Source organism: Natronorubrum bangense (assembly GCF_004799645.1).
Classification (GTDB): Archaea; Halobacteriota; Halobacteria; order Halobacteriales; family Natrialbaceae; genus Natronorubrum; species Natronorubrum bangense.
Window position 1 is genome coordinate 2,870,684 of the sequence record NZ_CP031305.1, and the last position, 114,571, is coordinate 2,985,254.

The following is a 114,571-nucleotide window of genomic DNA, read 5'->3' on the forward strand; positions in this document are numbered from 1 at the left end:
ATCAGTTCCGGTGGCTCGACGGCGACTGCGTCTGGGCCGAGCGCCGCCGCCGCACCGATCTGGGCCGGGTTGTTGGCACAGACGACGGTCTCGAGGTTGGCCCGTTCGGCGGCCTGGACGGCGCCGTCGACGTCGGCGAGTTTCAGCCGCTGTTCGGAGTGGTTGATGAGCGTCCCGTCCGCGCCCGCCTCGGCGACGGTCTCGGCGAGTGTGTGTCCGGTGTTGCTCCCGTAGTCGATCGGATCGACGTGCTGGGCCCACGTTTCAGCACCCGTTTCAGCGACGCGCTCGAGGTGGGCCGCCTGCGGGGCGACGGCGACACGAGCATCGGTAGACTCGTTGACGTCACGGACAGCTTCCGCGACGGCGACTGGATCACATGGATACGTCTTCAGGTTGACGAGGATGAACATATCAGCACAGCCATTCGCACGGAAGAAATAGTTTGCGAGTCGACGGCATCAGCGGGCGCACACGTCCGTCGATGAAGGCACTGACTGGCCGCCATACGGACAACTGTACGTCAGTTCCATGCAACTACGACTGTCTGCGGTTGCACCGATAAATCGGTACAGCAGACCGTCTCAGTCCTTGCGCTTGACGACGTCACCGAGCGTGTAACTGCCCGTCGAAGAGCCACCCGACCACTCCGAGTCGTCAGCCGAGCCGCTCTCGGCGCTCAGGGTGATCTCGAGGAACTTCTCGAGTTTCGACTGGACACGGTCGCTTGGCAGCGTATCGCCGCGTTCGATCTTTCGAATCAGGCTCGCCTTTTCGTTGAGTTCGTTCGCGAGGTCGGACTGGCTGAGTCCCTTGTTCTCGCGAGCGTTGCGAACGCGATCGTCGTAATCCGTCGCAAGCTCGTCCATGTCGTCGAACATATCCGAGCGTCGCTGGCTACTCGAGGAACTCGAGCTTGCACTCGTGGTCGAACTCGAGGAACTCGAGCCACCGCTGGAGCCCGAGGACGAGCTCGAAGTCGAATACTTCGTCGAGCCACTGGTGCTCGAGGGCTGTTTGACTTCAGTGCCGAAATCGGTGCAGTTCGAACACACGTCTAACTTCGCACCCTCGACCTTGATAGTCTTCGGAGACGACGTCTCAGCGCCACACATCTCGCACTGGACCATACCCGACACTATATCGCGGCGAGTGATAAACCATGCGGGCGCTCCCGAACAAGGAGACGGCGGTTACTCGAGCGCGGACCAGGAGTAGACGAACCGCTGGATCGCGGTCAGATGGCCGACGACCGCGAGGAAGACGAGCAGCCAGCCGATCAGCGTGAGCCCGCCGTAGGTTCCCGAGACCGGGTAGGCGAGAAAGCCGACGAGGCCGATGATCGCCAATCGGTCTGCACGTCCGACGAGCCCACCATAGACTCGGTCGAGGCCAACGGCCTGTGCCTGCGTCCCGAGATACGATGTCATCACGACACCCGTCACCGCGAGAAAGCCGAGGAAGTAGTCCCCGACACCTGCAGCCAGGCCGCCAATGACGACGATGTCTGCGTACCGGTCGAGGACGTGATCGAGCAGATCGCCACCCGCAGAGGCGACGTTTTGTTCGCGGGCGAGCGCCCCATCGACGATGTCGAGCCAGCCGTTGCAAAAGACGAGGATCGCAGCCACGACGTACCAGATTGGGGCTGCTTGGCCACCCAAAAAGAACGCAACGGCAGCCAGAATCGCCATCCCGAACGCTAACACGCTTACCCCGTCGGGGCTCATCCCGACGCGATCGAATCCCTTGACGAACGGATCGAGAAATCGCGAGACGTACGGACGGAACTTATCGAGCGTCATGTCAGATACCCCATGAAGTCTACTTCGCCAGCGCTCGGTTCTCGGTCGCCTGTCACGACCGCCTCGAGGGCGTCAGCAACTGCCTCGGGGTCACGATCGGTCGTGTCGATCTCGTAGACCGACTCGAGGCCATGTTCGTCGACGGCTTCGGAGAGGACGACGTCGAGGGCCTCGCTCTCGGCGTTTTCGGCCGCCTTGGCTTCAGTTTCGCCGCGTTCGAGCAGGCGCTTCTCGAGCGTCTCGGGGGCACACCGGAGGACGGCAACCCGATCGGCGTCGAAGTGGTGTGCGAGATGCGAGTCGATGACGGCGTCGTCCCGGCCCTCGAGCCAGTCGGAAAGCGCCTCGAGGTCGGCGATCTTACTCCCGCGGTCGGCGTCGACCGCTGTGTAGAGGCCTTCCTCGTCGAGGACGCTGTTCAGGTGGATGACCTCGAGGTCCGGCAGCGAGTCGTCGTCGAGTCGGGTGACGAGGATGTCCGTTGCAGTCGTCTTCCCGGTCCCCGGAGTGCCGGTAACGGCGACTCTCACGTATTGGCCACCTCCGAATCGGTGTCGTCATCGAGTTCGAGATCCGCGAGCACGGCGTTGAGCGTCTCGACAGCACGGTCGGTCTCGTCGTCGGTTCCACAGGTGATGCGGATACAGCCCGGGAGGCCGAAACTCGAACAGTCACGGATGATGACGCCGCGTTCCTGCATCGCTTCGGCCACGGCCGTTGCATCGCCGACGTCGACGAGCACGAAGTTCCCCTCGCTCTCCCAGACGTGGGCGTCGATCGTCTCGCGCATGTACTGGCGGGACTCAAGGGTCGTCTCGACGGTTCGCTCGACGTGTTCCTCGTCGTCGATTGCGGCCAGTCCGGCTCGGCAGGCGAGTTCGCTCGCCGCAAACGGGGTGTTCACGCGAGCGTAGGCGTCGGCCCACTCGTCGGGAACGACGGCGTAGCCGAGTCGGACACCGGCCAGCCCGTAGGCCTTCGAGAACGTCCGCAAGACGGCCACGTCATCGCGGGACTCGAACCCGTTTCGTCCCTCAATCAGCGAGAGCGCGCTCTCACCATCAGCAAACTCGCCGTAGGCTTCGTCGACGACGACCAGCGTCTCCGCGTCGGTTTCGGCGGCGATCCGCTCGATTTCTGCGAGCGCCATGGTCGAGCCGGAGGGGTTGTGCGGGCTCGTGATCCAGACGATTCGGTCGCCATCGTAGGCCTCGAGGACGATGTCTGCGGTCTGTTCGAAGTCGGCCTCGCGCTCGAGGCTGTACTTCCGGACGTCGCCATGGTGGAACCGGGAACTCATCCCGTAGTAGGCAAAGCCGGGTGTCGGAACGAGAATCGTGTCGTCGGGCTCGAGTGCGGTGCGGTGGAGGTAATCGATCGCCCCGTCGCCACCGTTTGCGAGCCAGACCTGCTTGTCGGAGACATCCCAGCGGTCGGCCACGGCGGCGGTAAGGTCGGCGTGGGCAGCTTTCGGGTACGAACTGACACTCGAGGCAGCCTCACGGATCGCCACGGTCGCTGCCGGAGACGGACCGTGGGGGTTCTCGTTGGAGGCGAGTTTGATCAGTTCCGAAGGCTCACGCCCGAGTTCGCGGGCGACTTCCTCGATCCCTCGACCCGCCTCGTAGGCGACGTGATCGGACAGGTCTCGCGGTTTCATACGCCAATGCTGTTTACGACGGGTCTTAAGAGTGCTCAACTGTCTCCGGTCGCGGGGACTGTCAGTTCACCCGACAGCCACGACGGAGACAGTAGCCACAAGCCACGGCGAAGTCAACGGCTGACGCACTTGATCACCGTCACCAGAGACTCACGAACGCGACGAGCAGGAGCGCCCACTTGAAGAACGTCAGCTCACGCTCGTAGCCGTCGATCAGGGTGCGGAACGTCTCCGAATCGTGCTCCAGGACGATCAGTATCGCGAACTGCAGGAGACAGGCGGCCGCCAGCAGGTCGGTGGTCACGACCGAGATCGAGATCGCGACCGCAACCATCGCGAGGACGAGTTCGAGAAGCCGTCCGAGATTCATCGATAGTAGACGGGAATGCAGCCCTCATAGTTCTTCGTGGTTGCGCTCGGTCAGACCTCCCGGAGCCGCTCGAGTCGCTCGAGCGAGTCGGCATCTCTCGGGTCCTTGTCATGGCGTACAGCCTGGAACCGCGGAAATCGCAGTGCGTAGCCCGACGAGTACGTCGGCGAGGTCTGGATCTCCTCGTAGCCGACCTCGAAAACGATTTCGGGCTCGAGATCGACCTCCTGTCCGTCCTCGCTTGCGAGGTGGGGCTCGAGTAACTCGGTCAGTTCTTCGAGTTTCTCGTCGGTGATTCCGGTCGCGACCTTCCCGACGGTCGCTAGATTTTGCGAGTCCACCGCAGCGTCGGCGGAACGTCGTTCTCCGCCGTCGTCCGCGCGCACGGAGAGTTCGAACGTACCGAGGAACGTCGCCCGCCGCCCTTCGCCCCACTCCGCACCCGTTACCACGCAGTCGAGCGTCTCGACGTCGGGCTTGCGTTTCCGCCAGTGTTTCCCGCGTCGACCCGGCGAGTACGTCGAGTCGGGATCTTTGAGCATGATCCCCTCGTGACCGCCCTCGAGGGCCTTGGCATCGATCGACTCGATCTCGTCGGGGTCGTCGGTGCGCCAGAGCAAAGAGAGACCGTCGACGGATTCGGGCTCTTGATCCGGGTCGTCGGCGAGGAGGCCCTCGAGTCGCTCGTGGCGCGTCGTCAGCGACTCGGCGAGCAGGTCGTCGCCACCGGCGTGCAGACAGTCGAAGAAAACGGGCCGGACCTCGACGTCTTCCCGGGCCTTCGCGACGTCGTGTTTGCGCCGGAAGCGCTTGAGGACTTCCTGAAACGGCAGCGGCGTGCCGTCGTCATCGACGGCGACGACCTCGCCGTCGAGAATTGCCGGCTCCTCGAGTGTGTGTTCGGCGAACTCGACGACCTCCGGTAAGGCGTTGGTAACGTCCTCCATGTTGCGTGAGAAGACACGGGTTTCAGCCGCGTCTGTGCCGTTTTCGGGATCGTGGTGCAACTGAACGCGAGCCCCGTCGTACTTCCACTCGACGGCCGCCTCGTCCCACTCCTCGAGTGCGTCGGTGACGGTTCCAGCCTGTGCGAGCATCGCCTGGACGGGCCGGCCGACCTCGAGGTCCATCGCGTCCAGCCCCTCGAGACCGTCGTCACGGGCGACTCGAGCGACCTGGCCGTAGTCGTTCGACACCTGCAGCGCGCGTTCGACGCGTTCGCCCGGCACGTCGAAGGCCTCGCTGATGGCGTCGCGAACGGCACCCTCGCCGACACCGATACGCATCTCAGAGAGGACGAGGCGGGCGAGATACCGGGCTTCCGCGCTTTCACAGCGGTTGAACAGGCCAAAGAGGAGATCGACTTTCGTGTCGTGACTGCCCGAACCCGAAGTAGCGGCGAGATCAACGAGCGTCTCGAAGACCTCACGGACGGTCAACGCGTCGCTCGTCCCGCCTGCAGTGAACGCCCCCAGCCCTTGCTGGCCACCGAAATCGTAGCCGGCTGCCACCTCGCCGATCTCGCCGACCTCGGCGAGCCGTTCCTCGACGTCGTCGGCGCTGACGTTCGTCCCCGCCGCGCGAGCGATCGCCTCATAACAGGTGTTCGGACCGATATCGAGCGTCGTCGACTGCCAGGCCGGAAACACCCGGCCTTGCACGAACCGGGCGACGACTGCGAGGTCATCGCCTGCGTCCTCGAGCAGCTCCCTGACGTGGGCAATGATCTCGAGGTCCGCGGATTCGGCGTCGATCGCAGCGACACGGTCGGCGAACGTGGCGAACTCCATCGGCGGAGAGTATCGTCGGGGGGAGTAAAACGGTTCTGAGAGCGGACGCGGGAGGCAAGCCGGCGCTCGTCTGGAGGGACGGATTTAAAGGCCGTCGCGCCCGCAGGGGGAGGTATGCCAGAGGAGGAACTCGCAGCGCGGGTCGCAGACGTGCTTTCGGTCGACGCCGAGGAGTTTCGCGAGCGAGCCGAGGCCGACGCCGAGGTGATCAAAGACGCCATCGATCACGGCGTCTTCGACAACCCACAGGCGATCATCGGCCTCGAGTACGAGTTTTACGCGATCAAAAGCGACGACGGAACGCTGCGGCGGGTGCCGCGTCGCCTCCTCGAACTCATCGGCTTCGAGAAGGAACTCGGCCTCCACAACGCGGAGATGACGACCAGCCCACAGCCGCTGAACGCATACGGGCTGCTCGCCCAGGAGTCGGAGGTCAAATCACGGCTACAGACGGCCCTCGACGTCACCCAATCCGAGCGCATGCGACTGGTCAGTGATGCACTCTGGACGATCCCGCCCGAAGGCGAGGACGCGACGACCTACCTCACCGACAGCATCGAACGGACGATTGAGGGCCCGGATGGGAGCGGCCAGCAGATCCGCATCGCGACCAACATGAGCGACTCCGCGCGCTATCACGCGATGGCCAACACCGACCGGGCCGACGTCGCCGGGATGCATATCGACGCGCCACACGTCTCGCTCGAGGCCGACACGGTGATGCCCGAAAGCCTCATTACGTCGATCCAGCCCCATTATCAGGTGTCACACGCCCCCGACCTCCCGCAATATTTCAACTACGCGCTGCGCGTTGCTGGTCCCCTCCTCGCACTCGGCGTCAACTCGCCGTTTTTCCCGGCCGATCTGTACGACGACGAGGCGACGGCCGACGAGATCCTCGAGGACTGCTGGATGGAACACCGGATCAGTGTCTTCGAGACCATGCTGAACGATCCTGCAACCGGCGAAGGCAAGGTTCGATTCCCCCGCGACCTCGGAACCGTCGAGGAGGCGATCGACCGAATCGCCGACGACGACACTATGGTCCCGATGCCAGTCACCGAGGGCGAACGGTTCGACGATCAGTTCCCCCACTTCCGGCGCAAACACGGCACCTACTGGCGATGGGTTCGGCCGGTGTTCGGCGGGCCAACCCGTTCGGCTGCCAACGCCCGTATCGAGTTCCGGCCGATCCCCGCCCAGCCAACTGTCAGAGACTCCATCTCTTTCCTTGCCGCCTTTGCCGGCCTGATGGAGAGTCTCGTTCGCCTCGAGCACCCCGTCGTCGAACTGGACTGGGAACTCGCCCGCGAGAACTTCTATGCGGCGATGCGGGATGGCCTCGAGGCCGACCTGACGTGGATCACCAACGACGGCAAGGAGACGACCGACTGTCTCGAACTGTACGAGGACCTGCTGGCCCACGCCGAAGACGGCCTGATCAACCGCGGCCTCTCCGATGAGCAGGCTGCCAAGTATCTCTACCCGCTTCGGCGTCGGGTTCGTCAGGGCGTGACGCCTGCCTCCTGGAAACACGATCAGGTCAGTGACGCTGTCGCAAACGGCACATCGCTCCCGGAAGCGACTGCGACCATGCAACGCCAGTACGTCCGCCGGCAGGAGGAGACGCTGCTCGAGGGGAGTTTCGCCGACTGGATCGGCGACTGAACTGTTCTCTAGGTCGTTTAGCCGGGAAACAGCGGTCGTCCAGCACGTGATGAATCCGAAGATACTTGGCTGACTGGCTGGTCAGTTAGGATACTATTGACTGACCAGCCAGTCAGAATCACGCTGACCGACGAGCTCGACGACGCGCCCTCCACAGCGCCGTGTACACTCTGTTGGCAGCTGTTCGCAGCCGATGTCGGCCGAACGGAGGCCGGCGTCGAATGACGGTTCGTGACCATGTGGCTGCGATCTTCAAATCGCCCGACGAGCTCGATCTCACCTCGGGCGGCATCGCGAAACCCCTGATCTATCTCTCGATTCCGCTCATCATTACGAACCTGCTGCAGGTCACCTACAACCTCGCGGACACGTTCTGGCTCGGCCAGCACAGCACGACCTCGCTTGCGGCGATCAGCTTCGCGTTCCCGATGGTGTTTTTCCTCATCGCACTCGCACTCGGGGTGTCGGTCGCCGGCAGCGTCCTCGTCGCCCAGTATACGGGTGCTGGCGAGACGGAAGAGGCAGAGTACGCCGCCTCACAGACGATCTCGTATACGATCATCACGTCGCTCGTCCTCGGCGCAGTCGGCTACGTGTTCGTCGAAGACGCCATCGCCTTGCTCGGTGCGTCCGACGACGTTGCGCCACTGGTCGCTGCCTACATGGAGGTCTACTCCATTGGGCTGGTCGCCGTCTTCGGCTTCCTCGTCTTCCTCGCACTCATGCGGGGCTACGGCGACACCGTAACGCCAATGGTCGTGATGTTCGGCTCCGTCGTGCTCAACATCGTCCTCGATCCCTTCCTCATCTTCGGGTTCGAGAATAACCCGCTGTTTGGCTATCTCGGACTGAACGCTCTCGAGGCCGACCTGTATGCGCTCACCGGCTACACGGGCGCGGGCATCGAAGGCGCTGCCATCGCAACTGTCGTCTCAAGAGCGCTGGCGTTCGCCGTCGGCCTCGCGATCCTGTTCCGTGGGACACACGGTGTCCAGATCAGTATCGAGCAGATGAGACCCGACCTCGAGTACGCCCGGCGACTCGTCGATATCGGGACGCCAGCATCCGTCGAGGGAACGGCGAGAGCGCTGTCGATCAACCTGCTGTTGGTCATCATCGCGATCTTTCCCGAGACCGTCGTCGCCGCGTTCGGGATCGGGACGCGCGTGTTCTCGGTGATCTTCCTCCCCGCAATCGCCTTCTCACAGGGGATCGAGACGATGACGGGCCAGAACATCGGTGCCGGGAACCGTGACCGCGCAGAGCGGACGAATCACTTCGGCGCGAAAGTGCTGCTCGTCACACTCACTGGCCTTGGCATCCTCGTCTTCCTCGCCGCCGCGCCGATCGTCTCGATCTTTACCACCGACCCCGCAGTCGTCGACGAGGGTGCGCTGTTCCTCCGGTACACCGCACTGACCTTTGGCTTCATGGGTGTGATGCGGGCCTACAGCGGCGGCTTCCGTGGTGCCGGTAAGACACTCATCGCTGCAGCAATCTCGATACTCACGCTCGGCGTCCTCCGCTTTCCGCTCGCGTGGGTCGGAGCAGAGTATCTCGGCTCGAACGGTGTCTGGCTCGCGTTCGCCGTCTCGACCGTGATCGGCGGCGCGATTGCCTACGTCTGGTTTACGTGGGTGGATTGGCTCGGTGGAGGACTCACCGAGGAGAGCATCGCGTCCGGTGTCGAAGACGCCGGCGAGAACGCCAGCGAAAACGTTGGGAGCGACGACTGACGCCGTCGACAGTTCTGATCAAATCGTGACATGCACCGGAGTTGACACAGACGTGGTGCTGGGCGGCTCTCGAGCGAGCACCACAGAACCGATTCAACTGCGTCCACCAGTGGTGTACGGACTCGTTCCGTGGTCCGGAAAGCCGCAAGCCATTAAGTAGTTAGGCTCGAGAGGACCGGGTATGGTAACTTTCCTCTCAGGGGGCACCGGAACGCCGAAGCTACTCGACGGTGCTGCCGCCGCGTTCTCGCCAGAGGAAACCACCGTTATCGCCAACACCGGTGACGACATCGAACTCGGCGGGCTGTTCGTCTCGCCGGACGTCGACACGCTGCTCTTTCAGGGCGGTGGGGTGCTCGACCGCGAGACGTGGTGGGGAATCGACGGCGACACGCATCGAACCAACACGGCGCTTGCTGATATCGCTTCAGCTGCCGGCCTCCCCGAGGGGCCGCAGTATCTCCCCGAGGACAAACAGACCGCCGGGCGAGAGATTTCGAACTGGCGACGTTTTTCCGGCACAGCAGAGTTCATGACGATCGGAGATCGTGACCGAGCCGTCCACATCACGCGAACGAGCCTGCTCGATGAAGGGTTGACGTTGAGCGAGGCGACAGGACGACTCGCCGACGCCTTTGGCCTCGAGGTCGACCTGCTTCCGATGAGCGACGACCCCGTCGCTAGCCTCATTCACACCGACGACGGACTGATGCACTTCCAGGAGTACTGGGTCGCCCACCGGGGCGAACCGTCCGTCGAGACCGTCGAGTTCCGGGGCTCTTCACACGCCGAACCCGCACCGGGCGTGCTCGATGCCCTCGAGGACACGGTCGTCGTCGGTCCATCGAACCCCGTCACGAGCATCGGCCCAATGTTGACGCTGCCGGGTGTCCCCGACACGCTCAGCCAGTCGACGGTCGTCGCTGTTTCGCCGTTTCTCGGCGACGATGCCTTCTCCGGCCCCGCCGGCGACCTCATGGCGGCGGTCAACGCGACACCGAACACCGCGGGGCTCGCGACCGCGTATCCGTTTGCCGACGCGTTCGTCATCGATGAGGACGACGACACTGCGTTCGATCAGCCAACGATCCAGACGGACATCCGCATCGACTCGCCCGAGGACGCCGCACGGGTCTCACGGGCGGTTAAGGACGCGATCGACCTCGTCGACTGACCGATGTTCAGTCCACCGCTCGCACTCGCGAGTCTCAGCGGCGAAGCTGACGCCGACTGGGCCCGCACTGGAAGCGAGTACGCAGGCGCTGCATTCCTCGGCGGCATCGCCCTCGACGATGACTCTCGAGCCGCTGCTCGCGCCCTCGTCGCCCGCGACCGAAGCGAGTTCCTGCCCGACGATCCGCTCGCCTTCATCGATCGTGAACTCGCCGCCCTCGAGGATGTGCCCATCCAGCCGGCGTTCAACGTCCGGAGCGCGACGCCCGACCCAATCCCCGACGCGGCGCGGGTCTGTCGAGATCGGGACGCGTTGCTCGAACTCAACGCCCACTGCCGACAGGACGAGCTGTGTGCCGTCGGCTGCGGCGAGACGCTGCTTCGAGATTCCGAGCGACTCTGTGACTACGTCGAGCGGGCGGCCGAAACCGGCGCAACCGTCGGCGTGAAGGTCCGCACGGAGGTCCCTGGCGTCGATCTGCCGGCGCTTGCACAAGGGCTCGAGGCCGCGGGCGCTGCGTTCGTCCACATCGACGCGATGGACAGCGAGTCGGTCGTCGGCGATGTCGTCGACGCGACGGATCTGTTCGTCATCGCCAACAACGGTGTCCGTGACACCGAGACCATCCGGGAGTACGCCGAGTACGGCGCTGACGCAGTCAGCGTCGGTCGCCCCAGCGACAATCCGGACGTCTTGGCGCGCGTGCTCGCAGCCGTCGAAAAACAGTTCAGCCTCGAGTCGACACCGAGTCGGTAACGGCCAGCCCGAGAGAATCACCGAAAGGACAGTCCTTACATCACGCATCTCGTAGCGAATGCCATGCGAACGCCGGCGCAAAACGCGGAACTGGCACTCTTACTCGAGGTTGCAGGCACGCCCAAACCGGGTAACGTCGACCGCCACCGTGATCTCGAGGAGCTGCGATTCGAACACTTTCTCGCGGGAACAGTCGGTGCCCGTGGCGGCCTCGAGCTGGCCGAAAACGGCAGCGCGATCGGCCCAGCGTTCGAACGCGCGATCGAGGGGATGGCCGCACAGGGTGGGGGCAACACTCAGTTTGGGGCGCTGCTGTTGCTCGTCCCGTTGGTTCGGGCCGCCCGCGATGAGTGCTCACAGCCGATCGTCGAAGCCGTCTGCGAGGAGACGACCGTCGCCGACGCGGCCGGTTTCTACCGCGCGTTCGACCACGTCGACGTCTTCGTCAGCGAGCCACCCACGGATATGGAGCCGCTCGACGTGCGCCGCGGCAGCGACGCGATTTCCGCACTCGAGGATCGGGGCCTGACGCTGTTCGACATCATGGGCCACAGCGTGCCGGGCGACGACGTCGCTCGGGAGTGGCTAACCGGGTTCGAACGGTCGTTTACCGCCGCCGAACGCCTCGCCGACGCCGACGGGCCGCTGACGAACCGCGCCGCGAACGTCTTTCTCACCTTGCTCGCCGACCGACACGACACGCTCGTCGCGAACCGACACAGTGAGGCCGTCGCACAGGAGGTGACCGAACGCGCGGGTGAGCTGGTCGAACGGGATGCGCTCGAGACCGATCGGGACGCCGTCGAGGCCTTCGCTGACGAACTCGTCGAGCGCGGTGTCAATCCGGGAACGACGGCGGATATCACGGCAGCCGGACTGTTCATCGCCCTCGAGCACGAGGCGATCACCGTATGAGCGGCAAACGTGGTCGCGACGAGAGGGATGAGGCCGAACCCGCAAACTGGCCCGTCTCGCTGTCGGGTGTCACCGAGTCCATCGTGACGACACTCGGCCCAAACGGGCTGTGGAACGCCGCGCCGCTGGGACTGTTTGCCGACGACGGCGATAGCCCGATTACCGCGCGAACGTGGGGTAAGACCCGTACTCGAGGAAACTTCCACCGCCAGGGCGAGGGCTACGTTCAGTTCGTCGACGACCCCGTCGTTTTCGCCGACGCCGCGCTCTCGATCGTCGAAGACGAGGAGCCGATCCACAAGTCCGCGAACGCGTGGACTCGAGTCACTGTCGAGTCGGTCGAGTCAGGCACCGACGACGGAACTGACTGGGAACGGTGGGCGCTCCGCCCCGTCGACTCCGAAATCCGGTCCGAGTGCGTGCCGACGATCGACCGCGGCTTTGGCGCCGTCATCGAGGCCACCGTCGCCGCCTCGCGACTCGGCGTTGCAGGGTACGACGAGCAAGCGCTTCGCGACCGACTCGAGTACTGTGCGTCGGTCGTCGACCGCGCCGGCAGTCCACGCGAGCGCGAGGCACTCGAGCGCGTGCGCGAACACTCGTCTTGGTGAACCAGAAATCGAGAGCCGCAGTCCCCGTCCTCGGCCACGTCCGCAGGTTTATGGCGAAAGCCGCAGCCAAGCGAGGGCACATGGTACTTCACTTCAGACAAGCGACACGCGTCTACGGAAAGACGCTCCCGTTCGTCCTGCTCAGGATCGGCACCGGCTTGCTGCTTGGTGTCGTTTCCGTGCTCTACTTCGGAGCCATCCTCTGGGTCGGGCACAGACTGCTCGAGGCAGGAACGATCTCCGGTTGGATCGCAGCGATCGGATTAGTCATCGCGATCGGGCTGTTCGTCTGGGGCTGGCGGCTGTTCAGCCGGTACGTGCTGTATCTGGTCAAAGCGGGCCACATCGCTGTCATCGCACACATCGTCGACACTGGAGAGGTCCCCACGAACCAACTCCAGTATGGCAAATCCCAGGTGGCCGATCGGTTTGCCGAGGCAAGTGCGCTGTTCGCCGTCGATCAGGTCGTCAAAGCCGTCGTCAAGCAGTTCAATAGCGGGGTTGTTTCGTTCTCGAGGCTGTTCAGCGCCGTCCCGAGCCTGAAAAAGCTGATTCGACTCGTCGGCAAAGCGATCGCAATCGCAGCCAGCTACATCGACGAGGCGATCATCGCCCACATGTTCATCACCGACGACGACAACCCGTGGCGTTCGGCTCGAGATGGTGTCGTCCTCTACGGAAAAACCTGGAAGCCAGTGCTTGGCGCGACCATGCTGATCGTGCTCGGCCTGTACGCCGCTGCATTCGTCGTTTTGTTGGCGTTGACGCCGATTGCGAGTGTTCTCAGCGGTCTTTCGGCGACGGTCGAAGTTGCCGGCTGGATCGTCGTTGGCGGCGTGTTTCTCACCGTCTACACCGGCCTCCTCAAGCCGTGGGTCAAGACTGTCGTGATCACCACGTTCCTCGTGGAATCGCGAGACAAGACACCCGACAGTGAGACGAGCGAACAGATCGCCGCACGATCAGATCGATTCCAGGAACTCGTCGAGAAGGCCGACGGCGAGACGCCAGTCGACCAGCCCCACCAACCGAGCGAGCGCTCCGCACTCCAAAACAGTCTCTGACCGACACGCCACGGGGTCGGACGGCCCCTAATCGGACCGTCCGCAGCGCCGAAGAGAAGGCATTAAAAGCCTCTGGACGGAACCACACTGTATGGCAATCAAACCGGCCTACGTCAAGAAGACCGGGAACCTCCTGCTGGAACGGTACCCGGACGCGTTTACGACCGATTTCGAACAGAACAAAGACAGCGTCACGAAGCTCACCACCGTTGAGTCCAAGGGCGTCCGCAACCGCATCGCGGGCTACGTCACCCACAAGAAGAGCGCTCAGGTACCTGCGTAAGCACCTTTTCTGCCTCGAGTTCAATCGCCGTGAGCCGCCGGCTTTGGGGCTCTCGAGCCTGTATTAAAAAGGAACAGCCAGCGGTATCGAAGGTTTCGAGTCGTTAGTGGTCGAAGCCGGGTTCCATATAGAACGCGGCGACGAGCGCGACGATTCCGAGGAATCCCGCAAGCAGGAGACCGGCCGATCCGGAGAGAATATTCAACTCCGTCCCGACGAACGTCGACTCCTGATATCCCATCCAGCCGATGACGACTGCAGTGAGGAAACTACACACCGAAAGCGCTGCAGCACCGGTCTGAAATCGGCTCTCGAACGGACCGACACCACTCGAGGTTGCTGTCGAGTTCGTCATCGGGACACCTCCATATTCGACTGAGATCGAACCTGTTGTGCGTACATCGACCGATAGATTTCACTCCGTTTTCTTAACCGCTTCTATACTGTCGGCTGGACTGTGCCACAGCGTTCCAACCAGCCGAGTTATCAAGACGGATGGGTGACTGCCGACAGGCTATCACGCAGCCGATAGCTAACGCGAGATACACCACGCTGAAGAGGGTTCTCGCCTCTAACAGAGGGGGATGGACAGACGGTGACGAGCGACGGAAACCCAAACGGTTTTGCAGTCGCAACTCCGACTCCCGGAAAATGGCAGTACGAGTTGGCGTTCTCGGTGCGACCGGTGCCGTTGGACAGCGACTGATTCAACTTCTCGACCCCCACCCGGAGTTCGAGATTGCAGCATTGACCGCAAGCGAGTCGAGTGCCGGCAAGACCTACCGGCAGGCCGCCAAATGGCGCGCCAACAGCCCGATTCCGGACGACGTCGCGTCGATGACCGTCTCCGCAACCGACCCCGACGAGGTCCCCAGCGACGTCGACTTGCTGTTCTCGTCGCTCCCCTCGAGCGTCGGCGAGACCGTCGAGCCGGGCTTCTGTGAAGCCGGCTACGTCGTCTCCTCGAACTCCTCGAACGGCCGAATGGACGACGACATTCCACTCGTCATCCCAGAGGTCAACGCAGACCACATCGACCTGCTCGAGGTCCAGCGCGACGAGCGCGGCTGGGACGGCGCAATGGTCAAAAACCCCAACTGCTCGACGATTACGTTCGTGCCGACGCTTGCCGCGCTCGAGGAGTATGGCTTAGAGACCGTTCACGTTGCAACCCTGCAGGCCGTTTCAGGAGCCGGCTACGACGGCGTTACCTCGATGGAGATTATCGACAACGCCATCCCGCACATCGGCAGCGAGGAGGACAAACTCGAGACCGAATCGAAGAAGCTGCTCGGCAGCTTCGACGGCGCAGAACTGACGCTCAACGACGTCGAGGTCGGTGCATCCTGTAACCGCATCCCAACGATCGACGGCCACCTCGAGAACGTCTTCGTCGAAACCGCGGAGGAACTCTCCCCAGCAGAGGCAGCCGAAGCCATGCGCGAGTACCCATCGGCCGACCTGCACTCCTCGCCTGACCAGCTGATCGAGGTCTTCGAGGATCCCGAGCGACCACAGCCACGCCTCGACCGCACCCTCGGCAACGGGATGTCGATCTCCGCCGGCGGTATCCGCGAATCAACCTTTGGCCTGCAGTACAACTGTCTCGCCCACAACACGATGCGTGGCGCAGCCGGCGCCAGCGTGCTCAACGGCGAACTGCTGCTCGAGAACGGCTACCTGTAACCCGGCCTCGAGAGACGCGTTTTCGTTCCGAGCCAAACAGTACCCTCACAGCGACAGCTGTCACACGATGGCATCGGCGTGAACTCAGCGACGACGACACTCACCGAAATCGATCCAACGCACGTTGGCAGCGTATACAACCGTGTTCGCTTTCAACAACAGGTATGCTTATGCTCCCCGTCATCTCCGACCCCGAATCGCTGACGACGCCATCTTCGACAGATTCTGCTGCCCAGACGGATACGGCGTTCGACCTACTCACCGACCAGCGTCGCCGAGCCGTGCTTCGATATCTGAACGACAACGAGGACCCCGTTTCACTGTCCGATCTCGCCGATCACGTTGCACTCGAGGAACGAGACCGAACAAGCGGCACGATCGCCGCCACCGGTGACGCGTTGTTGGGAACACGCCGGCGCATCGAACTCTCCCTTCGTCACGTCCACCTCCCAAAACTGGCGGCAGCTGATGCGGTTACCTTCGATACCGATGCGAACACCGTCTCGCTGTGTGAGACTGGCACTGCGTTGCTCGCGCAGTTCGACCATCTCAGGCGCGACTGAGCGAGCGACACGTCGACACGGTGGGCCGTGGCCCTGATGTGCCTGTCCTCGCCTCAAGAGTCATCCTGTGGCAGAGCGACAACCGGAATAGATGCCTCTTTCACCAGGCGTCGCGCGACATCACCAGTGAGAAGTTCCGCGAGTCGGTTCCCTTCTCGAGGGGTAAAGACGACGGCGTCAGCGTTACGATCCTCGGCTTCGTCGAAGATCCGCTCGACGACATCGGTTCCGTAGAGAACCGCGGTCTCGACCGTTGCATCCGTCGACTCGAGTATCCGATCGGTGCGCTCAAAGATGTCGTCGGCGTGCTCCTCCCGTTGCGATACCGATGCTTTGTCGATGCCACCCCCCGCTTTCTCAATGACGTTGACGATGACAACCGAGCTGGTCGGTGTGAGATGCGAAGCGAGGGCTGCGGCTGTCCGTTCACCGTCGTCCGGATCCGCCGCGGGAACGATCACTGTTCCATCGAACGCGAGGCTCATTGTCGCCTCTCCACTCGAGACGTCGTCCAGTCGCATACACGCCGCAGAACAAGACCGAGCAATGGGGAGTGTTCCATACTCGAAGTTCGGACCGGCCGGTCAAAAAGCTGCAGTCTCTGCAACTGGACCCACACCGGTCGATGACGGTTCAGCGTATTACTTGATTCTCGAGTTCTGCGGTTGGATCCTCGGCAACGCGCCGAGCGTTTTCGGCGACGATATCCGCGAGTCGTTCGTAGTAGTTCGGCGTATGCCCTGCGTTGTGAGGCGTGATCTGGACGTTTTCGAAGGTCCACAGCGGATGGTCTTCCGGCAGTGGTTCGGGATCGGTGACATCCAGCGACGCGCCGCGGATCCAACTCGAGCGCAGCGCCTCGACGAGCGCATCGGTGTCGACGACCGGCCCGCGGGCGACGTTGATGAGGACCGCATCGGGATCGATCGTGACGAACGCCTCGTGGTCAATCAGGCCACGCGTCGTCTCTGTGAGCGGACATGCGAGCACGAGATAGTCGGTTCGAGCCAGCGCCTCGTCGAATGCCGCTCCTTCGAAACCAACGATCTCGTCGGTTGGGCCCCCCTTCTCTGGTGTGTACCGCACACCGATCGTTTCGACGCCGAACGGCTCGAGCCGCTCACACACTGCCCGGCCGATCGCCCCTAGACCGACGATCGTCACCGTCGAGTCCTGTAGTTCGTGGGCCTTATAATGACGCCACTCCCGGCGGCGTTGCTGGCGCGCACCAACGTGGAATCGGCGCGTAAACCGAAGGATCGCCCCCAGAACGTGTTCACCGATGTTCGGTCCATGAACTCCTGAGGCGTTCGTGACCGCGACGTTTCGCTCTTCGAGTGCGTCAAGTGGCAGATGGCCAGTCCCCGCATAGGCACACGCGAACACCTCAAGTGCGGTTGCAGCCTCAAGCAGATCCTCGTCAAGCGTCATGCCAGTGACAAACCGTGCGTTCTCGATCGCCTCGTGCTCCTCGTCGGGCGTGCGTGCGAGTGTAACCGTCTGCTCCGGAAGCCGCTCGCGGATCGCGGCGGCGTACTGCTCGACCGGCATTCCGTGTGTCCCTTTCCGAAGCACCAACACGTCTCTATCGTCGCCGTCGCTGCTTGCAACAGTCTCATCATTGCTCTCCGAGTCGGTCATGTGCACTCCCTCGAGTGGGGCCATCAAAAGCGTTCGTCTCGACCAACTTCTTCCCAGTCGTCGGTCTCTGAATCACAGGCGCAAACACCCTGTTTCAGGGTCGGGATACAGCGCCGTCGCGGTCTCGTTTTCGTGTAAACCAACAGATTGTTGATGGGAACCGCCACCTGTGTGATTCGGGAAACCCTACCCTAATGAGCGGAGACGATACAATTTCTCATCTGAATTTCACGCAGTTTAATACGGCTGACGGAGTCCAAATGGAGTATGGAACGCGTTGATGTCGCGATCGTCGGTGGCGGTCCCGCGGGCGCATCCGCGGCCGAACGGGCCGCTTCCCACGGTGCTGAGACCGTCCTCTTCGAGCAGGGCGTCCCGCGGGAAGACCGCGATGGAATTGGCCCGGACTCGACCGACGCCGCCGGCATGCTCGACTACTGGATCGACATTATGGACTTCGACTATCGGGAGATTCCCGACGACGTCATCCACCGCGAGCTCGAGGCCACCGAGTTCATCGGCCCCAACAGTGCTGTCGAGCTCACGACGACAGGTATGGATGCCACCTATCCGAAGTTTGGCTATACCTTTCACCGCGCCCGAATGGACGACTGGCTCTACGAACGTGCGGCCGACGCTGGAGCCGACCTTCGCGTCGGGACCGGCGTCAAAGACCTCGAAACTGACCTGCGGGCCTCGAGTCCGAAGGGGCCAACCCACACGCTAACGCTTTCGAACGGCGATCAGCTCAAAGCACAGTACGTCGTCCTCGCCGACGGGCCACAGCGTCGGATCACCCTCGACGCACTCGACCAGTTCACTGCTCCCGGCCGCAGCGTCTCAGATCACCTCTCGCCGCCGAAAGCGAATCACATCGCCTATCAGGAGTACCGTGAGTTCCCTGCAGAACTGTTCGAAGAATTCGAGGACACCCTCACATTCTGGTGGGGCTACATGCCCGGCGAAACTGCCTACCCATGGGTGTTCCCCAACGACGGCACGGTTGCCCGCGTCGGCCTGACGATGCCGATTGGCATGCAACTCGAGGACGTTGCCAATCCCGACTCCTACGCATTGCTCGACCCCTCCGACGAGCAGCTGCCGTCGGGTTCTGAGTACATCAGCCGCCTGCTCGAACAGGAGTACGGCGACGAGTACGACATCGAAGACGACATTCCGATCGTCGAAAACCGCGGCAAGTCGAAGGGGACAGAGACGTATCCGATCTCCTCGACACGCCCGATCGAATCCCCCGTCGGCGCAAACATCGCCGTCGCTGGCGGTGCAATGGGGACGACGTCTGCGTTCCACGAGGGCGGGTACCACGTCGCCGTCCGAACGGGGAAAATTGCCGGCCGACTGGCTGCAACCGACTCCCTCGAGAGCTACAACGACATCTGGAAACAAGCTGTCGGCGATGAAATCCTTCGCAACGTTGCGTTCGCCGATATCGTCAAAGAGTACGAACCTGACGATTGGGACTGGGCATTCAATGTGATCAACGACATGCAGGGGACCAACTCCGGAAACGTCTTGCTCAATCAGCGTTACTCCGCCGGGCTCGATGCGTCGAAGATCCTGCTTGCCTACAAGAAGCGAAAATTCGCGCACCGAAACGGCAGCTACGTCCAACTGCGAGAAGACGAGTACTTCTACTGACTCGAGTCAGACACGCTGCTGACTTCGAAAACGATCACCGTTTTGACTATCGATTCGGCCAGGTGAGAACACAACCGTGCTAGTGAGGGGGTCGCTCGGGCAGTGCTGTGTTCTCGCTGCTCATTGAAAGGGTTAAACGGCTCACGCTCTTAGTTCGGGTGCGTGCCTTTAGTCCCCGTCCGAGCAAACCCATTCGGGTGCGATGACAGTACGGCGAACCCGGGCACGCAACAGTAATTCGGTGGGCGTCGCCCACCCGACCGAGGAGTTCGATACTCCTCCGCCCGGCACGAGGGTTAGCCAGCCGACGCGGCATGCCGCCACGGGATGAGGCTGGACGTTAGTGTTCCGGGTGACACCGTTTCTGAAAGCATGAGCGACGCATACCGCAAATATCGTGGCACGCGTTGTCACTGCTGATATAGTAACAACTGAAACTGTTTGCACACCGATCGCACAGTATCGTGCGATTGGGTGCGAACTGACGGTCAGTGGCTACTATAAATACGAAAACCCCCAGCGAGCCGGAGCTGTGGCTCACTGAGGGTGAAGTATGAATGGAGGCGGCGAAACGGATTTCCCAGAGGCTCGCGCACTCCAGTACTCGCCGGAACGCAGGCAGGCTTATCTTCCGTGTTCGGGATGGGTACGGGAGGAACCCCGCCGCTGTGGCCGCCGTAACGCCGATCAACGGAATCGAACCGTCGTCAAACCGTAATCGGTGGTCTCTCTGACCGTGTGTATGTGTAGTCCAGTTTGCGTCCGGACCCGCTCTCGAATCACGGATCCAATGCGATGTAATATGAATGTGTGGCTTGGCCGATTAGTGCTCGCGGACTCAACGCCTCGTTGCCTTGGCGCGTACATCCCGAGTCTATCGATCTCGTCTTCTACGAGTGGCCTCAGTGGTATCTCTTTTCCAGGTGGGTTTCGAGCTTAGATGCGTTCAGCTCTTACCCCGTGGTGCGTGGCTGCCCGGCACGTGCTCTTTCGAACAACCGGTACACCAGTGGCACCCATTCGTAGTTCCTCTCGTACTATACGAACGTTCCCGTCAGATACCTCACACCCCCAATAGATAGCAGCCGACCTGTCTCACGACGGTCTAAACCCAGCTCACGACCTCCTTTAATAGGCGAACAACCTCACCCTTGCCCGCTTCTGCACGGGCAGGATGGAGGGAACCGACATCGAGGTAGCAAGCCACCCGGTCGATATGTGCTCTTGCGGGTGACGACTCTGTTATCCCTAAGGTAGCTTTTTTGTCAGCAATTGGCCGCATCAAGCAGCCTAATTGGTTCGCTAGACCACGCTTTCGCGTCAGCGTCCGTCGTTGTGCCGGACACTGTCAGACTTCCTTATGCTCTTGCGCTCTTTCTCGGGTCTCCGACCCGAGTGAGGAAATCTTGGGGCGCGCTCGATATCTTTTCAAGCGCGTACCGCCCCAGTCAAACTGCCCGGCTACCAGTGTCCTCCGCCAGGAGTGAGAGTCGCAGTCACCATCGGGTAGTATTTCAATGCTGCCTCGGTGGCCCGCTAGCGCGGGTACCTGTGTAACGGCTCCTACCTATGCTGCACAATGGCGACCACGTCTCAGTGACAGCCTGCAGTAAAGCTCTATAGGGTCTTCGCTTCCCCTTGGGGGTCTCCAGACTCCGCACTGGAACGTACAGTTCACCGGGCCCAACGTTGGGACAGTGGCGCTCTCGTTGATCCATTCATGCAAGCCGCTACTAAAGCGGCAAGGTACTACGCTACCTTAAGAGGGTCATAGTTACCCCCGCCGTTAACGGGTCCTTCGTCCCCTTGTAAGGGGTGTTCAGATACCCGCACTGGGCAGGATTCAGTGACCGTACGAGTCCTTACGGATTTGCGGTCACCTATGTTGTTACTAGACAGTCGGAGCGCCCGAGTCACTGCGACCTGCCTCTTCGCGAGGCAGGCATCCCTTATTGCGAACGTACGGGACTAACTTGCCGAATTCCCTAACGTCGGTTGCTCCCGACAGACCTTGGCTTTCGCCGCCACGAGTACCTGTGTCGGATCTCGGTACGGACAGTGTGCTCACCTTTTCACGGGCTCTGGGTTGACCTGACTTGCGCTATCCTGCCGTTCGCTCGCTTCGTGCCATTACGGCTTCCACGAACTTTGACAGTTCGACTGGGCGAAAGCCCAGCTCAGGCGGCCCCAAAGCGTCGGCTTTGGATGCACACTGGCATAGGAATATTAACCTATTTCCCTGTTGTCAGCTTCGACTTACGGGCTGACTTAGGACCGGCTAACCCTCAGCTGATCAGCATTGCTGAGGAACCCTTACTCGTTCGGCCGTCGGGGTTCTAACCCGACTAACGCTGCTACTATGACCAGGATTTTCGTTACTGAACGGTCCACACGACCTCTCGGCCGTGCTTCCGCCCGAACAGAACGCCAACCTACGGGATCATCCGATCAAGGATGCCGCTAGGTCTCGGTGGTGGACTTGAGCCCCGATCATTTTGGGCGCCTCAAACCTCGGCCGGTAAGCTGTTACGCTTTTCTTAGAGGGTAGCTGCTTCTAAGCTCACCTCCCGGCTGTCTAGGGCTTGAGACCACCTTCGATCGCACTTAGTCCACACTTGGGGACCTTAACCCAGCTCTGGGTTGTCTCCCTCACGGTACACAGGCTTACCCCGCGCACCGGACTCCCTGCGTCAAACGACGTTCGTAGGTTCGGAGTTGGACAGGGGGGCGCACTCCTCTCGGAGTGCGGTCCCCCAATCCGTTGCTCTACCCCACGAACTATCTCGGCAGAGGTCATGCTTCGACATGTTTCGGTTGGAACCAGCTGTTTCCGGACTCGATGGGCCTTTCACCCCTAGACGTAGATCACGAGAGGGTATTGTAGGACACCAACTCTAACAGGCCTCCACGTGCCTTTCGGCACGCTTCACCTTGTCCACGCCTAGATCGTCCGGTTTCGGGTCGTGCCCGTTTGACTCCCCGCGCTTGAACACGGTGACCCTGGTGCAAAGCACTGCGGTCATATCGGTTTCCCTACGCCTTCCCTGATGATCAGGTTAGACTCGTCAAACAGGCACACTCCCTGGTTCGTTTTTCAAAACGTACGACAGAACACCGGCTTCCCGTACGGCTTACTACAGGCTCGCGCCTGATTCATTTGATACGGGACCTTTCGTGCCCTGTCGCTCTATCGCCAACTGAGTTCACGCCCTATTGCACCTCCCTTTGTGGGGTGCTTTTCAGCGTTCGTTCACACTACTTGTTCGCTATCGGTCTTGAGGAGTGTTTAGTCTTCGCGGTCGATGCCCGCGATATTCACGAGGGATATCCAACCCCCGATACTCTGGAGCTGACTCGTTCCGTACTCAACGACACTACGGGACTGTCACCCTGTTTCGTGCTCTATTCCAAGAGACTTCCTGTCGTCTTTCGAGAAGTGATCGTCAGTCCGAACACCACATTGCCCGAAGGCTTCGGTTTGGACTGTGTCGCGTTCATTCGCCATTACTAACGACATCACGTTCGTTTTCTTTTCCTGTCGATACTAAGATGTTTCAATTCTCGACGTTCCCCATTGCGCGAAGCAATTGCGGTGGGGATTCCCATTCGGAGATCCCAAGTTCTTTGCCTCCGTGCGGCTCCCTTGGGCTTATCGCAGCTTGGCACGTCCTTCTTCAGCTCTCAAGCCGAGCGATCCACCAGCTGGCACAGTAGCCACGTTCATCGGATCGGCGTTGCGACAAAGTCGCAACGTTATAGTGACCCGGGAACGGGTCCAGTGGACGCCTGGACTACACGTACACACGGTCTCATCTGCACGCCGGTAGACGGCCGGCCTGCATTGACCCTTCCCACCCACACTTACGCGGGGTGGTGCATCAGTTCAGTCGTACTCGATCACAATCCCGTCGCCCACTTAAGGGCACGGATCTGCGACCGGTACGAGTCATGGACCCACAGGGATTCGAACCCTGGGCATCCTCCTTGCAAAGGAGGCACTCTACCACTGAGCTATGGGCCCACGTCCGCCCAGACGGGCGGACAGAGATATACGTGTTAGCCTCGGTAGTTCTAAGGTGCCCGATCGGCCCAGCGATGGGTCAATCGAACGTGAACCGCGTAGCGCAAAGCGCTACGACTTGTGGGCTGGGGCGTCGCCCCAGTCCCGGTCTGTGGAGGTGATCCAGCCGCAGATTCCCCTACGGCTACCTTGTTACGACTTAAGCCCCCTTGCGAAGCCCAGATTCGACCGCCGTTGCGGCGGCCTCATCCGGACCTCACTCGGGTGCTTTGACGGGCGGTGTGTGCAAGGAGCAGGGACGTATTCACCGCGCCCTTCTGAGGCGCGATTACTACCGAATCCAGCTTCATGAGGGCGAGTTTCAGCCCTCAATCCGAACTACGACCACGTTTCGGAGATTAGCGTCCCCTTTCGGGGTTGCATCCCACTGTCGTGGCCATTGTAGCCCGCGTGTCGCCCAGCACATTCGGGGCATACTGACCTACCGTTGCCCGTTCCTTCCTCCAGTTTGGCACTGGCAGTCTACCTAATGTACCCAGCTACCACAAGGGTACTGCTGGCAATTAGGCATGCGGGTCTCGCTCGTTGCCTGACTTAACAGGACGCCTCACGGTACGAGCTGACGGCGGCCATGCACCTCCTCTCAATGGCTCAGGTAAGCTCATCACACTGACCGTCACTGCACATTGTCGATGCTGGTGAGATGTCCGGCGTTGAGTCCAATTAAACCGCAGGCTCCTCCGGTTGTAGTGCTCCCCCGCCAATTCCTTTAAGTTTCATCCTTGCGGACGTACTTCCCAGGCGGTCTGCTTCACGGCTTCCCTACGGCACAACGCAAACTCGTAGTTTGCGTCACACCTAGCAGACATCGTTTACAGCTCGGACTACCCGGGTATCTAATCCGGTTCGTGACCCGAGCTTTCGTCCCTCACCGTCGGATCCGTCTTCCAGAGGCGCTTTCGCCACCGGTGGTCCGTCCAGGATTACGGGATTTCACTCCTACCCCAGACGTACCCCTCTGGTCTTCCGGTCCCAAGCCGAGCAGTTTCCACCGGACGCCTGTGTGTTAGGCACACAGATTTCCCGATAGACTTGCGCGGCCAGCTACGGACGCTTTAGGCCCAATAATAGCGGTCATCACTCGTGCTGCCGGTATTACCGCGGCGGCTGGCACCGGTCTTGCCCAGCACTTATTCTACCACCTCCTTACGGTGGTGAAAAGCGAGGACTATATGCCCTCGCACTCGGAGTCCCCTTATCGCACTGGCGTGCAGTGTAAAGGTTTCGCGCCTGCTGCGCCCCGTAGGGCCCGGTATCTTGTCTCAGATACCGTCTCCGGGCTCTTGCTCTCACAACCCGTACCGATTATTGGCACGGTGGGCCGTTACCCCACCGTCTACCTAATCGGCCGCAGCCACATCCTATGGCGCCTGAGCGTTTCGGATTCCCAGCAGTTCCAGCTTGGGAATCGTATTCCGGATTGGCCTCAGTTTCCCGAGGTTATCCGGATCCATAGGGTAGTTTGGCCACGTGTTACTGAGCTATCTGCTACGAGTACAAACTCGTACAACTAGCATGGCTAAATCGGACTCCAATAGCAATGACCTCCGGCAGGATCAACCGGAATGCTATCTACTCCCAACTGCTGTTGGGAGGGTTCATTTGGCGGTGAATGTTCGAATACACACTCACACATAAATGGGTCCACGTTCGGTGACCGCGATCGACGACCGATCAGGCGTCACCGAACTACCAAGGCTAACATCAGATCCCATCTGTACGGCGGACCGCAGGGGTAGGATCCTCATTTCCTTCGGACCTATTCGTAGGTTGTCTGGGGTACATAACCCCTTCGAACTCGAGTGGTCCGAGATGACGAAACGGATTGAACGCTTCGTCGATCACATCTTCTTTGCATTCACATCCGAGTTGCCTTATGTACTTAAGGGCGTCGGATCGGAACGTCGCCAGAAGCCGCATCCAGCGAGGCGTTCGTTGTACTACGACGGATGGCATTGACATATATAACCCCGTCGTCTCGAGTGACGTCTGGTTCATGCTGGGTAGTCACTCGGTGCAAGCTGTCACTGGTCGTGTGACCGATACGATTTAGCAGCGACGGTCGAACAGTAGCGTATGGACCGAGAAGGGTTCGTTAAGCTCGCCGTCATTGGGATCGGACTCGTCGTACTGAGTTTTTTTGTTCGCGGATTCAGTCAACTCGTTTTTGGGAGAGGTATCGCAGAACTCCTGCAAGCACCGTTTGCGATCGGTGGCTTCCTGATTGTCGTCTATCTCTTTCTCAGAGCAACGCTCGATATGGTGGGTGTCTGGGACATCGAGAACACTGATACGTAGCCGGTAGATCTATCATCGGAAGGAAACCGTTTTTCGATCACCGGCCGAACGAACAGGTATGACAGTAGACGTGCGAGAACTCGCAGATCTTGGCCCGGGCGAGCGCGCTGCCTTTTTTGACCGGGATGCCGGCATCGAGGCAGTGAGAGGAGATGTACGGGAAATCGTCGACCGCGTTCGCGAGGAAGGCGATGTTGCCGTCCGTGAGTTTACGAGCGAGTTTGACGATGTCGAACTCGGAAACATCACGATCACTGATGAGTGCGAGCGCGCATACGAGGCGCTCGATGATGAGCTGCTGGACGCAATCGAGACCGCCGTGGCAAACGTCAGGGATTTCCACGAAGCGCAACTGCCCGACGATTGGCGTGACGAGTTCGGTCCCGGGCGAGAACTCGGTCGACGGTTCCGTCCCCTCGAGCGCGTCGGCGTCTACGTTCCAGGTGGCTCAGCTGCCTATCCGTCGAGTGCGATCATGGGGGTCGTGCCAGCGGTCGTGGCAGGTGTCGAGCACGTGTCAGTCGTCACACCGCCGGCCGACGAACTGAATCCGGTCACGTTGGCGGCCATCCACGCTGCCGGCGCGGATGCCGTCTACAGCGTGGGAGGCGCACAGGCGATCGCCGGACTCGCGTACGGAACCGAGACGATCACGCGCGCGCAAAAGATTGTCGGGCCTGGAAACAAGTGGGTGACAGCAGCCAAGGCCGAAGTGCGTGGTGATGTCGAGATAGACTTCCTCGCAGGGCCAAGCGAGGTCGTTGTCGTCGCAGACGGGACAGCAGACCCAGCACTCGTTGCGACGGAGCTGATCGCCCAGGCAGAACACGACCCCAACACGTCGGTCGTCGCAGTCACGACGGATGAGAAGATTGCCGACGGGATTGTCACAGCCATCGATGAGCAGGTCGACGCGCGCGAGCGCAAGGAAATTATACAGGCTGGTCTCGAAAACGACGCAAGCGGCGTCTTACTGGCTCGATCGATGAGTGAAGCAATTCTTTTCACCGAGGCGTACGCGCCGGAACACCTCTCGATCCTTGCTGACGACGACGAAGCGATTCTCGAGCGTATCGATAGCGCGGGTAGCGTCTTTCTTGGGCCGAATACGCCTGTTGCCGCGGGTGATTACGCAAGCGGTACGAACCACGTGCTCCCGACCAACGGCAGTGCACACGTGACGGGTGGACTTTCGGTCGAGACGTTCCTCCGATCGACGACTGTCCAGCGACTCTCAGCGGACGGCCTCGAGGATATCGGCGAGACGATTACGACGCTTGCGGACGCAGAGGGACTCGAGGCACACGCTGCAAGCGTTCGCCACCGACTCGAGCGTCTCGAGAGCGACGACTCGTAACTGCAGATTACGGGCGTCAGTTCGGCTGGAATGTCGGTGCATGTGGGTACTAGCTTTACAGTGGTGGGCGCCGGAGTAGGAGTCGAGATGTCACGACATGAGCACGAACGTGATCGCGAGTCGGTGGTTGATCCGACCGAGAGACGTGTGCTCGAGCGGAACTACGATTACGCACAGAAAAACGTCCGGCTCCTCTCGATGTGGTATGAGTGTGAGCCACGGCGGATGCTCGAGTTGCTGGCAGAGCACGACATTGAACTCTCACGAAACGATAAAAAGCAGTTCGGGCTGTACTACCGGTCAGTACAGCGGCATGGGAACCGCTACGGCGAGTGACAAGCGTGCGGGGGCGAAACCCATCCGCTGGTCGTTCCAAAGATAGCGTTCAGACAGGACGTAAACGGACAGCACACTGGAACGAACGCATGGGCGTCACAGTTAACATCGTCGCGACGGTAAGAAATACGTATGAGCACGGACAGCATGGATGGCGGGAACGCAGACGCCCGTCCCGAGATCGAAGTGACCGAAACGGCGGCCGAGCAGGCACTCGCGTTGCTCGACGGTGAAGGACTCGACCCAGCCGAGGCAGGGCTCCGACTATTTGTCCAGCAGGGAGGGTGTGCGGGGCTGTCCTACGGAATGCGGTTCGACGATTCGCCTGACGATGATGACACCATCTACAAACATCACGAGCTTCGTGTCTTCGTCGACCCGGCCAGTCTGAAATACATCGAAGGCAGTATCCTCGACTACGAGAGCGGACTGCAGGCCGAAGGGTTCCACGTCGAAAACCCGAACATTGTCAGCGAGTGTGGCTGTGGCGAGTCGTTCCGGACGTAACACCCCGCCCTTGCCACTCGACACAGTCTACGGTCGAGATCGATAGCCATCCGCGGCTTTGTGAGTCGGTAGACGGGGCGTCGATTCTGCCGTCATCACTGCAGTTCAGACAGTGAGTTGATCGCACTGGAAAAAAGGAACCGCTGGTCTTAATCTTCGAGTTTGAACGCCACGGTAACTTCTGCCTGATACTCGCGGTCGTCGGCGCTTGCGACTTCGACGCCGAGTTCGTCGACTTCGATCCAGTGGACGTTCTCGAGCGTCGCCTCGGCGCGATCGACCGCGTCGTCGGCGGCCGCGTCGAAGCTTTCTGAGCTTGTTCCGATCAGTGTGATCTTCTTGAATACCATTGCTCATATGAGTACACCACGATTTGTCTTCAATGTATGCTTAGTGATACCAATAGTCGTCACTTTTGAACCGAACAGCGGTCGAAAAATCAGTGATTGCGCGTTCGTGAGACGAGTCGGAGTCTCCAGTAGCAGGATGGCGAGCAGGTTCGATTCGTGAACGTTTTTGAGGTGCCGTTCCCACTGGTTCCCATGACAGGTGCTGACGATAAGATCGATGTCTCGGAGATCGAAGAACTGACACCGCCAGACCGGACACTGATGGGACCAGGACCGAGCGACGTCCATCCACGCGTTCTTCGGGCGATGACGACACCGCTTGTGGGCCATCTCGATCCCTCGTTCGTCGAGATTATGAACGAGGTACAGGAACTGCTGCGGTACACGTTTCGGACGGACAACCAGTGGACGATTCCAGTCTCGGGGACCGGTTCAGCCGCCATGGAGGCCGCGATCGGCAACGTCGTCGAGCCGGGCGATACGATGCTCGTCCCGACAAACGGCTACTTCGGCGGCCGGATGGCGTCGATGGCTCGTCGGGCTGGCGGCGACGTTGTCGAGGTCGACGCACCGTGGGGTGAGCCACTCGAGCCCGCTAACGTGTCCGACGCGCTTGCCGAATACGATCCGGACGTCTTCGGCTTCGTCCACGCTGAGACGAGTACGGGCGTCCTCCAGCCCAACGTCTCGGAACTGACCGCCGCTGCACACGATCACGACGCACTCGTGATCGCTGACACCGTCACGTCGCTTGGCGGGGTCGAACTCCGAGTCGACGACTGGGATATCGACGTCGCATACTCGGGCCCACAGAAGTGTCTCTCTTGTCCGCCTGGCGCGAGTCCACTGACGCTCTCGGAGACAGCCATGGAGAAAGTCCTCTCGCGCGAGGAGGACTCCCGCTCGTGGTATCTCGATCTCTCTTTGCTCGAGGGGTACTGGGGCGACGAACGTGCCTACCACCACACCGCGCCGGTCACGAACGTCTATGCACTTCGGGAGGCGCTTCGGCTGGTCGCTGAGGAAGGCATCGAACAGCGCTGGGCGCGTCACGAACGACTCGCGGGCGCACTGAAAGCCGGTATGGAGGGGATGGGTCTCGAGATGAACGCCTCCGACGAGTACTGGCTGCCAAGCCTCAATGCCGTCCGCGTTCCAGACGGGATCGATGACGGCGAGGTCTGTGCCGAACTGCTCGAGCGCTACGACCTCGAGGTCGCAAGCGGACTGGGAGATCTGGACGGGGAGATATTCCGAATCGGATGTATGGGCCACTCTGCGCGCCCGAAAAACGTCGTCTATGTCGTAACGGCGCTGGGTGACGTCCTGGAGTCGATGGGGGCGGATGTCGATCCGGGTGCTGGCGTCTCAGCGACGCGAAGCGCACTCGAAGAATAAGCGGCGAAGTGGTTTTTACGGACGAAGCGGTTGTCGACCGTTATGCGGAGACTCGTGGTCCTGGTGGAGCGCGTTCGACTTGATAGTCGTCTCCATCGACGACGATAATAGCCCACTCATAGGCAGGATTGACGCTTTGGAGCTTATGCTCGAGACTGTCAGCGTCCTCGGGTTGGGCGACGAAACAGTGGAACTGTCCGGACTCGGTCGGAAGTTCCCCTGTCTCGAGGACGGTACTGACGTGGACGACTTTCCAGTCACGTTCGGCGCGGAACTTCGGCCCGTTGCCTTCGACGGTGTACCCAAGCTCTGCGAAGATCGACCTGGCCTGCTCGACGAGTCGCATGTTAACAGGACCCATTCGATACGTACATACACTGGCCACCATAATAAACGTTGGCACGGAACAAAACCGGCAACTCACTCGTGGGCAGCGTCCCATTCAGTCGGCTTGCGGAAGTTTCCACACTGATTGCACTTGATTCGACCCATCGAATCCATCGCGTTGTCGAAACTCTCGCAGTTCGCACAGAACCAGCCATACCGCTGTGTTGCGTCTCGAGATTCGTAGGCGACGAAAAACGGGCCTTTGGAACCGATATCTCCGTCTCGATCCGAAACGTAGACGGTGCCATCGTCAGTGGACCGTGGTTGCATAGCCACAGTTAGCCGCGCTCATGATAAATGACTGTCTGTCCGGTGCCGGACACGAGGGCGCTGTCCCAACCGCCACACCCAACCATGGTAATGGCTCACAATCGTGACTATCCTAACTGAAAGGTTTACCCGGCAGGGTATCGTTTTATCGGATAATGTCGCTGGTCGTGGTCCCTGTTCGATATCCTTTGTCAAAGCATTCGCGGCGGACGCTCGAGCAGGCAATCGAGGTCGCTCGCGAGCGAGATGCAGCGTTGACGATTCTGCACGTCGACCTCTATCAGAACGGGAAGAAAGTGACGCGAATCGATCTGAAGGCGGCCGTCGAGAGCACGTTCGGCCGACTCGAGAACACGCGCTACGTCGTTCGCACCGGGTTTCTCGTCGAGGAGAGTATTCTCGACGAGGTTGCCGCGGAAGATGCTGACGTCGTCGTTATCGGCAGCAAGCAGGCAAGTCGGCTGCGGCGGCTCTTCCAGCGGTTCACTGACAATCCGAACATCGACCAGTATCTACGGACACACCTCGATTGCGAGGTAATTACGGTCGAAAGCGCACGAGCGTAAGAGCGTAAGAACAGCTTACTCGTCCGCGCCCGCACCGCGCACGACGAACACCGGTATCGAGGCGTTGTCGACCACCCGCTCCGAGACGCTACCGAGCGACGTGACTTTCTCTCGAGGCGTTTTGCCACGCGTTCCGATGACGATCAGATCGATCTCGTGCTCGTCGGCGTATTCGAGGATCGTCTTTGCTGGCGTCCCTTTGCGGACGTCACTGACGGTGTCGAGTCCACGTTGTGTGGCTTGTTCGTCAACAGCAGCGACAGCCTCACGGCCGTCGTCCTCGAGTGAGCGCTCGAGATCAGTGCTGGTATCGCCGCTTGCCGCAGCAGTCATTCGACTGTCGACCACGTACACCGTGTGGACCGTCGCATCGTTGTCGTCGGCGATAGACAACCCATGGGTCAGCGTTTCGGAGATCGTCTCGCTCCCGTCTGTCGGAATGAGGATGTCGTCGTACATCTGTGAACTACTGAAAGCCTTGGTGTGGTGATCGTATAAAACACCACCACAATCGTACGAGATCGAGAGCGGCGCAGCCTCGAGTGGTCTCGGCGACGACGGTGTCTCGCCGTTACTGCTCCGACTGCGTATCAGTTTTAGCGCCACGCATGGATTGGGCGTCGAGGTTGCCAGCCGAGCTGTCGTCTGGGTGATCGGCTTCGGGGCCGTCGACGGCCAGTCGGGCGGTGCCACTGCTCTCATCGAAGACGTGGTGCCGGCGCGGATAGGCAAACTCGACATCCCGGTCCTCGAATCGCTCGCGGATCGCCGACTGGACCTCCGAGCGAGCGACGGCCTGTTTGTAGGGGTGTTTGATCCAGAAGTGTACCTCGAGTGCGATGCCGTGGTCACCATACTCCTCGATCGTACAGACTGGCGCTGCGGCGTAGCGGGCACTGCCGATCCGGATATCTGGCCCGCCGGAGATGACGGTATCGACACTGCGGGCCGCTCGTTCGGCCTGCCGTTGTGCGGTTTCGAGGTCGCTGCCGTAGGTAACGTCGAAGGCGATCGATATCCGGGTGCGTTCGTCCTCAGCCGAGTAGTTGATCACGTCTCGTTCGTGGATCTCGGCGTTTGGGATGACGATGAAGGTGTTCTGGAGGGTGAAGATCTTCGTGTAGCGGATCGTGATATCCTCGACGAACCCGGTGTGACCCTCATCAGTGACTTCGATCATGTCGCCGATTTCATAGGGTCGATCGGTGAGAATAAAAAAGCCGTTGATGAGGCTGCCAACGAGTGGTGCGAGAACGACAGCAATCACGGCCGAGATAACGGTCACCGAGAGGAGAATCTCTGTTCCGGTGACGCCGAGAATGCCAGCAGCGACGACGAAGGCCACGAGAAGAACGGATATTCTGACGCCACGAAGGACGGTTCGGGTGACACTGGGGCGTTCGATTCGGCGGGCGATGGTTCGACCGGCAATCTTGACGACGAGTTTCGAGAGATACCAGCCGATGATGAGAACGATGACGGCAAGCCCAAGCTCGACGACGCCGTCGCGAACCACCGGGAGCAAGCCTTCGACGTCCTCGACAGCGTCGTTCTCGTTTACCTGCAATACCCCGCGCATGGCAACACACTCTTGCCCGCAGTGGTTAAGCGTTCTGACCGTCACGCATGCGGTCATAGGAGCAGCGCGCAGCCACCGTCCGAAAGTAACCCAATTTCGAAAACAGGTGCTACTCAGTGTATAATAAATCATTTACCCGCCGGGAACGTACGTAGTCATATGGCACCAGACGAACTTCGCTCGACCGTCGAGCAAGTCGGGGAGCGGTTCAATCTCGGCGAGTACGAGATCGACGCCTATCTGACCGTCCTCGAGCAAGGACAGCTCACTGCAAGCGAGATCGCGGATCGGACTGATATCCCCCAACCGCGTGTGTATGACACCGTTCGCAGTCTAAGTGACCGTGGACTGGTCGAACTCCGCGAGTCCCGTCCGATGAAAGTCGTCGCGATCAACCCGGAGGAGGCCTTCGAGAACGTCCAGACCTCGCTGGCAGAGATGATCGACGAACTCGAGACCCGATACACGGCGCCGGCTCGCGACACCGAGGCCGTCTCGCTGGTCAAATCTCGGTCGACGATTCTGCGCTATCTCGAGGAGGTTATCGACGATGCCGACTACGAGCTGTCCCTGTCGCTGACACCGGATCTACTGACCCGGTTCGAGGACGACCTGAAAGCAGCCGTCGATGCGGGTGTCAGCGTCGACCTGATCGTGACGCCGGCAAACGAAGCACCGGACCCGGAGGAGTTCGACTATATCGAGGTTGCAACGACGGCTCGTGCGCGACGGGGAATCACGACACCGGTTGTCGCCGTCGCCGACGGCAACTACTCGATGTATGCAACCCAGGACGCCCTGCGTGACGACCAGGACCGGTACGGTGTCATCTTCAACCGGTCGGCGCTTGGCTTTCTTGTCTCCGGGTTCTTCGGAACCGTCCTCTGGACGACCGCCGAGGAAACGCTCGGTGAGGATGGAAGCGAGCGAACGTATCCCCGCAAGTACGCCTCGATCCGCCGGTGTGTCAAAGACATCATCGACGAGGGAGGCGAGTTCTACGCGACGATCGAGGGACGAGACGTCGAAGTCGGCGGGCCACGTGTCGTTCGCGGACGCATCCTCGACGTCTCCTTCGAGGTGAGCGAGGAAGTCGCTGCGCTCACACTCGAGAACGAGGCTGGCGAGAACGTCACCGTCGGTGGCCGTGTCGCTGCCCTCGAGGATATCGAGGCCCACGAGATCCACATCGGTCGCCACGAACCGCCGCTTCTCGAGGACTGAGGCGGATTCCTGTCCGTTAGAATAACAACTGAAACTGATTGCACACCGATCACACAGCTGTCGTGCGATCGGGTGCACACTGACGGTCAGTGGCTGCTATCGTTTCGACGCGCCTGCGACCGCCCGACGGGTATCCCGGTCGCTCGGCACAGCATAGGCGTATGAGTGGGTCTGACGGTTCACCCCTATTGCGTGGTGCTGATCGATCGTATTCGAGCGGTTCGTGACGCCGCACTGATAGCTCAATACTGGTTTTCTGGTCGCTGGACAACGAGTTAGCAGTGCATACAGCCGTTCGGAGTTGTGACGATCAAACCAGCGCTCAGCCGTCGTGGCCGGCCGCGTTGAGGGGTTACGGTCCTGCTAGATTCTAGTGATTGTGGCGTCGACACTCGCGGTGATGGACCGGTCAGTGTTTCGTTGAGGCCACCCGCTCACGTAGCTGACCGCCTCGTCTCGAGGCACGAACCAATTTGGATACCAATGTGTAATCCGACCTTTCACAGTCACGAAAATACGATATTTTCTATTAATTGCATGAATTCATGCAACCGATTAAAGGCACTGAAAGTAGTCGTGATACGAAGATGGGACACAATACCACAGGCACCGGAGACACGGGTGGCCTGTCCCGTCGGCAGTATCTGACGGGTGCATCGATTGGGGCAGTCGCCGCGAGCGTCGCGGTCACTGGCTGTCTCGGCGGCGCTCGTGACGAGAACACGATCGTGATGACCGGAGACACCGACTTCGAGGGGGCGATGCGCGGCGACGACGCCGACGCGTCGATCCAGGAGGCGCTCTGGGACGCCGGTCTCGACGACGACATCACCGTCGAGGTACAGGCGAGCGTCGACGATACGGATCAGCGGATGCAGCAGTATCAGTCAACGCTGCAGGCTGGCCGCTCCCCACCCGACATCTTCATGATGGACAGCGGGTGGACGCTCCCGTTTATCCTCCGCGAGCAGACCACGAGCATGACCGAGGTGCTCCCCAACGACGTCTTAGAGCGCGTCGAGGAAGACTACCTCGACGCATCGCTCGAGACGGCACGCCACCCCCAGACCGGCGAACTCCACGCCGTCCCGCTGTTTCCCGACTTCGGGACGATGCAGTATCGCAGGGATCTGGTCGAAGACGCCGGCTACGACACGAGCGACTGGGACGAAGACCCGCCGAGCTGGGAAGAGTTCGCTGAGGCCGCCGCAGACGCCCGCGACGAGGCCGGCATCGACTTCGGCTACACCACGCAGGCGGCCTCCTACGAGGGGCTCTCCTGTTGTACGTTCAACGAGGTAATGACAACGTGGGGCGGCGCATACTTCGGTGGCACCGACACCCTCTTTGAGGCTGGCGAGCGGTCGATCACCGTCGACAGCGAACCCGTTCTCGACTCGATTCGGATGATGCGGGCGTTCATCCACGGCGACGACGATCCGCACGCGCTCGACGGCTATCCCGAGATCGCGCCGTCGACGATCGTCCAGTGGACCGAAGAGGAGGCCCGCGGCCCGTTTGCGGCCGGGAACGCGGTCATGCATCGTAACTGGCCGTACTCGATCGGGATCAGTGGCGCCGAAGAGGAGTTCGGCGAGGATCTCGGCGTCATGCCGATGCCGTATGCGGTCTCGGAAGACGAAGCCGAGTTCGAAGGCACCGGCGGCTCCGCACACGCGCTGGGTGGCTGGCATCTCGTTCTCAATCCGAACACCGAGCGCTCCGAGATGGCTCTCGACGTGATCGAGGCGTTCACCCAAGATGAGGTGATGGCTCGAATTTTCGAGACGCTCAGCTTCATCCCGCCGAAAGTCGAGTTGTTAGACGAGTTCGATCCCGACGAGACCGGGCCGGTTGCACGGTACAGCGAGCAGATCCAGCAGGCCGCCGAGGACGCGATCCCCCGGCCGGTGACAGATGTTTGGCCGGAGCAGTCGTCAGTGATGGCCCAGGAGATCCACGCTGCCTACCGGGGCGTCAAATCACCCGAGGAGGCGATGGGCGATCTAAACAGCCGTCTTGAACAGAGCGAGGCAGACGTGAGGGGGCAAGATGGCGACTGATACCGATCCTGGGGGCGGTGGCATCTTCGATGGCGAGGGCGAGACCGATCGCGATCGAACGGGGAACGCGGTCGTCAACTGGATGGAGAATCTGAGCGAAGCCGCGTACGCATATCTCCTCCTGTTACCCGCGACGGCTCTGCTGGCGCTGATCGCCTTCTATCCGCTGGTCATGACGTTCATCATGTCGTTGCAGGAAGATCGGACACGTGGGCTAGAGCCACTCGGCGGGTTCGTCGGAATCGAGAACTACGTCAACATCCTTACCGGGAACGCCAGGCTTGCCCGGCAGTTCATGGACGTGACGATGTCGGCGTCGTTCCCGTTCATCGAGTTCGGCGTCCCGATCCTCCAGCAGGCACTGTTCGTGACCCTCGGCTTTGCGGTCATCAGTGTCTTCTTCGAGACGCTGATCGGGTTCGGACAGGCCTACGTCTTGGACCAGGACTTCCGTGGTCGGCGCTGGGTTCGCGTCGCGATCATCCTGCCCTGGGCCGTGCCGATCGTCATCCAGGGGATGATCTTCTTCCTGCTGTTCCAGCCCGAAGTCGGCTTCGGCAGCGACTTTATGCAGTGGCTCGGCGTCTTCGGCGCCGACCCGCTGGCCGACAGCCAGGACTCGTTTATCATCGTACTCGTGGCTGACATTTGGAAGTCCGCGGCCTTTATGGCCTTGTTGATCCTCGCCGGGCTCCAGAGCGTCGATCGAAGCCTGTACGACGTTGCACGCGTCGCGGGCGCATCGCCGTTGCAACGGTTTAAAATGATCACGTTGCCGCTCGTGTTGCCGGCGTTGCTGGTTGCGATGTTGTTCCGGACGATGGACGCGATGCGAGTCTACGGGCTGATTGAATCGACCGCCGGCTGTACGACCGTCCCCTCACTGACCTGTCTCGTCGTCGAGGCGATGTTTGGCGGGACGCGCATCTACGCGACGGCGGCGGCAGTCGCGTTCATGACCGCACTCGTAATCGGCCTGATCATCTCGGTGTACGTGTTCTTCTTCCGTGACACCGAGGGAGGGCTCTCCTAATGACAGACGATACCCCATCCGACCGATCCGACCGAGAGGAGCAGCCCGCAGACAGTCATTCCGACACCGTGCCGGATAGAGACGATACCAACGCCACGTCGACTGACATCCCAGCACATTGGCAACACGCCCGCCGGATGACCGACGGCGGTCAGCCAGCCGAAGGGGAAGGCGGCGACGTCCTGATCGGAGAAGAGTCGGACGAAGAAGCCGTACTCGACCGGGGCCCGTTCGAGCGGTGGGCCTCGAAAGCGATCAAAAACCCCGAACGGGCGTACAGGTCGATGTTCTATACGGCGACAATCTTCTTCCTGGTGACGACGCTGTTCCCGTTCTACTGGCTGCTCATGGTCGCACTGACTCCGGAAGGTCGCCAGCAGGACATCATCCTCACGCCGAACGGGTTCAACCCCGGTGCCTTCATCGAGGTCTTCGAGGTCCTGCCGTTCCACTGGTACATGTTCAACAGCTTCGTCATCGCGACAGCCTCGACGATCATTGTCCTAGTGATCGGGAGCCTCGCCGGCTACGCCTTCGGCCGGCTGGACTTCCGTGGGAAGCTCCCGATGATGTTGCTGGTGCTCGTGATCTCCTTTTTCCCACCAGCAGCCTTCTTTATCCCACTGAACGACCTGTTCAACACCTCGGTTTTCCTCCTCGAGCCGATCACCGGAGACGGGACGCTGTACAACACCCCCGGCGCGATGGTGTTGCCGCTGTCGGCGATCTTCATGCCGCTTGCGATCTTTATCCTGACGACGTTCTACGCACAGATTCCGGATGGGCTCGAGGACGCCGCCCGCGTCGAAGGGACGACCCGGCTCGGCGCGCTGTTCCGGGTCATCATCCCCCTGTCTGCACCCGGCGTCGCAACCGCGGGCGTGTTGACGTTTATCGCCGTCTACAACGAGTTCTTCTTCTCGTTTCTCATGACCGACGGCCAACCGGAGAACTGGGCACCGCTTCTCGAGGGGATCCTGGGCTACCAGGGCCAGTACGAGGTGCTGTATCACCTCATGGCTGCCTCGAGCATTATTGGCGTCATCCCGGTCGCGATCCTCGTGGTCGTGGCCCAAGAAAAGATCGTTAGCGGACTCACCGCTGGCGGACTCAAGGAGTAAGACAATGGCACGAGTACAACTCGAACACGTCACGAAGCAGTACGGAGAGGAAACGGCAGTCGACGACATCAGCCTCGAGATCAAAGACGGGGAGTTCGTTACCTTCGTCGGCCCCTCGGGCTGTGGGAAGTCGACGACAATGGAAACGGTTGCGGGATTGACCCAGCCCACAGAAGGACGCGTCTACATCGGCGACGACGACGTCACCACCCTCGCTCCCAAAGACCGGGGGGTCGCGATGGTCTTCCAGAACATCGCGCTGTTCCCCCACATGGACGTCTTCGACAACATCTCGTTTGGGCTCCGACTCCGAACCTACGACGACGCGGAGATCGAACGCCGCGTCGAACAGGCGGCCGACATCGTCCAACTGGAGGGGATGCTCGATCGGATGCCCGGCGAGATGTCCGGTGGGCAACAACAGCGCGTCGGCATCGCCCGCGCGATCGTCCGCAACCCGGACGTGTTCCTGATGGACGAGCCGCTTGCGAACCTCGACGCGAAGCTGCGGGTCCACATGCGGACGGAGCTCCAGCGACTCCACCGGGAGCTCGGGGCAACGATCATCTACGTCACCCACGACCAGGCCGAGGCGATGACGATGTCGAACCGGATCGCCGTCCTGAACAAGGGCAGGCTCCAGCAGATCGCCCCACCGCTTACCTGTTACAACGAACCCACGAACCTGTTCGTTGCAGGCTTTATTGGCTCGCCCTCGATGAACTTCGTCGAAGGGAAACTCATCGAGGGCGGTCTCGAGACGAACAACTTCACCGTCGATGTCGATCCGTCCCGGATCCCGGATGTGGCCGTCGGCGACGATGTCACGCTCGGTGTCAGACCGGAGGACGTCCATCTGGTCCGGTACGCCGACTCGCTGACCTCACCGACGACGACGATCGATGCCAAGAGTGACGTCCTAGAGCCAATGGGCGACGAGATCTTCGTCTACCTGTTGCTCTCCGAGGCTGCAGCAGGCTCGATGGAGCAGGATCCCGCCACGTCGCCAAACCAGTTGCTAATGAGTGTCACTCCTGACACGGATATCGAAGCAGGCCAGGACGTTGATCTCGTGTTGGATCGGTCGAATATCCACCTGTTCAATACGGAAACCGGTGACGCGCTGGTCCATGGCATTACCGATCTGCAGGAACGCGAACCCGGAACGGCGCCGGCGGGGGCTGATAGCTGACCTCTAGTAGCCACTGAACGTCACTGCACACCGCATCGCGTGATGGCTGTTCGATGCATGTGTACATCGGTTCAGTTGTTACGATCGTCACGGTACCGACAGGGATCGAAATCGAACCGTGGAGTGAGACCAGCAATCGTTTGGCAACGGATAAAAGACCCTTCGGCACCACGATTTAATATAGCAGTATTGACTGTATAAGTACGGAAATGGACACCCCAGTCATGACACCATGCCAATGACAATGGACCGAATCGACATCAAAACAGGTATCGTCGGCCTGGGTAACATCGGCCAGTATCACGCAGAGCGACTCGTTGAGCTCGGCGTTCCACTCGTCGGCGGCATGGACGTCGCCAGTGAGGCCCGATCACGATTTGCTCGTCGATACGACGCCGATGTCTACGAAGATCACCACAAGCTGTACGACGACGTCGATGCAATCATCATCACCACGCCGAACAAATATCACGAACAGTACGCCGTCGACGCCTTCGAACGCGATCTCCATGTCCTTTTAGAGAAACCACTGGCACACTCGATCGAGAGTGCAACCCGAATCGCCGACGCAGCAGCCAAATCGGACGGCCACAGTATGGTTGGTTTCAACAATCGGTTCTCGAACACGGTCCGGATCATCCGCAACCGGATCGACCGTGGCGAACTTGGTGAGGTGACTCACATCGAAGCCAACTACGTCCGTCGGCGTGGAATTCCAGGCCGTGGCTCGTGGTTTACTCGACGGCAGATCGCCGGCGGCGGCGCCCTGATTGATCTCGGCGTCCATGCCATCGATCTCGCTCTTTTCTTGCTCGACTACCCCGCCATCAACGAAGTGACCGGTGTTACACGCGGTGAGTTCGGCTCGAGCGAGGAGTACGCGTATCTCGAGATGTGGGGCGAAGACGAAGGTCCAACCAGCTTCGATGTCGATGACTCTGCCAGTGCGTTCGTCCGCTGTGCGGGCGATCAGACGATTTCGCTGGAAGTGGCGTGGGCAACGAACCGACCGGCAACCCACGAGTTCGTCGTTCGCGGAACGAAAGCGGCCGCTCGCTTCGATCTGCTCGAAGGAGACCTTACCTTCCACTCGGCGAGCAATGTCGGCCCGGACCATCTGGAGGATACTGCCATCGAGACACGCCAGAACGATACCCACTCCGACGAACAGCAGGCGTTTTTCGATCGGATCCGCCGCGGCGATGTCGACGACGAAAGCATCCTGCAGGCGATCACTGTCCAGCGAGTGATCGACTCGATCTATCGCTCGAGCGAGGCAGGACACACGATCAGTGTCGACGAGTGAGAGGGCTGCTGTCCCGATGTACCGATGCGATCGCGACCTGTCGTGCGGTCGCACTGGCAGCCGTGAACTTGATCGGGCGATAGTCGAACGCGACGACACACTCGAGAGATGGGGCCGCCAGATACGATCGTTTGCAGGGCGATATTTTTCCGCATCGTCGTGGTAGCACTCCACATGAGGGTTAAGCGATCACTCGTCCTCGAGATCAGCCGTCGCGAACTCCCTGTGGGGCGTCCACTCACCGTTCGTGTTCGAGACAACAGGAATCAGCCGGTCGAGGGAGCGATCGTCGAGGCTGGCTCGAAGCGCAAACAGACTGATGAGAGCGGGCGGTGTGAGATTACATTTCACTCGCCCGGGTTCTGGAAACTCATTGCAGTCAAATCGCCGACCGACCGCGTCGCGTACACGCCGGACGCGACGCTGGTGCGAGCGCTGCCACGATCGACGGTAGCCAGAACTGGACGGCGAGTTGGTCCGTGAACGAGAAAGGGCAGATCGGGTTGCGGGCGTGCCAAAGCGTACGGACGGCTCACTCGGATCGGATTTCGATCGAGCCAACCATATCGTCGCTGTGAACCTCACAGAGATACATCTCCATCTCGTCGGTTGCCTCAACGGTGAACTCGATTGTCTCGTCTTCGTCGTCGACGAAGCTGGACGCGACGATCGGGTCAGCGTCATCCCAGATGGCAAGATTGTGGCCGTCACCGTCCATGTTCGTCCAGATGAACTCGTACTCAGTGCCCTCATAGAGGGCGATGTCAGGGTTCTCGTTGCCCTCGATCGCATCCGGTTGCCGCCCCACCCACCCGTCTTCAGCGTCGGCTTCGAGTTCGATTGTCTCGACGGCCTCCCAGTCGTCGTCCTGCCCTGTTTCCGGCGGGTCGGCGTCGTCGGCTTCTTCCTCGAGTTCGTCGTCAGTTTCGGGGTCGTCTTCGACCTCTCCGCCACCGTCGGTACACCCTGCGATGAGGCCGGCAGCGACCGTTCCGCCACCGAAACGCAGCACTGACCGCCGTGAGAGTTGCTTGTCTCGGGCCATTGTCTGGAATAGTCGTGTCGGAAAAATAAGTCACTGGCCGACACTTGCGTGGGACATCGCGGTCGCTTCCTGCTGACGTTCGCTGGCCCGGCGAGTGAGACGCGCCGGCTCACGTCTCTCTGCCAGCCCCCGTTTTATATTTGTAAGCAAGGCGAATACCCCAACCCACCGTGGTCGGGGATGAAGCCGACAACTCGTGATACAAATTATTAAGTAGACATGTTTCTAATCAATAGACAGCGATGGAATACAGTCACCGATATCACGCCTATCCGACACAAGGGGTAGCGGAGCGACTGAAACACCATCTTGACATTCATCGCCAACTCTACAACCACATCCGATGGGACTACACGAACAGTCCCGAGGGCGAAAACCGAGTGAGTACGACCAGAACAACAAACTCCCCGAGTGGAAACACAAGTGGCCTGTGTTCGGTGAACTACACTCGAAAGCCGCCCAAGCTACAGTCGCACGCTTCCACCGCAACCTCTCCAACCTTCGTAAGAAGAAAGAGAAAGGATACAAAGTTGGTCGGCTCAAGCGGCAAGCACCCACAGAGTACCGGAGTGTGACGTACAACCAGTCTGGTTTTGACCTTGATGAAAAGAGGGGCCACGACAAGTACGCATATGTCTGCTTCAGTAAGATTGGCTGGGTGAAAATTCGCTACTCTCGACCGATTCCTGACCATGCCACTGTCAAGGAGGTGACGTTCAAAAAGGAGACGACCGGCGAGTGGTTCGTCTCCTTTGGACTGGAAACCGACGATGGTGGCCTTCCCGAGAAACCCAATGTGGACTCACTCAATACGAGCAACAGTGTTGGTATTGACCTCGGCATCCTTAGCTACATCCACACCAGCGACGGCAAGACGGTGGATTGGCTTGGCCTTGAAGACGAGTACGAACGACTCCGCCGAGAGCAACGGAAACTGTCTAGGAAAGAACACGGATCGAATAACTACGAGAAACAGCGGCTCAAAGTGGCGAAGATCAAGCGACACATTCGTCGGAAAGTGATTGACTACCAGCATAAACTGACGACGTGGCTAGTCACAGAGTACGACGCTGTGTTCATCGAAGACCTCAACGTTCAGAGTATGCTTCAGGGAGATGGAAACGCTCGCAACAAGCAGGATGTGGCGTGGCGACAGTTCATCACGCTCCTCGAATACAAGGCCGACTTACACGGCACGCACGTCGTGCAGGTTCAAGCTCGAGGGACGACCAAGGAGTGTGCATCGTGTGGCGTGGAGACGGCGAAGTCCATCTGGGTTCGGGAACACTCCTGCCCGAGTTGTGGTTTCGAAACCGATAGGGACGCTAATGCGGCGATGAACGTTCTCAAAAGAGGCTTTTCTGAATTAGGGCTGGGATGGCCCGAAGATACGCCTGTGGAGACTGTGACCGCTACGGACACCGCTGATTTCCAGCGTATGTCTGCAAGTCACGTCATCGAAACAGGAAGCCTGCCTTCGTGAGAGCAGAATTCCCCGCGCCACCGTGCGCGGGGTAACATTCAATTCGCCACTCGTTGTCCGTGCCTGTATGGAAATCGGCGTTCACACCCCACCACTAGCGGACGAATCGCTCCAGGGCGCGCTGTCGTATCTCTCGGATCTCGGCGTTGGCGCAATCGAGCCGGGCGTCGGCGGCCACCCCGGACAGGACCATCTCCCCCGGACGACCTACCTCGACGATAGCAGCGCCCAACAGGAGATCAAGAATCTGCTCGAGGAACACGACATGCGAATCAGCGCGCTGGCGACTCACAACAATCCGCTCCATCCGGACGACGAACGGGCCGAGACCGCGGATACGGAGCTCCGTGAGGCGATCCAACTCGCGAGTCAACTCGAGGTCGGCGTCGTCACCTGTTTCTCGGGGCTACCCGCAGGAGGGCCCCACGACGAGGTACCGAACTGGATTACCGCACCATGGCCGCCGGAACACGCCGACGCACTCGAGTATCAATGGGAGCAAGCCGTCGACTACTGGGCCGACCTCGAGTCGTACGCTGACGACCACGACGTCGATATCGCCATCGAGATGCATCCGAACATGCTCGTCTACGAACCCCACGGAATGGCGCGGCTGCGCGAGGAGACGGGCGATCGCATCGGCGCGAATTTCGATCCCTCGCATCTGTACTGGCAGGGGATCACGATCACCGACGCAATCCGGTATCTCGGCGAGCGCGGCGCGATCCACCATTTCCACGCCAAGGACACCAAAATATACGAGTCACAGGCGCGTGAGAAAGGCGTTCTCGATACCACGGCCTACGACGACGAGCCAAACCGCTCGTGGCTCTTTCGATCCGTGGGCTACGGCCACGGCGAATCCCACTGGAAAGACATCGTCTCGACGCTGCGGATGGTCGACTACGACGGTGCACTGAGCATTGAACACGAGGATTCACTGACCAGTTCGCGCGAAGGGTTAGAGAAAGCGATCGATCTGCTCGAGCGTGCGGTCTTCGAGACGGAGCCGGGTGCGGCCTACTGGGCCGAGTAATCGACAGCGCAAGCGTCCCGTTGCTGATCGCGCTACTGGGAGTTCGCTGGCCGCTCGAGTCGCGTTTCAGTCGGCAGTCGGCGTGTTGCGTTTCTGTCGGCGGTCAGTGTGTCGCGTTTCTGTCGTCGATAGCTCACTCACCTCGACGTGTCCATCGGCGTGGACAACGATCTCGTATCCCGCATACTCGAGGATGACACGGGCTGTCGTCTCCGAGTGAGGCGACGACGTTCGGAACAGAGCATCGAGTGCCTCCGGATCGATGACAGTGTACAGCGGCTCGTACGCTGGTGGCTCGATAGCAGTAACATCGACGCCTTCGTGAGCGGCAACTGCTTCGATAATGCGCTGGGTTGGGGCGCCCAGTTCAGCAGACGATGGTTGCTGTGGTGGTGTCATGGCTGTCGCTACATCGGTATGTTTGATAAGGATACTGTCAGACATGCCAATATGATAAACCCGTCAGACGGAAGCCGACGAACTGGGTGACGGGGCCGAGTTTCGACCGAAGCTCTCGTCGCCACTAACCCTCACCGCACACCCAATCGCACAGCTGTCGTGTGGTCGGTATATAAATCGTTTCAGTCGTTGCTATAGCTGACCGTCTCACTCCCCACGAGCCTGTTCGAACGCCGCGATAGCACGCTCTCGGCGCTCCCCGTGGTCGACGATCGGCTCCGGGTACGACGGCGCAAGGCTGGTCCGACGAGCCGACTCGAGTTCGTGCCAGTCGTGGATCGCGTCGGCCGGAACGCCCTCGAGTTCGGGAATATACTCGCGGATGTAGTCGGCGTCCGGGTCGTACTCGCGACCCTGCTTCATCGGGTTGAATACCCGGAAATACGGCTGGGCATCGGTCCCGGTCGAGCCGGCCCACTGCCAGCCGCCGACGTCGTTTGCCGTCTCGTGGTCTGCGAGCTTCGCTCGGAACCAGTCGTACCCCTCGCGCCAGTCGATCAAGAGGTCTTTCGTCAGGAAGGAGGCGACGAGCATCCGAACGCGGTTGTGCATCCATCCCTCGGCCTGCAGTTGACGCATTCCGGCATCGACGATCGGATACCCCGTCTCACCGGCTTTCCAGGCCTCGAGTTCGTCGGGATCCTGGCGCCACGGAATGTCGTGTTCGTACCCGCTGAAGTTCTCCGTGACCGTCTCGGGATTGAACTCGAGAACGTGGGCGTAGAACTCCCGCCAGGCGAGTTGGCGCTGGAAGGCGCTGACGCTCTCACGGTCGTCGTCTGTTGCTGCCCGCGTCGCTGCCCGCACGGTCGCCTCGTACACCTCGCGAATCCCGATAGTGCCCCACTTGAGGTGGACTGACAGCTGGGAGGTTCCGTCGACGGCTGGCTTGTCACGATCGTCGGCGTACCGGTAGATCGGACCCGAACAGAACTCGGTGACGCGCTCGCGGGCGGCCGCCTGTGTGACCGATGGTGGCGTTGAGGATGGTTCCTCAAACCCCAACGCCGAGAGCGACGGCAGTGGCTCTCCACTGATCGCTGCAAGCGCCTCCGAAGCTGGCGCATCGACCGGCTCCCGTTTCTCCCGGTCGCGCCATTTCTTCCAAAAATAGGAGAACACCGAGTAATGCTCGCCCTCGTTCGGCGTGATCGAGCCCGGTTCGTGGTGAATCGAGTCGTGAACTGACTCGCAGGTAACGCCGTCGTCCTCGAGTGCCGCCGTCACGGCCCGGTCGCGCTCGTGTGCGAGCCCGCTGTAGTCGGTCGCCCAGACGACGGTCTCGGCGTCGTACTCGGCAGCGAGTTGGGGGATCACGTCGCTTGCCTCACCACGGACGACGAGTAGGTCACTGCCGCGCTCGCGATACCACGCCCGAAGCCCCTCGAGAGCCTCGAGCAGACAGGCGACTCGGATCGGTGAAGCGTGTTCGAGAATAGTCGGATCGAAGACGAAAACAGGAACGATCGGTTCTGTCGAGAGCGAGGCGGCACGAGCGAGGCCCCGGTTGTCGGTGCCACGGAGGTCACGACGATGCCAGTAGAGGTCCATGTCCGAACTGACGACTCGAGTGTCGAAAACATCGGGGTAGCGGCGAGGTGCGTCAACGAGCCAGGATCGGGTGGCTCGTCGCCGAGTTACTCACCATCGGCGTTAGGCGGTCCGAACCTCGTCTCGAAAAAGCGCCGAACCGACGCGATGAGCCCCTCGACCGTGTAGTTGACGCCGATGTAGACGCTGACAAGCGCGAGAACCGTGCCAGCGACGACGTCTGAAAACCAGTGGATACCCAGATACATCGTCGACAGACTGACGCTAATCGCGAGAAATCCGGCGACAGGAAGCCACAGCGGATACTTATCTCGGGTGACCCACGCAAGGAAGAACACGGTCATCGCCAGCGAGGTGTGCAGCGATGGAAAGACGTTCGTATTCTGATTAATCTCGTTTGTTAGCGTCCGAGACTGGGGGAACGCATCGTACAATAGCCCGTCGAACAGCAGTGGATCGACGTTTCGAGGCCCAAACGCAATGAACAGCGTATAGAATATCAGTCCGATCCCGTAGTTTGCGGTAAACGAAACCACGAGCATCGACAGTTCGTCCATCTCCTTGAGTGCAAAGTACGCAATAAAGGGAAACAGGAGCAAGAACGCGTAGCCATAGATGTAGATGAAGACGAAAAACGACGTCACAGCGTCGGTCTGAAGCGACTGAAGCACGACGACGGGATCCGTCCCGAAAAGCGCCTGATCGAACTCAAACAGGTATGGCGTGATATTGTTTCGGAGGACGCGTCGCTCGAGTCGCTGGACGACGTCCTGTGTCGACCACCGTAACAGTAGGACAACCACGAGCGCGGCAAACGGCAGCAGACACGCCTCGAGACGCCAGCGAAAATCCTGGAACGCGGCGGCCACGTTGCGTGGGCCGACGATGACGAGCGTCGCAGTCACGAGCATTGTCACTACGACGAGGGCAAGCTCGAGCAGTACTTCGGCAAGTGCCATGCGGTTCGTGTACTAACCCTACAGTCTGCGAGCCATTAACTCTTTCAAACGGGTTGCGATCACGACCAGCCGCCTTCGCGTGAACGACCCACACGCGACGCGTCAATCGAACGCCGCCCAGTTCGTGTCTCACAACAACGGCTTACTCGAGTAAGAGACCGTCCTCGTATCTGTAGCCGATATCCTCAAACAGTGACTGGACGCGGGACGTGTTGAGCTCCCCGTCGGTGCCAGGAAAGCTCAGCGGGTCGGATTCGAACCTGTCCTCGAGGTCGCTGTCGAACGCCATGGACTCACTGATTCCGACGAGCGCCGCAGGGGTCGTCGCCGTCTGTGCGAACCCTTCGAAAAACTCACGGACGGCGTGCTCGCGATCGATCAGTCGCGAGCAGAGTTGCCGGAAGTTCGGGTTTCCGAGTTCGTCCTGCCGGCTGTTGTAGCCGACCATGTAGAACGAATTAGTCGTTCCAGTGACTGTCGAGGCGGTCGCCGCTGTCCGAATATCACGAGCAGTTCCGGGCGGCAGTTCGCTTGCTGTCACGTCGGTGTCGCCATCGACGAGTGCGTCACCCATCGCGCCCGGGTTCGGTGCAATCCGAAACGTGAGTCCCTCGAACTGTGAGAAGTTCTCGAGGACTGCCGGACGGTCCGTCGTCTCGCGGAGAACGTGTCCGTCGAACGGCTCGAGTTCGACTTCGACGTCGGTCGTAGCCTCCGAGAACGCAAACAGCCCGGAGCCCACTGGGTCCTCGTTGTTGGTCGTGAGCGCCCGTGTCTGGCGATCGGCAATGACTTCCGACCGATCTGCCCAGATATGTGCTGGAAGCACGGGAATCGTGAGCAGCCGGCGAGCAGCCATCTGACTCGCCGCGGGAAACGACAGTTCGATCGTCCGGCTATCGATCACGTCCGTTCCCCCGAGCAGCGTCTGTCGACCCCGATAGCGTGGTGCAGGGACGCCACCGTCGACCTCACCCATCGAGGTGTCCCCGATGAAATCGAGCGTAAACGCCACGTCCTCGGCGTCGAGTGATTCGCCGTCGTGCCACTCGACGCCCTCTCGGAGTGTGACACGGGCCTGAACGCGGCCCTCTGTCGTCCACTCGACGTCCTCGGCCAGCCACGGGACGTACTCGTCACCGATCTGTCTGACCAGCGGATCGTACACCAGCCCCAACAGCCCGCTGATTCGGTTTCGGTCGACGGTGATCGGGTTCAGTCGCTCGGTGAGGTGTTCGCCAAAGACACCCACCTCGAGTGGACCATCCCGTGGCTCGTTCTCCGAGTAAGACAGTAACTCGAGATACTCGTGGGGTCGGCGGGGTGGAGTAGGGAGCGAGAACGACTCCGTCACACCGCTAACGGCGTACGGGAACGTGACGGCGGTGTACGGTGTCGTCCGCAACAGATGCTCGATCAGGTCGACGAGCACGTCTTGGCGGTCGGATTCGTCGGCTTCCCGCTGGATCTCGAGATAGTCATCGCTCGTCACATCGGAGACGTGAAACGGGTTTTGCCATCCAGGTTCGCTGACGAACCGGGAGTGTAACAGTTCGTACAGCGCATCGTACTCATCGAGTCCAGGATGTCTCGCGACGAAGACGTCGTAGTCGCCCTCGAGGAGGATGTCACGGTACAGTTCCGCTTTGGCAACTGGCTCGTGTGTTGCGTCGATACCGGCCGCAGCGTAGTTTTCACGGAGTTGGCTCGCGATCGTCGCAGCGAAATAATCGTCGTCCGCTGGAACAGCTTTGATCCGCAGAGAAACCTGGTCCGAGCCGGTGGTCTCCGCTTGCGACCAGAGTCGCTCCGAGCAACCAGCGAGGGCACTGGTCCCAACACCCACTGCAGCGAGCAACCCTCGACGAGTCACCGATGGAGCGACGTCAGCCATGTGCCCCCGGCTATGCCACCACAGCGTATAGGACTTACTCCCGAAGCGATAGCTTGGCGAGATGGTGCTTTAAGCGAGCAGGAGCGTCGATCAGAAGCGTGTTCGACTCGAGAACGTATCTTCTTGTAGCCACATGTTAGGACAGTACAGTGTATCTCAGGTCGAACGCGTCGAGTCGTCGAATCAATCTGTTGTAAAGTCGGTGCTACCGTTGGTCCAGTGGCTCACCAGTAGCCGAGTCGGTGTCGGGCAGCAAAATCGTGGCTCGAGGAGTGGAGAGACAGTCGCCGATATCAATAAATCACCCCATTATTCAAAGTATGAATGACAGTAACGGGATGATGTAGTATCAGTTATTGTGTTATTCGTGGTAAGAGTATAATAACGAAACATGATATACACGGCTAGCTGAACATGCAGCGCCAGCACCAACCGTCCCAAGAATCGAACCCATCACGACTGCGAACGGCACTCGCGGCAGTCCTCAGACGAGACGGCGGACAGACGGTCATCGAGGAGTGTCGGCACTGCGGGACGACACTCGAGTCGGGCAGTTCGAACTGTCCGTCCTGTGGCTGTACGGAGATCGCCAGCTATCGGATCGAGTGAGCAGAAACAGGATTCGGTCGTGGAGGACACACCAGAACTGTCACTCGAGCGGCAGCGCACGCGTCTCGATCGACTCTCGGCGGCCGTCCAAGAGACCAAAGCGCTCGCCACGTCGCGACTCGAGCCAGTACAGCAGCCGTTCGGCCCACGTGAGTTTTTGTGCCTTCATTGGGCCGACCGCGGGGTCGTCGAAATCCCAGCCGACGAAGACGAGCTGGGCAGCTCCGAGATGGTCCGCGAGGAACGCTGCCCGATCGCCGTCCGTGAAGCCACCGAAATTCTGGACGGACCCCCGTGGTGTAGACTGTGTCGTCGCCAACACGGCGTCGGCTGCACAGTCGGGAACGACCGTCCGGACCGCGGGAACGTTGTCGCCGTGGGCATGGACCGCGACCGGCACCCCCTGGTGGGTCAACTGCCGAACCGTATCGGGATTTTTGTCGAGATCCGTCACCATACAGTCGACGCCGATCCCGTGTTCTGCGAGCGTGTCGGCGGCCGTCGAGGCCGCAAAGACGAGGTCTGTGTCTCGAGCCCGCTCGAGAGACGACTCGTCGTCGAGTGATGGTCCGGCCCCGGCGATCGCAACGGTGGCATCTCGAACACTCGAGAGTCGATCGAGATTGAACTCGTCGGTCAGCGACGCCAGCACGTCTCTGGCTCGCTCGTCACCGGCCCGATCGTAGCCGAAGTCGTCCAGAATCGCCTCGTAGACGGGTTCCCACTCGTCGAAGTGCATACTCGAAATGAGGCGTGGAGTCGTATCCGTGTTCGGGCTTGGAGTCAGTGGTGGGCCAACAGCGCGACAGCGATGTCTCGAGCAACCAACTCAGTGCTCGAGTTATCACTGGTCGATGTAGCACCACAATAATTCGTGTTGTGGGCCGGGGGTCGCCTCCAAAGTACCCCTACCCGGGAGGCCGCCCGGCGTCCACCATCACTTTTCGAATCCTCCGGCATAAGCTTTCTCTTACTCAATCATTTCTGAGAGTGCATCGGCGAGCGCGCGTCCGTCGCCGCTTTCCTCGAGAAGATGGGCTGAAACGTCCAAAATACCGGTTCTCGATCCAACGAGAAGTGCATGTTCAGTGTCCACATACTCCACGTTGGAATCGACGTCGGTGACAGCCGACAGCAGTCGGGTTCGTGCATCCTCGTCGAGCCCGTCGATTTCGATCGCGACTGTCGACCAGTCGTCGGCAGCCGTCGGATCGATACCACGTGTCGAGAGGTGTGCACGGAGGTCACGACTCGAGTGAATGTCGAGTCGAGAAACTGAAAATGCCGCCGTAGCCGTGCTTGCGCGCTCGGTAAACGCATGTCCGATGAGTGCTGCATCACGGGTGTCGGCGACATCGTGGGTCCGAATGACGTGTGCGCCACGTTCGACAGCCATCGACGTGGCTGCGAGACTAACTGGCAGCCGTTCGTCGGTTTCGCGGCCAGCGATCTCCCCGAGGAAGTTCTTCCGGTTGATCGAGACCAGCATGGGCTGGCCAAGCGCGCGGAACTCCCGCAGTCGGCGGAACGTCTCTCGGTCGTCTTCGAGCGTCTGGGCTTCACTCCACCCCCCGAAGGCCGGGTCGACGATCGTCTTCTCGGTGATCCCGTTCTGTTTCAGTGCTTCGTAGACCTGATCGACGTACTCGGCCTGTGCCGCCCACTCCGGCGACTTTCGTGCGGCCCAGTCGGTTTCTCCGACTGCGCCCGGGCGCTCGAGGTCCGGTGGACTCGCCATCTTCGCGACAGCGACGTTGTGTTCTGCGCAGACGGCTGGCATCTCCGGATCGGCGAAGCCGGCGATATCGTTGACCATGTCGAATCCCTGTAAAAGCGCCTCCTCGGCCACCGTCGCATAGCGTGTCTCGATCGAGAAAATCGCATCGCCGGAGACGCGGTCGATCGTCTCGAGTGCGATATGAAGCCGCTCGAGTTCTTCTTCGGCGGAGAGCACATCAAAGCGTTTGTTCGCCGACTCGAGGCCGATGTCGACGATGTCGGCACCCTCGTCGATCAGTTCTTCGTCGACGTACTGGGCCGCTTCCCCGGGGTCGTCGTATACGCTTGGATCGTAGGGCGACTCCTCGCTAATATTCAACACACCCATGATCCGAGGCGGGTACTCGTCGCCGATTCCCAATCCCGCCGCGTCGACACTGTTCATACGCTGTCTGTGGAGAGCAGCCTGAAATGTACCGCGGTTGCGGAGAACTGGGCGGGCGTTCGCAGGGCGATCACATCAGCTCGAGATGCTGTCAGCGAGGTCGGTAGTGTCTCCGGGCTGGGACAGGCCCGGCTCGTCGCCGGTAACACCAGTTCGGATCCATCGAGTGCTATCGTTCGTCTCGATGGTTTCGTCGGTCAGCGCCGGGCGGCCAACGTAGCCATCCATCACTGCCGGACCGCTGACGGCGAGTTCGCCGTCAGCACCGTCCTCGAGCACACAGCTCTCGACCATCGGAACTGTCTCCCAGCGTGGCGAGGTGTCGGCGGTAGCCGACGTTCGCACGTGCGTTAGTCCCGTCTCCGGACGACCACGGAGGCGCGTCACAGCGTCCTCGTGCTCCTCGAGCGCCGCCGTCGTCGGTTCGAGAACGGCGACAGTCTCGTCAGCATCGATCTCGAGTGCCGCAAGCGTCTCGTACTGCGACGGTGAGACGAACGTCCGATCGACACGGTCTGTATAGCACAACGACTGGACCGTCTCGGGGTCCCACTGTGGGTGTGGCAGGTACGTCCCACCGTCGAGTATCGTGGCTGTTGTGCCATACATCAATTCGAGCGGATTCGACAGCGGGAGACTCCCGAGATGGCACTGTGTGCCGTCTCGCTCGAGAATCGAGCGACCGACGCTGGCAGCGCCAGCCAGCGCCGCGTGTGTGTAGGTTACACCGAGTGGCTCGCCATCGTCGTGTCCGACGTACGCGATCAGCCCTCGATCGCTGTCTGACTGTCGCACGACGTCGATTCCAGTCCGTGAGCCAGCACTGTTCATGCCGTCGTTGTCGAGAAACGCCGACAACGTGACTCCCATCCGTGCATCACAGTCGACCGTGATCGCGACACGTGTCTCGTCAGCCCGGTTCAAAATCGTCAGAAACGGTGTCTCGTCGGTGACGAACGCGTCACAGCCGGTTTCGTTCAGTACCGCGATGATGTCGTCGGTGCGGTAGTCAGTCGGCATTGTCACCGGTACACAGCCGTTTCTGAGTGTCCCATAGAAGGCGATGAGAAACGCTCGAGGATTCGACAGCCGAATCGCGATGGCGTCGCCGGCAGTAATCTCACGAGCCTGTAGACCGCCAGCGAACCGATCGGTCAGCGACCAGAACTTCGAGAACGTCAGTGAGTCGTCGCCACCGATCGCCGTCGCTGCCTGGTTCTCCATCGTCACTTCTTGCAGCGTTTTGATGATATTCGCCATCGCTGGCGAGTTTTGGGCACTGTCTGTTGAACGTTTACTCAATACAGTACAGCAGTCTGGTCAACAGACCAAAGTATCAATATCCCCTAAAAGACCGAGTTACGCAGCGTCCTCCTCGAGGACGGCCAGTCGTGAATCGCGCAAGAGCACCTTCCTGACGATCGAAGGGTTCTCCAGTAGTCGGTGTTTGGCGTGGGCACCGCGGCCCCGTCCACGACCCTCGCGTTCGGACTGGATCACGTTGAGGAAGTTCTGCTCTTGGAGGATCTCCTGGACGCGACGCTCCGAGAGCACGTCGAAATCGAGCCGACGAGCGACTTCCTTGTACTGGTTGTAGATGATTTTCGTCGGGAACTCTTTTTCCGTGCTGTTTTCGGTCAGCAGCGTCAGCGAGTAGAGAATCGCTTTGGCCTGCTGGGGTGAGCCCTCGATCAGCTCGTTGAATCGGTCGGCTTCGGTCTTCTCTTTGGCGTCTCGGACATGATCTGCAGTGACCTGTGTCGCGTTCTGCTTTTTTGCGATCCGGCCGGCGTTTCGAAGGATGTCGATCGCCTTGCGCGCGTCGCCGTGTTCCTGGGCTGCAAGCGCGGCAGTCAGCGGAATCACGTCGTCAGAGAGCACCTCCTCGTGGAACGCGTCCCGTCGTTTCTCTAAGATTTCGACGAGCTGGTTGGCGTCGTACGGCGAGAACACGAGTTCGTCCCGGGAAAGACTCGATTTGACGCGTTCGGAGAGATGATCCGGGAAATCGATCTTGTTCGAGATGCCGATGATACCGATACTCGAGTCTGAGATCCGTCGGTTCTCGCCGGCACGGGAGAGCTTTCGAAGCACTTCATCGTCCTCGAGCATGTCAATCTCGTCGAGGATGACGATGGTAACGTCGGTACAGTGGTCGACCGACTGCCAGAGGCGTTTGTAGTAGTCGCCGGTGCCGAGGCCACGGTCGGGAACGGTGACGCCGCTTTCGTCGGGATCGTTGACGATCTGGGCAATCGTCTTGACGATCGACGCCTCGGTGTTTTGCTCGCCACAGTCGATGAACGCGTACTTGACCGTGACGTCGTCACGTCGTGCTTCCGAGATCACTCGCTGGGTGACCGACCGAGAGATCAGCGATTTGCCGGTGCCAGTCTTGCCGAAGATGAACAGGTGGTTCGGTTCGCTCCCGAAAATCGCGGGATTCAGGGCGTCCGCCACCCGTTGCATTTGCTCATCGCGTCCGACGATCCGGTCCGGACCGGGAAGGTGCGTGATCTCGAGCAAGCGCTCGTCGGCAAAGACCGGATCGTCGTACCGAAAGAGTGGATCACGATCGTCGTTGGCGGACATTTCGTTACCCCGTGGCTTCCAACTGGATTGAAATAAAGCTATGGAGATCGATCGCGGATGTAAACATCGAGTGATAGGCCACAAGACCTGCGGATTTCACCCACTATGCGAGATAGCTGTCGAACAGCAGTCTCGCGTTTCTAACACCGGGTGTGGGCTGTTCGAGAGGAGTCGAGTATGTGAAACACCGACACCCCCGTCGCGGATGTAACGCGAGGGGGCGTGTCCCAGTGAACGGCCGGGAGTGAACTGAGAGTGGCGGGACAGACGTGATGGATTGAGATGTGATTATGACAGCGCTATTACCCATAGTGTGACGGTACTGTCGTGAAAGCCGCCGAAAAAGTACGAGACTCCCGGTAACCGACGGAGTTCGCGGTTACTAGAGGGGGGACACACCCCCCTCGCGTTTGTAACGCCGAATAGGTGGGGTGGGTGTTCGATTATTCCCGATTTTGTGTCGATTGAGATGCTATCGGCCCGATTTTACATCCGCGACTGTGGTGTGTTCCACGTAGAGACCCCCCTGCCTTTGTGCCGTTACAAACGCGAGGGGGGTGTGTGTCCCCTTTGTTGAATCCGATTCAACGTGCAAGTCCACGATATCGGCCGATAGAAGCCAATTGACTCCCGAATAGCAGAAGAAACTCCGGTTGCGACACCAGTTCAGTCCACGCGGTGTTCTAATGGGATTCAAGAGTTGTTATAATAACTAGCCGTCCTGTGTTTGCTCTAGAGACCGATACAATACACTAGTATCCTAGATCTAGTACTAGTATACTAGTGAGACCGTTCTCTAGACGAGATGACAGAGAACACCACACAGACAGTGTATCGAACACCGCGTTCCCAGACAGTCACGACTCACACAGGTCCGTTCACTCAGTAGCATCCTGTCCCCAGCGAACACGTCTCTTTTGGCCGGTCAGTGCGTTTGCCCGGTATGGACGACACCACAGCGATCTTGTGGCCCAATCGTTTCAGTTCGAGACCTCAACCGAACGGTATCGTGACGAACACTTCCTCCCTTACTTTCGGAACGGGGTCACTCGAGGACCGATGACTGCTGAGACATCCGATATCGATGGATTGGCCGATCGGTCACGGACACCGCCGACGGTCGCTGTCGTCGATGCCCAGTCGCCGGGCAACGTTGGAACGATCGCCCGTGCGATGAAGAACTTCGGGTTTGACGAACTGTTGCTCGTCGATCCACCAGCACTCGATCCTGACGGCGAAGCCTACGGGTTTGCGGGGCATGCTCGCGAGGACATCCTGCCGAACGCGACGGAGGTTTCGTTCGACCACCTCGTCGAGAACTATCACACCATCGGCTGTACAGCGGTGACCAACGAAGACGACCACAGCCACGTTCGATTTCCGTACTCGACACCGTCCGAGCTTCCGGATCGACTGGCGACTGTCGAGGCACCCACGGCACTCGTGTTCGGCCGTGAGCGCGTCGGGCTCACCAACGACGAACTCGCCCGAATCGATGAGATCTGTTCGATTCCGGCCGCTGCTGACTACCCCGTTCTCAATCTCGGGCAGGCCGCAACCATCACCCTCTACGAACTCCGCTCACTCACCCTCACGGACGAGGAGACACAGCTACCCGACCTCGAGCGTGTTCGGGCTCCCGAACCGACCATTGATCGCGTCTACGACCAGTGGGCCGAACTGCTCGAAGAGCTCAACCATCCCGTCGAAAAACGCGAGAAAACGATGCGCATGCTCCGGCGCGTGTACGGTCGGGCTGATCTGACGACGGGTGAGGCGATCGCGCTCCTCGGATTGCTCCGTCGGGCAACTGAACGGCCGGCCGAACAGTGATCTGGAACCGGCTGTCACATGGAACGCGCGGTCGCTGATCACTCATGTTGGACCCGCTGACGGATACGCTGATCGCCTATTATCGACCATCGCCAGGAGATGACTGACGTCAATCGATACTAAACGATGGGGCTACTCGGTGCTGGAACGGCGTTTGTAGCCGGCTGTTCGGAGAGCATCGATGGTGAGGACGACTCGAGCGCCTCGAGTCTGCCGTTGGAACGCAGGCTGACTCCCGCGAGATCGATCACGATGGGGTGAGTCCGGATCGAGGCAGAGTACGCAGGCGACCTCGTCGCTAACTAGTGGCGAACTTGAGACGGCTGTCGCCATCGATAGAACGCTGCTGTGACTCGACTCGAGAGGGTCACAGAAATCGCCCTACTGCTCTGCGGGCGACACGGTCGACGTCTGCGTTGCTCGCCGGTCTAACTGTGAGACGTACGCGCCCGTTTCGCTGAGCGTGCCGATCCAGCCACAACTGGAGCAGGCAAACAGGCCTTGCCCGTTGATCAGCGAGTCGCCACAGTCGGGACAGTCGGTTCCGGATTGCTGATCCGCCACTGACTCCGTTGACGCTTCGCGTTCGCTGGCACTACCCAATGGCGTTGGGAGCTCCCCGGTCCGAAGCGAGGCGATGACTTCGTCCGTCGTGTACGTCTCTTCGAGTTCCTCGTCGGTGTGGGGGAACACGCCAACCAGTTCGTCGTCAGCGTAGATCTCGAGACAAATAAGCGGCATCACGAGCAGCTCTCTGGTCGCCCCGGAGAGCTGAGATGTCGTCGTCCGCTTTTTGAACGGCGGGCGGATGCTTACCCCTTGCTTGCCTGCCCACTCCCCGAACCGCTCGAAGCTCTCGAGGGACTCCTGATAGGGGCTGTTGTCAGTCAGTGCGATCTCTTTTGGCCAACTGCGCAACAACAGGTCATCGATCGTCCCGTCTGACTCACAGACGCGAAGGGTTTCGACCTGTCTGTCGACTGGCTCGAGCAGCAGTGGTGCACGCACGTGACACACGGCTGTAATCGTCGATTCTGGCATCGTTCACAGCGGCCACGTTCTCACGCATAAATCTTCCCTGAATTCCTACCACTGAACGCACCCGCGGTTGAGCGTTTCCAACCAGTCGTTTCGAACGCGGGGCCGCTACTCTCGAGGATCGACTGGTGGTCGCCCGGCATCCGCCTCACAAGCGTCGGATTCGGACTCGATCGGAACCCCACCGTCAGTTCGGGCTGTAGGCTCGCCCGTGTGCGGTGGTTGCTCGAGCGGTGTCGATCCCCATTTCGAGCGAAGGACCGAGCGAATCGCGGTGCGCTTGATGACGACGAAGCCAGCGAGGATCGTTAGCAAGCCAACGATCGTCAGTGAGTCGACGACGGAGCCAAAGATGACCCAACTCACGCCGATCGCAACTGCTGGTTCGGCGTACCCGACGAGGTTGACCTGTATCGCGCCGCTTTCTTCGAGCAACTCGAAGTAGAGCAGGAACGCGAAGACGCCGGAGACGAACGTTAAGTACGCGTACGAGAGCAGTGCCGTCCGCGTTAGCTCGATCGCGGCTACCGATTCGCCACGCAGGCCAGCCCAGCCAAACAACACCCCGGCACCGAGCAACATCGCCCAGGCCTGAAGCGTCTCGAGCGGGAGGTCAGATTCGATCGGCCGCACGAGCACGCTCCCGAGTGCGAACGCGATCGCGGAGGCGAAGACGATTGCTGCACCGACCATCATATCGCCACCGAGCGCTGCCGAAGACGGCTGGACGACGAGGATGACGCCGATCAGGCCGAGTACGAAGCCGATGACACCGATGAGGCTGAGTCGCTCGTTCGGGAGCAACACGCCCGCGAACGCGACGGTGAGGATCGGTGCTGTACTGACGATTGTGGCGGCGACTGCACCTGAGACGTATAGCTCACCGATGTACAACAGGCCGTGATAGAGTGCGATGACGAACACACCGGCAACGACGACCACGAGCCACTCTGCTCGACCTGTGGGACGAACCTGATCAGTGACGACGACTGCGTAGCCAAGGACGATCGCACCTGCCAGTGCATAGCGGAGTCCGGCGAACAACAGCGGCGGGACGTACTCGAGACCGATCTCGATCGCCACGAACGAACTCCCCCAGCAGAGCGCGAGTATCGAAAAGAGCACCGGTTGGCGGTACTCCGATGGAATAGATCCAAACGTAATCATATCCAGTTCGGAACAGGCGGTTGTATTTAGATCCTTCTACAAGCAGCCCGATATCGCAGAACTCAAAACCACACATATGGATTGCATCCGAATTGTCCGCCATGTGAGTCATGAGTCTTGTAGATATCTCCAATTTCATCAGCCGTAGGACATTTATTTCGCCTCCACCAACCACTCCTCCATGGACGAACGCGACGTGCGACTGCTCAAGGCAATCTCCGAACTCGAGACGGGAAGCCCCGAGCGGCTTCACGAAGCAACCGGCATCCCGGTGTCGACGATTCACTATCGGCTGTCCAACCTTCGAGAGGAGGGGATCATTACGAACGACCGCTACGACATCGATCTCGATGAACTCGGTCTTGGCGTGACCGTCCTCGTCGAGGTTCACGCCGATTATCAGGGTTCCTACGAGGAGTTTTCGGATCGACTGCTGACCGTCGAAGGCGTCACGAACGTCTACTTCACGATGGGCGAGACTGACTTCATCGTCGTCGCCCGTCTGAGCAGCAGCGAGATGGTCGAGCGCCTGATCGCCGAGTTCGAACAGCTCGAGGGCGTCGACCGAACCGACTCGACGTTCGTCATCTCGGCGATCGAAGAACGCGACGCCTTGCAGAGTTACAGCCTCGAGACGTTACTCGAGGAGTTGGTTGACGAATAGGGCTGTGAGTGTTTGGGAGAGATGTGTGTTCCAGCGAGCGGTTTGCGTACACTGTCCTGTCCACACGCATTCATACTGAAACCCTCGTAGAACGGCTCATAGAGGTATATCCCACACTGCAGTCACCCGCACACGACGGTAACTACAGCTGCGAAGTGAGCAGCATCTAACTATGTGTTTTGTTACTATTTAGCGAGGAAAGTACGTATGCGCATAATCTATTTAATGATAGTATACCTAACTGGTAGTTATATGAATCGGACGGAGTTCTTCCTCACCCTAATCACGTTTCTCTTAGCGTCAATTGTATTCGTAATTGGAGGGATGAATAACACACCTTCAATTATTTTAATACCTGTTCTAATTATCATATATGGTACACCGTTCTATCTTTTCGCAGAACTGATAAACTTTATCGGACAGAATACCGACTAATAGTAGCTTCACACCCTCTACTGAATGATATGTTCTTCCCCTCTGTACTGAGCGATGCGTGCCTCTTGAGACATGGTGAAACGAAACGTGCCGATCTGCTCAATACAGGTGCGAACTGACCGATTCCCGCAAGACATTTATATCAATCCTCGTACTATTCGCTCTATGGCCTCTGACAAAATTCTTATCGGTATTCTTGGTCTACAAATAGCCGTTATTGCCGGAACAGTGGCAATCATTCAGGAATTAGCCCCTGCAGCAGAGGGTACGATGGTTATGTTGATGTGGGGAAGTATTCTAATTACGCTTTCAGGATTTTTGATAGGACGAGTTGATAACTTCTTTGAATAGGAAGGTAGTTTGCCTGTGCTGATCGAATCAGGACACGTTCACAATAGGTTTGTGAATCGTTCTACGACACCACCATACTGGCAACACTGATCGCCACGTCCTCCCCAACCGATTCGCTCGTTCACGAGTTCACTCGCTCATCCCTCGCGCAGCGTCGACTCGTGGTTCGCGCATCGCTCACCACGATTCAGCGCGCGCCACCGCACGCGGCTACTGTGGTACTACAGATCGCTCGAAGAATGCTGGTTAGCTGCCTGCGTTAGGCTCGCTTTTGAATCTCCTCGCGGAGCAACTGACTCACGAGGTCGCCGTCAGCCTTGCCCCGGAGTGCACCCATACACTCGCCCATGAGGCCCGAAAACGCCTGCATCCCTTCTTCTTCGACCTGCGCTTCGTTCCGCTCGACGACCTCGGCGATGGCCTCGCGGACTTCGTCCTCGTCGGCACCGCCGAGTCCGGCGTCTTCGGCTGCCTCCTCGGCCGTTCGATCCGGCTGCTCGGCCAGTGCCTCGAGCAGATCCGTAACGCCCTCGTTCGGGAGGTCGCCGTCTTCGACCATCTCGAGGACGGCCTCGATGTGCGTCTCGGTGAGCGCCTCGACGGGCACGTCGTCACGCCGGAGTTCGGTCAGCGTCGACTCGAGCGTCGTCGCAGCCAGCGTCGGGTCGACGCCGTCGGCGACGACGGACTCGAACAGCGGCATGTGTGTGCCGTAGGCGACCTGTTCGGCCAGTCCGGCCCCGAGGTCGAACTCGTCCTGATAGCGCTCGACCTTTGCGGTCAGTAGCTCCGGCTCGGGCACCTCGCTCGGGTCCGGTTCGACGGGCGGAACGTCGGTTTCGGGATACATCCGCGCCGCGCCGGGCAGTGGGCGGAGATAGCGTGTCGCGCCGTCCTCGAGTGCGTCACGAGTCTCCTCGGGAACGCCCTCGAGTGCAGTGCCAGCGCGTTCGGCGACGGCCTCGATCGACGCCTCGGCGACGTCGGTGTCGGCAGCAACGATCGCCACGGCATCCTCGGAGCCGGCACCCACAGCGTCCCGCAGGGCTTCGACTTCGTCCTCGGTGACGCCGTAGGCCGGCAGTTCGTCCGTGTGGAAGATCCCGCCCGCGCCGTGGCGTTTGGCATGGTCGGAGAACTCGGTTCCCAGCCGGCGATCCGGAGCGATCTCCCGGCCGACCAGCCCGTCGAACCCGTACAGCGGGACGGCCATCACGGAGCCGCCCGAGTTCAATGCGCCACCGATAACGCCGCTTTCCGTCGCTTCGAAGACGGCGGTGACGTCCTGTGTCTCACCGACAGAGGCCTCGCGGGCCTCGAGTTCGTCCCGGATCTCGACGAGTTCGACCTGCCGTGCGGCTTCGTTGCGGACGATGTCGTCGATGTCGTCGAGGCTCTGGACACCTTTGATCTCGACGCGGGCGCCGTCGGCGATGGAGACGTTGACGTCCTGGCGGATCGTCCCCAGCCCGCGTTTGACCTTCCCGGTCGAGCGAAGCAGCATCCCGATCCGTTCGGCGGCCTCAAGAGCCTGTTCCGGCGTCGAGATGTCCGGCTTCGTCCCGATCTCGACCAGCGGGATACCCAGTCGGTCGAGACTGAAGCGCACGCCGTCGTCGGTTTCCTCGACGCGCTGGGCGCTTTCCTCCTCGAGCAGGAGGTCTTCGATGCCGACTGCGCCCTCGCTGGTCTCGATCGCGCCGCCGGTGGCGATCAGCGACGAGCGCTGGAAGCCTGTCGTGTTCGAACCGTCGACGACGATCTTGCGCATGACATGGGCCTGATCGACGGGGTTCATGTCCATGAGCTGAGCGATCTCGAGGGTCGTCTCGAGGGCTTCGTCGTCGAGTGTGGCCGGCGGCTCGTCGTCTTCTTCGACCAGACAGGTCGTATCGTAGGAGAGGTATTCGAACTCGCGGTCGACGCGACTCTCTTCTAAAGCGGCCTGGTCGATCTCGCCCAGTTCGCTCCGTGTTGGATGCAGATAGCGGGTAAACGTCCGCGTCGACTCCTCGGGCTCGCGAAGCTCGGTTGGACACTGACAGAACAGCTTCGTCGCCGTATCGAGTTGCTGGTGGATCTCCAGCCCGGCGACGAGTCCGAGCTCGTCGTAATCGTGCTCGCTCATTGGCCGCCACTCGGAGGCGGAGGGGTAAAAAACCGTCCAGTTGCGGTTCTCCTGTCGGACAGCGCTCGTTGAAGATTCGTTCCGCAAAATTTGCCGTCCCCGACGGTGATGGCTGGCTGTTCGCGACCGCTGTCCGACAGTTTTAGTCGCTCGAGGATTCCGCTGGCAGCCCTGGATTCGAGTCGCTATCCGAGGAGCCGAGTTCGGTTTCGCTCGAGTCGCCATCCACGACTGGTCGCGAGTGGCTCCGATTGAGCGCCGTCTCGATCGTCTCGAGGGCCGTCTCCGATGTCGCCTCGAGGGCGTGTGTCGGCACCGTCGCGTTTGTGGCCCGTCGCTGTCCGTCGTCCGTGGCGCTCGCCCTGTCGTCCGACTCGCGTGTGACACAGACGATCGACTCGGCTGCGGTTTCAACTGTCTCGAGCAGCTCTGTGATGCCGGGACTGTCGGCGAGTGCGTACCCGGTTAGGACCGCCACGTCGGCGTTCTCGACCCGATCACTGACTGTCTCGAGTGTCGCCGTCGAAAGCGACTCGAACGGTGGGACTTCGAGGCAGTCGATCTCGAGCGTTCGAGCCGTCTCGGCGGCCGTGTCACCGTGCGTGACGGGGCCAAGCGAGAGGTCGGGTCCGGGATGGGTGCTCTCGAGTTGGGCGAGCACGCACGCTGCGGTCGGTCCGGTCCCAACGACGTGAATCCGGGCGTCCTGTAACTGCATCGCCGTTTCGTCTCCATCGCCCACGTCGGTCCGACGACTCGGGAGCGCCGTCACCGTCTCTGCGCCCGTAATCGGGTTCGGCGTCACCGTCGCGGTCGCATCGAAGACGTCGGCGAGTGACTCGCCAGTCAACACGTCCGTCGGTGGCCCGCTCCGATAGACGCCGCCGTCGGCAAGCATCACGAGTCGATCGCAGTAGCGAGCGGCCAGATCCAGATCGTGGATCGCCGCACAGACGGTTCGGCCGTCATCGACGAGTTCGCGAACCAACTCGAGGGTCTCGAGCTGGTGATTGATATCGAGACTCGCGGTTGGCTCGTCGAGCAACATCGCCGGTGTCTCCTGGGCAATCGCCCGTGCGAGCACGACCCGCTGGCGCTGGCCGCCACTGACTTCGTCGATGGGGCGCTCGGCGAGGTCGGTCGTCCGTGTTCGCTCGAGCGCCTGCTCGACCGCCTCGTGGTCCGCCTGCGTCGGCGAGGAAAACCGCGAGCGGTGGGGGTGGCGTCCCATCTCGACGACGTCACGAACGGGAAACGAAAACGAGAGCGTCGTATCCTGTGGGACGACCGAAACGAGCTGACTCGAGCGCTTCGAGGAAACGCTGTGAATGTCGACGCCGTCGATCGACACCGTTCCGGAATCGGGCTCGAGTGCGCCGCTGATCGCTCGCAAGAGCGTCGTCTTTCCGGCGCCGTTGGGACCGACGAAGCCGACGAACTCACCGGGCTCGATAGTTACGGAGACGTCCTCGAGGACTGAGAGCTCGCCGAACGAAATCGAACAGTCCTCGACGGAGACCGCTGCTGGATCGACGCCGGTGGGCCGTGGCGACTCCGTCTCGCCGCCGCTGCCGATGAATCTCATACCGAATGCACCTCCCGTCGGACGAGCAAGAACAGGAAAAACGGCGCGCCGACGAACGCCGTGATGATGCCGACCGGCACTTCGGCGGGGCCGGCTCGAGCGATGGTGTCCGTAATCACGAGAAACGAAGCACCCGCGAGGGCGCTGGTCGGCAGCAAAATCCGGTGATCCGGGCCAACGATCAGTCGCATGATGTGGGGAACGACGAGGCCGACGAAGCCGATGACGCCAGCGACAGCAACGCCCGCGGCGGTGATGATGCTCGCGACCGCAAGCAGGAGGAACTTCGTTCGTTCGACTTCGGTCCCGAGGTGGTGGGCGTCTTCCTCGCCGAGTAAGAGCACGTTCAGGTCTCGCGTGTAGCTTCCCAGGACGAGAACGCCGAGCACTGCCACTGGGAGCGCGAAGCCGACGTCGCTCCAGGTGCTGTTGCTGAGATGCCCCATCATCCAGACGACGGCTTGCCGGAGGCTATCGCCGCTGTGGACGAGCATATACGAGATGAGCGCGCCGAGAAACGCCTGCATGGCGACGCCCGCGAGCAACAGCGTTGCGACGGGGGTTCGGCCACCCTCCGTCGCGATCGAATAGACCAGAAACGCCGTCAGGAGTGCGCCGGCAAACGCCGCCAGATGGAGGCTCCCGAACGGGACGAGCATGGGAAACGCGATGGCGGCGACGGCACCCGCAGCGGCCCCAGTCGAGACACCGATGATCGATGGATCAGCGAGCGGATTTCGGAAAAACCCCTGCATCACCGTCCCGGCTGCGGCGAGTGCGAACCCGACCGTTGCCGCGAGCGCGATCCGGGGCAGGCGGATATCCGCGACGATGATCTGGTGGGTGTTCGGCACGTTGAACGCAAACATCGACGTATACTCAAAGCTCGGAACCGGCACGCCGACGCCGACGATGGGAATCGTGAGAGTTCCGGCCGTGACGCTCGAGGGAACGACGATGGCGTTCAAAATCGCCAGCGCGACCGTCAACGGGTCGACTCTGACTGGCCCGAGCGCGGCACTGACGACGACGACGCCGACGAGCAACGCTGTCAGCCCCGCCGACCACGAGAGGATTCGGGCCGAGTACGTCATACATCACAACCTCGGTTGGGTTAGACAAATATTTGTTGAAGAGTCTCTATCTAGCGGATGATGCGACAGAAACTCGTAATTTTGCTTACTGCGTTATTGACGCTCTCGTTGGTTGCCCCAGTCGCTGCGGCCAGCAGCGTGTCGGCAACGCCCGACGAGACCGCGGACTGTGAGTACCCGATCGAACTGACTGATGCCACTGGTGAAGAGATCACACTCGAGGAAGCCCCTGATTCCGTCGTCGCCTTGCAGGCAAGCGACGCACAGACTGTCTTCGAGATCGGTGCCGAAGACCGACTCGTCGGCATGCCCGACGAGGAAGCAACGAGCGGCCTCGAGATTGGTGACCGCGAGGACGTGACCGACAACTACGCCATCGTCCACGAGCGCGTGATCGACCTCGAACCCGATGTCGTTCTGGCCGCGAACATCACCGCTGAAGAAGACATCGAGACCCTTCGCGAGGCTGGCCTCACTGTCTACCAATTCGACGACGCAGGGTCGATCGACGACGTTCGTGACAACGTGCTCCGAACCGGCGAACTGACCGGCGAATGTGACGGCGCCACCGAAACCGTCGACTGGATGGACGAGCGTCTCGAGGTCGTCGAAGCGGCACTCGAGGATGCAGACCGCCCGCTCGCGTACTATGCGATGGGTGAGGACGGGACGACCGCTGGAACCGACACGTTCATTCACGAAGTGCTGACAACCGGTGGTGTCGAGAACCTCGCCGAACGGGCCGACATCGGCTCCTACCAGCAACTCAGCAGCGAAACGATTGTCGACGAAGACCCTGAGTGGATCATCTACTCCGACGACAGAGAAGACGTGCCGATCCCCGAAGCGGCCGAGGCGACGACTGCCTACCAGAACGATAACGTCTTTTCGGTCAATGCGAACCAGCTCAACCAGCCTGCTCCACAGGTCATCTACGCCGTCGTCGACATCGTCGAGACGGTCCACCCTGACGCCTACGAGCAGGCAGTTGAGGGCCTCGAGGACACAGACGAATCCGACGACAACGGCGCCGAAGAAACCGACGACACGATCCCTGGCTTCGGCGTGCCAGCAGCCGTCGCTGCGCTGCTTGCCGTTGCGTTCCTCGCGCACCGTCGATAACCGCCACACAGCCACGTTTTTTGAAAAGCGTTTACCCGTCGGCCCGTTGAGAGAGGTGTATGGTCGAGAACGTCATCTGGCCCGCCTATCTCGATGCGGGCCTGTCACGCGCCGAGGGTCGGCGCGTGTCTCAGGAGCTCGCAGTCGAAGAGCCAGCGGTCGATGAAATCGCCAAGGCGGTCCAGCAGATCGGGTACGACGCCACGATCGAGCGGGACAAGTCCTATTCCCGGGAGCCCTGGGCCGACCGGGGCCGCGTCGTCGTCCGCGGTGCCGACGATTCGACAAAAAACGACCTCGTCCAAGCCGTCGCGGCCTACGTCGTCGCGATGCGCGAATAATATGCGCCGCGTTGGCTCAGTCGTCCGCACCGCACAGGGACTCGCCGTCTTGCGGGCGGACGAACGCGACGAGGGACCCGGCTCGAGCGATCCGTTCCGAGATGAAATCGGGACGATGGTCCTCGACGACTCCCTCGAGGAAGTTGGCCGTGTTGTGGACGTTTTCGGGCCGGTCGAGCGGCCCTATATCGCGGTGACGCCCGACGCCGGCGTCCACCTGCCGTCGCTCGTCGGCTCGACGCTGTACGCCCGCTGATACGGTCTGCTGTACCGATCACCACGATCGGTGATCGGTGGTAACTGACGACAGCAGTCCGTACGAGGACGCTCGAGTGCGTTCCGAGCTTCCCGGGTGTCGCTGCCTCGAGCGAAGACGAAAACACCCATACGAGCGGGGGACAAACCCCGCTCTATGAACCATCGGACACGGGTCCTTCTCGCCGTCGGCGTGACCGTGGTGCTCTTTCTGGGCGTCCAGTTCGGTGCACTGGCGCTGATCGAGCCCTTCCACGAGTCGGAGCGTCAGGCTGTCGAGAACCCTGACGACCCGACAAACAGCGTGGTCTACTTTGCGATTATTCTCGTTGCGACCGCGTTCATGCTCGTGACGTTCAAATACGACGTCGAGTGGCTGATCAAGGCGCTGATCATCGGCGTCAGCGTGATGCTCGCGTGGTTTGTCTTCGCTGAACTCGTTCCGCCCGTCGCGACCGTCGGCTCGGTGAACGCCATCGCCGCGCTTGGCGCGATCGCCGTCGGCGCGGGGCTGTTGTTCTATCCGGAGTGGTACGTCATCGACAGTACCGGCGTGGTGATGGGCGCTGGCGCTGCAGCCCTGTTCGGGATCAGCTTCGGCCTGTTGCCCGCAATCTTGTTGCTCACCGTTCTCGCGGTCTACGACGCGATCAGCGTCTACCGAACCGAGCACATGCTCGACCTCGCCGAAGGCGTCATGGATCTCAAAATCCCCGTCGTCCTCGTCATCCCAACGTCGCTTTCCTTTTCGTATCTCGAGTCGGGGAGCACCGACGACGTCCTCGACGATGACACCGACTCGAGTGACGATGAGACGGGTTCGGAGGCCGACTCACCCGCGACCGAGGAGTCGGATGTGGATGCCGAAACCGACGACCAGGACGCGGATGCGATCGAGCGAGATGCGCTGTTCATCGGGCTCGGTGACGCCGTGATCCCAACGATTCTCGTCGCGAGTGCGGCGTACTTCCTCGATGTCGGAATGATCGCGGTCCCGGGAATCGCGTTGAACGTCCCCGCACTCGGCGCGATTATCGGGACGATTGCTGGGCTCCTCGTGCTCATGCATATGGTTCTCAAAGGAAAACCGCATGCAGGACTGCCACTGTTAAACGGCGGGGCGATCAGTGGCTACCTCCTCGGCGCGGTCGCCAGTGGGCTCTCGCTTGCAACGGCACTCGGCCTCTGATCGGACGACAGCGACCGCCAGTCGAACGGGGCTGGCAAACGGAGTGTCGTCATCCGTGCCGGCGTCATCGCCTCGTTCATTATTCGACTGACTTCGAGCCGTCGCGTTCGTGGCCGTCCTCACGCTGTGGGCCGCCGAGCCGAACCAGAATGCTCACTCGAGTGTCGTCACCGAACGGATCTCGAACCTGGCACCACTGCTGTCGGCATCAGTTACTGCGATCGACCACCCATGCGCGTCGACGACGCGGTTTACGATCGCAAGCCCGAAGCCGGAGCCGGCCGTCTCGGTCGTGTATCCGGATTCGAAGATGTGCTCACGATCTGCAGGCGGAACGCCCGGTCCGTCATCTTGGACGTAAAACCCGTCGACGGACGGCTGGGCCTCGTCTGCGGGCTCGAGCGTCCCGGCCTCGATCGTCGGCCTCTGGCCACCGTGTTCGACAGCGTTCCGGAACAAATTCTCGAGGAGATGCTGCAGTAGGTTCGGGTCCGCCTCGACGGTAACCGAATCCGTGACCGACATCGTCGAAGCCTCCGTCTGAACATGCGACCACGCGTTCTCGGCGGCATCTCTGAGCCGAACTGGCTCGAGCTGTTCGGCGTCCTCGGTCGTGACGAGCATCAGTGCGTCGTCGATGATCGTCTCCATGCGCTCGAGCGACGAGTGAAGCGCTTCCCAATCGGTCTCGTCTTCGAGACCGTCGTCGACGTTTTCGAGCGACTGTGCCGTTGCGAGTGCGACCGACAGCGGGTTCCGGAGATCGTGTGAGAGCAACGTGGCGAACGCCTCCATCTGCTCGGCCTGCTCTCGAGCCTGCTGCTCGAGTTGTCGTCGCTCGGTAATATCGACGTGCATCACGAGGACGTACCGGTCGCCGTCGTGGTGATAGCTCGTCGCGTTCATCGTGAACCAGTGTTTTTCCGTGGGCGTGTGACAGGGGTACTCGAAGGAGAGCGTCTCACGTTTGCCGGCGAGGATCGCTCGGATCGCACGTGCGGCGTCGGCTGCGTCGTCTCCCGCACTGGAATCACAGACGTCGAGATAGTTGACGCCGACACCGGCTGCCCCCGCCACCAACCCCTGTTCGTCGCCGAACGAGTCCCACGACTGATTCGTGTACAGAATGGTGCTATCATCGTCGAGGATTGCAACGTGTGCGGGAAGCGCGTCGAATCCAGCACCAACGAACGAGCCGTGGGTGTCCATTACCGGATACAGGAACTCATGCTACTTGAACGATTTCGCTCTCAGACCAGCTGAACCGATCCGCGAGTGCAGCCACTCGATGCTCACTCGTCGGACGGCAACCGGTAGGTCGCGCCGTCGTCCGTATCCTGCACTTCGATCCCCAGTGTCTCGAGTTCGTCGCGGAGCTCGTCGGCACGCTCGTAGTTGCCCGCCCCGCGCTCTTGCTCGCGCACGTCGAGAACGAGGTCGACGACGTCGCCCGCCAGCTCCGCGGTGCCAGTCGTCTCGCCGACGAACGAGAGGCCGAGCACCGACCCCAACTCCTCGAGCGTCTCGACGGCCCGTCGGAGGCCGCGGTAGTCGTACTCCTCGCGGTCGTCGACATGGGAGTTGATCGCCGTCGCAATCGACAGCAGTGCCGACTGCGCTTCGCGCGTGTTGAAGTCGTCGTTCATTGCGTCGACGAACGACGTTCGGGCCGCATCGACCTCGGCACGGAACGATTCGGCTTCGACTTTCGTCCGAGCGTCGGGTGAGTCAACTGCCTCGACAGCCGTCTCGTACGCGCGCTCGAGTCGATCCCAGCGCTCCTCGGCTTCGGTAATCGTCTCGTCGGCGTAGAGTTGTTGGCTATTATACGAGCCCGCAGTGAGGAACGTTCGCAAGACGTTCGTCCCCCACTTGTCGACGGCCTCGTCGACGGTGACGAAATTACCCAGACTCGAGGACATCTTCTCGTCACCCATCTGGAACAGCTCACAGTGGAGCCAATAGTTGGCAAACTGCTGTCCCGTCGCGGCCTCAGATTGGGCGATTTCGTTTTCGTGGTGGGGAAAGACGAGGTCCCGGCCGCCGACGTGGATGTCGAGCGTCTCGCCGAGATGGGTCATGCTCATCGCCGAGCACTCGATGTGCCAGCCGGGGCGGCCCTCGCCCCATGGCGAGTCCCACGTCTGTCCCGTCGGCATCGAACAGCTGTGGTCGACACCCTCGTGGCGGTGTTCGACGACCGCGTCTTCGTCGACGCCGCCGGCTTTCCAGAGCGCGAAATCTGCCGGATTGCGCTTTTCGGATCGTTCATCCGGCTCGCCCTGGGACTCGATCTCCTCGAGTTCCTGATTCGAGAGCTTGCCGTACGCTTCGAAGCTGGTGACGTCGAAGTAGACCGAGCCGTTGGATTCGTAGGCGTAGCCGTTCTCGATCAGCGTTTCGACGAGGTCGATGATCTCGGGGACGTGTTCGGAGACGCGTGGGTACACCTCCGCCCGCAAGAGATTGAGCGCGCGCATATCTGAGAGGGTGTGCTCGATATAGGTCTTCGCGACGGCTTCCTCGTCCTCGCCGAGGTCGTCTTCGCCCACGCGGGCGACGATCTTCTCGTTGATGTCGGTGAAGTTCTCGACGTGGCGGACGTCATAGCCGATGTACTCGAGCCAGCGGTGCATGACGTCGACGTGGACCCACGAGCGGGCGTGGCCCAGATGTGGCGGATCCGAAACCGTCAGGCCACAGTAGTAGAGGAGAACGTTCTCGGGGTCCTGTGGCTCGAACGGTTCTTTTTCGCCCGTCAACGTGTTGGTCACGTGTAGGGTCATTACGAACGTGTACCTCCGGCCCGCAGTTAAACACTGCCAATCGGCGGTTCGGACTCGAGCGAAGCCCAGTGGCTCCGTCGCGAGCCGATGGGTGCGTGATATATAGGTCGCTGGCACCCGTCGAACGACTGTGACCCACGACCGTATCCACGCCCGCAAACCGACACACGACCTCGACCGGTGGTCGATCGGCACGATCCAGCGAATCGACACGCAGGATGGACACTGTGTGGTCGCTGTCGAAACCGACGCCGGTGAGACGGTTGAACTCGTCGTCACCCTCGCCATTAGGGAGCTGTTTCTGAGCCGCCTGGAGATCGACAACCACGAGTCGCCGATCGGTGAACGGGTCTGGTACCGCCAACACGGCGGGCAGGCCTGACGTCTCGGACCAGCGCCCTCAGTTCCGGGCGGGGTACTCCACGTCGTCCTCGAGGTCGAGCCCCTCGAGAAACGCTACGCCCTGCGTGTGGCCCTTCTCGATCAGTTCCGCGAGGAACTCGGGGTCACGATCGAGTTTACTGGAGTGATGATACCCTCGCAACTGAACACGGCGGATCGTCGTCGTCGTATACTCTGGATGGTCGAAATGGCCGTTCTCGATCCACTCGTTGATCCGTTCGATGGTCCGTAGCTCCTGGTTCAACGAGATGTTGCCCGCGAGCTCGTTTCGTCGGTCGGTGATCTCGGCGAGTCCGGTCGGCACCTCATCCCTGTCTTGGGGGTTGATCTGGATGACCCACAGCTCCTCGGGCGTTCGCTCGCCGGGCACCGACATGAGGTCTTTTACCGGCGGGTTCTGGGAGAACAGCCCGTCCCAGTGGGATTCGCCGTTTATTTCGACCGCTTCGAACAGCGTCGGGATCGCCGCGGAGGCGAGCACCGCATCGACGGTGACGTCCTCGTTTGTAAACGTCTCGAAGGCGCCATCAGAGACGTTGACTGTGCCGACGACGAGTTCTGGCTCCTCGTACGCACAGAGGGCCGGCAGCGCGTCGAAGTCGATGTGGCGCTCGAGAATGTCCCTGATTCGCTGTTTGCCCCAGTCGGACCCTGGCGAGCGGTATGGACTGACCTGTGGCACGCCGACACCCTCGCTCTGGAATCGGGAGACGAGCGAGACCCACTGGTTGAGCACGCCGTCGGCGTAGTCACTCGCCGCCATGTCGGCCCAGATCCCCTCGAGTAACTCCACTGCGGTTGCTTCGTCGGCGGTGACGAGCCCGTACCACGCGGCGAGCGCGTTGAACGCGCCGCCGGACGTGCCGCTGATCCCGACCAGTTCGAACTCGTCGTCCCAGTCCGCCTCCGAGAGGAGCGCCCGGAGTACGCCGGCCGTAAACGCCGTGTGGCTGCCGCCACCCTGACACGCGATCGCGACCTGCGTCGGCCCGTCAGCATCGCGTTCGGTGTCTGGGTTACTCATACGTGGTCGTGTAGCCGCCGTCGAACAGCAGATCGCCGCCGTTGAGATGGGTTGCGTGCGTAGAGAAGCCGAAGACGAAGAGGTTCGCGACCTCTGCAGGTGTCATCATCGTCTTGGTGCGTGCGGGCCCGAGCATCACGTCCTCGACGACTTCCGTCTCGGAGAGTCCGCGGCTGGCTGCTGTATCCGCGATTTGGTCGGCCATCAGTGGTGTCAGCACGTAGCCGACGCTGACACTGAAGCCGCGAACGTCGCCGCCACCTTCTGCAGCGATCGACTTCGTTAATCCGTTGAGTGCGTGTTTGGCCGTAATGTACGCGGCCTTGTCCTGTGTCGCGTAGTGGCCGTGGACCGAGGACATGTTCGCGATGGCACCCGTGCCGTCGCCGCTTTCTTCGATGTGTGGCATGGCGTATTTCGAGAGCAAAAACGGCGCTCTGATCATCACCGACTGGAGCAGATCGTACTGTTCGACCGGGAACTCGGCGATCGAATCGATGTGTTGCATGCCGGCGATGTTCGCGACAAAGGCGAGGTCGCCCTCCTCGGCGGCTGCATCGACCACTGCCTCGACGTCGCCGTCGTCGGTCAGATCTGTCGGCACCGATAGGAATCGGCCCTCGGGATCGAACGACTCGATTGTCGTGGCTGTCTCCTCAAGCCCTGCGTCGTCGATATCGGCACCGACGACGGTCAGGCCGTTGACCGCGAGTGCAACCGCAAGCGCCTCGCCGATTCCCGACGCCGCCCCGGTGACGATGGCGACGGTATCAGGAGTAAACGCCGGGTCCTCGAGCACGAGCAGATCATCCGCAGTCAGCTCTGGTGGTTCCAGTTCGGTGGTCGATGACATCTCTACGACAACACTGTCAGCGACGCTATAAATAGCTTCAGCGTGCACGTGACGTGGGACAGTCGAAACGAACGGGCGAGAACAGCTACGTCGTCCGAGGGACGCTCTCGAGGGCGTTTTCGACCGCACGGAGCGCGTTGGCTCCCTCGAGACGCTCGACGACGACGAGCATCGAGCCATCGGCAACGGCGGCTGCGAGGGGTGTGATCTCCTCGAGTGCGAGACGCTGCAAGGTGTCAGCGAGTGCGACCGCGTCGACGTCGCCGGTCGCGAGGATGCCCGTCCGGTCACTACCGCCGGGGCCGAACGCCGTTCCACCAAGCGAAAGCAGCGCCTCGTCCGTTCCGGGCTCGACCGTTCCGATCCCGCTTTTCATCGTGACTCGGACGTCTCGCGACTCGGTTTCGTACGCCGGCGACGCCTCGGCGTAGCGACGCAGCGCCGTTGCCACCGCGTCGGTCTCGCCATCGACCTCGAGAAACCGGGCAGCGGCGGTGTAGTTGACGACGCCCGCTCGTAGCGCCGTGACGAGAAACGGGTGCGACTCGGCGACACGGCGGGTTTCGGCTGCCAGTGACATACTCCAGAGCGCGGACTGTGTCGGCATAAATTCGACGACCGGCGGCTTCCAGACGTTCGCTGGTCTCTGTAACCGGGACCGCGGCGCTTTTGCCGTGAGCGCCCAACGCTTGCATATGGATCTTTCCGACATCGAAGCCCTCATCGAGACAGAACTCGAGGACGCCGACGCGACGGTCACACACGCACGCGACAAACACGACGACGACCACCTCGCAGCAACAGTCGTCTCAGCCGAGTTCGAGGGGATGCCGCTGGTCCAGCAACATCAGGCGGTGTACGACGCCCTCGGCGACCACATGACGACGGATATCCACGCGCTCGAACTCTCGACGTACACGCCCGACGAGTACGACGAAGCCTGATGCGGCCTGCTGTGCCGACCGCCAGAGCGGGGTCAGTGATCGGCGGGACGTGACTCCAGCAGTCCGTATGACCCTCGCTCGATTGGAAGACAGCACTGCCTACCGGAACCGCAGCTTTATCCTTCGGTCCTGATAGGACATTCATATGGAATCGCTTCATCCCCGTATCAGGCTGCTCTGGATCGCACAGATGGCGATCGGAGCGCTTGTTTTCGGCGTCGTCCTCGCTGCCGTCGATCAGTGGTTTATCGACGTTCCGACGGCTGCTATCGCCGGTGTCGTCGCCCTCGTACTCGGTCTCGGGATCGCGTACGCCGTTCGACTCTACCAGATCTGGACGTTCGAACTCCAGTCGGACGCGCTCTATCTCGAGCGCGGTGTGATCACGCTCGTCGAGACGGCAGTTCCGTTCGTTCGCGTCCAACACGTCGACACGCAGTTTGGGCCTATCGAACGGGCGCTTGGCCTCTCGAGTGTGGTCGTCTACACGGCAGGAACGCGAAACGCCGACGTTCGGATTCCGGGGCTGACTCCCGACCGTGCGCGAGAGTTACAGGATACGCTTCGAGAACTCGCCGTCGAAAGTGAAGCCGACGACGCAGTATAAGCTCGATTATGAACCGACTTCACCCACTCAGCGCGGTCACCTACGCTATCCAGTACGGATTCATGTGGTTGTGGGTCCCGATCGTTCTCGTCCTCGTCCTCGGCGGGATCTTCGACCCAATCAGTCCAGCCTGGACGCCGATCGCCGCACCGATTGGATTCCTCGCTGGCGCGGCCTACGGCATCGTCTACTACTACCGGTTTGAGTACGGGATCACGCCGGATACGTTCGACGTCGCCTCGGGTGTAATCGCCCGCCGCTCACGGGAGATCCCCTACGGCCGAATCCAGAACGTCGACGTCAAACAGGGCGTCTTGCAGCGACTACTCGGTCTTGCGGTCGTGTCGATCGAGACTGCCGGCGGCGGGAACACCGAAGCATCGCTGAACTTCGTCAGCGAGTCCGAGGCAAACCGACTCCAAGAGCAGATTCGCCGACGAACTGCCGAGGTGAAAGATCGCCGCCGCAAACGAGACCGTGACGCGGCGGCCGGCGACCGAACGGAATCGACTCCGGACATCTCATCCGGCGTCGAGGATGAAACCGCTGCCCCCGGAGACGAGGCCGAGACACCTCCCGGCGAGGAGGGTCCGGAGTCGACCGTGCTCGACGAATCGGCGACTGAGGAACCACCTCAGGATCGCATCACCGAACCGAGCCGCCCACGTCGACAGCGTCTGTTCGACCTCGAGGCGCGGGAACTCCTGTTGTACTCGTTTACCTCGTTCCGACCCGCTGCCGTGGCAGCCGTCCTGTTCGTCTTCTTCCTTGCGACCGAGCCGATCGTCGATCTGTTCGTGACCACCGCTCAGCCGTTTGGTGGCCCGGCAGACCTCGGCGAGGGGACGACGACCAGCTACGGGATCTTGACAGTGGTGTCGGCGATAAACGGGATTCTCATCACGTATCTGTTGAGCGTCGCCTACACGTTTGCGACGTACTACAGCTTTCAGCTCGGTCGCGCAGACGAGGACTTCGTCTACGAGCGGGGGCTACTCCAGCGCTACAGCGGCTCGATACCCGTCGAAAAGGTCCAGTCGGTGACGGTAACTGAAAACCCGCTCCAGCGACTGATCGGCTACGCCGGGCTCTGGGTCGAGACAGCCGGCTACGGTCCCGAAAGCAGCGGCGGCAGCCAGTCGGCCGTTCCACTCGCCAAGAAGGGGCGTGTCCACCAGTTCACTGAAAACCTCACTGACGTCGAGACACCGACGTTTCGTAGCCCACCGACGATGGCTCGACGGCGATATCTGGCTCGGTACTCGCTGATCGCCGCCGTTGTCGTCGCCGCTGTGTTCGCTATTGCACAGATTACACCGCTCGAGCGCTGGTATTTCGCCGCGGTCGTCTTCGCGGCGGTTCCGCCGGCAGCGCACCTCAAATACGTTCATCTGGGCTATTTTGTCGGTGACGACCATGTGGTCATCCGGCGTGGGTTCTGGAGTCGGCGAACGACAGTGATTCCCTACTACCGGATCCAGACGGTCTCGACACAGCGTTCGATCTTCCAGCGCCGCCTCGGACTGGCCTCGCTGGTCGTCGATACGGCGAGTTCGCGGACGTTCTTCTGGGCGACACCGACGATCTACGACGTCGACCTCGAGGACGCTCGCGAGGTGAACATGACCAGCCGAAAACGGCTCCAATCGGCGTTGCGTGAACGCGCACGCGACGACGATCTCGGACTGTCGGTCGACTTCACCTGAACACCCCCGCGGGTCTTTCGGTGGGTTTTACCTGACACGCTCCAACGCCTAGCTATGGGTGACGAAGACACGGATTACCGTATCGAGGAGGACAGTCTCGGCGAGATGCAGGTTCCAACGGACGCCTACTGGGGCGCACAGACCCAGCGTGCGATCCAGAACTTCCCGATCTCGGGCATCTCGTTCAGTCGCCGCTTCGTCCGCGCACTCGGTGTCGTCAAAAAGGCCGCCGCACAGGCCAATCGCGACCTCGGCCTGATCGATGACGACGTCGCGGAAGCCATCATCGAGGCTGCTGACGAGGTTATCGCCGGCGAACACGACGACCAGTTCCCGGTCGACGTTTTCCAGACCGGCTCCGGCACGTCCTCGAACATGAACGCCAACGAGGTCATCGCCAACCGCGCCGCCGAACTCATGGGTGCCGAAATCGGCGACCGCGTCGTCCACCCCAACGACCACGTCAACTACGGTCAGTCCAGTAACGATGTTATCCCGACGGCGATGCACGTCGCCGCCCTCGAGGCCGTCGAGAAAGACGTCATCCCCGCCCTCGACACGCTTCGTGAAGCACTCGAGGCGAAAGAAGACGAGTTCGACGACGTCGTCAAGACCGGCCGCACGCACCTTCAGGACGCGACGCCAGTCACGCTCGGCCAGGAGTTCGGCGGCTACCGGACCCAGATCCAGAAGGGACTTGGCCGCGTCGACAACGTCCGTGAGCATCTCTCCGAACTCGCCCTCGGTGGTACTGCAACCGGGACGGGACTCAACACACACGAGGAGTTCCCCGGCCGTGCTGCCGAATACATCACCAAAGAGACCGGCGTCCAGTTCCGCGAGGCCGACAACCACTTCGAGGCCCAGGCTGCCCACGACGCGATGAGCGAGGCCCACGGCGCACTCCGCGTCGTCGCCGGCTCGCTGAACAAGATCGCAAACGACCTTCGACTGCTCGCCTCCGGCCCACGCAACGGCCTCGGCGAGATCGAACAGCCCGAGAACCAGCCCGGCTCCTCGATCATGCCCGGCAAGATCAACCCCGTGATCGCCGAGGCTGTCAACCAGGTTCACAAGCAGGTCGTCGGCAACGACGCCGCCGTTGCTGCCGGCGCTGCCGAAGGTCAGATCGACCTCAACCTCTACAAGCCCGTGCTGGCCCACAACTTCCTCGAGTCCGCCGAACTCATCTCGAACTCGAGTCAGGTCTTCGCCGAACGCTTTGTCGCACCGCTCGAAGCCAACGCCGATTACTGCGCCAACCAGGTCGAGCAGTCGATGGCGATGGCGACGTCACTGAACGTCCATATCGGCTACGACAAAGCCAGCGAAGTCGCAAAGACCGCGCTCAAAGAGGACAAAACGGTCCGCGAAGTCGTCCTCGAGAAAGGCTACCTCACCGAAGACGAAGCCGACGAGGTGCTCGACCCCCGCAAGATGGCCCAGCGCGGCATCCTCGGGCAGGACGACTGACTCGAGTCACTGCTGCGAGACGATAGCTGGACCCCCTCTCCGAACCGGGTCGTATCGAGTACGTTACATAGTATCGTGTGATTCGATCACACGAGGGGGTCGTGATCGGATCTGACAGGCAACAACGAATCCGATTCTGAGTAACTAGCGAATCTACCTCTTCTTTATTGCCTGACTGTTGACGCTAAATCGGCACAGTGGAGCCGAATCAAGCCCGATATCGGCGTAATAAAAGAACCCAAGCAGTTTTGATGGATGCTCGCGTCAGATGAAATATGCACACCTGTCGCAACTGCAACCAGTCCTTCCAGACGGAGCTCGCCCTCGAGTTACACCGAGACACATGCAAAAAGGGACAGCTTTTCTGTCAGGTCTGTGGTGACCGATTCCGGGAAGGCGAGGCAACCCAGGACGGCTGGCACTACGAGTGTCCAACCGAGGGCTGTGAGGGTGATGGTCTACAAGAAGACCTGTATCGTGTCGACGACGTACGCACCGCAACACACTGAACCAACTGCCGATCTCGAAACGGCTCTTTCTGCTTTCGACTGCCCGCTGGGACGGACACGCTCGCTTTCAGATCTCCTAACGGTCCTCTAGGGAGGTGCGTGTGACAGAAGTGAGTTGTTGGATTGGATACGGAACTGTTCGATATAGCAGTATGCGATATATGTGTTCGACCTCGTTCGAACCGGCTGGTACATCGCTGGCCGACGAGCGTTTCGAAACGTTGCCAACGCGGGCCTCGTGGTGCGTTCCCATTGCGATCGGTCACAACGCGTTGAGCGGTCTTGTGACGGCTTTCGGGCCTTCGATCTTTTGATGGTGACCACCGTCCCGGACACACGCACAGCGATGAGTCTGTCAGCGACACCGACTGAGTTCGATCGCCTGAAGCAGTCCGTGATGTGGTCCACAGACGATGCGACGCTCCAGTTGGCGGGCGACGAACTCGAGTCACAGATCGACGAGTGCCTCGAGACGTGGGATGGCTTCGTCGATGATCGCGATTTCTTGCAGTACGTTGTAGAAGTCGACACCAACGAACCGATCGATGACTCGCTTGAACGGTCCCGTGAGCGGTTCGGGCAGTGGATTCGGGATAGCTGTGACACGGTATACGATAAGACGTATCTCGACTACCAGTTCGAGATCAGCCCCCGACACTATCGGAAAACGAGGCCGACGACATCTCCGCGGCCCCACACACCCGCCCCGATGCGTGAACGCGTTCATCGACCCGACCACGGCGAGACCCGTGAGTTCCTCGAGAACAACGATCGTCGAAATGTACCATGCCTGGTTCAACTCGGTCGGTCTGCAAGCACCCCTCTGGAGTCATCCGTACATCGTCGAGGACTGGTGGCCGTCGGGTCGTGCCCTGACGACCTGCGACCGACGATGTGCCAACCCACTAACTCGAGCAATGGTCACGATTCGTCAGGCCACAACGATTCACGCGGTGGCGGTCGAACCGATAACCCGAACTCTATAGTAACACCTGAACCGATGTCCACACAAATCGCATAGCCATCATGTGATCTGGTGTGTATTGACGTTCAGTGACTACGATAGCTACCCAATCACACAGACTGTGACACAACCTCTAATTTCGTATCAAATAACATACTCGAGAAGGCGTGCTACGGCGATCTGTAGACCCATCTTTTCGGCCCGTGACCCCTAGGGTCTGGGCCTCGAGATTGCCCTTCAAACATTGCCGCTTTTGCGTGCTGATTGGCGTCTTTCGGTCGGGGACACTCATCGATACAGCACGAGATATTGCAACCGGATGAATGTAGAATCTCTTTCATTTCTGATCGGCGATGTGTCCTCTTGACCGATGCTGGCATCGACGTTGGACCAACTGTTTAGGTTCAAATATAGTCCCACTATCTGCTATTTTGTAGTCCTGTATAACAATATAACCTATTATCGCCGGCCAGACTGGGGCACTGTAGATCAAAATAAATGCCCTTATTTGTGAATGTAGGATAGATTGAAGTGTCTTCGCTGTGAGCACCAGCGTATGGCCGACGACGATCGTGTCGCTGTAAAGACGTACGTGCCACAGTATCAAAAGGAAATCTGGAGGGCCCAGGCCGACGCCCTCGAGATGAGTCAAAGCGAGTTCATCAGAACGATGGTGCAGGCGGGGCGTCAGGAGTTCGAGATACCATCCGACCAATCTTCAGCCGGCGCTCCAACCGGCACTGAGTCCGAACCTGATGACGAGTTCGCAGATCGGATTCTCGAGGTACTCGAGCGAAACGGTGTCCTCGGCTGGGATGGCCTCGTCGAGGCACTCATCGACGACGTCGAAGCTGATCTCGACGCGGAGTTACAGCGTTTGCAGGACGAGAACACGATTCGATACAGCGGCCGTGAGGGCGGCTACGTGGTCACCAACCATGACTGAGAGCCACCAGCAGTCGGGCACGGTCGAATACTTCCTGCAGGACATCGAACACCACGGCCGCAACGAGCGCACTGCAGCGGCCTATCAGCGCGTGCTCTCGGAGTATGAGCAGTTCCTCGACGACCGCTTTGACAAGACGCCACCAGCAGCCAGCTACCGCGACTGTATGGCGTGGGTACATGAGCTTCGAACCACACACTCAGAGAGCACCGTCGCGACGTATGCGTCGTATCTCAACCGGTTTTACAGCTATCTCGAGCGGGTTGGCCACACCGAAGAGAATCCGATGACGGTCGTCTTAGAGGAGATGACTGAATCGATCGAGTCGAATCCGACCCGACGTGACGTGACGCTGGCCCAGATGCGGTCGTTCGTCACGGACATTCGCCATCCACTCCATCAAGCGCTCGTGACCACGCTGTTGAAAACCGGGATCCGAGCCGGCGAACTCTGCAACCTCGATCTGATCGACCTCAATCTCGCACACGACGCCCAAACGTGGCAGCCCCGGGCACATATCGCCGGCCGCCCGGATTCACTGTTTGTCGCCACCGAACACACCTATGGGCGTGAATCCGGCGGCGAGCTGCGGACGGCATCGAACAAACGCAAACGCGAGACCGTCGTCCCGATCGACGAGGAGCTGAAAGCCGTGTTAGTCCGGTGGCTCGCAGTGCGACCGGATACGCCTTCGAGAACGACGACGGGAGCAGCGACGGAGCCACTGTTCGTCGGAACGGCAGACAGCTGGGGGGAGCGACTGACGCCAAACGTCGTCCACCACGTAGTCGAGCAGTACGCACGAGAGCGAGGGTGGTATCGAACCGGCGGCGGCGCTGCTGAAAACGTTACCCCACACTATTTCAGACACTTCTTTACCACACATCTGCGAGACCGAACAGGCGATCGCGGTATCGTCCAGTATCTTCGCGGGGACGTCGCAAGCGATGTGATCGATACCTACACCCACAACTGGGGCGATCGGGTCCGGGAAACGTACCTCGAGCACATCTACTCACTTTCCGTGTAGCGAGTGTGGATTTCCACTGTGTTCTGCGCTTACGTTCGAAGAATTACTCGCACAGTACTCAATGTGTTTGCCCCCGCTCGGACAAATAAATCGTATATTGCTATATGAAAACTGATTGGGTTCCGTCTGTTCGACACACCCGCATTCGTAGGCTGTTGGCCGGTTCGGCGTGGTCTGCGAGTGGTTTGACTCCAGTATCTACTCCAGGCGGTCTATGAACGTGATCAAAAACGGAGTCGAGTTGTCACTCTTCGCTGGCTATGTCGAAAAACTGCAGCCGAACCGTTACTGTTCGACCGTGAGTTCCGTCTCGAGGTCGGCACCGTTCAGTAGCGAGCGAACGGCTGTCATCGTCTCGGTCGGCTCTGGTGTACTTTCCAACAGCACCGTCTCGCTGGGGAACAGTTGCTCGCCGAGCAAAAGACCGTGGTCTCGAGCCGTCGATCCAGTCACTGTCAGGTAGACGCCGAGTCCGGTGTCAGCGATCGCGGCTTCCTCTTCGCGGCCGTCCTCGGGATACGCAAAGTGGATTCCGTCGAGTGTCTGCGTTCCGAGCACGGCCTGGACGAGTCGTTCGTACCGGGGCTCGATACACAGCGGTCCCTCGTAGGCCTCGAGGAACGCTCGGTCGAGCGAGTCGGCCGCTGGAGCAACGTCGGGTGTTGCCATCAGGGTGTGATAGACCGTGTCGCCAAGCCCCGTAATGACGCGAACGTCGGTATCGGAAGGGTTGATTCGGGCGTTGATATCTTCGATTCTGCCGAGTGGTTCCGGACGGAGTTCGACGACTTCCTCCAGAATGAGGTCGGCACTGTCGAACCCGAGTGCAAACTCGTGGGTTCGAAGCGCTCGAAACGGTTCCTCCCGACCGATCAACTGAATTGCTGCGCCGTCAGCGACACCCTCGACGTCATCGAGTGGAATCGTGACGCTATCGAAGACAATTCGTCGAGGCTTGCCGGCACGGTCGTCTCGCAAGAGCGTATACTCCGGCTCGGTCGGATCGTCGACGGAGCTGTACATGGCGAGACGATGGTAGACATCGTTTTCAGCGGCATCGCCGTCGAGGTCGATCGTTCCCTTCGTGAGCGCTTTCTCGTGACGAAGCGTGGACGTGATGTCGTCTGCGAGCTCGGGAACGTCGAGCCGACCGGCGAGCCGGTCGAGTACCGACTCGAGTGGTCGCCCTTTTCGTGGAACTGCGATCGGGATCGTCTCGCCCATCGGCTGGTTGTCGACTGGCGACGGATAAACGAGTTGCGTTTCGGGAACGACGGGTTAGTTCGAGAACATCGAGCCGAGCTGGTCGCGCCACTCCTGGATGTCGGTGACGTCCGCTCGCACGTCTTCGAGTTCGTCCTCGACGTCTTCGAGACTCTCTTCGACGTCCTCGAGGTCGTCCCCGACGTCGTCGACATCTGCCTCGAGATCGTCAACATCGTCCGCGAGGTCAGTCACGTCGTCTTCGAGGGCTTCGACATCGTCGTCGACAGCTTCGAGATCGTCCTCGACGTCATCGAGACGTCCCTCGGTACCGCCAACCCGGTCGTCCATCTCGTCGAGGTCGGCATCGATAGATTCGAGATCTGCCTGAACATCCTCGATGAGCTGTTTTCCGGTGCCGTTGTCCTCGAGGAACTGCTCGAGCGCGTCAGTGTACGCGGCGACTTCTTCGATTCGAGATTGGAGATGCTCGACTTTCGCGATTTCGGGGCCGGACGGCTCGAGATCAAGTTCCGACTGGAGCAGCTCCCGATCTGCGTCGTCGATCTCACCGTCGCGAAGCTCCGTTACGAGCTGGTCGAGCACAGAGCCATCGAACGCGGTCGGCTCCTCCGCTGGGTCGGCAACTGTTTCGGGATCGCTCTCCGCGTCGTCTTCGAGTGTTTCCACATCCTCGTCCTCCGCTTCGGAGTCCGCGTCGTCTTCGAGTGTCTCCGCATCCTCGTCCTCCGCTTCGGAGTCCGCGTCGTCTTCGAGTGTCTCCGCATCCTCGTCCTCCGCTTCGGAGTCTGTGTCTTCTTCGAGTGTCTCCGCATCCTCGTCCTCCGCTTCGGAGCCTGTGTCCTCCTCGAGTGTCTCCACATCCTCCTCCGCTTCGGAGTCCGCGTCGATTTCAAGATCGATCTCGTCTGTCTCGTCGTCAGCCGCCCCTTCGTCGGGAATATCTAACTCGATCTCTTCCTCGTCGTCCTCGTTTTCGTCGTCGAGTTCGATCTCGAGGTCAGTCGCGTGCTCTTCGTCCTCGTCCCCGTCGTCGGAATCCGGAATCTCGTCCTCGCCGAATCCGAGATCGATGTCCGGTGTGTTGTCGTCCGTCTCGTCGTCATCAACCGGCTCGGGCTCCGTGTCCACGTCGCCGAGATCGAGGTCAAGCTCGAGACCGTCATCGTCCTGATCGTCCTCTTCAGCCGCCTCAGCAGCATCGTCGTCGGTCGTCTCCGTCTCCTCGAGCCCGGGGACGGAGTCTGACTCGCCGGAGATCATGTCCTTGACGGGCTGGTTGCGGTCGTTTTCGACGATGTTACCGATGACGTCGTCGTCGATCGCTTCGGCATCGGAGCCACCCTCACCATCGGAACTAACTTCGACGATTTCTGGCTCCGTCATGAACGGTTCGGCATCGCTCTCGTCGTCGATACGGATGCCATAGACCGTCACGAGCTTCTCATCCGGCGTTATTTGGCCGGTAAACTCGACGTGGTTGTCCTGAAAGGCTGTCCAGTCATCGCTGTGGTAGTCGGGATGGAACCCGACTTTGTCCATCGGAAACGATTCTGGAATGTCTTCAGAGAGACGAACGGCGACCTGTTCGTCGTGGTCCGATTCGATCTCGAAGTGGATCGCAGGAACAGGAAATTCGTCCGCCGTGAACGTCTTCTGGACGGATAATCCATCAGCACTGACCTCGATTACGTCGTCCGTGCCAGCGGTGGTACTCATGAGGCCAACGTTACCACACCATTACTATAAATTGTGCGGACAATCCCACAATCAAGTTATTCGCCGACCGCTACAGGTCGACTCGATCGCCGATCTCGACAAGCTCCAGTCGCTGTGGCGACGTGAAGCTCTTTGCATGGTGATGAAGCGCTTTCGGGTCTGCCGTGAGCCCGCGCCACATATCCCAGTGGCTCGGTAGCACTCGCTCGAGTTGCAGGGCGGATGCGGCCTCGACGAGCTGGTTTTCGTCGTTGTACCAGCGGGTTCGTTTCGGCTCTCGCGTCTGTTTGTCGGGAATCTGGCCGACGGTGCCGAAGGCGAGCACGCCGAGATCGATGTCGTACGTTTCGCCGATGCGTTCGAACTCGTCGGTCGGCTTCGTATCGCCGCCGTGGAAGAACGTCCCGGCGTCGTGTTCGAAGACGTAGCTAACCGGATGGGTTGCGTCGGGGTCGTTGGCCACCTCGACGTGGACGGTGAACTCGCCGATGTCGACGGTGTCGCCTTCGCTCACTTCGGCAAACTGGTCGGCCTCGAGGTCCCACTCGTCTTCCCACGCTTCTTCTTCACGAGCGACGGTGAGGCTGTCGTCGGGTGCATAGAAGGTTGCGCCTGTCGACTCGAGGATCGGTGCCTGACTTGGGCCGTGGACGTGATCCGTGTGTTCGTGGGTCGCGAGGACGGCGTCGGCCTCGGCGACATCTTCGGGATCGAACGGCACGGGGATCATCCGGACGGTTCGTGGCGGATCGCCCAGCCCGAGGTAGGGATCGATGTAGATCGTCGTCCCGTCGGAGCCTTTGAGAACGAAGCCGTTACAGCCGAGATACCAGACGGCGACGCCGTCGGGGTCTGCATCTTCGACGTCGCGAACGAGCCAGTCTCCCCAGTCGCTTTCGATCATATGCGAGGGTGGGAGGAGCGAGTGGGTAAGTGTTATTGTATCCGTTGTCGCGCTATGTGAACGATTACGGGCTGGCGTTACCGTTCGGTACCCGATCGGGCGAGTTCTGGAATCGGCTTCGGTGACCGACCACGGGCGTCTGCGTGTGTGCCGTGTTCGGGTGGTTTCTCGAGCCAGCCGGTATGCAGTACGGGGTGACCCTCATACGAGACGCGACGTGAAGCGGTGTCGTAGCCGATGAGCCCAGCGTCGTGCAAGTGAGGGAGATGAACGTGTGTCAGCGCCGGTCGGACCTGTTCGGTCCGGTCCGTCTCACTGGCTGCAACCTCACTGGCAAGCGTTTCAACCGAAATCGGTTGCTTTCGATCCTCGAGGACGGTGATCGCCGTTCGACGTCTGGCGTCGGCGAGTGCCTCGAACAACGCGTCGAGATCAGTTCCGTAGTCGGTTGTTTGCCCGGCGATCACGCCCATGAGTTCGGCGTCGTCGAATGCCCAGTGGTCAGTCGCTACGATTCGGTCATCGGTCTCCGTTATCAGGCCAGCGTCGGCCAGCACAGGGAGCAGCCGGTGGTGACAGTCGACGAGCGCACGTTTGCGGTCGTCGTCGGTCACCGTGTCGGTGCCGTCGTCAGCGGTTCTCGAGACGAGTTCGGCAGCGAGTTCCGCTTTCGTGACCCCAGTCGGCGACTGCTCGTGGGCGATCTGGAGGACCTCGCGCCGGGTCTCGTCTGCGAGCGCGCTAAAGAGCCCATCTCGAGCGTGTCTCAGTCGTCCGGAGCCGTCTGGGTTACTCATTGACTACTGTTCTATTCTATCCGGGCAAAAGAACTCGCCCAAACCAGTTTGGAATCAGTAGCTGATTACTGATCAGCGACTGAATGTCTGGGATTGAGTCGTATTTTATTGTCGTAACTAGTCTCGAATTTCCGTACCAACTGGAGATTTTCAATTTTAAAGGATAGTCACCTGCCCAGTAGTCTCTGCTCGAGAACCAGTCGTGAGTTGCCGATAGGAACAACTGAAACGGATCACACACGTACTGCTGTGTGCGGTAGCGGCCAGTGACTGTGAGACTATATCGGTCGCTGAACAGCCACGATATCCGCACCGGGGATCACGTTCGGTGGCGCTACCAGGTGCCGTGGAACGTATCGAACGAGAGACTATCGAGGGGTTCGTCGCCGACGGCGATTCGGTACTCGCCGGGGGTGAGCATCGGTTTGTGGAACTGCGGGCCGTCGTCGGTCGTGATGCGCGGACAGCCGGTGTTGACGAACGCGTCCATGTCGAAGTTCCGGAGTCGGTCGGGGGTGACTTCGTCCATCGTGATCAGATAGGCGTTGTCGTTGTCGTCGATGATCTCCTGGGCCTGTTCCCAGCGGCCCTGTCCGATCTTGGTACAGAAGATAACACCCCATTTCTCGGCGTCCATCGCCCGGTGGACCGCGCCGTAGCGCTGTTTCAGGAACTTTTCCGTGTCAGCGACGGTGACGACGTTATTGACCGGGTCTGCGATGACGACGTGTTTGTCCGGATGCTCCATCGCCAGCCCGAGTGGGTGGAACTTTCCGCCGCCGACGTAGAGCACCTGATCTGCGGGTACGTCTGCACTCGCGTAATTGCAGCCAAGCACCTGCCCCTCGTGAGTCAGTCGCTCGTCGCCACGGCGGCTGTGGACCTCATAGCCTCGTTCTTCCAGGAACTCGCGCATCTCCTCGTAGCGGTTCATGTGCTGGGCTGTGGTGACGAGGCCGACTCCTTCGGTTTCCTCGGGCGACTCGAGCGTCTCGAGTGCCTCTTCCATGATCGGCTGGACCTCGACGTTCGAGAACAGCGGCACGTAGATGACTTTGTCCGTGTTCTTCATCGGCGAGTGGCCGAAGTGGACGAACACGTCGGTGCGTTTCATCAGATAGGTGTCCAGATCACAGGCACCGTAACACGGCTGCCCCGAGAGCATAAACGTCACGTCGTCGCCGGCCAGCGTCCGCAGGTCGTCGGCGACGGCTGGGCCCCGTCGTTTCAACCCTTCGGGGAACTGCAGCCCGACCTTTGTGGCGTCTCGCTCCTCGATCGCCTCGACGATCTGCTCGAGTTCGTAGTCCCATTCGCGATCGTGTTTGAGACGCATTCCGGTGTTCCGGAGGTCTCCCTCGGTGTACTCCGACTCCTGACTCATTAACCGTCCTAACGGCCACGAACGTATAACAGCGGCGCTTCGCCAGTTTCGACGAATCGGTGTGACTCGGCGGGCCACCAGTGGCCATTTTCGCCCTCGCTCGTGGGTCGGCCGTCAGCGGACGCCGACCATGGACGCGTGGATCTGGGTCACACAACGGCAACTCGAGTGTGTTGGCGTTCAGTCAGGTCTGTTTCGTAGACAGTCACAATTGTCCCAACAGTCATAGTACTGGAGTCTAAACGAGGGGCTAATGTCAGCGGAACAGCCTGCAGACGGGTATCTCTTCGACCTCTACCGTCGATACATCGGCGAACCAGAAGACCGGACTGACGTCTACGTCGGGTTTGGTCTGTTCCTCGGCGGGATCGGCCTCGCGATCGTCGCGCTGGTGCTCTTTCTCTGGAGTAGCACGTTCGAGGCCCGCAGCGTTGCCCACGTGACGTGGGCCGAGCCGGCGTATGCGATCGTCATGGTCGCGTTGCCGCTGTTGATGCTCGGAATTGTGGTCCTGTTGCCGTCGGAGCGGCGGGTGCTGTACGCGTCGATCGCCGGCGTCGTCGTCACAATCGCAGCCGTCGCCGGGTTCTTGTACGCCTATCCCGACGACTGGAACGGCTACGGGAACGATTACACGGCAGAAGTCGTCGCGGTGTACGCCGTGGGACTCGCCGGAATCACTGCCTCGACCGGTGCGGCACTGATCGCTCACTACCTCGATATGGCCCGTGCCGTCACCCAGATCGACGACGACAGTGAGGACGATGAAGACGACGAGCCCGATTTCGACGTCCAGCAGGATATCGACGACGCGATGGAGGACGTCGAACTCTCCTGGGGTGGCGTCGAGAAAACCGAACACAAACGACTCAGTTTCTCCGAAAACGAGTTCGACGACGTCTCAGTCAACACTGACGGCGCGGCGAAGACGACCCGCTCGACCGGCGTCGACGCACAGGTCGCCGGCCTCAAGGGATTGAAAGGCGGCGAGACGAAACAGACAACCTCGCAATCGACGGTCGACGATCAGACGGCAAAGCTCAAAGAACTCCGTGAACAACAGCGCATCGACGAGTTAGCGACAGCGGATGACGACAGCTCATCAACGCCGATCTCGGGCCTGCTCGAGCGGCTCCGCGATCTCGTTAGCCGAAAGTAATCCCGTTCGCAGACGATTAAAATAGTCCGTTCCGTCATTAGTTTTGAGATGTGGGTATTCCACATAGATTTATAATCCGTCGGTTGCCTTGCCCAACTATGGCCAAAGGCCTAGACGTTGGGACGATGAACATCCTGTCTGCACAACAGGATGGCAACGACACGGTTTTCGTGCAACAGCGCAACTCCTTCGTAGAGATCGAGTACTCGGATATGGCCGAGCAGATGCTCTCGCGAAGCGAAGTACTTCACATTCGCAAGGATGATAAGGTGTACGTCGTCGGTGACGACGCACTCAACTTTGCGAACATTTTCAACAAGGAAACCCGCCGCCCGATGAAACACGGGATCCTCTCGAACGACGAGAAGAGCGCGATTCCGATGATGAAACTCATCATCGAACAGGTCGTCGGCGAACCTGCCTATCCGGACGAGAAGCTCTACTTCTCCTCCCCTGCAGATCCGATCGATTCGGATCTCTCGACGTTGTATCACCAGAAGACGATCGAGTCGTTCCTCAACGACATGGGATACGACGCCGAACCGATCAATGAAGGGATGTCCGTCATCTACAGCGAACTCGCGGACAACAACTTCACTGGACTCGGCATCAGCTTCGGTGCCGGGATGACGAACGTCTGTCTGTCCTACTACGCAGTGCCCGTCATGAAGTTCTCCGTCGCCCGCGGTGGCGACTGGGTCGACGAACAGGCCGCCCGTGCGACGGGGACACCAGTCGACAAGGTGACCTCGATCAAAGAAGACGACTTCGAACTCGACTTTACGACCGACGTCGGCGGCGTCGAAGGGGCGCTCTCGATTTACTACGAGAACCTGCTCGACTACGTCATCGACAAGATCGTTCAGGAAGTCGACGAGGAAGACGTCGAGGAAGGTCTCGACGTGCCCGTTGTCGTCACCGGCGGCACCTCGAGTCCAAGCGGCTTCGAGGCGCTGTTCCGTGACCATCTCAGTGATGCGAACATTCCGTTCTCGATCAGCGGCGTCTCCCACGCCAACGAGCCACTCTACAGCGTGGCACGCGGTGGCCTCGTCGCTGCCCGATCCGACGAGGACGTCGACCACGACAGCGACGACGAAGAAGTCGAAGCGGCCGCTGCAAACGAGTAAGCTCGAGAGATTCTCCGTGGACGTCCACTGCGACGTTCGCGGTTTAATATACTGCAGCCTTCAGTGCTCAGTGGCGTCTTCACGAACGGTGTTGTCCTCGTAAAACCGGTTGAACGCGTCCCGCCAGGATTCGGGCTCGTCGTTCTCACTAACGTGATCGACGGGAACGTCCGCGAACGAACAGTGTGGACACGTCACTGTCGAGACGTCACCCAGCGAGAGTTCCTCGAGCGAGCCCTGACACCGTGGACACTCCATACCCATCTGTTAGACGGACTCTTCTTAACTCTATTCGAACTTGTCATGTCCACAGAACACCGCGGTTGACGGACAGCCGCGAGCGTGAGACGTGAACCCAACGGAGCTATGACACTCGAGGCAAAACCCCGTCACAATGGCCGGACCGTCGCGACGAACCCTCGCTCGAGCGCTCGAAACGCTCGCGGACTTTGCTGACCCAACTGCGGCGCTCGAGCAGTATCTCACGCCGCCGGAGATCGCTGCGCATATCTGTCATCAGGCGCGCCTGCAGGACGACCTCGAGGGCTGGGTCGTCGATCTCGGCACCGGAACGGGGATGCTCGCGATCGCAGCCTCGCTTGCAGGCGCCAGGCAAGTGATCGGCCTCGACATCGATCCCGACGCACTCGCTGTGGCCCGACAGAACGCTGCACGGATCGATGAGGCGGGCAAACACGGTTGTCTCGAGTGGCTCCGTGGTGATGCCACCCGACCACCGCTCTCGCTGACTGACGCGACTGTCGTCTCGAACCCGCCGTTTGGCGCACAGCGTGGCAATCGCCACGCCGACCGCGAGTTTCTCGAGACGACGCGTTCGATCGCAAACGTCTCCTATACGATTCACAACGAGGGGAGTCAGGAATTCGTCGAGTCGTTCGCCGCCGACGAAGGCGGCGAGGTGACACACGCATTTCGGGCCGAGTTTCCGATCGCGAGACGGTTCGAGTTCCACACCGAAGCCGAGGAGACGCTCGAGGCGGAAGTGTTCCGGATCGAGTGGGAGTAAGATCGTCGACGTTTCCGATCTGCCGGCGTATCCACACGCCGACCGCAGGCACGTAATGGACGGCTCACGGGCGCTGGTTACCCCTCGAGGTGTTCGATGCGCGCGTACCGACTGGCCCGCCAGCCGGTGACGACGGCGACGACCGTCCCGACGACGATCGCCAGCGCCAGGCCGACACCGTAGACCTCGAGTGGCGTCTGCAAGAGTGCCTCAAACCCGATGACCGACGCGGCGAGGTAGTTGAGCGCCATCGCGAGGATGGGTGTCGCTGCAAGCCCCACGACCCCACCAATGAGGCCGATAACGAGTCCCTGGACGCCGATCGTTCCTGCGAGGACCCATCTGGAGAGCCCGATCGCTCGAAGTGCAGCGAGTTCGTCCCGTTGCTGGTAGGCCACGAGGGCAAACAGATTGACTGTCAGCACGATGCCACCGACGAGAGCGAGGCCGACCAGCGTCGCCCCGCTGGCGAGCACGAGCGGCTGCTCTTCGAACATCGCACTGACCTGCTCGTCGCTGGTACGGACGTCGTAGGCCGCATACTCGTCGTCGAGATCGTCTCCGACGGCGTCTCGATCGGCACCGTCTTCGACACTTGCAGTGATGAACGTCGCTCGGTCTGTTCCGGTGGTTCCAGCGACGGCCTGGAGGTCAGTCAGCGGGACGGCTTCTGCGTCTGACCCGAGATACTGTGAGTAGTACGCAGCGATCCCGACGACGGTGAACTCGTGGTCGCGTGCTGTCTCACGACTGGTCCCGAGATAGACCGTGTCACCGACCGAGACGTCGAGTGTCTCGGCCGTGTTGGGATCGAGGACGATCTCCTCGTGTGTCGGATCGGCGGCACGTTCACTCTCGAGATGGTCGCCTTCCGAGACGTTCAGCTCGGTTTCGAACCCGCCGCCGGACTCGAAGTCAAACTCGTCGTGAGTTTCGTGGACACCGACCGCTGACGTCCGCTCGAGGTCGTCGCCGTCGGTCCCGATGTAGACGTCGTGCGTCGCAATCGGCGAGGCGGAGCTGACGTCATCGCGCTCGGCGATGTCCGCCGAGACACCGTGCGAGCCGACGATCGGGTTCGCCGTTCCGCTGGCGGAGGGATCGATCGGATCGCTCGAGATCCAGATATCTCGGTTGGCGTTTTCGAGGCCGTCTTCACCCGTCTCGACGACGCCGACACCGAGGCTGGCGAGTAATGTCACTGAGAGTACGGCGAGTGTCACAGCCATGATAGTGAGTGCGGTCCGACCGGGGGTTCGCCGGAGCTGTGCGGAGGCGAGGCCGACGACGGCTCGCGCTCGGACCGCGGCTCGCCGCAGACTCATCGCCCCACCTCCTCGAGGACGGACGTGCGAGCAGCGACCGCGAGTGGGTAGGGGACGGCGACGAGTCCTGAAATGAGTGCGACGACGATGGCGTAGGGAACGAACACCGGGTGGACTTGCGCGACGGCCCCCGGGGCGACGGTCGCGCTGGCAGCCATGTTGACGGCATGGATGCCGCCCACCCCGAGGACGATTCCCAGTAGCGCCCCACACAGCGTCGTGATGAGCGTCGACACCGCGATGATTACGAGCCGACTGTGTGTGGGGTAGCCGACCGACTCGAGGACGGCGAGGGTCCGGCGATCCTCGTTGACGGTCATCCCCGCGGTCGTTGCGACGAACGATGCACAGATCGCCACGCCGACGACCAGCGCAAGCAGGCTCGTCGCGAACGCTAGCCCGTCACCGAACAGTGAAGACGGGTCGGTCCCGCCGACGGTTTCGACTGCAGCGTCGGGGTACGTCTCGTCGGCAGCCGCCGTCGCTGCGTCGGACTCACCCCAGACCAGTGTGTGGTCGGCGAGCTGGCCGTCGTCAGCGCCAGCGATCGTCTGCAGTTCGCTCAGGTGAACGAGTGCGATCGGCGTCGAATCCTCGTCATCGCCGCTCGTTTCGACGGTGGTTGCAGTAAACGACGGTGCTGGTCGCTCGTCTGAACGGTGTGGCCCCGTGACCGTGAGATTCGAATCTGTGTCGGCCTCGAGGCGCTCGCCAGCAGCTTCAGAGAGCACGATCGCGTCCTCTCGCGGGCCGTCGTAGGAGCCGTTCGCGTAGTGGGGATCGCCTGACTCGAGTGTCTCCGTCGAGAGCCCGCCGATGGTCCGTGGTTCCTCGTCGGGGACGACGCCGACGAGCAGGACGGTCTGTGGCTCGCCGTCTGCTGACTCGAGTTGGACCGGTTCGACGAGAACCGGTGATGCGTGCTCAACGCCGTCTTGTTCGCGGATCGTTTCTGCGCGCTCGTTCGTCGCTCCGAGCCGTGGTCCTTCGACGCCATCGACAGCCGACAGCGTCGCACTCTCTTCGGGGGTGATCCGGATGTCGGCATCGTCGTCGGTAACCGCACCGCCGTCGGCAAGCCCCAGCGCGACGCCTGTGACGACCACCAGTAGTGCGATCGTCAACGCGACGGCACCGACCGTTGCGACGAGCCGTCTAGACCGCGTCTGTGCCAGTCGTTTCCACAGTCTGACGATCGAGATACCGATGAGTCCATGCCAGCGAGTTCGGCGTGATCCGGTCGAATCCGCGTCGAACGCGTCGTCACGTACCATCTGTGACCACCCGTCCATCGCGTAATCCGACCACGCGGTCGGCGACTGACAGCGTCGCCTCGTCGTGTGAGGCAACCAGGACGGCCCGGTTGCGGCCGATGTCGGTCAGCAGTTCGAGCACATCCGCGCCGGTTGCCGTGTCGAGTTCGCCCGTCGGTTCGTCGGCAACGATAACGTCCGGATCAGTCACGAGCGCCCGCGCGATTGCAACTCGCTGACGTTCGCCACCGCTGAGTTCGCCCGGCAGATGGCCCGTCCGATCAGCGAGCCCGACCTTCTCGAGCAACGTCTCGGCGCGCTCGCGTCGTGTCGCCCTTGGAACGCCCGCCTGAACGAGGGGTAACGCGACGTTCGCTCGTGCCGACAGCGACGGCAGGAGATGAAACCGCTGGAAGACGATACCGATATGCTGTCGTCGCAGCCGCGTTCGCTCCCGATCCGAGAGGGCGGTAAGATCGGTCCCCAGCAGTTCGACAGCGCCCTCAGTCGGGACCAACAGCCCGGTGACCGTGTGCAAAATCGTCGACTTGCCACTGCCGCTTGGGCCTTTGAGGCCAACGATATCGCCCTGTTGTACCTCGATGGAGACGTCCCGAAGTGCCATCACCGTCCGGTCGCCATCCGATCGAGTACGGCCACCACTCGAGCCGTACTCGTGGCTGACGGCCTCGAGGCGAACGGCTGGTGTCGACGCGATATCGGCAGTTAGCTGGCCATCCGTGCCGGTCGCCCGCTCCAGTGTGTGGTTGCTCATCTGTCCGAAAGTCAACTCGCTCGAATCGATGCCACAGCCGGACATTGTTTCTCTCCGGCTTCCCACAGCAAGGACGGGGTTAACTCCGTGTCCAGTGTGCAACGAACTGGTTTGCAGCCACTACTGTACTCGAGCCACGACCGTCTGCTATGCAAACGTGTTTGGGACCGATAACCGACGACGACAGCGCTGAAACGTACACGTACTAGCGACTGTCTGTTCTTCAAATGTGTTTGTCGCCGCCGTCACGAACACACCGACTCCGGAGAGCCAGTTGGATGGATTCCGGGCGAACGGCCTTAGCAACCGCTCAGTTGTACGTTTCCTTGCTCGCAACGGCGATCCGGGTCCCGTTCGAACTCGCATAGATCGTCTCGTCGTCGCGGTCGAACGTGAGCCCACCAGCTGTCGCCGACGCACCGTCCTCGGGGATCGCCGTCGTCTCGACGGTCTCGGTCTCGAGCGATTCGACCTCGAGATCGAACGCACCGTTCTCGGCTGTGAGTGTTACGGTCCGATTATCGATACGGACGTCGGCGCGTGAACTGTTGGATTCGTGGGCGAGTTGTGGTTCGTCGCCGTCAGCCCAGAGTTCGACCTGATACACCGTGTCGTTGCCGACCGGCTCCCAGCCCGTTCGCTCGACGTGGACCGTCTCGCGCCAACCGGGGCCGCCGACGACGACCGACTCGTTGCCGGTAAAGGAGAGACGCTGGGCTGGGACGGCTTCCAACCAGAGCTGTCGCTGCTCGCTGGCGACGATCACACCGCTCGATTCGATCGAGACGGCATCCTCGAGTGGCCCCACTCTAATCGGTGCCGTAAGCTCGTTCTCAGCACTCTCGGCGTACTGGATCGTGTAATCCTCGATCTCGACGGCGGCGTCTGAGGAGGCGGTCGCATCGTCGAGCACGAACAGGTTGAGCGGGATCGCCATCCCGGCGAGGATCGCGAGCACGAGGAGGACGATCACGGATGCAGTCCGTCGTGGATCGACGTTCCACAGCCAGGTCGATCCACGCGATCGTGCCCCTGTGGCGAGTTCGCTGATCCGCTCGAGTCGCGGTGGCGTGGCCCGATCGCCGTCGGCACGAGCGATCTCGAGCGATCGATCGAGAGGCGACTCTGGACGCTTCCGGCTTCCGCGAGCGAGGATGCGCTCGAGCCGTTGTGGAACGATGAGGCTCTGAGGGGCCGCAACCGCGAGTGTAACCACGAGTGCGAGTGTAGTGACGATGAGGACGCCGGGGCCCTGAAAGAGGATGTACGTGTTCTCGCTGCCGAACCAGTAGAGTTGCCACAGCCCCTGTGCGAACCCGTACAGCAAGATCGCAAGCCAGAGTCTGAACGGATCGGGTCGGAGCCCACGCTTTCGCAGCAGGGCGATCCCGAGCACGAGGCCGATAAAGAAGCCGAGTGCGTGGCCCTGGATAGCGATTCCGGCCCACGATGGGGCCGACGGTGGGCTCGACTCAGCGACGTAGACGCCGATCGGATTCTGTAGTGCCCGATACAGCGTCAGGAGGACGCCCTGAACACCGAGGACGCCGACGATAGTGACGATCGGGTAGTGGACGAGCGCGAAGGCGGCGAAAGCAAAGACGACGCCAGAAAAGCCAATAACGGGGCCGAGTGCGAACAGGCTCGTCAGAATCGTAATCCCGACGACGGCAAGCGGGAAGATCACCAGCGCTCGCACCCATGGATTCGTGTACCACGAGTCTGTTGTGTGCTCGTCTCGCCCGTTTGGGTAGTGACCCCAGGCGTACTCCGCGATGGGGGCGACGACGATGGCACCGGAGAGGTTTCCAATGAGATGGCTTGGTCCGGCGTGGGAAAGCGACGCCGTCAGCATTCCCAGCGGATAGAAGTACGAATACGCACGGTAGGGGATCGTCACCGGGTCGTCGAACGCCGTGATCCCATCCTGGACAAACAGATAGACTCCACAGACGAAGCCGATCACGAGCACCGAGCCCCACGGGATACCCAGTACGAGTCGCGAGCGAGCGACAGCGCCCCACTGCCGATCGGGCTGATGAAGCCGTCTGATGACCACGACGGAGACGAGCATCGTCGCCACCGTAAGAAGGGGAGGAACACTCCCAGGAGGGCCGCAGTCGAGAACATAGTCTGTGGTTCGAGCGCGAGTGTATATGGATTTACATCCTTCTGTTTTCACTCGCCAACCGCATCGCTCGACTGAAAGGAAAGGTACAAGCGGCCGACGGACGGAAAAGGGAGTATGGAACTGCGGGTCACCGAGAGCAGCGAGAACGAACTCTCAATCGAAATCACCGGCGAGGATCACACCTTCATGAACGTCCTCAAAGGCACACTGCTCGAGCACGACGATGTCAACGCCGCCACCTACGACGTCAATCCTGAACAGTCGGGTGGCCAGACGGAACCGATCCTGACGATCAAAACCGAATCCGGCGTCGACCCACTCGAGGCACTCGAGGATGCGGCAGTCGACGTTCGCGAGAAGGCCACCTCGTTCCGGGACGCGTTCGAAGCAGCTGCATAACCACGACACAGACTCGAACCGAGACCCGACCGATTTTCTCTCGTTTCTCGACTCGGACTCGAGTGTCGAGTTCAGTTGGCTCTCGTCAGCGACCAGTTTTGTGACCGTCCAAAAGCGGCCCACTAGCACGCCGCATAGAACACGTAGACCGACTCGTCGACGACGTGGATGTCGATTCCCTCAGCGGTGTGGTCTGCCCCACCGAGGCTGTCGCTCGACTGTAAGGCGTCGGCGACCGCATCGGCGAGCGCGGCTTCGTCATCGTAGTCGGAGAGCGTGAGCGTCGGTTCCGCCTGCCCGACGATCGGATCACGCTGGCAGTCGACACCGAAATCGCTCACGTCGACTTGTTCTGGGTTTGCATCGTCGTATTCGATCGCCACGAGTGCGCGGTTCAGGTATTCGGCATACGCCCCGAGCCCGTCGTCGTACGTTCGTGACTCGTCTGCAGCGCGGTCGGCCTCGAGTCGCTCGTGAACCTCGCGCTCGGTCACCTCGAGGTCGATCCCGGCTGCCTCGGTGCCCTCGCCGGGTGCGTCGGGTGGCGACGGCGCGCCGATGCCGGGAATGATCGACAGCGGGACGATACCGGTCGCAAACAGTGCAGCGACCACCGCGAAGACGACGAAAACCGGCGCGTAGGGCCTGGCTACTTCGAGCCAGCTCGGCGTCTCGAGGTCGCGGGCCACGTCGTCGTAGGTCTGTTCGGTCTTCTCGAGGTCGGGATTGCCACAGCGCGAGCAGGGTGGGTTGTTCTTGACGTGCTCGCGATCACAGTTCGGACAGGCCCAGACGTACGTCGTGCCGGTGTCGACCGTTTCGGCCGGCGACACCGTCGGCTCGTCGTCTCCCTCGCGGACGACTGCCTTCTCGAAGGTGTTGTGCCCGCAGTCGTCACAGGGTGGGTCGTTCGTTTCGTGTGGTTTCCCACACCACGTACACCGCCACTTCACTGGTAGTAGAGCGCGACTGTGTCGATATAAGCATGTTGGAAATCGGGACGAAAAACGGCCAAAACGTCTCTGTTTCGTCGTGTCCGCGTGCCGGCTAAAGCCGGACGGGAACGTCTCGCTCGTCGAGATACTGTTTGACGTCCTCGATCGAGTGTTCATCGAAGTGGAAGATCGATGCGGCGAGTCCGGCATCGGCGTCGGCCTCGGTGAACACCTCGTACATATCCTCTGGGCCGCCACAGCCAGACGAGGCGATGACTGGGGTGTCGACGGCCTCGGTGACGGCCGTCGTCAGCGGGATGTCGTAGCCGTCTTTCGTGCCGTCTTTGTCGATCGAGTTGACGAACAACTCGCCCGCACCGCGGGATTCGGCCTCTGTGGCCCACTCGAGGACGTCGATTCCCGTCCCTTCGCGGCCGCCTTTTTTGGTACACTCGAACCAGCAGGATTCGCCATCGATCTCGACGTAGTTCTCACCCTGCTCGTCGTAGCGGCGTCGGGCGTCGACGCTGATGACGATACATTGGCTGCCGAACGCTTTCGCGCCCTCGTTGACCAGTTCGGGGCGCTCGAGTGCGCCCGTCGTGATCGAGACCTTGTCCGCGCCGGCGCGGAGGGTCTCTTTGATATCGTCGGTGGTTCGGATGCCGCCGCCGACGGTCAGCGGAATAAAGACCTCGTCGGCAACCTGTTCGACGACGTCGAGCATGGTTTCACGCCCCTCTGCCGAGGCGGTGATATCGAGGAAGACGAACTCGTCGGCACCCAGTTCGTTGTACGCGCGGGCCATCTCGACCGGATCGCCGGTGTACTTGAGATCCTCGAAGTGAACGCCGGTGTAGACTGCCGGGTTCCCGTCTTCGTCTAGGTCGACGTCGATACACGGGATGATTCGCTTGGTCAGCGTCATGTGGTTGTTACGCGAGGGTTTGCACCCCGGGTAGTAAAGTGGTCTGTCTCGAGCAATTACGTCCCGGCAGTTGTCCGCTGACTATGATAGATGTCTTTATTGTGGCGAGTCGACAACACGTCCGCATGGCAGACGATACGGACCAATCGGCGGATCAGGACTCGGGTGCAGCTGTTGGCCACGATCTCGATGCTGAACGAACAACGGCACCGATGAGCGACTACTCCTCGAGCGCGGTCGGCATCGGCTTCGTCGTCATGGTGATCGGCGTGGCGATCGCGTTCGGGATCCCGCTGCTGACAGTTCCACTCTAAAACGGCATCGTCACGGCAAGACGCGGTGTTAGAAGACGTACTCGTCGTCGTGGCCCATCATGCCATCGTCCTCGAGGCCAGTTCCTGCGCCCTCTTCTTCGTCCATCGGTCCGCTGGTCTTGTAGGCCTTAATGCCCGTTGACAGGAGATCCTCGATTGCCTCTTCTCGGTTGACGAACTCGCCGCGTTCGACCATCTGGGCGATCTGCATCTCGAGGTGCTCCGGTATGGTGATCTCTACTTTCGGCATCTGATTCGGCTTTCGGCGAGGGGGTATTTAGGTTTGACGGGGACTCCACACTGCGTGTGCAACTCATTCGACCGTGAAACAGTGTGGGCCCGCGTCGTGTGGCTATCACTGCCCGTCGCTCGCGGAAACCAGCGGTAACAGCCCAGTCGAAATCGGTTGTGAGGGTGGGTTCAGGACGGCAATCGATACGGTCGTCGTGGCCGTCTTACTTGTTCCCCATCATCGAGTCGAGTGCGTTTCGCAGCGTCGTTCCCGGCTGGGTGATCGAGTCGAGTTGCTGGCGCATCTTCCGCTGGTTGAAATAACTCGCGAACGCGAGGATGGTCGGCGGCCAGAGGCCGACGAACGCGCCGAGTTGGCGGTCCCCGCGGATGAAAAAGTAGTACAACGACAGTCCAACCGATGCGGCTGACGCGAGGGCTGCCGGGCCCATAGCTTGCTCGCCGACTTCTTCTGCTGCCTGTCCAGAGACTTCTCGTTCGGTCATCTGCTGTTTGCTCGCCATACACGAGCCAAATCGCCGAGACCGTACTAAGGCATGGCGAGGGTTTCGCAGGAAAGGGCTCGAATGGTGTCGTCCGCCGGACGCTTTCGATCCGTTTCGATCACCGTTCCGTCCCCGAAATACGAACTTGTATCCGCTGTTCGTCTCACTCGAGGCGAGTATGCGCACCCATCTTGGCTAAAGTCCACGAGTGGAGGCGTCACAGCTACAATCGTCGACACGAACGGACGCATATGAGCAAGGACGTCACGGATGTCACGGATCTCTACGAGGAGTTCGGCGATGAACGGCTGCCACCGGGCCAGCGCGAAACGTCGGCGTTTCCGGTTCTGTCAAAGGGCCCCACACCTGATTGGGACCCCGAGACGTGGACGTTTACTGTCACCGGCGCCGTCGAAGACGAACTCACGTTTTCGTGGGACGAGTTTCAACAGCTCCCAAGCGAGACTCACCGACAAGATTTTCACTGTGTCACCGGCTGGAGCAAGTTCGACTGTACGTTTACGGGCGTTCCGTTCTCCGAACTCGCCAGGCGAGCCGGCGTCATCGACGACATCGACGAGCGACGCTCGTCGGGCAACCCGACGCCGTCTGGACAGGCCGTCCACGTCATGTTTTCGGCGCTCGACGGCTACACGACCGATCTTCCGCTCGAGGCCTGTCTTCGAGAAGGGGTGTTGTTCGCGTGGGGTCACGATGGTGACTCGCTTCCGGCAGACCACGGCGGGCCGCTGCGGGTCGTCACACCCCACCGATACGCCTACAAAGGGGCAAAGTGGGTCGACGGTGTCGAGTTCCTCACAGCGCCCGAGCGCGGCTACTGGGAGCGCCGTGGCTACTCACAGACGGCCGACCCTTGGCAGGAAGAACGGTACAGTTAGTGCACGATTCGTTCCCGGAATAGTTAGGCTGAAGACGCGGCGGTCCTGAGATGCGGTTGATGGATCAATCGTCGGGTGGACGTCGACTGACGGCTGATACTGAGTCGCTGCCAGTCGACGAACCGACCGACCTCGTTAGTCGCAGTCGCGAACTCGAGGACGTTTCGTTTGGGGCGATCGTTGACGCCGAACAGGAGTCACGAATCCTGTGGGCTACGCCTGGCGGCCTCGAGGTCGTCGGCCGAGGCGTCGCCGTCCGAATGTCTGCACGCGGACCTGACCGTTTCGACCGGATTCGAGAACAGGCTAGTCGGGCGTTCGACGCGCTGGATCACGATGGCCCCCACGTCGCTCGGCCACGAGCGTTCGGCGGCTTTTCGTTCCACGACGAACACGAGCCAGGCCCGCCCTGGACCGGGTTCGACGCCGCTTCGTTCGTCGTTCCACAGATCCTCGTCATCCGAAGCGAGGACGGAACCTGGTTGACGGCTGTTGGGACACACCCCGAGGCGGCAATCGAACGCCTCGAGCGCTGGCATGACCGGCTGGCAGCGCTCCCAGCGATGCAACCAAGCGGAACCGGGCCCGGCGTCACCTCGACACAGCGAACGACCTCTCCTGCAGACTGGACCGATCAGGTCGAGGCCGCCCTCGAGCAGATCGAGCAGGGAACGATCACGAAGGTCGTCCTCGCCCAGTCGCTTTCGGTCACGCTCGAGAACTCCGTTCACGTCCCCGGCACGCTCGAGCGACTGCGCCGGCAGTATCCGAACTGCTATCGGTTCCTGATCGCCAACGATACCGGCGGGACGTTCTTCGGTGCGCCACCCGAACGCCTCGTCTCGAAACGCGACAATCGAGTCGAGACAGAGGCGCTTGCCGGCTCGGTGCCACGAGGTGAGACGCCAGAGGAGGACGACGCACACGCAGCGGACATGCTCGACAGCGAAAAAGTCCAGCGCGAACACGGACTCGTCGTCGAGGCGATTCGAAACCAACTCGAGCCACTCGCATCCGAACTCACCGTCGACGAGCGGACGATCAGGCGGCTCGCGACGATTCAGCACTTGCAGACCCCAATCGCAGCGACGCTCGAGGGCGAGAGTCACGTCCTCGAGATCGTCGAAGCGTTGCATCCGACACCCGCTGTCGGTGGCGTCCCACCGGTGGCAGCCTGGGAAACCATCCGCGACACGGAGACGTTCGATCGCGGCTGGTATGCGGCCCCCGTTGGCTGGTTCGACGCCGACGGTGACGGCGAGTTCGCAGTTGGCCTCCGATCCGGGGTCGCGAGCGACGACACGGTGACGCTCTTTGCCGGCAGCGGCATCGTCGCCGACAGCGACCCGGACGACGAGTGGGACGAGGTACAGCTCAAATTCCGCCCGATCCTCGACGAACTGCGGTGATCCGATGAGTGCACCAAATCGTGCGACGCTGTGGGGCCGTGTTCTCGTCGACGAACTCGTAACAAGCGGTCTCGAGGCCGTCTGTATCGCCCCCGGCAGTCGCTCGACGCCGCTGACGGTCGCCTTCGCTGCCCACCCCGAGATCGATGTCTACTCGCATCTCGACGAGCGCTCGGCGGCCTTTTTCGCGCTTGGTCGCGCTCGACGGACGGGTGAGCCGACGGCGCTGGTCTGTACCTCGGGGACGGCGGCGGCAAACTTTCATCCCGCCGTGATGGAAGCCGACCAGGCCCGCGTGCCGCTGCTCGTGTTGACAGCCGACCGACCCGCCGAACTCCGTGATAGCGGCGCGAACCAGACGGTCGATCAGGTCAAACTCTACGGCGACGCGGTCCGCTGGTATGCGGAACTCCCCGACCCCGAAGCCGACGAGCGCAAGGTTCGAAGTCTTCGGACGACTGCCGGGCGAGCGCTCGCCGAAACAGGTGGGCCGGATCCGGGGCCCGTTCACCTGAACTGCCCCTTTAGAAAGCCACTCGAGCCACTCGAGGTCCCGGGAGACGTCCCCGAGGCGTTTGCGGAGACGCTTGCTGGCGCGGGACGAGACGGGCCGTTCATTGAGACCGAGACTGGATCGATGACGCCCGAGGCCAACCAAATGCGTCCGCTCGTCCGGGCGCTCGAGGATGCCAAGCGCCCGCTGATCGTGGCGGGGCCGGCTGACCCAGCAGCGCTCGTCGGACTCGAGCCCGACCATGTCGTGGCTGTTGCCGACCGGATCGGGGCCCCGATCCTCGCGGACCCGCTGTCGAATCTTCGATTCGGCCCTCACGTCGAGGCCGACGCCGACCACCGCCGCGTCTACGGCGGCTACGACGGCTACATCGATACCCTCCAGGAACCGGACGTCGTCGTCCGATTCGGTGCCTCGCCGACCTCGAAGCCGCTGCGCCACGCATTACGTGACAGCGACGCCCGCCAGTTCCTGCTCGATTCCGCTGGCGCGTGGCGCGAGGCGACGTTCACCGCGACGGAACTGCTCGCGGCTGCTCCCGGACCCGCGTTCGAAGCGTTGCTCGAGGCGGTCGACAGCTCGAACGATGGCACAGCCGACGACGAAAACGAGTGGCTGGCCGGATTTGACACCGCCGAACAGCGCCACTGGCGCGTTCATGACGATGCCCTCGCGCCGGAGACGCTCGAGGCCGACCCGTTCGAGGGCGCAGTACTCGCCACTGTGTTCGAGGACGCGCCCGATCCAGCGACCGTCTTCGTCTCGAACAGTATGCCGATCCGGGATGCGGATCGGTTCGGTCGGCCACGGCCGGCCGATCTCACGGTGCTCGGGAACCGTGGCGCAAGCGGCATCGACGGCATCACGAGTACGGCACTGGGCGCCGGCAGTGCGACTGACGAGCCGCTAGTGCTCGTCACCGGCGACCTGGCCTTCTATCACGACTCGAACGGGCTGCTCGCAGTCGATCGCTGTAATGTCGACGCCACGATTGTCTTGCTCGACAACGACGGTGGCGGTATTTTCCATAAACTCCCGATCGAAGACTTCGAGCCGCCGTTTACTGAGCAGTTCAAAACACCCCACGGCCTCGAGTTCGAGGCGCTTGGCGATCTGTATGGCCTCGAGTTCGAGCGCGTCGACCCTGTCGACTTCGCGCCGGCGTATCGTCGCTCGCTCGAGCGTGCGGGCACGCAGGTGCTCGCTGTCGCCTTCGATTCGGAGACGAACCATCGGCGACGGGACACGCTCAGAAAGCGAGTTTGTGCGTCGGTTCGTGACGAGCGTGCGTAGCGATCCGGCCTGGACCGGAGTGCCCCAGAAGCTCTCTCGAGGACGCTATCGTCCGTCCAACCATCAGTGTGGTCGCCGCAGCGATCGACGGGAACCTGCTTGCTGGACTGAGCTGTTCGTTGCGGCCGAGCGCTTGATACTGCATGCGAACGACTGTCAATCAGCGGTGATTGGCGAACACATAAATGAATAGTCGCGATATCAAACAGCGATTGCTGTTCGTGACATGCTGACTGAAACACTGGATTCAATTATCAACGACCCGTATATTCCACAATGGCTGCTGCAATTCGGGTTCTCCATGTTGACGACGACGTCGGACGGCTAGAACGAACGGCCACACGTCTCGAGTCCATGGACGACCGGATAGCGGTCCGCTCGACGACAGACCCCGCTGACGCGCTCGAGTTGCTCCAAGACGGGGGGATCGACTGGGTCGCAGCAGCCTACCGGCTGCACGGAACGGACGGGATCGACCTGCTGACGAGCGTGCGTGAGATCGAGCCAACGTGTCCATTTTTGCTCTACACCGGACACGGTTCGGAGGAAGTGGCGAGCGCCGCAATTGCAGCCGACGTCACGGAGTATCTGTCGTTCGACGACGAGACGGACGAAAGCGACCAGCTGGCCCGGACGCTCATCGACGCGGTCGAGCAGCGATCGGCCACGCGACAAGCACCGAACTACGAGCGTGTCGCAGCGCTCGTTCGGAGTGTCCAATCCAAACTCGTCCGTGCAACGTCTCACGAGGAGATCGACGCTGCCGTCTGCGAGACGTTCGTTGACGCCGAGCCGTACGTGTTCGCCTGGATCGGCGAATATCGGGAGACCGATGAACGGATCGTTCCGCGTGCCTCTGCAGGGCTCGAGCCGGAGTATCTCACCGGGATCGATATCAGGGCAGACGACACAGCCACTGGGCAGGGACCAACGGGGCTGGCGGTTCAAACTCGCTCCTTGCAGGTTGTGCAGGATCTCGAAGCGGATCCGGCGTACGAACCGTGGCGCGAGGACGCCCTCGAACGTGGCTATCGGGCCAGTGCCGCCGTGCCACTCGTCCACGAAAACAGATGTTACGGAGTGTTGAACGTCTATGCGGACCAGACGGGTGTGTTCGAGCCGGACGAGCAAGCGATGCTGGCGGAGTTAGGAGAGACGATTGCCCATGCCCACCACCGCGTCCAGTTACAAAACCGGTATGAGGCGCAGTATCAGGAGTTGTTCGAGGAAGCGCCGGTGATGGTGGCCCTGACGCGCACCGAGACCGAACACGGTGGGCCAGTGATCGACGACTGTAATCGCCGGTTCGCACGGAAACTCGGCTATGCACGCGAGGAGCTCTGTGGCCGGCCACTGGCCACCGTGCACGCCGATCCGTCGGCAGCGACGATCGTAAACGGCGGCCACGAGCGGGCGCGAGAAGGCGAGTCCGTGACCGAAACGCGAGTTCTCATCACCCGTGATGGGAACCGACTGTCGACGCAGTTTCAGTCGACGCCACGACGAGACGCTACCGGCGAGACGATCGGGACACACGCGCTCTTTGTCGATATTACCGACCAGAAGCGCGCTCAGGGCGTGCTCAGTCAGGCAGCCGCGATGGAGGCATCGATGGATGGGATCGCGATCTTCGACGAGGACGAATCCTACGTCTATGTCAACCAGGCTCACGTCGACATCTACGGCTACGACGACCGTGAGGCGTTTACCGACACCAGCTGGCGGACACGCTTCCCGGACGAGGAGATCGAGCGATTCGAGGCGGACGTTTTTCCGGCGCTCGTCGAGGACGGCAAGTGGCGCGGCGAAGCCACCGGTATCCGTGCGGACGGGACGACGTTCCCACAGGAGCTCTCGCTTGCCCAACTCGAGGACGGACGTGTCGTCAGCGTCGTTCGCGATATCACCGAGCGACGGGAGCGTCAACGGAAGCTCGAACGCAGCCGGGAACGGTTGCGCGTCCTGTTCGACCGCTCTCCGGATGCGATATTCGTCCACGACACGGACGGGTCCATCGTCGACGTCAACGATCGGGCGACCACGGATCTCGGATACAGCCGGACGGAACTGCTCTCGCTCTCTATCGACGACATCGAGATCGGGGATGATCTCGAGGAACTCCGTGAACTGTGGACGACCATGGACGTCGGGAAGACGGCGACAATCCAGGGAAGACACCGTAGAAAAGACGGCTCGACGTACCCAGTCGAGGTCTGGATCAGCAAAATCACGCTCCACGAGACCGACCGGATTCTGGCACTCTCCCGTGACATCACGGCGCGCAAGGAGCGCGAGCGCGAGCGCAGACGCCAGAGCGATCTGTTCGAGCGGGCACAGGAGATCGCAGCGATCGGTGCCTGGGAGACTGATTTACAGGCTGAACGAGGGTGGTGGACCGAACAGGTCTGTCGGATCTTCGGGCTGCCAGCGGGGTACGAGCCGGAGCCAGGCGAGGGTATCGAACAGTTCCATCCGGATGATCAGCCAGTCATTCGAGAGGCCTTCGAGCGGGCCGTCGACACCGGTGAGCCGTACGACCTCGAGCTCCGGCTTGGCGACGAGAGCGATGCTCGATGGGTCCACGTCCGGGGCGATCCACAGCGTGAAGATGGCGAGACCGTGCGTATCCGCGGGACGATTCAGGATATCACCGACCGCAAGCAGTACGAAGAAGCGCTCGAGCAGGCGCGTGACGAACTCCAGCAGATCATCGACCTCGTGCCGGACATGCTGTTCGTCAAGAATCGCAAGGGTGAGTACATCCTCGCAAACGAGACGACTGCGACCTACTACGATTGCCCTCGCTCGGCCGTCGAGGGGAAGACAGATGTCGAACTGCTTCCCGACATCGAACAGGCCCGCCAGTTCCACCAAGACGACATCGCGGTCATCGACTCCGGCGAGCCGATGTACGTTCCCGAAGAAGAGCTGACCACTGCCGACGGCGAGACACGGATCCTCCAGACGACCAAGCTCCCCTATGAGGTCGCCGGGACCGGCGACGCGGCTGTGCTGGGGTATGCCCGTGACGTGACCGAACTCAAGGAGTACGAACGCCAGCTCGAAACGCAGCGAGACAACCTCGAGGTGCTCAACCAGGTCGTCCGTCACGACATCCGCAACGATCTCCAGTTGGTGTTGGCCTACGCGGAGATGCTCGAGGAGGTGGTCGACGAGGCGGGCCGTGAGTACGTTAAACAGGTGGTGGCCAGCGCACGTGATGCCGTTGCAATCACCGAAACGGCCCGCGACGTCTCCGAGGTGATGTTACAGGCCGATGCCGAACCGACACAGGTCCGGCTCCGGTACACGCTCGAGCACGAACTCGACGAGATCCGGTCGACCTACGAGAACGCGGTCGTGACGACCGAGGGCACGATTCCCCGACTCGAGGTCGTCGCTGACGATATGCTCGAGTCGGTGTTTCGGAATCTATTGACGAACGCGATCGAACACAACGACACGGAGATTCCAGTGGTAACGGTGTCTGCGAGTATAGAAGGCGACGACGTCGAGATCCAGATCGCAGACAACGGGCCGGGTATCCCCGACGAACGCAAGGAGACGATCTTCGAGGAGGGTGAGAAGGGCCTCGAGAGTCAAGGGACCGGGCTGGGGCTGTATCTGGTCCAAACGCTCGTCGATCGGTACGGAGGGGACGTCTGGGTCACGGATAGAACGGAGCGATGGGCCACAGATGAGCGGACACAGGCCGGCGACGAGACGGTCACGGGTAGCGTGTTCGCCGTTCGGTTGCCGATCGCGCGGTGAGGTGTCGCCGACACGAACCTATTTCATCCGCTGCGGACCAACTGCGACCAATGGTTTCGGAATGCTTCGATTCGGAACAGTGGGAACCGGTTGCCGACCTGAACGACGAGTTCAGGGACATCACCTATCACCGTGCAGTCGACTCCGGAACGGTCCGGATCGCGTTCGACCGCCCCGACGTTCGCAACGCCTTCCGGCCCGGGACGGTCGACGAACTCTACGACGCCCTCGATCACGCCAAGCGCCAGACCGACGTGGGCTGTATCCTGCTGACCGGCAACGGTCCCTCATCGAAAGACGGCGGCTGGGCGTTCTGTTCCGGCGGCGACCAGACGATCCGGGGCGAGGACGGCTATCAGTACGAGGGTGATGAGGAGCGTGCCTCCGAGCAGGGCCGACTGCATATCCTCGAGGTCCAGCGCCTGATTCGTCACATTCCGAAAGTCGTCGTCTGCGTCGTGCCTGGGTGGGCCGTCGGCGGTGGCCACTCGCTGCACGTCGTCTGTGATCTCACGCTGGCGAGCGAGGAGCACGCGAAGTTCCTCCAGACCGACCCCGACGTGGCGAGCTACGACGCCGGCTTCGGCTCGGCGTACCTCGCCAAACAGATCGGTCAGAAAAAGGCTCGAGAAGTGTTTTTCCTCGGGAAGACCTACGATGCCGAGGAGGCCGCCGAGATGGGGATGGTCAACGAAGTCGTTCCTCACGAGGAGTTAGAGGAGACGGCTCTCGAGTGGGGTAAACGGATCAACGCCAAGAGCCCGACAGCGATGCGGATGCTTAAATACGCGTTCAACATGACCGATGACGGGATGGTTGGCCAGCAGGTCTTCGCTGGCGAGGCAACCCGACTGGGGTACATGACCGATGAGGCCAAAGAGGGGCGGAATGCGTTCGTCGAGGGCCGTGATCCCGAGTTCGACGACTACCCGTGGCACTACTGAGACGGCCGGACAGAACTATTCGAAGGTTGTCGCGAATTCGTGACCGATGCCCGACAGTATGAGCCGGACATCCGCCCAGTCATGACGACCCACTCGCAGGAGGGTTTGTGGCTGTCAATCGCTGGAACGGAGCCCGCCTGCGCGGCTGCAACACGATTCAGAGGGATTCTCGTAGCCTGTCGGTTGTCTCTATAGTAGCCACTGAACGTCACTGCACACCCCATCGTACGTCCGCTTGCGATGCGTGTGGACATCGGTTCAGGTGTTACTATAGCCAGATGTGCCGGTTCCGTGACGCAAATCTATGAGCGTCTACGAGAATCCTTATTCGAGACTGTCACAACTCCGGACGATATTGCTGGTATCTACGACCAACTGTCGTCTCGGGTCCGACCGCCAGTGCCGTTGCTGGAACGAAAACACCCCGATTAACGGGTTAGTTCCCAATCATAACGCCGTCACTGGCTTCGGTAGATTCGACGGAAAGGACAACGCTTTGGGCCTTCCAGCCCGGAACCGCCAGTAGTGACACTCCCCGATCGGTCCGAGCTGTCCCGTCGGGAATACCTCCGGACGCTGGTTGCTGTCGGCGGTGCGACTGCGCTTTCGGCCTGTCTCTCCGAGAGCAACGCGGTCGACATCCCCGCCGGAACGGACGACCCTTCGACGCTTCCAGCGCGACAATACGCCTGGAATGACACTCTCTTGCGGGACGACGACGGCAACGTCAAGCCGCCGGAACATCACGTCCTGCTGGCGCTGTCGCTGGTCGACGAGCCGACCGACGGAAGCCGTACCCAACTCGAGGACGCGCTGGAGACGCTTGAGCGCGCCTACGAGTGGAGCAACGACGGGCTGCTGTTCACCATCGGCTACACGCCGGCGTACTTCGAGCGGTTCGACGACGCGCTCCCCGAGTCGGTCGACCTTCCGGAGCCGACGGCGCTGACCTCGTCTGAGGACCCAGCGGTCGACGAGTTCGACGCCGTCGTCCACCTCGCGAGCGACCACTCACAGGTCGTTCTCGAGGCCGAGGAAGGACTGTTCGGGAATCACGACGAACTCAACGGCGTCGCAGTCGAAACCGATCTGACCGGCGTGTTCGAACGCCTCGAGGACCAGCGCCGGACCGGATTCGTCGGCGCTGGCTTGCCCGCTGAGCACACCGACGTCTCGGACGTCCCCGACTCGGTGCCCGAAGACGCGCCGTTTTTTATGGGCTTTCGCTCGGGATTCGAGCGCAACCAGGCGACAGAAGACCGGGTCACGATCGAGGAGGGTCCGTTCGCGGGTGGGACGACACAACACATCGAGTCGATGGATCTCCAGCTTCGGACCTGGTTCGAGCAGGACAGTCATCCCATGCGCGTTCGGAAGCTGTTCAGCCCGGAACACGCCGACGAAGACCTCGTTGGCGATGTCGGCGAGAAGCTGACGACGACGAACGGGCTGACCGACGAGCGGATCGACGCCACCGAAGCAGATGCTCGTCGCGGCGTCGTTGGTCACGCCCAGAAGGCCGCTCGAGCCAGAGTTGACGGCGAGCCACCACTGCTGCGCCGGGATTTCAACACCGTCGATGGAGACAGTCCGGGATTTCACTTCCTTGCACTCCAGCACGGGATTGACGACTTCATCCGCGTGCGCGAGGCGATGACGGGTGCCGATCTCGATGTAATGCACGCCAACAACGGCATTCTCAGCTACCTCTTCGTCAACCGGCGCGGGAACTACCTGCTCCCACCGCGCTCGCTTCGGGCGTTGCCGCGAGCCAACCCACAGTAGGACTACCGACCACACCACGACACATGCACGACCACGACCACGATCTCGACCGACGGACGTTCGTTCAGCGGACAGGCGCAGCAACCGGCATCCTCGCGCTGGCGGGCTGTCTGGAAACCGACGGCGACGATACTGACGAAGGCGAGGATACAGATGACCCAGCGAACGGTGACGACGCCGTGCCGCGATTTCCGGAGGTCGAAGATCCGCCAGCAGCGGTCTACCGCCCGACCCACCGCGAGTCGATGCGGATGCTCGAGCCGACCACGGCCGGCGAGTACGCGCTCGCGCCGATGCTGTCGTACCCCCATCCGTTCTGGCTCATCACGGGCGGCGACGGCGAGGACGACGTCGAACGCGTCGATCCCGAGCAGGGACGGGGCGTGCATATGATGTTCACGCTCTGGGACGACGAGACTGGAATCGTCCTCCCGGTCGACACCAGCGCCACGATCACCGTCTCTCAGGACGGCGAACGGATCGGCTCGCCACACTCGCCGTGGCCCATGATCTCCCAGGAGATGGGGTTTCATTTCGGCGACAACGTCCCACTCGGGGACGACGGTACCTACACCGTCGAGGTCGAACTCCCACCGATCCCGACGCACACGACTGGCGACCTCGAGGGCCGATTTACCGACAGCGAGACGGTGCGCTTTGAGTTCGAGTACGACCAGGCGTTCCGCGAGCAGGTCGTCGGCGGCGTCGAGTACTTCGACGAATCGGAGTGGGGCGAACGCGGCGCGCTCGAGCCGATGGACCACGGGCACGACGACCACGACGACAGTCATCACGAGCATGACGACGACGGCCACCACGATGACCACGACCACGGCGACGGCCACCACGACCACGGTCACGTTCCGTACTCCGCGCTGCCGCCAGCCGACGCGTACCCCGGCACTCAACTCGAGCCCGCCGACGAGGTCGATACCGACTTGCCTCGAAGCGGCGATGCCGCGATTTTCGCGACGGTGCTCGAGTCCGGCTCCCGGCTCGCCGACGGCGACGAGCAGTATCTGCTCGTCTCGCCACGGACGCCGTACAACCGTGTGCCGCTCGCGGATATGGCTATGCACGTGACGGTCGAACGAGACGGCGAACCGATCGGTGACGCGGATGGAACACGGCTGGAGCAGACTCTCGACAGCGAGCACAACCTCCACTACGGCGCGTCGCTTGCGGCTCTCGAGCCGGGCGACTCGGTCACGATCACGTTCGAGTCGCCGCCACAGGTCGCCCGCCACCAGGGGTACGAGACGGCGTTTCTCGAGATGCCGCCGCTCGAGTTCACCGTCCCGGAATCATGACAGGATCGGTGCCAGCCCGCTTTTCGGTCGCCGTTGTCGCGCTGTGTGTCTGTGCGCTTACCGTCGGTGCAGTCGTCCCCATGACCGTCGGTGCCGGCGACAACGCGACGATCTTCTACTTCGAGCCGAGCGAGACCGAGGCTGACGCCGGCGAAACCGTCACGCTCGAGCTGATCGCGAGCACCCATGGCGATTACGCTGGCGACGGCATCGACACGCTGTCGGCGACAGTCGCGTACGATCCCGGTGTCTTCAGCGTGGCCGACGTCGAGCACGGACCGATGCTGGCCGCAGGTGATTCCGACGCCGAGGTCGACGGCGCAGTCGAGATCGACGACGAGGCTGGAACGGTTACGATCGACCAGGAGCGAACGCCTTCGGGCGACGGCGCGAGAGCGACCGAGACGGCAGCGACGATCACGCTCGAGGTCGCCGAGGACGCCCCATCAACGAACGAGACGCTCGAGATTACGGACGCCTCGGCGGTGCTCATCAGCGACTATCCGCAGGCAGTCGTCGACCGAGAGGCGACGATCTCCATCACTGAAACCAGTGGTGGCGACGATCCGGTGGCCGGCTTCGTGGCTCCGTCAGCACTGATCGCAGTGGGGGCGGTGCTGTTGATCGCCGTTCGTCGGTGGGGCTGACGACGCCCGCTTCTATCGACCGCAATGCCAACGTTGACAGGTCCGCGTGTCGGAGAGTCGATGCAATGAGTACGGCCGAGGTCGACATCTCACGGACGAAGGCGTGGCTGCTGGCTGCACGGCCCCAGACGCTGCCTGCGGCTGCAGCCCCAGTGATCGTCGGGACGGCGCTTGCGATCTACGCTGACGTCTTCGCTCCGTTGCCGGCGGCGATGGCCTTCATCGGTGCGACGCTGATTCAGATCGGGACCAACTTCGCGAACGACTACTACGACGCGATCAAGGGCGCTGACACCGAGGATCGAGAGGGATTCACCCGAGTCACGCAGGCGGGGATCATCCCGCCCGAACAGGTGAAACTGGCGACGATCGTGACGTTCACGCTGGCGATTTTCTCGGGGACGTACCTCGTCTACATCGGCGGGCTCCCGATCCTTGTTATCGGGCTGGTGAGCGTCTTCTGTGGGTGGGCTTACACCGGCGGCCCCTATCCGCTTGGCTACCATGGCCTCGGTGATCTGTTCGTCTTCGTCTTCTTCGGCATCGTCGCCGTGATGGGGACGTTCTACGTCCAAGCCGTAACGGCAGTCGAACCGCTTACCACGACGATTCCCGAGGGGACGGTCACGCTCGAGGCGTTCGTCGCCAGCCTTCCGATAGCGGGTATCTCGACGGCCATTATCGTCGTCAACAACATCCGCGACCGGGAAACCGATGTCGAGGCTGGGAAGCGAACGCTCGCGGTTCGACTCGGCTACCGATGGAGTCGCGTGGAGTACGTCGCCCTCCTCGCACTCGCCTACATCACACCGCTGTGGTTCTGGCTCGCTGCAGGGTTCGGTCCCAGTGTGTTGCTCCCACTGGTGTCGCTGCCCTACGCCGCGGTCGTCACCCGAACGGTCCTGACCCGCACCGACGGCGAGGCGCTCAACCCCGCGCTCGAGGGCACCGGGAAACTGCTCGCGATCTATTCGGTGCTGTTCGCCGTGGGGATGATAGCATGAACGACAGAGCTGACGTCGACCGCGAACTCGACTGCACACTCGAGTATCAGTCGTTTTCGCTCGAGCTGGCGACTCCACTCGAGACGGCCGCTGGGACGATCGAATCGCGTGATGGCTTTCTCGTCCGAATCGTCGAGTCGACTGCCAGCGAAGACGACCTGGCAGTCGGCTACGGCGAAGCCACACCGTTGCCGGGTTGGACGGAATCGGTCGGTGACTGTGAGACAGCCCTCGAACGCGCACGTGTCGCGATCGAAGACGGGCCGGCCGCCGCACTCGATGCCGTCGACGGACAGGTAGCGGCCAGACACGCGGTTACGCTCGCCCTCGGTGATCTGCGAGCGAGTCGGGAGGCGACACCGCTGTATCGACATATTGGGAGAGGCCCGATGATCGGCCGGGTGCCGGTCAATGCGACGATCGGTGATGGCGCACCCACCGAAACCGCTCGAGCGGCAAGTGAGGCCATCGACCGGGGCTTTGACTGCTGTAAAATAAAAGTCGGAAACAGAAGCGTCGAGGCCGATGTCGAACGGCTCCGCCGGACTCGCGAGGCTGTCGGTCCCGACATTGAACTGCGGGTCGATGCGAACGAAGCCTGGACCTACACTGAGGCGAAAACGGCGCTCGAGGGGCTTGCCGATCTCGGCGTCTCGATCCTCGAGCAGCCACTTCCAGCGGGCGCACTCGAGGGCCACGCCGCGCTCCGAGAGCGTGTGCAGGGAGACGGGGTTGCGATCGCCCTCGACGAAGGACTGCTCGAACACGGCGTCGACGCCATCTGTGAGGCTGGCGCGGCCGACGCCGTCGTGCTCAAGCCCATGGCGCTCGGCGGGATCGACGTCGCCCGCCAGATCGCAGCGTGGGTACAGGAACTCGAGATCACCCCGATCGTGACGACCACGATCGATGGGGTCGTCGCCAGAACGGGCGCGGTCCATCTCGCCGCATCGATCCCGAACGTACCGGCCTGTGGGCTGGCCACGGCGTCGCTGCTCGCCACCGATCTCGGTCGTGATCCCGTGTTGCTCGAGAAGGGGGCAGCGGTCGTTCCACAGGCGAAAGGACTCGGCGTCAACGGGGTGTGGACTGAGTGATGGGTGACCCGGTCGACTGGCCGACTCGAGATCTCCTCTCCCATCGGACCGCCGCGACACCACAGCGGACGGCGCTGATCGATGATGAGACGGGGGCGACGTGGACGTTTGCGGAACTCGACCAGCGGGTCGATCAGGTCGCTCACGCACTCGAGACCCTCGAGATCGATCACGGGCAGCCACGGATCGCCGTCCTGATGGACACCAGACCCGCATTCGTCAGCGTCTTTTTCGCCGCGATGCGGACGGGGATGACGGTCGTCCCGCTGAACGTCCGCGAAACCGCCAGCGAACTGGCCGCCAAAGTCGAACGCACGGCTCCCGTAGCCGTCGTCTGTGAGGAGGCGACCGAGTCGGCGGCGCTCGAGGTCACTGCGGCGGTCGAGTCGACGGCCACTGCTCCTACCGTCCTGACCGTCGACGAGCCGGCACGGGAGCGGACGCGACGGCTGTGTCCAGCCGCTGGATCGGACACTGCTCCGTCGGTCGACCCTGTCTCGCTCGAGCGCGACGACCCGCTGGTGATCATGTTCACCTCGGGGACCGCCGGCGAGCCGAAAGCCGTCCGGCTGACCGTCGGCAACCTCGTCGCGAGCGCGACCGCATCGGCGTTCCGACTGGGCGTCGATCCGAGCGACCGCTGGCTGTGCTGTCTCCCGATGTATCATATGGGCGGGCTGGCCCCCGTCCTGCGGTCGACGCTGTATGGGACGACGGTCGTCATCCAGCGCTCGTTCGACCGCCACGAAACCGCTCGCGTCCTCGACGAATACGAGATCACGGGTGTCTCGCTGGTGCCGACGATGTGCAAACGACTGCTCGATGCGGGCTGGGAGCCCACCGCCGACCTGCGATTCGTCTTGCTCGGCGGTGCGCCGGCCTCGAGCGAGTTGCTCGAGCGCTGCCGGGCGACCGACGTGCCGGTGTATCCGACGTACGGGATGACCGAGACGGCCTCCCAGATCGCGACGGCGACGCCTGCGGAGACGGCGAGCCACGAGGGAACGGTCGGCCAGCCGCTGGTGTTCACCGACGTAACGGTCGTCGACGACGATGGCGAGCCGGTTTCG

107 protein-coding genes, 1 tRNA gene, 3 rRNA genes and 1 pseudogene (2 of these 112 cut by a window edge) are annotated in these 114,571 nt (G+C 61.1%); 60 read left to right on the plus strand and 52 right to left on the minus strand.

The window, feature by feature from the left end; all coding sequences use genetic code 11:
* From tpiA to ligA, 7 genes are all read right to left on the minus strand, one after another.
* Window positions 1–413: the 5' portion of a triose-phosphate isomerase gene (tpiA, locus tag DV706_RS14335; protein WP_136350902.1), read on the minus strand. It extends 232 nt beyond the left edge of the window; the window shows 413 of its 645 coding nt (coding positions 1–413); it begins with the start codon at window positions 411–413; the stop codon falls past the left edge of the window.
* Window positions 414–584: 171 nt separating this feature from the next.
* The gene (locus tag DV706_RS14340; RefSeq protein WP_083902020.1) at window positions 585–1,130 is read right to left on the minus strand and encodes a multiprotein bridging factor aMBF1; all 546 of its coding nucleotides are present in this window, start codon (window positions 1,128–1,130) and stop codon (window positions 585–587) included.
* A 63-nt stretch (window positions 1,131–1,193) separates the two neighbouring features.
* Window positions 1,194–1,805: a CDP-alcohol phosphatidyltransferase family protein gene (locus DV706_RS14345; protein WP_006065782.1), complete on the minus strand. Its 612-nt coding sequence runs from the start codon at window positions 1,803–1,805 to the stop codon at window positions 1,194–1,196.
* Entirely contained in the window at window positions 1,802–2,335 is a 534-nt protein-coding gene (locus tag DV706_RS14350; protein ID WP_006065783.1) for an adenylate kinase family protein, read from the minus strand. The genes DV706_RS14345 and DV706_RS14350 overlap by 4 nt, the downstream gene beginning before the upstream one ends.
* Complete coding sequence (hisC, locus tag DV706_RS14355; RefSeq protein ID WP_006065784.1) at window positions 2,332–3,465, minus strand: histidinol-phosphate transaminase; 1,134 nt, start codon at window positions 3,463–3,465, stop codon at window positions 2,332–2,334. Before hisC ends, DV706_RS14350 begins: the two co-directional genes overlap by 4 nt.
* Window positions 3,466–3,604: 139 nt before the next feature.
* On the minus strand, window positions 3,605–3,835 hold the full coding sequence (locus tag DV706_RS14360) for a hypothetical protein (RefSeq protein WP_006065785.1): 231 nt from the start codon (window positions 3,833–3,835) through the stop codon (window positions 3,605–3,607).
* Between the two features lie 50 nt (window positions 3,836–3,885).
* Window positions 3,886–5,625 carry an ATP-dependent DNA ligase LigA gene (gene ligA / locus DV706_RS14365; RefSeq protein ID WP_006065786.1) on the minus strand — a complete coding sequence of 580 codons (1,740 nt, stop codon included), beginning with the start codon at window positions 5,623–5,625 and terminating at the stop codon, window positions 3,886–3,888.
* A gap of 114 nt (window positions 5,626–5,739) precedes the next feature.
* Between ligA and DV706_RS14370 the strand changes: the two genes are divergently transcribed.
* From DV706_RS14370 to DV706_RS14405, 9 genes are all read left to right on the plus strand, one after another.
* Entirely contained in the window at window positions 5,740–7,293 is a 1,554-nt protein-coding gene (locus tag DV706_RS14370; RefSeq protein WP_006065787.1) for a hypothetical protein, read from the plus strand.
* A gap of 96 nt (window positions 7,294–7,389) precedes the next feature.
* Complete coding sequence (locus tag DV706_RS22330; RefSeq protein WP_275040536.1) at window positions 7,390–7,518, plus strand: hypothetical protein; 129 nt, start codon at window positions 7,390–7,392, stop codon at window positions 7,516–7,518.
* On the plus strand, window positions 7,515–9,029 hold the full coding sequence (locus DV706_RS14375; RefSeq protein ID WP_136350903.1) for an MATE family efflux transporter: 1,515 nt from the start codon (window positions 7,515–7,517) through the stop codon (window positions 9,027–9,029). The genes DV706_RS22330 and DV706_RS14375 overlap by 4 nt, the downstream gene beginning before the upstream one ends.
* 181 nt (window positions 9,030–9,210) lie before the next feature.
* Window positions 9,211–10,203, plus strand: a complete 993-nt coding sequence (gene cofD / locus DV706_RS14380; protein WP_006065790.1) for a 2-phospho-L-lactate transferase — start codon at window positions 9,211–9,213, stop codon at window positions 10,201–10,203.
* A gap of 3 nt (window positions 10,204–10,206) precedes the next feature.
* A complete protein-coding gene (locus DV706_RS14385) occupies window positions 10,207–10,959 on the plus strand; it encodes a tRNA-dihydrouridine synthase (protein ID WP_006065791.1) in 753 nt (250 codons plus the stop codon).
* A 63-nt stretch (window positions 10,960–11,022) separates the two neighbouring features.
* Window positions 11,023–11,874: a triphosphoribosyl-dephospho-CoA synthase gene (locus DV706_RS14390; RefSeq protein ID WP_006065792.1), complete on the plus strand. Its 852-nt coding sequence runs from the start codon at window positions 11,023–11,025 to the stop codon at window positions 11,872–11,874.
* Window positions 11,871–12,485, plus strand: a complete 615-nt coding sequence (locus DV706_RS14395) for a DUF447 domain-containing protein (protein WP_006065793.1) — start codon at window positions 11,871–11,873, stop codon at window positions 12,483–12,485. The genes DV706_RS14390 and DV706_RS14395 overlap by 4 nt, the downstream gene beginning before the upstream one ends.
* An 80-nt stretch (window positions 12,486–12,565) precedes the next feature.
* Window positions 12,566–13,549, plus strand: coding sequence for a hypothetical protein (locus tag DV706_RS14400; protein ID WP_006065794.1), 984 nt, complete (start codon window positions 12,566–12,568; stop codon window positions 13,547–13,549).
* Window positions 13,550–13,640: 91 nt separating this feature from the next.
* On the plus strand, window positions 13,641–13,832 hold the full coding sequence (locus DV706_RS14405; protein WP_006065795.1) for a 30S ribosomal protein S17e: 192 nt from the start codon (window positions 13,641–13,643) through the stop codon (window positions 13,830–13,832).
* A 103-nt stretch (window positions 13,833–13,935) separates the two neighbouring features.
* On the opposite strand, the gene DV706_RS14410 is transcribed toward DV706_RS14405, so the two are convergent.
* A complete protein-coding gene (locus DV706_RS14410) occupies window positions 13,936–14,187 on the minus strand; it encodes a hypothetical protein (protein ID WP_006065796.1) in 252 nt (83 codons plus the stop codon).
* Window positions 14,188–14,483: 296 nt separating this feature from the next.
* On the opposite strand from DV706_RS14410, the gene asd reads away from it, so the two are divergent.
* Window positions 14,484–15,518, plus strand: a complete 1,035-nt coding sequence (gene asd / locus DV706_RS14415; protein ID WP_006065797.1) for an aspartate-semialdehyde dehydrogenase — start codon at window positions 14,484–14,486, stop codon at window positions 15,516–15,518.
* 164 nt (window positions 15,519–15,682) lie between these two features.
* Window positions 15,683–16,081, plus strand: coding sequence for a DUF7344 domain-containing protein (locus DV706_RS14420; protein WP_006065798.1), 399 nt, complete (start codon window positions 15,683–15,685; stop codon window positions 16,079–16,081).
* Between the two features lie 53 nt (window positions 16,082–16,134).
* On the opposite strand, the gene DV706_RS14425 is transcribed toward DV706_RS14420, so the two are convergent.
* Both DV706_RS14425 and DV706_RS14430 read right to left on the minus strand, forming a co-directional pair.
* Entirely contained in the window at window positions 16,135–16,566 is a 432-nt protein-coding gene (locus DV706_RS14425; RefSeq protein ID WP_049889747.1) for a universal stress protein, read from the minus strand.
* Between the two features lie 148 nt (window positions 16,567–16,714).
* On the minus strand, window positions 16,715–17,722 hold the full coding sequence (locus DV706_RS14430; RefSeq protein ID WP_049889748.1) for a D-2-hydroxyacid dehydrogenase: 1,008 nt from the start codon (window positions 17,720–17,722) through the stop codon (window positions 16,715–16,717).
* Window positions 17,723–17,989: 267 nt separating this feature from the next.
* Here DV706_RS14430 and DV706_RS14435 point away from each other — a divergent pair, with 267 nt between their 5' ends.
* The gene (locus DV706_RS14435; protein WP_006065801.1) at window positions 17,990–19,381 is read left to right on the plus strand and encodes an NAD(P)/FAD-dependent oxidoreductase; all 1,392 of its coding nucleotides are present in this window, start codon (window positions 17,990–17,992) and stop codon (window positions 19,379–19,381) included.
* A gap of 558 nt (window positions 19,382–19,939) precedes the next feature.
* Here the strand turns inward: DV706_RS14435 and rrf are convergent.
* The 4 genes from rrf to DV706_RS14455 form a co-directional block, all read right to left on the minus strand.
* A 5S ribosomal RNA gene (gene rrf, locus DV706_RS14440) occupies window positions 19,940–20,061 on the minus strand.
* Window positions 20,062–20,186: 125 nt separating this feature from the next.
* Window positions 20,187–23,104 (minus strand): 23S ribosomal RNA (locus tag DV706_RS14445).
* Window positions 23,105–23,330: 226 nt separating this feature from the next.
* Window positions 23,331–23,402, minus strand: a tRNA-Ala gene (locus DV706_RS14450).
* A gap of 152 nt (window positions 23,403–23,554) precedes the next feature.
* Window positions 23,555–25,029, minus strand: a 16S ribosomal RNA gene (locus tag DV706_RS14455).
* Together the 16S, 23S and 5S rRNA genes with 1 tRNA gene alongside form the textbook arrangement of a ribosomal RNA operon.
* A gap of 509 nt (window positions 25,030–25,538) precedes the next feature.
* Here DV706_RS14455 and DV706_RS14460 point away from each other — a divergent pair.
* From DV706_RS14460 to DV706_RS14475, 4 genes are all read left to right on the plus strand, one after another.
* A complete protein-coding gene (locus DV706_RS14460) occupies window positions 25,539–25,760 on the plus strand; it encodes a hypothetical protein (RefSeq protein ID WP_006067496.1) in 222 nt (73 codons plus the stop codon).
* Window positions 25,761–25,818: 58 nt separating this feature from the next.
* On the plus strand, window positions 25,819–27,117 hold the full coding sequence (gene hisD / locus DV706_RS14465) for a histidinol dehydrogenase (protein ID WP_006067497.1): 1,299 nt from the start codon (window positions 25,819–25,821) through the stop codon (window positions 27,115–27,117).
* 87 nt (window positions 27,118–27,204) lie between these two features.
* Window positions 27,205–27,453, plus strand: coding sequence for a hypothetical protein (locus DV706_RS14470; RefSeq protein ID WP_006067498.1), 249 nt, complete (start codon window positions 27,205–27,207; stop codon window positions 27,451–27,453).
* A gap of 132 nt (window positions 27,454–27,585) precedes the next feature.
* Complete coding sequence (locus DV706_RS14475; RefSeq protein WP_006067499.1) at window positions 27,586–27,960, plus strand: HesB/IscA family protein; 375 nt, start codon at window positions 27,586–27,588, stop codon at window positions 27,958–27,960.
* Between the two features lie 149 nt (window positions 27,961–28,109).
* On the opposite strand, the gene DV706_RS14480 is transcribed toward DV706_RS14475, so the two are convergent.
* Complete coding sequence (locus DV706_RS14480; protein WP_006067500.1) at window positions 28,110–28,310, minus strand: dodecin; 201 nt, start codon at window positions 28,308–28,310, stop codon at window positions 28,110–28,112.
* 192 nt (window positions 28,311–28,502) lie between these two features.
* On the opposite strand from DV706_RS14480, the gene DV706_RS14485 reads away from it, so the two are divergent.
* Complete coding sequence (locus DV706_RS14485) at window positions 28,503–29,708, plus strand: pyridoxal-phosphate-dependent aminotransferase family protein (protein WP_006067501.1); 1,206 nt, start codon at window positions 28,503–28,505, stop codon at window positions 29,706–29,708.
* 40 nt (window positions 29,709–29,748) lie between these two features.
* On the opposite strand, the gene DV706_RS14490 is transcribed toward DV706_RS14485, so the two are convergent.
* Together DV706_RS14490 and DV706_RS14495 are read right to left on the minus strand one after the other, a co-directional pair.
* A complete protein-coding gene (locus tag DV706_RS14490) occupies window positions 29,749–30,054 on the minus strand; it encodes a DUF7116 family protein (RefSeq protein WP_006067502.1) in 306 nt (101 codons plus the stop codon).
* Between the two features lie 74 nt (window positions 30,055–30,128).
* Window positions 30,129–30,365 (minus strand): DUF5816 domain-containing protein, encoded by a 237-nt coding sequence (locus DV706_RS14495; RefSeq protein ID WP_006067503.1) that lies wholly within the window; start codon window positions 30,363–30,365, stop codon window positions 30,129–30,131.
* 155 nt (window positions 30,366–30,520) lie between these two features.
* Here DV706_RS14495 and DV706_RS14500 point away from each other — a divergent pair, with 155 nt between their 5' ends.
* On the plus strand, window positions 30,521–30,931 hold the full coding sequence (locus tag DV706_RS14500; RefSeq protein ID WP_006067504.1) for a universal stress protein: 411 nt from the start codon (window positions 30,521–30,523) through the stop codon (window positions 30,929–30,931).
* A gap of 15 nt (window positions 30,932–30,946) precedes the next feature.
* On the opposite strand, the gene DV706_RS14505 is transcribed toward DV706_RS14500, so the two are convergent.
* On the minus strand, window positions 30,947–31,390 hold the full coding sequence (locus DV706_RS14505; protein ID WP_136350904.1) for a universal stress protein: 444 nt from the start codon (window positions 31,388–31,390) through the stop codon (window positions 30,947–30,949).
* A 112-nt stretch (window positions 31,391–31,502) separates the two neighbouring features.
* On the minus strand, window positions 31,503–32,510 hold the full coding sequence (locus DV706_RS14510) for a mechanosensitive ion channel family protein (RefSeq protein WP_006067506.1): 1,008 nt from the start codon (window positions 32,508–32,510) through the stop codon (window positions 31,503–31,505).
* Between the two features lie 159 nt (window positions 32,511–32,669).
* Here DV706_RS14510 and trmB point away from each other — a divergent pair, with 159 nt between their 5' ends.
* The 7 genes from trmB (at window position 32,670) to DV706_RS14545 (ending at window position 40,932) form a co-directional block, all read left to right on the plus strand.
* A complete protein-coding gene (gene trmB, locus DV706_RS14515; protein ID WP_006067507.1) occupies window positions 32,670–33,734 on the plus strand; it encodes an HTH-type sugar sensing transcriptional regulator TrmB in 1,065 nt (354 codons plus the stop codon).
* Between the two features lie 587 nt (window positions 33,735–34,321).
* Window positions 34,322–35,797: an extracellular solute-binding protein gene (locus tag DV706_RS14520; RefSeq protein WP_136350905.1), complete on the plus strand. Its 1,476-nt coding sequence runs from the start codon at window positions 34,322–34,324 to the stop codon at window positions 35,795–35,797.
* Window positions 35,787–36,830, plus strand: coding sequence for a carbohydrate ABC transporter permease (locus DV706_RS14525; protein WP_006067510.1), 1,044 nt, complete (start codon window positions 35,787–35,789; stop codon window positions 36,828–36,830). The genes DV706_RS14520 and DV706_RS14525 overlap by 11 nt, the downstream gene beginning before the upstream one ends.
* A complete protein-coding gene (locus DV706_RS14530; RefSeq protein ID WP_006067511.1) occupies window positions 36,830–37,951 on the plus strand; it encodes a carbohydrate ABC transporter permease in 1,122 nt (373 codons plus the stop codon). The genes DV706_RS14525 and DV706_RS14530 overlap by 1 nt, the downstream gene beginning before the upstream one ends.
* A 4-nt stretch (window positions 37,952–37,955) precedes the next feature.
* Complete coding sequence (locus DV706_RS14535; protein WP_006067512.1) at window positions 37,956–39,143, plus strand: ABC transporter ATP-binding protein; 1,188 nt, start codon at window positions 37,956–37,958, stop codon at window positions 39,141–39,143.
* Window positions 39,144–39,381: 238 nt separating this feature from the next.
* Complete coding sequence (locus DV706_RS14540) at window positions 39,382–40,449, plus strand: Gfo/Idh/MocA family protein (protein ID WP_049889961.1); 1,068 nt, start codon at window positions 39,382–39,384, stop codon at window positions 40,447–40,449.
* A gap of 174 nt (window positions 40,450–40,623) precedes the next feature.
* Window positions 40,624–40,932 (plus strand): hypothetical protein, encoded by a 309-nt coding sequence (locus tag DV706_RS14545; protein ID WP_006067514.1) that lies wholly within the window; start codon window positions 40,624–40,626, stop codon window positions 40,930–40,932.
* Window positions 40,933–40,981: 49 nt separating this feature from the next.
* On the opposite strand, the gene DV706_RS14550 is transcribed toward DV706_RS14545, so the two are convergent.
* The gene (locus tag DV706_RS14550; RefSeq protein ID WP_006067515.1) at window positions 40,982–41,494 is read right to left on the minus strand and encodes a twin-arginine translocation signal domain-containing protein; all 513 of its coding nucleotides are present in this window, start codon (window positions 41,492–41,494) and stop codon (window positions 40,982–40,984) included.
* A 242-nt stretch (window positions 41,495–41,736) separates the two neighbouring features.
* Between DV706_RS14550 and DV706_RS14555 the strand changes: the two are divergent.
* Both DV706_RS14555 and DV706_RS14560 read left to right on the plus strand, forming a co-directional pair.
* A pseudogene (locus DV706_RS14555) lies at window positions 41,737–42,977 on the plus strand (RNA-guided endonuclease InsQ/TnpB family protein).
* A gap of 67 nt (window positions 42,978–43,044) precedes the next feature.
* Entirely contained in the window at window positions 43,045–44,013 is a 969-nt protein-coding gene (locus tag DV706_RS14560) for a sugar phosphate isomerase/epimerase family protein (RefSeq protein WP_006067517.1), read from the plus strand.
* A gap of 66 nt (window positions 44,014–44,079) precedes the next feature.
* On the opposite strand, the gene DV706_RS14565 is transcribed toward DV706_RS14560, so the two are convergent.
* From DV706_RS14565 to DV706_RS14580, 4 genes are all read right to left on the minus strand, one after another.
* On the minus strand, window positions 44,080–44,412 hold the full coding sequence (locus tag DV706_RS14565; RefSeq protein ID WP_006067518.1) for a HalOD1 output domain-containing protein: 333 nt from the start codon (window positions 44,410–44,412) through the stop codon (window positions 44,080–44,082).
* A 207-nt stretch (window positions 44,413–44,619) separates the two neighbouring features.
* Window positions 44,620–46,023 (minus strand): cryptochrome/photolyase family protein, encoded by a 1,404-nt coding sequence (locus tag DV706_RS14570; RefSeq protein WP_006067519.1) that lies wholly within the window; start codon window positions 46,021–46,023, stop codon window positions 44,620–44,622.
* An 86-nt stretch (window positions 46,024–46,109) separates the two neighbouring features.
* Complete coding sequence (locus tag DV706_RS14575) at window positions 46,110–46,982, minus strand: phosphatase PAP2 family protein (protein ID WP_006067520.1); 873 nt, start codon at window positions 46,980–46,982, stop codon at window positions 46,110–46,112.
* A 142-nt stretch (window positions 46,983–47,124) separates the two neighbouring features.
* Window positions 47,125–48,876: an ABC transporter substrate-binding protein gene (locus DV706_RS14580; protein ID WP_006067521.1), complete on the minus strand. Its 1,752-nt coding sequence runs from the start codon at window positions 48,874–48,876 to the stop codon at window positions 47,125–47,127.
* 414 nt (window positions 48,877–49,290) lie between these two features.
* Here DV706_RS14580 and DV706_RS14585 point away from each other — a divergent pair, with 414 nt between their 5' ends.
* On the plus strand, window positions 49,291–49,485 hold the full coding sequence (locus DV706_RS14585; RefSeq protein WP_006067522.1) for a hypothetical protein: 195 nt from the start codon (window positions 49,291–49,293) through the stop codon (window positions 49,483–49,485).
* 40 nt (window positions 49,486–49,525) lie between these two features.
* On the opposite strand, the gene DV706_RS14590 is transcribed toward DV706_RS14585, so the two are convergent.
* From DV706_RS14590 to DV706_RS14605, 4 genes are all read right to left on the minus strand, one after another.
* Window positions 49,526–50,224 carry a 6-hydroxymethylpterin diphosphokinase MptE-like protein gene (locus DV706_RS14590; protein ID WP_006067523.1) on the minus strand — a complete coding sequence of 233 codons (699 nt, stop codon included), beginning with the start codon at window positions 50,222–50,224 and terminating at the stop codon, window positions 49,526–49,528.
* A 231-nt stretch (window positions 50,225–50,455) separates the two neighbouring features.
* A complete protein-coding gene (folP, locus tag DV706_RS14595; RefSeq protein ID WP_006067524.1) occupies window positions 50,456–51,649 on the minus strand; it encodes a dihydropteroate synthase in 1,194 nt (397 codons plus the stop codon).
* Between the two features lie 75 nt (window positions 51,650–51,724).
* Window positions 51,725–52,909: a class I adenylate-forming enzyme family protein gene (locus DV706_RS14600; RefSeq protein WP_006067525.1), complete on the minus strand. Its 1,185-nt coding sequence runs from the start codon at window positions 52,907–52,909 to the stop codon at window positions 51,725–51,727.
* A gap of 99 nt (window positions 52,910–53,008) precedes the next feature.
* Complete coding sequence (locus DV706_RS14605) at window positions 53,009–54,241, minus strand: Cdc6/Cdc18 family protein (protein WP_006067526.1); 1,233 nt, start codon at window positions 54,239–54,241, stop codon at window positions 53,009–53,011.
* Between the two features lie 1,059 nt (window positions 54,242–55,300).
* Between DV706_RS14605 and DV706_RS14610 the strand changes: the two genes are divergently transcribed.
* A complete protein-coding gene (locus DV706_RS14610; protein WP_049889966.1) occupies window positions 55,301–56,074 on the plus strand; it encodes an RNA methyltransferase in 774 nt (257 codons plus the stop codon).
* A gap of 381 nt (window positions 56,075–56,455) precedes the next feature.
* On the opposite strand, the gene DV706_RS14615 is transcribed toward DV706_RS14610, so the two are convergent.
* Window positions 56,456–57,115: an HTH domain-containing protein gene (locus DV706_RS14615; protein ID WP_006067528.1), complete on the minus strand. Its 660-nt coding sequence runs from the start codon at window positions 57,113–57,115 to the stop codon at window positions 56,456–56,458.
* A 105-nt stretch (window positions 57,116–57,220) separates the two neighbouring features.
* Window positions 57,221–58,279, minus strand: coding sequence for a DMT family transporter (locus tag DV706_RS14620; protein ID WP_006067529.1), 1,059 nt, complete (start codon window positions 58,277–58,279; stop codon window positions 57,221–57,223).
* A gap of 181 nt (window positions 58,280–58,460) precedes the next feature.
* On the opposite strand from DV706_RS14620, the gene DV706_RS14625 reads away from it, so the two are divergent.
* Both DV706_RS14625 and DV706_RS14635 read left to right on the plus strand, forming a co-directional pair.
* On the plus strand, window positions 58,461–58,943 hold the full coding sequence (locus DV706_RS14625) for an Lrp/AsnC family transcriptional regulator (protein ID WP_006067530.1): 483 nt from the start codon (window positions 58,461–58,463) through the stop codon (window positions 58,941–58,943).
* Window positions 58,944–59,543: 600 nt separating this feature from the next.
* Entirely contained in the window at window positions 59,544–59,729 is a 186-nt protein-coding gene (locus tag DV706_RS14635; RefSeq protein ID WP_006067532.1) for a hypothetical protein, read from the plus strand.
* Window positions 59,730–59,988: 259 nt separating this feature from the next.
* Here the strand turns inward: DV706_RS14635 and gatE are convergent, their stop codons facing one another.
* The 3 genes from gatE to btuC form a co-directional block, all read right to left on the minus strand.
* Window positions 59,989–61,857, minus strand: coding sequence for a Glu-tRNA(Gln) amidotransferase subunit GatE (gene gatE, locus DV706_RS14640; protein ID WP_006067533.1), 1,869 nt, complete (start codon window positions 61,855–61,857; stop codon window positions 59,989–59,991).
* 142 nt (window positions 61,858–61,999) lie between these two features.
* Window positions 62,000–63,442 carry a heme ABC transporter ATP-binding protein gene (locus DV706_RS14645; protein WP_006067534.1) on the minus strand — a complete coding sequence of 481 codons (1,443 nt, stop codon included), beginning with the start codon at window positions 63,440–63,442 and terminating at the stop codon, window positions 62,000–62,002.
* A complete protein-coding gene (gene btuC / locus DV706_RS14650; protein WP_006067535.1) occupies window positions 63,439–64,536 on the minus strand; it encodes a vitamin B12 ABC transporter permease BtuC in 1,098 nt (365 codons plus the stop codon). The genes DV706_RS14645 and btuC overlap by 4 nt, the downstream gene beginning before the upstream one ends.
* Before the next feature lie 60 nt (window positions 64,537–64,596).
* Here btuC and DV706_RS14655 point away from each other — a divergent pair, with 60 nt between their 5' ends.
* The 4 genes from DV706_RS14655 to DV706_RS14670 all read left to right on the plus strand — a co-directional run bounded on the left by DV706_RS14655 (window position 64,597) and on the right by DV706_RS14670 (window position 67,443).
* Entirely contained in the window at window positions 64,597–65,658 is a 1,062-nt protein-coding gene (locus DV706_RS14655) for a PGF-CTERM-anchored ABC transporter substrate-binding protein (protein WP_136350907.1), read from the plus strand.
* A 59-nt stretch (window positions 65,659–65,717) separates the two neighbouring features.
* Window positions 65,718–65,999: a signal recognition particle subunit SRP19 gene (srp19, locus tag DV706_RS14660; protein ID WP_006067537.1), complete on the plus strand. Its 282-nt coding sequence runs from the start codon at window positions 65,718–65,720 to the stop codon at window positions 65,997–65,999.
* Window position 66,000: 1 nt separating this feature from the next.
* Window positions 66,001–66,255, plus strand: a complete 255-nt coding sequence (locus DV706_RS14665; RefSeq protein WP_006067538.1) for an H/ACA ribonucleoprotein complex subunit GAR1 — start codon at window positions 66,001–66,003, stop codon at window positions 66,253–66,255.
* Between the two features lie 156 nt (window positions 66,256–66,411).
* The gene (locus DV706_RS14670; RefSeq protein ID WP_006067539.1) at window positions 66,412–67,443 is read left to right on the plus strand and encodes a presenilin family intramembrane aspartyl protease PSH; all 1,032 of its coding nucleotides are present in this window, start codon (window positions 66,412–66,414) and stop codon (window positions 67,441–67,443) included.
* Window positions 67,444–67,596: 153 nt separating this feature from the next.
* Here DV706_RS14670 and DV706_RS14675 read toward each other — a convergent pair whose 3' ends face one another.
* Both DV706_RS14675 and cysS read right to left on the minus strand, forming a co-directional pair.
* On the minus strand, window positions 67,597–68,652 hold the full coding sequence (locus DV706_RS14675) for a PAS domain-containing sensor histidine kinase (protein WP_136350908.1): 1,056 nt from the start codon (window positions 68,650–68,652) through the stop codon (window positions 67,597–67,599).
* An 83-nt stretch (window positions 68,653–68,735) separates the two neighbouring features.
* Entirely contained in the window at window positions 68,736–70,229 is a 1,494-nt protein-coding gene (gene cysS, locus DV706_RS14680) for a cysteine--tRNA ligase (protein ID WP_006067542.1), read from the minus strand.
* Window positions 70,230–70,359: 130 nt separating this feature from the next.
* On the opposite strand from cysS, the gene DV706_RS14685 reads away from it, so the two are divergent.
* Entirely contained in the window at window positions 70,360–70,611 is a 252-nt protein-coding gene (locus tag DV706_RS14685; protein WP_006067543.1) for a DUF7861 family protein, read from the plus strand.
* Between the two features lie 18 nt (window positions 70,612–70,629).
* On the opposite strand, the gene DV706_RS14690 is transcribed toward DV706_RS14685, so the two are convergent.
* The 3 genes from DV706_RS14690 to DV706_RS14700 form a co-directional block, all read right to left on the minus strand.
* The gene (locus DV706_RS14690) at window positions 70,630–71,655 is read right to left on the minus strand and encodes a patatin-like phospholipase family protein (RefSeq protein WP_006067544.1); all 1,026 of its coding nucleotides are present in this window, start codon (window positions 71,653–71,655) and stop codon (window positions 70,630–70,632) included.
* Window positions 71,648–72,508, minus strand: coding sequence for an SDR family oxidoreductase (locus DV706_RS14695; protein WP_006067545.1), 861 nt, complete (start codon window positions 72,506–72,508; stop codon window positions 71,648–71,650). Before DV706_RS14695 ends, DV706_RS14690 begins: the two co-directional genes overlap by 8 nt.
* An 85-nt stretch (window positions 72,509–72,593) precedes the next feature.
* The gene (locus DV706_RS14700; protein ID WP_006067546.1) at window positions 72,594–73,115 is read right to left on the minus strand and encodes a DUF7523 family protein; all 522 of its coding nucleotides are present in this window, start codon (window positions 73,113–73,115) and stop codon (window positions 72,594–72,596) included.
* An 88-nt stretch (window positions 73,116–73,203) separates the two neighbouring features.
* Here DV706_RS14700 and DV706_RS14705 point away from each other — a divergent pair, with 88 nt between their 5' ends.
* The 8 genes from DV706_RS14705 to DV706_RS14740 all read left to right on the plus strand — a co-directional run bounded on the left by DV706_RS14705 (window position 73,204) and on the right by DV706_RS14740 (window position 80,687).
* Window positions 73,204–73,452 (plus strand): BolA family protein, encoded by a 249-nt coding sequence (locus DV706_RS14705; protein ID WP_006067547.1) that lies wholly within the window; start codon window positions 73,204–73,206, stop codon window positions 73,450–73,452.
* A gap of 145 nt (window positions 73,453–73,597) precedes the next feature.
* Window positions 73,598–74,059: a PH domain-containing protein gene (locus DV706_RS14710; protein WP_006067548.1), complete on the plus strand. Its 462-nt coding sequence runs from the start codon at window positions 73,598–73,600 to the stop codon at window positions 74,057–74,059.
* Between the two features lie 8 nt (window positions 74,060–74,067).
* The gene (locus tag DV706_RS14715; RefSeq protein WP_006067549.1) at window positions 74,068–75,765 is read left to right on the plus strand and encodes a PH domain-containing protein; all 1,698 of its coding nucleotides are present in this window, start codon (window positions 74,068–74,070) and stop codon (window positions 75,763–75,765) included.
* Window positions 75,766–75,819: 54 nt separating this feature from the next.
* Window positions 75,820–77,238 (plus strand): class II fumarate hydratase, encoded by a 1,419-nt coding sequence (locus tag DV706_RS14720; protein WP_006067550.1) that lies wholly within the window; start codon window positions 75,820–75,822, stop codon window positions 77,236–77,238.
* A 275-nt stretch (window positions 77,239–77,513) separates the two neighbouring features.
* Window positions 77,514–77,747, plus strand: coding sequence for a hypothetical protein (locus DV706_RS14725; RefSeq protein ID WP_006067551.1), 234 nt, complete (start codon window positions 77,514–77,516; stop codon window positions 77,745–77,747).
* 397 nt (window positions 77,748–78,144) lie between these two features.
* On the plus strand, window positions 78,145–78,768 hold the full coding sequence (locus tag DV706_RS22440; protein WP_205849536.1) for a globin family protein: 624 nt from the start codon (window positions 78,145–78,147) through the stop codon (window positions 78,766–78,768).
* Window positions 78,769–79,267: 499 nt separating this feature from the next.
* Window positions 79,268–79,657, plus strand: coding sequence for a DUF5805 domain-containing protein (locus DV706_RS14735; RefSeq protein ID WP_006067554.1), 390 nt, complete (start codon window positions 79,268–79,270; stop codon window positions 79,655–79,657).
* The gene (locus DV706_RS14740; RefSeq protein ID WP_006067555.1) at window positions 79,650–80,687 is read left to right on the plus strand and encodes a tyrosine-type recombinase/integrase; all 1,038 of its coding nucleotides are present in this window, start codon (window positions 79,650–79,652) and stop codon (window positions 80,685–80,687) included. The genes DV706_RS14735 and DV706_RS14740 overlap by 8 nt, the downstream gene beginning before the upstream one ends.
* A gap of 285 nt (window positions 80,688–80,972) precedes the next feature.
* Here DV706_RS14740 and DV706_RS14745 read toward each other — a convergent pair whose 3' ends face one another.
* The 5 genes from DV706_RS14745 to dph2 form a co-directional block, all read right to left on the minus strand.
* The gene (locus tag DV706_RS14745; RefSeq protein WP_006067556.1) at window positions 80,973–81,911 is read right to left on the minus strand and encodes a hypothetical protein; all 939 of its coding nucleotides are present in this window, start codon (window positions 81,909–81,911) and stop codon (window positions 80,973–80,975) included.
* A 54-nt stretch (window positions 81,912–81,965) separates the two neighbouring features.
* Window positions 81,966–83,630 (minus strand): midas domain-containing protein, encoded by a 1,665-nt coding sequence (locus tag DV706_RS14750; RefSeq protein WP_006067557.1) that lies wholly within the window; start codon window positions 83,628–83,630, stop codon window positions 81,966–81,968.
* Between the two features lie 70 nt (window positions 83,631–83,700).
* Window positions 83,701–84,534: an MBL fold metallo-hydrolase gene (locus tag DV706_RS14755; RefSeq protein ID WP_006067558.1), complete on the minus strand. Its 834-nt coding sequence runs from the start codon at window positions 84,532–84,534 to the stop codon at window positions 83,701–83,703.
* A 77-nt stretch (window positions 84,535–84,611) separates the two neighbouring features.
* A complete protein-coding gene (locus tag DV706_RS14760; RefSeq protein ID WP_006067559.1) occupies window positions 84,612–85,331 on the minus strand; it encodes a DUF7344 domain-containing protein in 720 nt (239 codons plus the stop codon).
* Between the two features lie 334 nt (window positions 85,332–85,665).
* Window positions 85,666–86,715: a diphthamide biosynthesis enzyme Dph2 gene (gene dph2, locus DV706_RS14765; RefSeq protein WP_006067560.1), complete on the minus strand. Its 1,050-nt coding sequence runs from the start codon at window positions 86,713–86,715 to the stop codon at window positions 85,666–85,668.
* A gap of 253 nt (window positions 86,716–86,968) precedes the next feature.
* Between dph2 and DV706_RS14770 the strand changes: the two genes are divergently transcribed.
* Both DV706_RS14770 and DV706_RS14775 read left to right on the plus strand, forming a co-directional pair.
* Window positions 86,969–87,874 (plus strand): DUF7139 domain-containing protein, encoded by a 906-nt coding sequence (locus tag DV706_RS14770; RefSeq protein ID WP_006067561.1) that lies wholly within the window; start codon window positions 86,969–86,971, stop codon window positions 87,872–87,874.
* Window positions 87,875–87,972: 98 nt separating this feature from the next.
* A complete protein-coding gene (locus DV706_RS14775; protein WP_049889962.1) occupies window positions 87,973–89,004 on the plus strand; it encodes a disk-shape morphogenesis protein volactin in 1,032 nt (343 codons plus the stop codon).
* A 60-nt stretch (window positions 89,005–89,064) separates the two neighbouring features.
* Here the strand turns inward: DV706_RS14775 and DV706_RS14780 are convergent, their stop codons facing one another.
* Entirely contained in the window at window positions 89,065–89,262 is a 198-nt protein-coding gene (locus DV706_RS14780) for a zf-TFIIB domain-containing protein (protein ID WP_006067563.1), read from the minus strand.
* A 136-nt stretch (window positions 89,263–89,398) separates the two neighbouring features.
* Here DV706_RS14780 and DV706_RS14785 point away from each other — a divergent pair, with 136 nt between their 5' ends.
* Entirely contained in the window at window positions 89,399–90,031 is a 633-nt protein-coding gene (locus DV706_RS14785; RefSeq protein WP_006067564.1) for an METTL5 family protein, read from the plus strand.
* A gap of 77 nt (window positions 90,032–90,108) precedes the next feature.
* Here the strand turns inward: DV706_RS14785 and DV706_RS14790 are convergent, their stop codons facing one another.
* The 4 genes from DV706_RS14790 to DV706_RS14805 form a co-directional block, all read right to left on the minus strand.
* Entirely contained in the window at window positions 90,109–91,356 is a 1,248-nt protein-coding gene (locus DV706_RS14790; protein WP_006067565.1) for an ABC transporter permease, read from the minus strand.
* Complete coding sequence (locus DV706_RS14795; protein WP_049889963.1) at window positions 91,353–92,630, minus strand: ABC transporter permease; 1,278 nt, start codon at window positions 92,628–92,630, stop codon at window positions 91,353–91,355. Before DV706_RS14795 ends, DV706_RS14790 begins: the two co-directional genes overlap by 4 nt.
* A complete protein-coding gene (locus tag DV706_RS14800) occupies window positions 92,620–93,384 on the minus strand; it encodes an ABC transporter ATP-binding protein (RefSeq protein ID WP_049889970.1) in 765 nt (254 codons plus the stop codon). Before DV706_RS14800 ends, DV706_RS14795 begins: the two co-directional genes overlap by 11 nt.
* Before the next feature lie 310 nt (window positions 93,385–93,694).
* Entirely contained in the window at window positions 93,695–95,458 is a 1,764-nt protein-coding gene (locus tag DV706_RS14805; protein WP_136350909.1) for a rhomboid family intramembrane serine protease, read from the minus strand.
* A gap of 171 nt (window positions 95,459–95,629) precedes the next feature.
* Here DV706_RS14805 and DV706_RS14810 point away from each other — a divergent pair, with 171 nt between their 5' ends.
* Window positions 95,630–95,914 carry a DNA-directed RNA polymerase subunit L gene (locus DV706_RS14810; RefSeq protein WP_006067569.1) on the plus strand — a complete coding sequence of 95 codons (285 nt, stop codon included), beginning with the start codon at window positions 95,630–95,632 and terminating at the stop codon, window positions 95,912–95,914.
* 122 nt (window positions 95,915–96,036) lie between these two features.
* Here DV706_RS14810 and DV706_RS14815 read toward each other — a convergent pair whose 3' ends face one another.
* Window positions 96,037–96,867: a hypothetical protein gene (locus DV706_RS14815; protein WP_006067570.1), complete on the minus strand. Its 831-nt coding sequence runs from the start codon at window positions 96,865–96,867 to the stop codon at window positions 96,037–96,039.
* Between the two features lie 94 nt (window positions 96,868–96,961).
* Complete coding sequence (gene hisF / locus DV706_RS14820) at window positions 96,962–97,777, minus strand: imidazole glycerol phosphate synthase subunit HisF (RefSeq protein WP_006067571.1); 816 nt, start codon at window positions 97,775–97,777, stop codon at window positions 96,962–96,964.
* 125 nt (window positions 97,778–97,902) lie between these two features.
* On the opposite strand from hisF, the gene DV706_RS14825 reads away from it, so the two are divergent.
* Complete coding sequence (locus tag DV706_RS14825) at window positions 97,903–98,091, plus strand: DUF7550 family protein (protein WP_006067572.1); 189 nt, start codon at window positions 97,903–97,905, stop codon at window positions 98,089–98,091.
* 28 nt (window positions 98,092–98,119) lie between these two features.
* On the opposite strand, the gene DV706_RS14830 is transcribed toward DV706_RS14825, so the two are convergent.
* Window positions 98,120–98,341, minus strand: a complete 222-nt coding sequence (locus tag DV706_RS14830) for a ribbon-helix-helix domain-containing protein (protein ID WP_006067573.1) — start codon at window positions 98,339–98,341, stop codon at window positions 98,120–98,122.
* 205 nt (window positions 98,342–98,546) lie between these two features.
* Window positions 98,547–98,846 carry a hypothetical protein gene (locus DV706_RS14835; RefSeq protein WP_049889971.1) on the minus strand — a complete coding sequence of 100 codons (300 nt, stop codon included), beginning with the start codon at window positions 98,844–98,846 and terminating at the stop codon, window positions 98,547–98,549.
* Window positions 98,847–99,079: 233 nt separating this feature from the next.
* On the opposite strand from DV706_RS14835, the gene DV706_RS14840 reads away from it, so the two are divergent.
* The 11 genes from DV706_RS14840 to menE form a co-directional block, all read left to right on the plus strand.
* Entirely contained in the window at window positions 99,080–99,727 is a 648-nt protein-coding gene (locus DV706_RS14840) for a sulfite oxidase-like oxidoreductase (protein WP_006067575.1), read from the plus strand.
* Between the two features lie 59 nt (window positions 99,728–99,786).
* Window positions 99,787–101,136: an isochorismate synthase gene (locus DV706_RS14845; RefSeq protein WP_006067576.1), complete on the plus strand. Its 1,350-nt coding sequence runs from the start codon at window positions 99,787–99,789 to the stop codon at window positions 101,134–101,136.
* A gap of 4 nt (window positions 101,137–101,140) precedes the next feature.
* Window positions 101,141–102,943 (plus strand): 2-succinyl-5-enolpyruvyl-6-hydroxy-3-cyclohexene-1-carboxylic-acid synthase, encoded by a 1,803-nt coding sequence (gene menD / locus DV706_RS14850; protein WP_006067577.1) that lies wholly within the window; start codon window positions 101,141–101,143, stop codon window positions 102,941–102,943.
* A gap of 276 nt (window positions 102,944–103,219) precedes the next feature.
* Complete coding sequence (locus tag DV706_RS14855) at window positions 103,220–106,714, plus strand: PAS domain S-box protein (RefSeq protein WP_006067578.1); 3,495 nt, start codon at window positions 103,220–103,222, stop codon at window positions 106,712–106,714.
* 50 nt (window positions 106,715–106,764) lie between these two features.
* Complete coding sequence (locus DV706_RS14860; RefSeq protein ID WP_006067579.1) at window positions 106,765–107,658, plus strand: 1,4-dihydroxy-2-naphthoyl-CoA synthase; 894 nt, start codon at window positions 106,765–106,767, stop codon at window positions 107,656–107,658.
* 525 nt (window positions 107,659–108,183) lie between these two features.
* The gene (locus DV706_RS14865) at window positions 108,184–109,443 is read left to right on the plus strand and encodes a DUF7405 family protein (protein WP_006067580.1); all 1,260 of its coding nucleotides are present in this window, start codon (window positions 108,184–108,186) and stop codon (window positions 109,441–109,443) included.
* 23 nt (window positions 109,444–109,466) lie between these two features.
* Window positions 109,467–110,753, plus strand: a complete 1,287-nt coding sequence (locus DV706_RS14870; protein WP_006067581.1) for a DUF7350 domain-containing protein — start codon at window positions 109,467–109,469, stop codon at window positions 110,751–110,753.
* Complete coding sequence (locus DV706_RS14875) at window positions 110,750–111,400, plus strand: cohesin domain-containing protein (protein ID WP_006067582.1); 651 nt, start codon at window positions 110,750–110,752, stop codon at window positions 111,398–111,400. Before DV706_RS14870 ends, DV706_RS14875 begins: the two co-directional genes overlap by 4 nt.
* 65 nt (window positions 111,401–111,465) lie before the next feature.
* Window positions 111,466–112,404 carry a 1,4-dihydroxy-2-naphthoate polyprenyltransferase gene (locus DV706_RS14880; RefSeq protein WP_006067583.1) on the plus strand — a complete coding sequence of 313 codons (939 nt, stop codon included), beginning with the start codon at window positions 111,466–111,468 and terminating at the stop codon, window positions 112,402–112,404.
* Window positions 112,401–113,501, plus strand: a complete 1,101-nt coding sequence (locus DV706_RS14885) for a mandelate racemase/muconate lactonizing enzyme family protein (RefSeq protein WP_006067584.1) — start codon at window positions 112,401–112,403, stop codon at window positions 113,499–113,501. Before DV706_RS14880 ends, DV706_RS14885 begins: the two co-directional genes overlap by 4 nt.
* Window positions 113,501–114,571, plus strand: the 5' portion of a protein-coding gene (gene menE / locus DV706_RS14890) for an o-succinylbenzoate--CoA ligase (RefSeq protein ID WP_006067585.1). It continues 486 nt past the right edge of the window; 1,071 of the gene's 1,557 nt are visible here — the first part of the coding sequence; its start codon is at window positions 113,501–113,503; its stop codon lies beyond the right edge, outside the window. Before DV706_RS14885 ends, menE begins: the two co-directional genes overlap by 1 nt.

Bases quoted from the DNA above. Each gene is read 5' to 3' on its own strand.
- hisF (WP_006067571.1), bottom strand. From the start codon at position 97,777: ATGACGCTGACCAAGCGAATCATCCCGTGTATCGACGTCGACCTAGAC.
- DV706_RS14615 (WP_006067528.1), bottom strand. From the start codon at position 57,115: ATGCCAGAATCGACGATTACAGCCGTGTGTCACGTGCGTGCACCACTG.
- DV706_RS14590 (WP_006067523.1), bottom strand. From the start codon at position 50,224: ATGCACTTCGACGAGTGGGAACCCGTCTACGAGGCGATTCTGGACGAC.
- DV706_RS14775 (WP_049889962.1), top strand. From the start codon at position 87,973: ATGGCCAAAGGCCTAGACGTTGGGACGATGAACATCCTGTCTGCACAA.
- DV706_RS14550 (WP_006067515.1), bottom strand. From the start codon at position 41,494: ATGGCCCGAGACAAGCAACTCTCACGGCGGTCAGTGCTGCGTTTCGGT.
- DV706_RS14510 (WP_006067506.1), bottom strand. From the start codon at position 32,510: ATGCGCGGGGTATTGCAGGTAAACGAGAACGACGCTGTCGAGGACGTC.
- DV706_RS14490 (WP_006067502.1), bottom strand. From the start codon at position 30,054: ATGCGACTCGTCGAGCAGGCCAGGTCGATCTTCGCAGAGCTTGGGTAC.
- DV706_RS14410 (WP_006065796.1), bottom strand. From the start codon at position 14,187: ATGACGAACTCGACAGCAACCTCGAGTGGTGTCGGTCCGTTCGAGAGC.
- DV706_RS14645 (WP_006067534.1), bottom strand. From the start codon at position 63,442: ATGAGATTCATCGGCAGCGGCGGCGAGACGGAGTCGCCACGGCCCACC.
- DV706_RS14600 (WP_006067525.1), bottom strand. From the start codon at position 52,909: ATGGCGAATATCATCAAAACGCTGCAAGAAGTGACGATGGAGAACCAG.
- DV706_RS14725 (WP_006067551.1), top strand. From the start codon at position 77,514: ATGCACACCTGTCGCAACTGCAACCAGTCCTTCCAGACGGAGCTCGCC.
- DV706_RS14780 (WP_006067563.1), bottom strand. From the start codon at position 89,262: ATGGAGTGTCCACGGTGTCAGGGCTCGCTCGAGGAACTCTCGCTGGGT.
- DV706_RS14540 (WP_049889961.1), top strand. From the start codon at position 39,382: ATGACAATGGACCGAATCGACATCAAAACAGGTATCGTCGGCCTGGGT.
- DV706_RS14735 (WP_006067554.1), top strand. From the start codon at position 79,268: ATGGCCGACGACGATCGTGTCGCTGTAAAGACGTACGTGCCACAGTAT.
- DV706_RS14460 (WP_006067496.1), top strand. From the start codon at position 25,539: ATGGACCGAGAAGGGTTCGTTAAGCTCGCCGTCATTGGGATCGGACTC.
- DV706_RS14810 (WP_006067569.1), top strand. From the start codon at position 95,630: ATGGAACTGCGGGTCACCGAGAGCAGCGAGAACGAACTCTCAATCGAA.
- DV706_RS14610 (WP_049889966.1), top strand. From the start codon at position 55,301: ATGACTGCTGAGACATCCGATATCGATGGATTGGCCGATCGGTCACGG.
- DV706_RS14420 (WP_006065798.1), top strand. From the start codon at position 15,683: ATGCTTATGCTCCCCGTCATCTCCGACCCCGAATCGCTGACGACGCCA.
- DV706_RS14760 (WP_006067559.1), bottom strand. From the start codon at position 85,331: ATGAGTAACCCAGACGGCTCCGGACGACTGAGACACGCTCGAGATGGG.
- DV706_RS14625 (WP_006067530.1), top strand. From the start codon at position 58,461: ATGGACGAACGCGACGTGCGACTGCTCAAGGCAATCTCCGAACTCGAG.
- DV706_RS14875 (WP_006067582.1), top strand. From the start codon at position 110,750: ATGACAGGATCGGTGCCAGCCCGCTTTTCGGTCGCCGTTGTCGCGCTG.
- DV706_RS14690 (WP_006067544.1), bottom strand. From the start codon at position 71,655: ATGAGTAACCCAGACACCGAACGCGATGCTGACGGGCCGACGCAGGTC.
- DV706_RS14700 (WP_006067546.1), bottom strand. From the start codon at position 73,115: ATGCCGACACAGTCCGCGCTCTGGAGTATGTCACTGGCAGCCGAAACC.
- DV706_RS14495 (WP_006067503.1), bottom strand. From the start codon at position 30,365: ATGCAACCACGGTCCACTGACGATGGCACCGTCTACGTTTCGGATCGA.
- srp19 (WP_006067537.1), top strand. From the start codon at position 65,718: ATGGTCGAGAACGTCATCTGGCCCGCCTATCTCGATGCGGGCCTGTCA.
- DV706_RS14395 (WP_006065793.1), top strand. From the start codon at position 11,871: ATGAGCGGCAAACGTGGTCGCGACGAGAGGGATGAGGCCGAACCCGCA.
- DV706_RS14520 (WP_136350905.1), top strand. From the start codon at position 34,322: ATGGGACACAATACCACAGGCACCGGAGACACGGGTGGCCTGTCCCGT.
- DV706_RS14745 (WP_006067556.1), bottom strand. From the start codon at position 81,911: ATGGGCGAGACGATCCCGATCGCAGTTCCACGAAAAGGGCGACCACTC.
- DV706_RS14535 (WP_006067512.1), top strand. From the start codon at position 37,956: ATGGCACGAGTACAACTCGAACACGTCACGAAGCAGTACGGAGAGGAA.
- DV706_RS14545 (WP_006067514.1), top strand. From the start codon at position 40,624: ATGAGGGTTAAGCGATCACTCGTCCTCGAGATCAGCCGTCGCGAACTC.
- DV706_RS14375 (WP_136350903.1), top strand. From the start codon at position 7,515: ATGACGGTTCGTGACCATGTGGCTGCGATCTTCAAATCGCCCGACGAG.
- DV706_RS14405 (WP_006065795.1), top strand. From the start codon at position 13,641: ATGGCAATCAAACCGGCCTACGTCAAGAAGACCGGGAACCTCCTGCTG.
- DV706_RS14870 (WP_006067581.1), top strand. From the start codon at position 109,467: ATGCACGACCACGACCACGATCTCGACCGACGGACGTTCGTTCAGCGG.
- DV706_RS14715 (WP_006067549.1), top strand. From the start codon at position 74,068: ATGAACCGACTTCACCCACTCAGCGCGGTCACCTACGCTATCCAGTAC.
- DV706_RS14505 (WP_136350904.1), bottom strand. From the start codon at position 31,390: ATGTACGACGACATCCTCATTCCGACAGACGGGAGCGAGACGATCTCC.
- DV706_RS14570 (WP_006067519.1), bottom strand. From the start codon at position 46,023: ATGGACCTCTACTGGCATCGTCGTGACCTCCGTGGCACCGACAACCGG.
- DV706_RS14665 (WP_006067538.1), top strand. From the start codon at position 66,001: ATGCGCCGCGTTGGCTCAGTCGTCCGCACCGCACAGGGACTCGCCGTC.
- gatE (WP_006067533.1), bottom strand. From the start codon at position 61,857: ATGAGCGAGCACGATTACGACGAGCTCGGACTCGTCGCCGGGCTGGAG.
- DV706_RS14635 (WP_006067532.1), top strand. From the start codon at position 59,544: ATGGCCTCTGACAAAATTCTTATCGGTATTCTTGGTCTACAAATAGCC.
- DV706_RS14400 (WP_006065794.1), top strand. From the start codon at position 12,566: ATGGTACTTCACTTCAGACAAGCGACACGCGTCTACGGAAAGACGCTC.
- DV706_RS14390 (WP_006065792.1), top strand. From the start codon at position 11,023: ATGCGAACGCCGGCGCAAAACGCGGAACTGGCACTCTTACTCGAGGTT.
- ligA (WP_006065786.1), bottom strand. From the start codon at position 5,625: ATGGAGTTCGCCACGTTCGCCGACCGTGTCGCTGCGATCGACGCCGAA.
- DV706_RS14425 (WP_049889747.1), bottom strand. From the start codon at position 16,566: ATGAGCCTCGCGTTCGATGGAACAGTGATCGTTCCCGCGGCGGATCCG.
- DV706_RS14790 (WP_006067565.1), bottom strand. From the start codon at position 91,356: ATGAGTCTGCGGCGAGCCGCGGTCCGAGCGCGAGCCGTCGTCGGCCTC.
- hisC (WP_006065784.1), bottom strand. From the start codon at position 3,465: ATGAAACCGCGAGACCTGTCCGATCACGTCGCCTACGAGGCGGGTCGA.
- DV706_RS14750 (WP_006067557.1), bottom strand. From the start codon at position 83,630: ATGAGTACCACCGCTGGCACGGACGACGTAATCGAGGTCAGTGCTGAT.
- DV706_RS22440 (WP_205849536.1), top strand. From the start codon at position 78,145: ATGTGGTCCACAGACGATGCGACGCTCCAGTTGGCGGGCGACGAACTC.
- DV706_RS14670 (WP_006067539.1), top strand. From the start codon at position 66,412: ATGAACCATCGGACACGGGTCCTTCTCGCCGTCGGCGTGACCGTGGTG.
- btuC (WP_006067535.1), bottom strand. From the start codon at position 64,536: ATGACGTACTCGGCCCGAATCCTCTCGTGGTCGGCGGGGCTGACAGCG.
- DV706_RS14500 (WP_006067504.1), top strand. From the start codon at position 30,521: ATGTCGCTGGTCGTGGTCCCTGTTCGATATCCTTTGTCAAAGCATTCG.
- DV706_RS14695 (WP_006067545.1), bottom strand. From the start codon at position 72,508: ATGTCATCGACCACCGAACTGGAACCACCAGAGCTGACTGCGGATGAT.
- DV706_RS14840 (WP_006067575.1), top strand. From the start codon at position 99,080: ATGAGCAAGGACGTCACGGATGTCACGGATCTCTACGAGGAGTTCGGC.
- dph2 (WP_006067560.1), bottom strand. From the start codon at position 86,715: ATGAGTCAGGAGTCGGAGTACACCGAGGGAGACCTCCGGAACACCGGA.
- DV706_RS14560 (WP_006067517.1), top strand. From the start codon at position 43,045: ATGGAAATCGGCGTTCACACCCCACCACTAGCGGACGAATCGCTCCAG.
- DV706_RS14605 (WP_006067526.1), bottom strand. From the start codon at position 54,241: ATGTCCGCCAACGACGATCGTGATCCACTCTTTCGGTACGACGATCCG.
- folP (WP_006067524.1), bottom strand. From the start codon at position 51,649: ATGAACAGTGTCGACGCGGCGGGATTGGGAATCGGCGACGAGTACCCG.
- menD (WP_006067577.1), top strand. From the start codon at position 101,141: ATGAGTGCACCAAATCGTGCGACGCTGTGGGGCCGTGTTCTCGTCGAC.
- DV706_RS14430 (WP_049889748.1), bottom strand. From the start codon at position 17,722: ATGACCGACTCGGAGAGCAATGATGAGACTGTTGCAAGCAGCGACGGC.
- DV706_RS14620 (WP_006067529.1), bottom strand. From the start codon at position 58,279: ATGATTACGTTTGGATCTATTCCATCGGAGTACCGCCAACCGGTGCTC.
- DV706_RS14885 (WP_006067584.1), top strand. From the start codon at position 112,401: ATGAACGACAGAGCTGACGTCGACCGCGAACTCGACTGCACACTCGAG.
- DV706_RS14770 (WP_006067561.1), top strand. From the start codon at position 86,969: ATGTCAGCGGAACAGCCTGCAGACGGGTATCTCTTCGACCTCTACCGT.
- DV706_RS14360 (WP_006065785.1), bottom strand. From the start codon at position 3,835: ATGAATCTCGGACGGCTTCTCGAACTCGTCCTCGCGATGGTTGCGGTC.
- DV706_RS14370 (WP_006065787.1), top strand. From the start codon at position 5,740: ATGCCAGAGGAGGAACTCGCAGCGCGGGTCGCAGACGTGCTTTCGGTC.
- DV706_RS14785 (WP_006067564.1), top strand. From the start codon at position 89,399: ATGGCCGGACCGTCGCGACGAACCCTCGCTCGAGCGCTCGAAACGCTC.
- DV706_RS14585 (WP_006067522.1), top strand. From the start codon at position 49,291: ATGCAGCGCCAGCACCAACCGTCCCAAGAATCGAACCCATCACGACTG.
- DV706_RS14580 (WP_006067521.1), bottom strand. From the start codon at position 48,876: ATGGCTGACGTCGCTCCATCGGTGACTCGTCGAGGGTTGCTCGCTGCA.
- DV706_RS14795 (WP_049889963.1), bottom strand. From the start codon at position 92,630: ATGGTACGTGACGACGCGTTCGACGCGGATTCGACCGGATCACGCCGA.
- DV706_RS14340 (WP_083902020.1), bottom strand. From the start codon at position 1,130: ATGGTCCAGTGCGAGATGTGTGGCGCTGAGACGTCGTCTCCGAAGACT.
- DV706_RS14705 (WP_006067547.1), top strand. From the start codon at position 73,204: ATGGATCTTTCCGACATCGAAGCCCTCATCGAGACAGAACTCGAGGAC.
- cysS (WP_006067542.1), bottom strand. From the start codon at position 70,229: ATGACCCTACACGTGACCAACACGTTGACGGGCGAAAAAGAACCGTTC.
- DV706_RS14475 (WP_006067499.1), top strand. From the start codon at position 27,586: ATGAGCACGGACAGCATGGATGGCGGGAACGCAGACGCCCGTCCCGAG.
- DV706_RS14860 (WP_006067579.1), top strand. From the start codon at position 106,765: ATGGTTTCGGAATGCTTCGATTCGGAACAGTGGGAACCGGTTGCCGAC.
- DV706_RS14575 (WP_006067520.1), bottom strand. From the start codon at position 46,982: ATGGCACTTGCCGAAGTACTGCTCGAGCTTGCCCTCGTCGTAGTGACA.
- DV706_RS14755 (WP_006067558.1), bottom strand. From the start codon at position 84,534: ATGATCGAAAGCGACTGGGGAGACTGGCTCGTTCGCGACGTCGAAGAT.
- DV706_RS14530 (WP_006067511.1), top strand. From the start codon at position 36,830: ATGACAGACGATACCCCATCCGACCGATCCGACCGAGAGGAGCAGCCC.
- DV706_RS14880 (WP_006067583.1), top strand. From the start codon at position 111,466: ATGAGTACGGCCGAGGTCGACATCTCACGGACGAAGGCGTGGCTGCTG.
- DV706_RS14565 (WP_006067518.1), bottom strand. From the start codon at position 44,412: ATGACACCACCACAGCAACCATCGTCTGCTGAACTGGGCGCCCCAACC.
- DV706_RS14805 (WP_136350909.1), bottom strand. From the start codon at position 95,458: ATGCTCGTCTCCGTCGTGGTCATCAGACGGCTTCATCAGCCCGATCGG.
- DV706_RS14710 (WP_006067548.1), top strand. From the start codon at position 73,598: ATGGAATCGCTTCATCCCCGTATCAGGCTGCTCTGGATCGCACAGATG.
- DV706_RS14655 (WP_136350907.1), top strand. From the start codon at position 64,597: ATGCGACAGAAACTCGTAATTTTGCTTACTGCGTTATTGACGCTCTCG.
- DV706_RS14720 (WP_006067550.1), top strand. From the start codon at position 75,820: ATGGGTGACGAAGACACGGATTACCGTATCGAGGAGGACAGTCTCGGC.
- DV706_RS14800 (WP_049889970.1), bottom strand. From the start codon at position 93,384: ATGAGCAACCACACACTGGAGCGGGCGACCGGCACGGATGGCCAGCTA.
- DV706_RS14525 (WP_006067510.1), top strand. From the start codon at position 35,787: ATGGCGACTGATACCGATCCTGGGGGCGGTGGCATCTTCGATGGCGAG.
- DV706_RS14385 (WP_006065791.1), top strand. From the start codon at position 10,207: ATGTTCAGTCCACCGCTCGCACTCGCGAGTCTCAGCGGCGAAGCTGAC.
- asd (WP_006065797.1), top strand. From the start codon at position 14,484: ATGGCAGTACGAGTTGGCGTTCTCGGTGCGACCGGTGCCGTTGGACAG.
- DV706_RS14485 (WP_006067501.1), top strand. From the start codon at position 28,503: ATGACAGGTGCTGACGATAAGATCGATGTCTCGGAGATCGAAGAACTG.
- DV706_RS14845 (WP_006067576.1), top strand. From the start codon at position 99,787: ATGGATCAATCGTCGGGTGGACGTCGACTGACGGCTGATACTGAGTCG.
- cofD (WP_006065790.1), top strand. From the start codon at position 9,211: ATGGTAACTTTCCTCTCAGGGGGCACCGGAACGCCGAAGCTACTCGAC.
- DV706_RS14830 (WP_006067573.1), bottom strand. From the start codon at position 98,341: ATGCCGAAAGTAGAGATCACCATACCGGAGCACCTCGAGATGCAGATC.
- DV706_RS14470 (WP_006067498.1), top strand. From the start codon at position 27,205: ATGTCACGACATGAGCACGAACGTGATCGCGAGTCGGTGGTTGATCCG.
- DV706_RS14740 (WP_006067555.1), top strand. From the start codon at position 79,650: ATGACTGAGAGCCACCAGCAGTCGGGCACGGTCGAATACTTCCTGCAG.
- DV706_RS14855 (WP_006067578.1), top strand. From the start codon at position 103,220: ATGGCTGCTGCAATTCGGGTTCTCCATGTTGACGACGACGTCGGACGG.
- DV706_RS14345 (WP_006065782.1), bottom strand. From the start codon at position 1,805: ATGACGCTCGATAAGTTCCGTCCGTACGTCTCGCGATTTCTCGATCCG.
- DV706_RS14435 (WP_006065801.1), top strand. From the start codon at position 17,990: ATGGAACGCGTTGATGTCGCGATCGTCGGTGGCGGTCCCGCGGGCGCA.
- DV706_RS14675 (WP_136350908.1), bottom strand. From the start codon at position 68,652: ATGGACACCCACGGCTCGTTCGTTGGTGCTGGATTCGACGCGCTTCCC.
- trmB (WP_006067507.1), top strand. From the start codon at position 32,670: ATGGCACCAGACGAACTTCGCTCGACCGTCGAGCAAGTCGGGGAGCGG.
- DV706_RS14835 (WP_049889971.1), bottom strand. From the start codon at position 98,846: ATGGCGAGCAAACAGCAGATGACCGAACGAGAAGTCTCTGGACAGGCA.
- hisD (WP_006067497.1), top strand. From the start codon at position 25,819: ATGACAGTAGACGTGCGAGAACTCGCAGATCTTGGCCCGGGCGAGCGC.
- DV706_RS14825 (WP_006067572.1), top strand. From the start codon at position 97,903: ATGGCAGACGATACGGACCAATCGGCGGATCAGGACTCGGGTGCAGCT.
- DV706_RS14480 (WP_006067500.1), bottom strand. From the start codon at position 28,310: ATGGTATTCAAGAAGATCACACTGATCGGAACAAGCTCAGAAAGCTTC.